Source organism: Helicobacter burdigaliensis (assembly GCF_003670295.1).
In the GTDB taxonomy this organism is placed as follows: Bacteria; Campylobacterota; Campylobacteria; order Campylobacterales; family Helicobacteraceae; genus Helicobacter_D; species Helicobacter_D burdigaliensis.
This window is the reverse complement of record NZ_QXJG01000001.1, coordinates 175,978-266,334: the sequence shown is the minus strand read 5'-3', so window position 1 is coordinate 266,334 and position 90,357 is coordinate 175,978. Positions and strand designations below refer to the sequence as shown.

94 protein-coding genes, 2 tRNA genes and 2 pseudogenes are annotated in these 90,357 nt (G+C 32.1%); 65 read left to right on the top strand and 33 right to left on the bottom strand.

Annotated elements, in window-relative coordinates:
- Positions 1-655: 655 nt before the first annotated feature.
- From EBF09_RS01295 to EBF09_RS01235, 13 genes are all read left to right on the top strand, one after another.
- Positions 656-910: a hypothetical protein gene (locus tag EBF09_RS01295; RefSeq protein WP_157978152.1), complete on the top strand. Its 255-nt coding sequence runs from the start codon at positions 656-658 to the stop codon at positions 908-910.
- 119 nt (positions 911-1,029) lie between these two features.
- Positions 1,030-1,302, top strand: coding sequence for a preprotein translocase subunit YajC (yajC, locus tag EBF09_RS01290; RefSeq protein ID WP_121763327.1), 273 nt, complete (start codon positions 1,030-1,032; stop codon positions 1,300-1,302).
- 4 nt (positions 1,303-1,306) lie between these two features.
- On the top strand, positions 1,307-3,043 hold the full coding sequence (gene secD / locus EBF09_RS01285) for a protein translocase subunit SecD (protein WP_232817612.1): 1,737 nt from the start codon (positions 1,307-1,309) through the stop codon (positions 3,041-3,043).
- The gene (gene secF, locus EBF09_RS01280; RefSeq protein WP_121763326.1) at positions 3,043-4,014 is read left to right on the top strand and encodes a protein translocase subunit SecF; all 972 of its coding nucleotides are present in this window, start codon (positions 3,043-3,045) and stop codon (positions 4,012-4,014) included. Before secD ends, secF begins: the two co-directional genes overlap by 1 nt.
- Before the next feature lie 9 nt (positions 4,015-4,023).
- Complete coding sequence (locus tag EBF09_RS01275; RefSeq protein WP_121763325.1) at positions 4,024-4,365, top strand: DUF6394 family protein; 342 nt, start codon at positions 4,024-4,026, stop codon at positions 4,363-4,365.
- 13 nt (positions 4,366-4,378) lie between these two features.
- Positions 4,379-6,820 (top strand): leucine--tRNA ligase, encoded by a 2,442-nt coding sequence (leuS, locus tag EBF09_RS01270; RefSeq protein WP_121763324.1) that lies wholly within the window; start codon positions 4,379-4,381, stop codon positions 6,818-6,820.
- Positions 6,817-7,311 carry an LPS assembly lipoprotein LptE gene (gene lptE / locus EBF09_RS01265; protein ID WP_121763323.1) on the top strand — a complete coding sequence of 165 codons (495 nt, stop codon included), beginning with the start codon at positions 6,817-6,819 and terminating at the stop codon, positions 7,309-7,311. The genes leuS and lptE overlap by 4 nt, the downstream gene beginning before the upstream one ends.
- Positions 7,311-8,504: a GGDEF domain-containing protein gene (locus EBF09_RS01260; protein WP_121763322.1), complete on the top strand. Its 1,194-nt coding sequence runs from the start codon at positions 7,311-7,313 to the stop codon at positions 8,502-8,504. The genes lptE and EBF09_RS01260 overlap by 1 nt, the downstream gene beginning before the upstream one ends.
- A complete protein-coding gene (locus EBF09_RS01255) occupies positions 8,505-9,632 on the top strand; it encodes a bifunctional folylpolyglutamate synthase/dihydrofolate synthase (protein WP_121763321.1) in 1,128 nt (375 codons plus the stop codon).
- Positions 9,629-10,561 carry a M23 family metallopeptidase gene (locus EBF09_RS01250; RefSeq protein ID WP_121763320.1) on the top strand — a complete coding sequence of 311 codons (933 nt, stop codon included), beginning with the start codon at positions 9,629-9,631 and terminating at the stop codon, positions 10,559-10,561. The genes EBF09_RS01255 and EBF09_RS01250 overlap by 4 nt, the downstream gene beginning before the upstream one ends.
- Complete coding sequence (locus tag EBF09_RS01245) at positions 10,480-10,920, top strand: bactofilin family protein (RefSeq protein ID WP_121763319.1); 441 nt, start codon at positions 10,480-10,482, stop codon at positions 10,918-10,920. The genes EBF09_RS01250 and EBF09_RS01245 overlap by 82 nt, the downstream gene beginning before the upstream one ends.
- A gap of 21 nt (positions 10,921-10,941) precedes the next feature.
- On the top strand, positions 10,942-13,962 hold the full coding sequence (gene mfd / locus EBF09_RS01240) for a transcription-repair coupling factor (RefSeq protein ID WP_121763318.1): 3,021 nt from the start codon (positions 10,942-10,944) through the stop codon (positions 13,960-13,962).
- Positions 13,962-14,777, top strand: coding sequence for a TIGR00282 family metallophosphoesterase (locus tag EBF09_RS01235; RefSeq protein WP_121763317.1), 816 nt, complete (start codon positions 13,962-13,964; stop codon positions 14,775-14,777). Before mfd ends, EBF09_RS01235 begins: the two co-directional genes overlap by 1 nt.
- A 569-nt stretch (positions 14,778-15,346) precedes the next feature.
- On the opposite strand, the gene EBF09_RS01230 is transcribed toward EBF09_RS01235, so the two are convergent.
- Both EBF09_RS01230 and glyS read right to left on the bottom strand, forming a co-directional pair.
- Positions 15,347-15,937, bottom strand: a complete 591-nt coding sequence (locus EBF09_RS01230) for a beta/alpha barrel domain-containing protein (protein ID WP_121763316.1) — start codon at positions 15,935-15,937, stop codon at positions 15,347-15,349.
- A complete protein-coding gene (gene glyS / locus EBF09_RS01225) occupies positions 15,937-17,988 on the bottom strand; it encodes a glycine--tRNA ligase subunit beta (protein WP_121763315.1) in 2,052 nt (683 codons plus the stop codon). Before glyS ends, EBF09_RS01230 begins: the two co-directional genes overlap by 1 nt.
- Positions 17,989-18,126: 138 nt before the next feature.
- On the opposite strand from glyS, the gene EBF09_RS01220 reads away from it, so the two are divergent.
- Both EBF09_RS01220 and EBF09_RS01215 read left to right on the top strand, forming a co-directional pair.
- The gene (locus EBF09_RS01220; RefSeq protein WP_121763314.1) at positions 18,127-19,440 is read left to right on the top strand and encodes a sensor histidine kinase; all 1,314 of its coding nucleotides are present in this window, start codon (positions 18,127-18,129) and stop codon (positions 19,438-19,440) included.
- Positions 19,441-19,488: 48 nt separating this feature from the next.
- Positions 19,489-21,078, top strand: coding sequence for a methyl-accepting chemotaxis protein (locus EBF09_RS01215; RefSeq protein WP_121763313.1), 1,590 nt, complete (start codon positions 19,489-19,491; stop codon positions 21,076-21,078).
- On the opposite strand, the gene EBF09_RS01210 is transcribed toward EBF09_RS01215, so the two are convergent.
- Entirely contained in the window at positions 21,075-22,022 is a 948-nt protein-coding gene (locus EBF09_RS01210) for a tRNA dihydrouridine synthase (RefSeq protein ID WP_408609802.1), read from the bottom strand. The genes EBF09_RS01215 and EBF09_RS01210 overlap by 4 nt on opposite strands.
- Before the next feature lie 103 nt (positions 22,023-22,125).
- Here EBF09_RS01210 and EBF09_RS01205 point away from each other — a divergent pair, with 103 nt between their 5' ends.
- Positions 22,126-22,458 (top strand): DUF5666 domain-containing protein, encoded by a 333-nt coding sequence (locus EBF09_RS01205; RefSeq protein WP_121763312.1) that lies wholly within the window; start codon positions 22,126-22,128, stop codon positions 22,456-22,458.
- Positions 22,459-22,461: 3 nt separating this feature from the next.
- Positions 22,462-22,797 carry a hypothetical protein gene (locus EBF09_RS01200; protein WP_121763311.1) on the top strand — a complete coding sequence of 112 codons (336 nt, stop codon included), beginning with the start codon at positions 22,462-22,464 and terminating at the stop codon, positions 22,795-22,797.
- On the opposite strand, the gene EBF09_RS01195 is transcribed toward EBF09_RS01200, so the two are convergent.
- Genes EBF09_RS01195 through aroB form a run of 5 tightly spaced genes read right to left on the bottom strand, consistent with a single transcriptional unit; the run spans position 22,754 to position 28,689 of the window.
- Positions 22,754-23,077 carry a hypothetical protein gene (locus EBF09_RS01195; RefSeq protein ID WP_121763310.1) on the bottom strand — a complete coding sequence of 108 codons (324 nt, stop codon included), beginning with the start codon at positions 23,075-23,077 and terminating at the stop codon, positions 22,754-22,756. The genes EBF09_RS01200 and EBF09_RS01195 overlap by 44 nt on opposite strands.
- On the bottom strand, positions 23,074-24,735 hold the full coding sequence (locus EBF09_RS01190) for an AAA family ATPase (protein WP_121763309.1): 1,662 nt from the start codon (positions 24,733-24,735) through the stop codon (positions 23,074-23,076). Before EBF09_RS01190 ends, EBF09_RS01195 begins: the two co-directional genes overlap by 4 nt.
- Positions 24,722-26,002 carry a tRNA (N(6)-L-threonylcarbamoyladenosine(37)-C(2))-methylthiotransferase MtaB gene (gene mtaB, locus EBF09_RS01185; protein ID WP_121763308.1) on the bottom strand — a complete coding sequence of 427 codons (1,281 nt, stop codon included), beginning with the start codon at positions 26,000-26,002 and terminating at the stop codon, positions 24,722-24,724. The genes EBF09_RS01190 and mtaB overlap by 14 nt, the downstream gene beginning before the upstream one ends.
- Positions 26,003-26,011: 9 nt before the next feature.
- The gene (locus tag EBF09_RS01180; protein WP_121763307.1) at positions 26,012-27,667 is read right to left on the bottom strand and encodes a mechanosensitive ion channel domain-containing protein; all 1,656 of its coding nucleotides are present in this window, start codon (positions 27,665-27,667) and stop codon (positions 26,012-26,014) included.
- The gene (aroB, locus tag EBF09_RS01175; protein ID WP_121763306.1) at positions 27,658-28,689 is read right to left on the bottom strand and encodes a 3-dehydroquinate synthase; all 1,032 of its coding nucleotides are present in this window, start codon (positions 28,687-28,689) and stop codon (positions 27,658-27,660) included. The genes EBF09_RS01180 and aroB overlap by 10 nt, the downstream gene beginning before the upstream one ends.
- Before the next feature lie 151 nt (positions 28,690-28,840).
- Here aroB and EBF09_RS01170 point away from each other — a divergent pair, with 151 nt between their 5' ends.
- Together EBF09_RS01170 and EBF09_RS01165 are read left to right on the top strand one after the other, a co-directional pair.
- A complete protein-coding gene (locus EBF09_RS01170; protein WP_121763351.1) occupies positions 28,841-29,185 on the top strand; it encodes a DMT family transporter in 345 nt (114 codons plus the stop codon).
- Position 29,186: 1 nt separating this feature from the next.
- Entirely contained in the window at positions 29,187-29,498 is a 312-nt protein-coding gene (locus tag EBF09_RS01165) for an SMR family transporter (protein ID WP_232817616.1), read from the top strand.
- A 17-nt stretch (positions 29,499-29,515) separates the two neighbouring features.
- On the opposite strand, the gene EBF09_RS01160 is transcribed toward EBF09_RS01165, so the two are convergent.
- From EBF09_RS01160 to EBF09_RS01150, 3 genes are all read right to left on the bottom strand, one after another.
- Complete coding sequence (locus EBF09_RS01160; protein ID WP_121763304.1) at positions 29,516-30,607, bottom strand: methyl-accepting chemotaxis protein; 1,092 nt, start codon at positions 30,605-30,607, stop codon at positions 29,516-29,518.
- Between the two features lie 255 nt (positions 30,608-30,862).
- Positions 30,863-30,939: transfer RNA gene (locus EBF09_RS01155), tRNA-Met, on the bottom strand.
- 48 nt (positions 30,940-30,987) lie between these two features.
- Positions 30,988-31,062: transfer RNA gene (locus EBF09_RS01150), tRNA-Gln, on the bottom strand.
- 134 nt (positions 31,063-31,196) lie between these two features.
- On the opposite strand from EBF09_RS01150, the gene EBF09_RS01145 reads away from it, so the two are divergent.
- Positions 31,197-32,231: a bifunctional 3,4-dihydroxy-2-butanone 4-phosphate synthase/GTP cyclohydrolase II gene (locus tag EBF09_RS01145; protein WP_121763303.1), complete on the top strand. Its 1,035-nt coding sequence runs from the start codon at positions 31,197-31,199 to the stop codon at positions 32,229-32,231.
- Positions 32,232-32,241: 10 nt separating this feature from the next.
- Positions 32,242-32,928: a 7-cyano-7-deazaguanine synthase QueC gene (queC, locus tag EBF09_RS01140; RefSeq protein WP_121763302.1), complete on the top strand. Its 687-nt coding sequence runs from the start codon at positions 32,242-32,244 to the stop codon at positions 32,926-32,928.
- A gap of 434 nt (positions 32,929-33,362) precedes the next feature.
- Here queC and EBF09_RS01135 read toward each other — a convergent pair whose 3' ends face one another.
- The 3 genes from EBF09_RS01135 to EBF09_RS01125 all read right to left on the bottom strand — a co-directional run bounded on the left by EBF09_RS01135 (position 33,363) and on the right by EBF09_RS01125 (position 37,999).
- Positions 33,363-36,803 (bottom strand): methionine synthase, encoded by a 3,441-nt coding sequence (locus EBF09_RS01135; RefSeq protein ID WP_121763301.1) that lies wholly within the window; start codon positions 36,801-36,803, stop codon positions 33,363-33,365.
- On the bottom strand, positions 36,803-37,384 hold the full coding sequence (locus tag EBF09_RS01130; protein ID WP_121763300.1) for a DedA family protein: 582 nt from the start codon (positions 37,382-37,384) through the stop codon (positions 36,803-36,805). The genes EBF09_RS01135 and EBF09_RS01130 overlap by 1 nt, the downstream gene beginning before the upstream one ends.
- A gap of 63 nt (positions 37,385-37,447) precedes the next feature.
- On the bottom strand, positions 37,448-37,999 hold the full coding sequence (locus EBF09_RS01125; protein WP_121763299.1) for a DNA-deoxyinosine glycosylase: 552 nt from the start codon (positions 37,997-37,999) through the stop codon (positions 37,448-37,450).
- Between the two features lie 200 nt (positions 38,000-38,199).
- Between EBF09_RS01125 and EBF09_RS01120 the strand changes: the two genes are divergently transcribed.
- From EBF09_RS01120 to EBF09_RS01055, 18 genes and pseudogenes are all read left to right on the top strand, one after another.
- The gene (locus tag EBF09_RS01120) at positions 38,200-39,189 is read left to right on the top strand and encodes a permease (RefSeq protein WP_232817611.1); all 990 of its coding nucleotides are present in this window, start codon (positions 38,200-38,202) and stop codon (positions 39,187-39,189) included.
- Positions 39,190-39,199: 10 nt separating this feature from the next.
- On the top strand, positions 39,200-39,535 hold the full coding sequence (locus EBF09_RS01115) for an ArsR/SmtB family transcription factor (RefSeq protein WP_121763298.1): 336 nt from the start codon (positions 39,200-39,202) through the stop codon (positions 39,533-39,535).
- Positions 39,516-40,532 carry an ACR3 family arsenite efflux transporter gene (arsB, locus tag EBF09_RS01110; protein WP_121763297.1) on the top strand — a complete coding sequence of 339 codons (1,017 nt, stop codon included), beginning with the start codon at positions 39,516-39,518 and terminating at the stop codon, positions 40,530-40,532. The genes EBF09_RS01115 and arsB overlap by 20 nt, the downstream gene beginning before the upstream one ends.
- A gap of 204 nt (positions 40,533-40,736) precedes the next feature.
- Positions 40,737-41,156, top strand: coding sequence for a cupin domain-containing protein (locus tag EBF09_RS01105; protein ID WP_121763349.1), 420 nt, complete (start codon positions 40,737-40,739; stop codon positions 41,154-41,156).
- A 117-nt stretch (positions 41,157-41,273) separates the two neighbouring features.
- On the top strand, positions 41,274-42,035 hold the full coding sequence (locus EBF09_RS01100) for a carboxymuconolactone decarboxylase family protein (protein WP_121763348.1): 762 nt from the start codon (positions 41,274-41,276) through the stop codon (positions 42,033-42,035).
- Between the two features lie 3 nt (positions 42,036-42,038).
- Positions 42,039-42,443: a cyclophilin-like fold protein gene (locus EBF09_RS01095; protein WP_121763296.1), complete on the top strand. Its 405-nt coding sequence runs from the start codon at positions 42,039-42,041 to the stop codon at positions 42,441-42,443.
- 2 nt (positions 42,444-42,445) lie between these two features.
- Entirely contained in the window at positions 42,446-42,766 is a 321-nt protein-coding gene (locus tag EBF09_RS09315) for a hypothetical protein (protein ID WP_232817609.1), read from the top strand.
- Between the two features lie 66 nt (positions 42,767-42,832).
- A complete protein-coding gene (locus EBF09_RS09310) occupies positions 42,833-43,351 on the top strand; it encodes an LTA synthase family protein (RefSeq protein ID WP_232817608.1) in 519 nt (172 codons plus the stop codon).
- A gap of 155 nt (positions 43,352-43,506) precedes the next feature.
- Entirely contained in the window at positions 43,507-43,719 is a 213-nt protein-coding gene (locus tag EBF09_RS09305) for a hypothetical protein (RefSeq protein ID WP_232817607.1), read from the top strand.
- A gap of 20 nt (positions 43,720-43,739) precedes the next feature.
- Positions 43,740-43,934: a MerR family transcriptional regulator gene (locus EBF09_RS09300; RefSeq protein WP_232817606.1), complete on the top strand. Its 195-nt coding sequence runs from the start codon at positions 43,740-43,742 to the stop codon at positions 43,932-43,934.
- Positions 43,935-44,026: 92 nt separating this feature from the next.
- Positions 44,027-44,164: a hypothetical protein gene (locus EBF09_RS09295; protein ID WP_232817605.1), complete on the top strand. Its 138-nt coding sequence runs from the start codon at positions 44,027-44,029 to the stop codon at positions 44,162-44,164.
- 41 nt (positions 44,165-44,205) lie between these two features.
- Entirely contained in the window at positions 44,206-46,941 is a 2,736-nt protein-coding gene (locus EBF09_RS01080; RefSeq protein ID WP_121763295.1) for an AAA family ATPase, read from the top strand.
- Positions 46,942-47,073: 132 nt separating this feature from the next.
- A complete protein-coding gene (locus tag EBF09_RS01075) occupies positions 47,074-48,204 on the top strand; it encodes an aldo/keto reductase (RefSeq protein ID WP_121763294.1) in 1,131 nt (376 codons plus the stop codon).
- Positions 48,204-48,590, top strand: a complete 387-nt coding sequence (locus EBF09_RS01070) for a putative quinol monooxygenase (protein ID WP_121763293.1) — start codon at positions 48,204-48,206, stop codon at positions 48,588-48,590. The genes EBF09_RS01075 and EBF09_RS01070 overlap by 1 nt, the downstream gene beginning before the upstream one ends.
- Complete coding sequence (locus EBF09_RS01065; RefSeq protein WP_121763292.1) at positions 48,590-48,994, top strand: cyclophilin-like fold protein; 405 nt, start codon at positions 48,590-48,592, stop codon at positions 48,992-48,994. Before EBF09_RS01070 ends, EBF09_RS01065 begins: the two co-directional genes overlap by 1 nt.
- Positions 48,995-49,004: 10 nt before the next feature.
- On the top strand, positions 49,005-49,151 hold the full coding sequence (locus EBF09_RS09290; protein ID WP_232817603.1) for a hypothetical protein: 147 nt from the start codon (positions 49,005-49,007) through the stop codon (positions 49,149-49,151).
- Positions 49,152-49,403: 252 nt separating this feature from the next.
- A pseudogene (locus tag EBF09_RS09535) lies at positions 49,404-49,556 on the top strand (DapH/DapD/GlmU-related protein); the annotation flags it as partial.
- A 116-nt stretch (positions 49,557-49,672) separates the two neighbouring features.
- Positions 49,673-50,086, top strand: coding sequence for a hypothetical protein (locus EBF09_RS01055; protein ID WP_121763291.1), 414 nt, complete (start codon positions 49,673-49,675; stop codon positions 50,084-50,086).
- 41 nt (positions 50,087-50,127) lie between these two features.
- Here EBF09_RS01055 and EBF09_RS01050 read toward each other — a convergent pair whose 3' ends face one another.
- From EBF09_RS01050 to EBF09_RS01015, 8 genes are all read right to left on the bottom strand, one after another.
- A complete protein-coding gene (locus EBF09_RS01050; RefSeq protein ID WP_121763347.1) occupies positions 50,128-51,153 on the bottom strand; it encodes a lysozyme inhibitor LprI family protein in 1,026 nt (341 codons plus the stop codon).
- A 105-nt stretch (positions 51,154-51,258) separates the two neighbouring features.
- Entirely contained in the window at positions 51,259-51,729 is a 471-nt protein-coding gene (locus EBF09_RS01045; protein ID WP_198672507.1) for a hypothetical protein, read from the bottom strand.
- Positions 51,730-51,761: 32 nt separating this feature from the next.
- Positions 51,762-53,345 carry an inorganic phosphate transporter gene (locus EBF09_RS01040; RefSeq protein WP_121763290.1) on the bottom strand — a complete coding sequence of 528 codons (1,584 nt, stop codon included), beginning with the start codon at positions 53,343-53,345 and terminating at the stop codon, positions 51,762-51,764.
- Positions 53,346-53,464: 119 nt separating this feature from the next.
- Complete coding sequence (gene mog / locus EBF09_RS01035; protein ID WP_121763289.1) at positions 53,465-53,995, bottom strand: molybdopterin adenylyltransferase; 531 nt, start codon at positions 53,993-53,995, stop codon at positions 53,465-53,467.
- Between the two features lie 2 nt (positions 53,996-53,997).
- The gene (mobB, locus tag EBF09_RS01030; RefSeq protein ID WP_121763288.1) at positions 53,998-54,480 is read right to left on the bottom strand and encodes a molybdopterin-guanine dinucleotide biosynthesis protein B; all 483 of its coding nucleotides are present in this window, start codon (positions 54,478-54,480) and stop codon (positions 53,998-54,000) included.
- Complete coding sequence (locus tag EBF09_RS01025) at positions 54,477-54,923, bottom strand: molybdopterin synthase catalytic subunit (protein ID WP_121763346.1); 447 nt, start codon at positions 54,921-54,923, stop codon at positions 54,477-54,479. The genes mobB and EBF09_RS01025 overlap by 4 nt, the downstream gene beginning before the upstream one ends.
- 25 nt (positions 54,924-54,948) lie before the next feature.
- Positions 54,949-55,170 carry a MoaD/ThiS family protein gene (locus EBF09_RS01020; RefSeq protein ID WP_111228814.1) on the bottom strand — a complete coding sequence of 74 codons (222 nt, stop codon included), beginning with the start codon at positions 55,168-55,170 and terminating at the stop codon, positions 54,949-54,951.
- A 9-nt stretch (positions 55,171-55,179) separates the two neighbouring features.
- Entirely contained in the window at positions 55,180-55,536 is a 357-nt protein-coding gene (locus tag EBF09_RS01015) for a hypothetical protein (protein WP_121763287.1), read from the bottom strand.
- Between the two features lie 72 nt (positions 55,537-55,608).
- Between EBF09_RS01015 and EBF09_RS01010 the strand changes: the two genes are divergently transcribed.
- Positions 55,609-55,980 carry a RidA family protein gene (locus EBF09_RS01010; RefSeq protein WP_121763286.1) on the top strand — a complete coding sequence of 124 codons (372 nt, stop codon included), beginning with the start codon at positions 55,609-55,611 and terminating at the stop codon, positions 55,978-55,980.
- 244 nt (positions 55,981-56,224) lie between these two features.
- Here EBF09_RS01010 and EBF09_RS01005 read toward each other — a convergent pair whose 3' ends face one another.
- Positions 56,225-56,482 (bottom strand): hypothetical protein, encoded by a 258-nt coding sequence (locus EBF09_RS01005; RefSeq protein ID WP_121763285.1) that lies wholly within the window; start codon positions 56,480-56,482, stop codon positions 56,225-56,227.
- Complete coding sequence (locus EBF09_RS01000; protein WP_121763284.1) at positions 56,482-56,826, bottom strand: hypothetical protein; 345 nt, start codon at positions 56,824-56,826, stop codon at positions 56,482-56,484. Before EBF09_RS01000 ends, EBF09_RS01005 begins: the two co-directional genes overlap by 1 nt.
- A gap of 95 nt (positions 56,827-56,921) precedes the next feature.
- Here EBF09_RS01000 and EBF09_RS00995 point away from each other — a divergent pair, with 95 nt between their 5' ends.
- Positions 56,922-57,179 (top strand): helix-turn-helix domain-containing protein, encoded by a 258-nt coding sequence (locus tag EBF09_RS00995; RefSeq protein ID WP_121763283.1) that lies wholly within the window; start codon positions 56,922-56,924, stop codon positions 57,177-57,179.
- A 137-nt stretch (positions 57,180-57,316) separates the two neighbouring features.
- On the opposite strand, the gene gdhA is transcribed toward EBF09_RS00995, so the two are convergent.
- The gene (gdhA, locus tag EBF09_RS00990; protein ID WP_121763282.1) at positions 57,317-58,669 is read right to left on the bottom strand and encodes an NADP-specific glutamate dehydrogenase; all 1,353 of its coding nucleotides are present in this window, start codon (positions 58,667-58,669) and stop codon (positions 57,317-57,319) included.
- Positions 58,670-58,913: 244 nt separating this feature from the next.
- On the opposite strand from gdhA, the gene EBF09_RS00985 reads away from it, so the two are divergent.
- Entirely contained in the window at positions 58,914-60,440 is a 1,527-nt protein-coding gene (locus EBF09_RS00985; protein WP_121763281.1) for an EF-hand domain-containing protein, read from the top strand.
- A 27-nt stretch (positions 60,441-60,467) separates the two neighbouring features.
- Here the strand turns inward: EBF09_RS00985 and EBF09_RS09425 are convergent, their stop codons facing one another.
- Positions 60,468-61,844, bottom strand: coding sequence for a methyl-accepting chemotaxis protein (locus tag EBF09_RS09425; protein WP_121763280.1), 1,377 nt, complete (start codon positions 61,842-61,844; stop codon positions 60,468-60,470).
- Entirely contained in the window at positions 61,841-62,368 is a 528-nt protein-coding gene (locus EBF09_RS00975; protein ID WP_121763279.1) for a PAS domain-containing protein, read from the bottom strand. The genes EBF09_RS09425 and EBF09_RS00975 overlap by 4 nt, the downstream gene beginning before the upstream one ends.
- Positions 62,369-62,637: 269 nt before the next feature.
- On the opposite strand from EBF09_RS00975, the gene mqnE reads away from it, so the two are divergent.
- A complete protein-coding gene (gene mqnE / locus EBF09_RS00970) occupies positions 62,638-63,684 on the top strand; it encodes an aminofutalosine synthase MqnE (RefSeq protein ID WP_232817602.1) in 1,047 nt (348 codons plus the stop codon).
- Positions 63,685-63,696: 12 nt separating this feature from the next.
- A complete protein-coding gene (locus EBF09_RS00965) occupies positions 63,697-64,149 on the top strand; it encodes a phosphoribosyltransferase (RefSeq protein WP_121763277.1) in 453 nt (150 codons plus the stop codon).
- 144 nt (positions 64,150-64,293) lie between these two features.
- On the opposite strand, the gene fur is transcribed toward EBF09_RS00965, so the two are convergent.
- The gene (gene fur, locus EBF09_RS00960) at positions 64,294-64,749 is read right to left on the bottom strand and encodes a ferric iron uptake transcriptional regulator (protein ID WP_121763276.1); all 456 of its coding nucleotides are present in this window, start codon (positions 64,747-64,749) and stop codon (positions 64,294-64,296) included.
- 189 nt (positions 64,750-64,938) lie between these two features.
- Between fur and EBF09_RS00955 the strand changes: the two genes are divergently transcribed.
- Positions 64,939-65,238: a DUF2325 domain-containing protein gene (locus EBF09_RS00955; protein WP_121763275.1), complete on the top strand. Its 300-nt coding sequence runs from the start codon at positions 64,939-64,941 to the stop codon at positions 65,236-65,238.
- Between the two features lie 207 nt (positions 65,239-65,445).
- Here the strand turns inward: EBF09_RS00955 and EBF09_RS00950 are convergent, their stop codons facing one another.
- Together EBF09_RS00950 and EBF09_RS00945 are read right to left on the bottom strand one after the other, a co-directional pair.
- Positions 65,446-66,579, bottom strand: coding sequence for a hypothetical protein (locus EBF09_RS00950; RefSeq protein ID WP_121763274.1), 1,134 nt, complete (start codon positions 66,577-66,579; stop codon positions 65,446-65,448).
- 9 nt (positions 66,580-66,588) lie between these two features.
- Complete coding sequence (locus tag EBF09_RS00945) at positions 66,589-68,088, bottom strand: MBOAT family O-acyltransferase (protein WP_121763273.1); 1,500 nt, start codon at positions 68,086-68,088, stop codon at positions 66,589-66,591.
- A 135-nt stretch (positions 68,089-68,223) separates the two neighbouring features.
- On the opposite strand from EBF09_RS00945, the gene EBF09_RS00940 reads away from it, so the two are divergent.
- The 4 genes from EBF09_RS00940 to EBF09_RS00925 all read left to right on the top strand — a co-directional run bounded on the left by EBF09_RS00940 (position 68,224) and on the right by EBF09_RS00925 (position 73,707).
- Positions 68,224-68,811, top strand: a complete 588-nt coding sequence (locus EBF09_RS00940) for a bacteriohemerythrin (protein ID WP_121763272.1) — start codon at positions 68,224-68,226, stop codon at positions 68,809-68,811.
- A gap of 74 nt (positions 68,812-68,885) precedes the next feature.
- A complete protein-coding gene (locus tag EBF09_RS00935; protein ID WP_121763271.1) occupies positions 68,886-69,461 on the top strand; it encodes a bacteriohemerythrin in 576 nt (191 codons plus the stop codon).
- 111 nt (positions 69,462-69,572) lie between these two features.
- Positions 69,573-71,453, top strand: a complete 1,881-nt coding sequence (tkt, locus tag EBF09_RS00930; RefSeq protein WP_198672511.1) for a transketolase — start codon at positions 69,573-69,575, stop codon at positions 71,451-71,453.
- On the top strand, positions 71,434-73,707 hold the full coding sequence (locus EBF09_RS00925; protein WP_232817601.1) for a PD-(D/E)XK nuclease family protein: 2,274 nt from the start codon (positions 71,434-71,436) through the stop codon (positions 73,705-73,707). The genes tkt and EBF09_RS00925 overlap by 20 nt, the downstream gene beginning before the upstream one ends.
- On the opposite strand, the gene EBF09_RS00920 is transcribed toward EBF09_RS00925, so the two are convergent.
- Entirely contained in the window at positions 73,671-74,192 is a 522-nt protein-coding gene (locus EBF09_RS00920; RefSeq protein ID WP_121763269.1) for a DUF4149 domain-containing protein, read from the bottom strand. The two genes, EBF09_RS00925 and EBF09_RS00920, sit on opposite strands and share 37 nt — an antisense overlap.
- A 54-nt stretch (positions 74,193-74,246) precedes the next feature.
- On the opposite strand from EBF09_RS00920, the gene EBF09_RS00915 reads away from it, so the two are divergent.
- From EBF09_RS00915 to cutA, 16 genes and pseudogenes are all read left to right on the top strand, one after another.
- A complete protein-coding gene (locus EBF09_RS00915) occupies positions 74,247-75,008 on the top strand; it encodes a YaaA family protein (protein WP_121763268.1) in 762 nt (253 codons plus the stop codon).
- 42 nt (positions 75,009-75,050) lie between these two features.
- The gene (gene fabG, locus EBF09_RS00910; RefSeq protein ID WP_121763267.1) at positions 75,051-75,794 is read left to right on the top strand and encodes a 3-oxoacyl-ACP reductase FabG; all 744 of its coding nucleotides are present in this window, start codon (positions 75,051-75,053) and stop codon (positions 75,792-75,794) included.
- A gap of 74 nt (positions 75,795-75,868) precedes the next feature.
- Positions 75,869-76,102 carry an acyl carrier protein gene (acpP, locus tag EBF09_RS00905; protein WP_121763266.1) on the top strand — a complete coding sequence of 78 codons (234 nt, stop codon included), beginning with the start codon at positions 75,869-75,871 and terminating at the stop codon, positions 76,100-76,102.
- Positions 76,103-76,157: 55 nt separating this feature from the next.
- Positions 76,158-77,393, top strand: coding sequence for a beta-ketoacyl-ACP synthase II (locus EBF09_RS00900; protein WP_121763265.1), 1,236 nt, complete (start codon positions 76,158-76,160; stop codon positions 77,391-77,393).
- A gap of 5 nt (positions 77,394-77,398) precedes the next feature.
- Positions 77,399-78,325, top strand: a complete 927-nt coding sequence (gene accA / locus EBF09_RS00895) for an acetyl-CoA carboxylase carboxyl transferase subunit alpha (protein WP_121763264.1) — start codon at positions 77,399-77,401, stop codon at positions 78,323-78,325.
- Entirely contained in the window at positions 78,322-79,533 is a 1,212-nt protein-coding gene (locus EBF09_RS00890; RefSeq protein WP_121763263.1) for an aminoacetone oxidase family FAD-binding enzyme, read from the top strand. Before accA ends, EBF09_RS00890 begins: the two co-directional genes overlap by 4 nt.
- A gap of 178 nt (positions 79,534-79,711) precedes the next feature.
- A pseudogene (locus EBF09_RS09530) lies at positions 79,712-80,626 on the top strand (Cache 3/Cache 2 fusion domain-containing protein); the annotation flags it as partial.
- A complete protein-coding gene (locus EBF09_RS09525; protein WP_157978153.1) occupies positions 80,603-81,760 on the top strand; it encodes a methyl-accepting chemotaxis protein in 1,158 nt (385 codons plus the stop codon). The pseudogene EBF09_RS09530 and the gene EBF09_RS09525, both read left to right, overlap by 24 nt.
- Positions 81,761-81,896: 136 nt before the next feature.
- On the top strand, positions 81,897-82,742 hold the full coding sequence (locus EBF09_RS00880) for an SMP-30/gluconolactonase/LRE family protein (RefSeq protein WP_121763261.1): 846 nt from the start codon (positions 81,897-81,899) through the stop codon (positions 82,740-82,742).
- A gap of 358 nt (positions 82,743-83,100) precedes the next feature.
- A complete protein-coding gene (locus tag EBF09_RS00875; protein ID WP_121763260.1) occupies positions 83,101-83,619 on the top strand; it encodes a hypothetical protein in 519 nt (172 codons plus the stop codon).
- Positions 83,620-83,704: 85 nt separating this feature from the next.
- A complete protein-coding gene (locus tag EBF09_RS00870; protein WP_121763259.1) occupies positions 83,705-85,438 on the top strand; it encodes a M3 family oligoendopeptidase in 1,734 nt (577 codons plus the stop codon).
- A 13-nt stretch (positions 85,439-85,451) separates the two neighbouring features.
- On the top strand, positions 85,452-85,916 hold the full coding sequence (locus tag EBF09_RS00865) for a hypothetical protein (protein ID WP_232817599.1): 465 nt from the start codon (positions 85,452-85,454) through the stop codon (positions 85,914-85,916).
- 51 nt (positions 85,917-85,967) lie between these two features.
- A complete protein-coding gene (locus EBF09_RS00860) occupies positions 85,968-86,618 on the top strand; it encodes a DUF5644 domain-containing protein (protein WP_121763257.1) in 651 nt (216 codons plus the stop codon).
- A gap of 1 nt (position 86,619) precedes the next feature.
- Positions 86,620-87,435: an HdrB C-terminal domain-containing protein gene (locus tag EBF09_RS00855; RefSeq protein ID WP_121763256.1), complete on the top strand. Its 816-nt coding sequence runs from the start codon at positions 86,620-86,622 to the stop codon at positions 87,433-87,435.
- 9 nt (positions 87,436-87,444) lie between these two features.
- Positions 87,445-87,726: a hypothetical protein gene (locus EBF09_RS00850; protein ID WP_121763255.1), complete on the top strand. Its 282-nt coding sequence runs from the start codon at positions 87,445-87,447 to the stop codon at positions 87,724-87,726.
- Between the two features lie 4 nt (positions 87,727-87,730).
- On the top strand, positions 87,731-88,048 hold the full coding sequence (cutA, locus tag EBF09_RS00845; protein WP_121763254.1) for a divalent cation tolerance protein CutA: 318 nt from the start codon (positions 87,731-87,733) through the stop codon (positions 88,046-88,048).
- A 7-nt stretch (positions 88,049-88,055) separates the two neighbouring features.
- On the opposite strand, the gene EBF09_RS00840 is transcribed toward cutA, so the two are convergent.
- Both EBF09_RS00840 and EBF09_RS00835 read right to left on the bottom strand, forming a co-directional pair.
- Positions 88,056-88,283, bottom strand: coding sequence for a YdcH family protein (locus tag EBF09_RS00840; protein WP_121763253.1), 228 nt, complete (start codon positions 88,281-88,283; stop codon positions 88,056-88,058).
- A 66-nt stretch (positions 88,284-88,349) separates the two neighbouring features.
- On the bottom strand, positions 88,350-88,955 hold the full coding sequence (locus tag EBF09_RS00835) for a MarC family protein (RefSeq protein ID WP_121763252.1): 606 nt from the start codon (positions 88,953-88,955) through the stop codon (positions 88,350-88,352).
- Positions 88,956-90,357: the final 1,402 nt, after the last annotated feature.

Here is a 90,357-nt window from a genome sequence, read left to right as displayed (position 1 = left end):
TTATAGCACTTGTGTTGTATCTGAAAACTTTAAAACAAATAATCCTTGTATGGCTGAGAGGATTTAAAATTCGTATTTAAGACAGATAATAATAGATTAAAGGGTTTTTACAAGGGGCACAACCACTTAAGGTTGCTAACCCCTTGAAAAACCCTTTAAAACTTTTATTCTATGCCGTAACTACTAGAATTTATTGTTTATCCAAAATAAATCTAAATTATCTACATTGTCATTGCGAGGAGTGAAACGACGAAGCAATCTGTTTTTCTGCCTTGTAAGGTTGTTTTTGTCATTGCGAGATTTGCGAAAGCAAATCGTGGCAATCCACTTTCTAAAGCCTAAAAAATAAATATAATTTTTAGCTTTATATAAAAAATTAAAAAACCTTTCATAACAATTTAAATCATATTGTAAGCCTATGGACTGCCACGCAGTGTTCCACTGCTCGCAGTGACAGAGAATTATAAAAGGCAAACCTAAAGGCTTTCTCAGACACTCTCTCGCCCTGCTTCGTGGTGCTCTAGTGTAGAAAAAGAGTTGCAGGAGTGCAACTCCTACACGGAAGCTAGAAGCAGATACAGGCGAGGCTCTCCCCTGATAGCCAAAAAGGGAGCTTTTTGTGCTTGGGGGAGTGAGGAGGGGGAGAGGCGTTTTTGTGAAAAAGGAAAGGAAGTTCCTTTTTGGACTGCTTCGGCTTATAAGTAAGCCTCGCAATGACAGGTTGGTGAGGCATAAACTTTGCAATGACATGTGGGGCATAAATTTTGTAAGAATGGGTGGAGTGATGAAACTTTATAAAAAGTATTTTAGGAGTGGCTTCTTAAAAAGCTTGTTAGGGCTTATTTATACAAAAATCCATTTATTTAAAGGAGTAAAATTTATAGAGTATAGAATCTCTCTTAATTTATAGTTTTATGAATTTTTTGGTTTTTGTTTTCATTTGAAAGTTTTTGTAATTAAAACTTTCTATTAGAAAAAAAATGCTAAAATCAGCCCTTTAAATCTAAAATTTAAAGGGGAATATCTCTTATGGAAAATATCGGTAACACACTAACACAGCTTTTACCTTTGGTGGTTTTGATTGCAATTTTTTATTTTCTAATCATACGCCCACAGCAAAAACAAGCAAAAAATCATCGCGATATGATTGCTTCTTTAGATAAAGGGGATAAAGTAGTAACAAGCGGGGGATTTATTGTAGAAGTTGTCAAAAAAGAAGAAGACTATTTTATGGTAAGATTAAATGATGATACGATAGTAAAATTAGCTAAAGATTATGTTGCTAAAAAGGTAGAAAAATAAAAAAATGAAAAAGCCATTCAATACAAAGTTGCTTTTTTTTATCATAGCAACATTATTTGGGGTAATTCTTTCTGTTCCTTCTATTTTTCAAACTCAAGGTCCTAAAATCACTTTGGGTTTGGATTTACAAGGTGGGTTAAATTTACTTTTAGGGGTAAAGACAGAAGAAGCCATAAAGACGCGTTATTCTACACTTGCTTCAGAAATTAATTATTATGCTTTGGATAATCAAATTTTGATTGATGGATTAAGTGCTAATGGCGAGGGCATTACATTTGAGCTTTTGGATTCTAATGAAAAGAGTAAAATAGAAGCATTTTTCTCTAAAATGTCAGAACTAAATATTAAAGAAAATAATCTTGTTTATCAGATTACCTTAAAAGAAGAAGAAATTTTAAATGTGGAGCGTTTTGCGATTGATCAAGCGATTGGTAATATTAGAAATAGGCTTGATCAGTTTGGACTTTCAGAGCCTAGCGTAACTAAGCAAGGAGTGGATGCTATTTTGGTTCAGCTACCGGGGATTAAAACACAAGAGCAAGAGCAAAGGGCTTTGGATTTGATCTCTAAGGGCGGACATTTGCAAATGATGGCAGTAGATGAAGCTAGAAATGCGAGAGTTTCTAGCATGAGCGAAGAAGAGGCAAAAAGATTGGGAGATGTGATTTTGCCTTTAGTGAATTCAGAAAGCCAAAAAGTGCGTGATGCAATCACAACTCTTAAAGATGAAATTGAAGCTTTACGCCAAAAAGAGAAATTAAGCCCACAAGAGCAAAATACGCTCACTCAAAAAGAATTAGAACTCAATCAAAAAGAAGAGCAGTATATTAAAGTGAGGGCTTTACCTAATCAAGAGATTTTATTAAAAGCTATTCCTATTTTAGATGGTGCTATGCTAACAGATGCTAAAGTAGCTTATGATCAAAATGGACAGCCTGTAATTAATTTCACGCTTAATTCTCAAGGAGCGAAGATTTTTGGAGATTTCTCAGGAAAAAATATCGGGAATCGTATGGCGGTTGTGCTAGATGGTAAAGTATATTCTGCTCCTGTGATTAGAGAAAGAATTGGCGGGGGTAGCGGACAAATTAGCGGTGGTTTTAGCGTGCAAGAAGCGAGTGATATTGCTATTGCACTAAGAAGTGGTGCGCTTCCTGCTCCTATTACACTATTAGAAAAGCGTAGTGTGGGACCAAGCTTAGGTGCAGATAGTATTCAAGCTTCTATGATAGCTTTAGTAAGCGGTGCTGTGCTTGTAGTTGTTTTTATGGTGTTTTATTATGGTATTGCAGGGGTGATTGCCAATATTGCTATGGTGGTGAATATTTTTCTAGTTATCGCTGTGATGGCGCTTTTTGGTGCTACGCTTACACTTCCGGGTATGGCAGGAATTATCCTAACTGTGGGTATGGCAGTAGATGCTAATGTGATTATTAATGAACGCATTAGAGAGGGCTTTAGGTCTAAAGAAGGTTTTATAAAAGCTATGGAAAATGGTTATGCTAATGCTTCAAGAGCTATTTTTGATTCTAATCTTACTACCTTGATTGCTGCTGTTTTGCTTTATGCGTTTGGAACGGGGGCGATTAAAGGATTTGCGATTACTATGGGTATAGGGATTTTAGCCTCTATTATTACGGCTATTGTTGGAACACATGGTATTTTTAGGCTTTTACAAGATAGAATTGTAAAATCAAAAAATTATGCACTTTGGTTTGGCTATAAAGAAGGAAAGAAATAATGGAATTTTTTAAACATAATAAAATTTATGATTTTATGAAAATTGCAAATTATGGTATTATAGTTTCTGCAATTTTATTTGTCGCCTCTTTAGTGCTTTTTTTTAAACCCGGTTTTACTTATGGGATTGATTTTGCAGGGGGGAGTATTTTACAACTACAATATACAAAAGCTGCTCCTATTGCAGAGATTAGAGAGAGGCTAAACTCTGTGCCTGAGTTTGAAGGAGCTCAAGTAAGTGAGTTTGGCTCTAAAGAGGAAGTATTAATCAAGCTTTCAACGGCTACAAGCTCCGTGCAAAATGGAATGAGAGAAAAAATAGAAGAACTTTTAGCACCCACAGGAGAATTTCAAATAAGACGCGATGATGTCGTAGGGCCAAAAGTAGGGAATGAACTAAAAGAAAAAGGTATGATGGCATTAGCTCTAGCACTTTTAGCGATTTTAGCCTATGTGGGTTATCGTTATGAATGGAGATTTGCTATTGCTAGTGTGCTAGCTTTAGTGCATGATGTGGTGATTGCAGCAGGTGCGATTATTCTTTTTGATATTGATTTGAATTTAGAGGTTGTTGCAGCACTTTTAACGCTTATTGGTTATTCTATTAACGATACAATTATTGTTTTTGATAGAATAAGAGAAACTATCCACACAAGGACAAATCAAAGTTTGAAATTTATTATCAATGAAGCACTTTCAGCCACTCTTTCAAGAACAATTTTAACTTCAGTTACCGTGTTTTTTGTGGTTTTAACACTTTATTTATTTGGGGGTGAGATTATTGTAGGTTTTAGCTTGCCTATGCTTGTGGGTTCTATTGTAGGAAGTTATAGTTCTATTTTTATTGCAAGCAAGCTTGTGATGTTTTTTGGATTTGATATTAAAAAATATAATGAGAAAATACAAATAGCGGAAAAAAAGAAGCTTGAAAAGAAAAAACTAAGAGAAATGTATGAAAAAGGTAGAGTGTAAGGAGTAAAAATGGACTGGGGAAAGGTTATTTTTATATTTTTTATTTTGATGAGTCTTACTTCAACTTTAGGATTCTTGTATGAACAAAATATTGTAATGCTTTTTATAGCAGGTGGAGTGAATATCATCTCAACCCTTTTGAAATTGGGTGTAAGAAGCTATATGTCAGCAGAGCTTATGGCAAGTTCTCTTGTGGCTGATTTACATTTAATACCTGCATTTATTTATATGCAAGTTTTTAATAATGCAGGAATTGCCGTGGCGCTTGCTATTGGGGCATTAGCAGCAAATGTTGTGTCTATTTTGTTTGTTGCGATTGAAAGTATTAAAAGTTATAATGAATACCGCTAGTTAAAGGAAAAAAATGGAATATAATGCTAAAGAGATTGAAAAAAAATGGCAAAATATTTGGGAAGAAAGTGGAGAATATGAGCCTAAAGCTGATAAGAGTAAGCCTAAAAAATATATTTTAAGTATGTTTCCTTATCCTAGTGGAAATATCCATATGGGACATGTGAGAAATTATTGCATTAGCGATGCGATTGCTAGAAGATTCCGCAAAGATGGTTTTAATGTGTTGCATCCTATCGGCTGGGACGCTTTTGGAATGCCCGCAGAAAATGCAGCCATAAAGCATAAAACCCACCCAAAAGTTTGGACTTATGCAAATATTGAGAATATGAGAAAAGAGTTATATTCTTTGGGATTTTCTTTTTCTCGCACAAGAGAGCTTGCAACTTGTGATGAAGAATACTCTAAATGGGAGCAGTCTTTATTTGTGGATATGTGGAATAAAGGGTTAATTTATCGCAAAAAAGGATATTTAAATTGGTGTCCTAATGATAAGACGGTTTTGGCAAATGAGCAAGTGGTTGAGGGGAAATGTTGGCGTTGTGATACACCTGTGGTGCAAAAAGAAATGTATCAATATTATGTAAAAATTACAGATTATGCACAAGAGTTATTGGAGGATTTGGAAAAGCTAGAAGGTAAATGGCCTAATCAAGTTTTAACCATGCAAAGAAACTGGATAGGCAAATCACAAGGTTTGCAATTTGCCTTTGAGCTAGAAAAGCCTTTAGAAACCAAAGAAGGAAAAATAGAAACTTTAGAGGTTTTTACTACAAGAGCAGATACAATTTTTGGTGTGAGTTATTGTGCTTTAGCTCCAGAACATCCTTTAATTAAAGCTTTAATGGCTGCAAATAAAATAGATGAGGCTTTAAAAGAAAAAATAGTTAAAATGCAGAATACTCCTGAAAAAGAAAGAGCACAACAAGATAAAGAGGGTTTTAGCTTAAACTTAAATGCAATCCATCCTCTTAGTAAAGAAAAAATACCCTTATGGGTTGCAAACTTTGTTTTAATGGGTTATGGAAGTGGAGCGGTGATGAGTGTCCCAGCGCATGATGAGAGGGATTATGATTTTGCTTGCAAGTATAATCTGCCTATAAAGCCGGTAATAGAGAGCAATGGAGAAGCTTTGCCCTATTCACAAGAGGGGATTTTAATCAATTCTTTTGAATATAATGGGATGCAATCTAATGTTGCAAAGCAAAAAATTATAGAATATTTTGAAAAAAATGCTTTAGGAAAGGCGGTTACAAATTATAAGCTTAGAGATTGGGGGATTTCAAGACAGCGTTATTGGGGAACTCCTATTCCTTTAATCCATTGTCAAGATTGCGGAATCTTGCCAGAGGCTAAAGAGAATTTGCCTATTAGATTGCCTTTAGATGTTGTGATTGATGGAGAGGGGAATCCACTTGATAAACACCCAAGCTTTAAGCAATGCAAGTGCCCAAAATGTGGCAAAGACGCTATAAGAGAAAGTGATACACTGGATACTTTTATGGAATCTAGTTGGTATTTTTTGCGTTATACTACTCCTCCCCATTTAAGAGAAAATGAGATTTTTAACAAAGAAGATCAAGAGTATTGGATGGATGTAGATGAGTATATTGGTGGGATTGAACATGCTATTTTGCATTTACTCTATTCACGCTTTTTTACAAAGGTTTTAAGAGATCTTGGTTATACTAAAAGTAGTGAGCCTTTTTCACATCTTTTGACACAAGGAATGGTTACCAAAGAGGGTGCTAAGATGTCAAAATCTAAAGGCAATGTAGTAGAACCCAAAGAGATTATAGAAAAATTTGGAGCAGATACTGCAAGATTGTTTATCCTCTTTGCAGCTCCACCAGTAAGGGAGCTAGAATGGAATGATTCAGCATTAGAGGGTTCTTATCGCTTCATTAAAAGATTATGTGCTAAAGTTGAAAAGATTGTAAAAACTGAAGAATTGCCTAAAGTGGATACTTCTAATCTTAGCAAAAAAGAGAAGTTAGCAAGAAAAAAGGTTTATGAGGCATTAAAAAAATCTAATGAAACTTTTTCATACGAGGGGGGTTATAGTTTTAATACTATGATTGCAGCTTGTATGGAAGCTCTAAATGCACTAAGTGATCAAGATAATCAACAAATATGGAGTGAGGGTTATTTTATTCTACTCAATATTTTAGAGCCTATCATTCCTCATATTTGTTGGGAATTAAGCAAAGAGTATTTTAATCTTAAGAATTTTATTCAAGTAAAAATAGATGAGGAAAGCTTAAAAGAAGAAGAGATTAAAATCGCACTTACAATTAATGGCAAGCTAAGGGGTGAAATCAATGTTGCTCCTAATTCTCCTAATGAATTTATTTTAGAGCTTGCAAAGAGGCAATTAACAAAATGGCTTGAGGGCAAAGAGATTATAAAAGAAATTGTTGTGCCTAATAAGCTTGTAAATTTGGTTGTAAAATGATAGTGCGTCTTTTACTTTTAACTTTTTTGTTGGTGGGTTGTGGGTATAAGCCTATTTCCCATTATACTAAAGAAGCTTTAGGAGAGAGAATCTTTATAGAATTAAAAGTAGATGCTAGAGATCCTCAAAATAGCGTAGAGTTAAAAGATGCGCTATCGCGTGCGATTTTTTCTCAATTTCAATCTAAAATCACAGATAAGGAAAGTGCAGATTCTATTATCAAAGTGAAATTGGATTCTGTTTCGTTTAGTGCTTTAGCAGAAAATACTACGGGATTTGCTACTTCTTATCGTTGTAGTGTTGTAGTGGAGTTTGAGTATTTTAATAAACTCACTCAAAAAACAAGAACATTTTTAAAGAAAGGCTATTATAACTTTTATTTAAATGATAGTTCAGTAATCACAGATTCAGCAAGGCTTGATGCGATTAATAAAGCGCTTTTACAAGCGATTGATGGTTTTATTTCTCAAGTGGGGGTTGATACACAATAATGCTATCTAGCAAAATTGCACGGGAAGCCTTAAAAGATCTAATAAAAGAGGGGAGAGATCCTACTCCTGAAGCTTATGCAGATGCTTATTATAAAGTTTCTTTGCGTCTTGGCGTTTGTGTAAGCGAAGAGTGTTTTTATGATACTAAAAAGCTTTTTTCGCTTTTAGATAAAGATATTCAAGAAAGCTTACAAGGCAAAAACTACAAAACTCAAAACGAACTCACACTCTCTTTAATTCAAATGGTAAATCATCAGCAATTTTATTACAAAGCATTTTTAACCCAAAAAGAAATTATGCGTTATTGTTTGCGTCTTTTATCCACTCATTCTAATAAATCTATTAAAACTTTGGCACAAGAGCAACTATTAGAATGGGATAAACTCAATCAAAGTCTTGCATTAAAATGGAAAGAAAATTGGGGGGATTTAATTAGGAAACTTAACAAAGGAGAAAACAATAAAAACGAAGAGTTAGAGGATAATGAAGAAAAGTTTTTAGAAGTTTTTTTACAAATGGAGGGGAATGCAGAGTTTAAAGAGTGGCAAAAAGACTTTGAAAAACTTTTAAAAGAAAAAGAAACTAAAAAAGAAGAATTAAAAAATCAATTATTAAAATTAGAAAGATTTTTTACCCTTAAAAAACAAGAGCAAGATTTAATTCAAGCTAAGAGTGCAAATGAAGAAATTCAAGATTATAGATTTAAAGAGTTACAATCTTTGCCTATTGATTTAAGCACCTCATTGATAAATAAGGAAGGAATGGAGAGTGTTTTGTGCTTTGCTGAAAATGCTTATTGTCAAAATGGAGTGCATTATTGTGTGATTAGTTTTGGGATTGCAAATTGCGAGAAATTACTAGAAATATACAAAGAAGAAGCTACTAGGCGTGTTGTTGCTACTCTTGGAAGATTGTTAAAGCAATATTCTAACGATAAAGATTTAATTGCTTATTATGGAAAATGCGAATTTTTAGCTTGTCTTTTAAATAGGGACAAAGAAGAAGCGATAGCTTTTATTAGGCAATTAGATGAAGCGGTTAAAAAAAGTATTTTTATGTTTCAAGAGAGTAGAATCCCCATTTCTTTGTGTGCGCAAGTTTCTTTTAGAGAAGATGAAAAAAGTTTAGAAACAATGCTAGAAAAGTCGCAAAATTTATTGCAAGCACATAAGAAAGAAGCAGGAATTTTTTAGATGGAATTAGAGAAATTTTTGAAAAAAAAAGGGCTAGAATATGCTCCTTTTGATAAAACAAGAGCGAGTCGTATTTATAAACAATTAGCTTTAAAGACGGATTTTAAAGCTATTCATATCCTAGGCACAAATGGTAAAGGAAGCACGGGGAGATTTTTAGCTCTTATGTTAAAAGAGCTTGGATATAAAGTAGGGCATTTTACTTCTCCGCACCTTTTGGAGCTTGGGGAGAGATTTTGGCTTAATGGCAAAAATGCTTCAAAAGAATCTTTGCAAGAGGCTTTTAATGCTCTTTATACGCCGATTTTGGAAGAGGCTAGTTATTTTGAGGTTTTGACATTTTTAGCGATGGTGTATTTTAAAGATTGTGATTATTTGGTTCTAGAAGCGGGGCTTGGGGGGGAATTTGATTCCACAAGTGCTTGTGTAACGCCTATTTTAAGCCTTTTTACTTCCATTGGGAAAGATCATGAGGAGTTTTTGGGGGAAAGTATAGAGGAAATTGCAAGCACAAAGCTAAGAGCAATGGGAAAAGAAGCGATTTTGGGTATCCAAAATGATAAAGCAATAGAGTCCATTGCCAAAGAGATTGCAAAGCAAAAGGGTGCAAATTTAGAAATACTCGTGAGAGAAAAAATAGAAAAAAGTGTATTAGAATACATAAAATCTAAGCACTATCCACCCTATCAAGCAGAAAATTTAAGCCTTGCATTTTGTGCTTTAAAAAAATTAGGCAAAGACTTTGCATTGGAGAAATTGCCTCCATTAGATTTACAAGGTAGAATGCAAAAAATAGCACCTAATATTTATTTAGATGTGTTGCATAATCCTTTAGGTGCAAAAAAAAGCCTAGAATATTTCAGTAAAGAAAAATTAATTATAGTTTATAATTCTTATTTAGATAAAAAACCTAAAGAAATTTTAGGTATCTTAAAACCTATCATTAAACGCGTAGAGATTTTAGAGGTTTTTAATTCTCGCATTATAGACAAAAGAGAATTGGAAGATATTTTACAAGAGCTTAATATTCCTTATGAATATTTTAGAGAGATAAAAGAGGGAGAAAAATATCTTGTTTGTGGTTCTTTTAGCGTTGTGGGAGAGTTTTTAAAAAGGTATAAGGCTTGAAAAATAGATTTGTTATCACCATTACAGATATTAATGGTTCTAAGCAGTATAATATCCATCAATATATGAAGCAAATCGTGCTTTATGGAATATTACTTGTTGTTGTAGTTGTTTTTTTTAGTGTTATTTCTATTCAACTGCTTTTAAAAGAGGTGGAGCAAATTGAAAATAAGCGTGATTTAATGCAACAAGAATATGCAAAAATCAATCAAATTAATGAAAAATTACAAGCCTTAATTGATGAAAAGACAGAAGAGCTTGTTAAGGTTTCTGATAGAATTGAGGATTTAGAAGGCATTGTAGGTTTAGGAGAGCAAACGATTGAAAAGCCTGATTTAAGCCTTATGGAAAGAGTGGATTTAGCAAGTATCACAGGAGCGCAAAAGACTTTTGTTATGCAATTAATTCCTAATGGAAAGCCTTTTAGGGGAGAATATAGGACAACCGCAAGCTGGGGCACTAGGGTGCATCCTATTTTGCGTCGCACACATTCTCATACGGGCATGGATTTTGGTATGCCAGTTGGGACGCCTATTTATGCACCTGCAGATGGTGTAGCAGATTTTACAGGAAATGGATATAATGGTGGCTATGGAATTATGGTAAAATTAGAACATTCCTTTGGGTTTAAAACATTTTATGCGCATTTGAGTAAAATTATAGTGCAAAAAGGAGAATTTGTAAGACGCGGACAGCTTATTGCATATTCAGGAAATTCAGGGCGAAGCACAGGGCCCCATTTGCATTATGAAGTGCGTTATTTAAATAGAGATTTAAATCCCAAGCCTTTCGTAGAATGGACAATGAGGGATTATACTAAAATTTTTGAACAGGAGACGAGTATAAAATGGCAATCTTTACTAACAATGATAAACAGACTAGCGGAAATTCAGGGAACACAAGTATTATCTCGCAGGGAACAAAAATAAAAGGCGATATTATTAGTGAATGCTCTTTGCATATTGATGGTGCGTTTGAGGGGAATATTATTGCAAAAAATAGTGTAACTATTGGTAAAAATGGCAGTGTAAAGGGAAGCATTAATGCAGAGCATTTAATGGTAAGTGGGAAGCTTATGGGGAATTGTGATTGTAATATGGTAGAGATTTTACCACAAGGGCGTATTGATGGGGAAGTGGCTGCAAGAGAGATTATTATTGAAAAAACAGCAGAATTTGTAGGGCAAAGTATCGTGCATAAGGATAGACAACATCAAGATGCTTTCTCTAAGGACAAGAAAGCTTTATCGAATACAGCTAATACAACTAGCACAGAAGCTAAGAGCTAATAGGGTAAAATCACAAAGACAATGCAGGCTAGTTTTTATGAATTTTTAAAAACAAGAGAGAAAGAACTCCTTGCAAATAAAGAGGGTTTTATCGTTTTAACCCAAGATAAAGCACAAGCACAGATTCTTGGCGATGTGGCGATGTATTTTGGTTATGAAGTTTTTATTATGCCAGATTTTAGGGCAATTTTTGGTGATGATTTAAGGAGCTACCAAGAAGATCTTAAAGAGCTTTTGGGTGAACTTTTAAGATTTTATAGCACAAAAAATTCTAAAAAAATACTTCTTTCTCCTTTGCAAACATTGCTTCATAAACTGCCCAAAAGAGAGAGGCTAGAGGGTATAAGGTTAGAATATGGGCAGACTATCTTTTTAGAGGAACTAAAAGAAAAGTTACTCTATTTTGGTTATGAATTTGTGGATTTAGTAGAGGTTGGGGGAGAAGTTTCTTTTAGGGGGGATATTATTGATATTTTCTTGCCACATTGTGAAGAGCCTTATAGAATCTCACTTTTTGGAGATGAAATTGAAAGTATTAGGAGATTTGATAGGGAAACTCAACTAAGCAAAAAAGAAGAAATAGAGTTTTTAGAGATTGCTCCTGCTCTTTTTAATCTTTCGCCTAAGGAATATCAAGAAATCTTAGAAAAAATACAAGAAAACCATGAAGAACTAAATGGGAGTAGTTTAAATCTTAATGCTTATGGGTTTTGGTATTTAAAAGATAGTGTTTTTTTACCAAAGCTTTATAAGAGTTTTTTAGCTCCTAAAGTAAGCGAGGAAATAAGAGAGCTTTTAGAATTTAAAGAGATAGATAATACAATTTTGCAGTCTTGTTTAGAGTTAGAAGAGATTAGAGAAGCTAAAGTTTATGAAGATTTTGAGATTTCTTTTAAAAATATTTTAAGCTTTTTGGAATTTCATAAAAACAAAAAAATCACTCTTATTTCAAAAACAGAAGCGCAGATTAGGCAAGCGGGTATTTCTTTAACAGAGCATAAAGAATATGAAGTTTTATTGGATAAAGAATATGCTATTTTTGTTCTTGGTAAAGATGAATTAATTCTTTCTTTAAATTCTAAAACAAAACAAAGCAAAAAAAGAAATACTAAGATTTTGCTAGATGAATTGCAAGTGGGCGATTATGTGGTGCATATAGATTATGGGGTGGCACTTTTTAGTGGAATCATTCAAGCAAATATTTTTGGGGCTACAAGAGATTTCATTGAGCTAAAATATTTAGGCGAAGATAAATTGCTTTTGCCAGTTGAAAATTTAGATAGGATTGATAGATATATCGCAGAGGGTGGGATACCTCTGCTAGATAGATTAGGCAAAGGCTCTTTTGCAAAACTAAAAGAAAAGGTTAAAGAAAAGCTATTTATTATTGCAAATGAGATTGTGGCGATGGCGGCAAAAAGGGAATTGTTAGATGGGGTTAAAATCAATGTAGAAAAAGAAGAAATTGCTATTTTTCAAGCCCAAAGTGGATTTTCTTATACACAAGATCAAGAGATGAGTATCAAAGAAATATTTAAGGATATTTCTTGTGGTAGGGTTATGGATAGATTGCTTAGTGGAGATGTGGGGTTTGGTAAAACTGAAGTCGCTATGAATGCACTCTTTGCTACTTATTTAAGCGGTTTTCAGGGGGCTTTGATTGCTCCTACTACACTTTTAGCCTACCAGCATTACAATACATTAAAGGAGCGTTTAGAATCTTTTGGAGTAAAAACAGCTAGGCTAGATCGCTACATCACTACAAAAGAGAAAAAGGCGATTTTAGAAGGCTTAAAGAATGGAAATATTGATGTGGTGGTAGGCACACATGCGATTTTTAATGTGGAATTTTGCAAACTAGCCCTTATTGTTGTAGATGAGGAACATAAATTTGGCGTAAAGCAAAAAGAAAAAATTAAAGAGCTTAGTCAAAATATCCACCTGCTTTCAATGTCGGCTACCCCTATTCCTAGAACGCTTAATATGGCACTTTCGCACATTAAAGGAATGAGTGAGTTAAAAACACCTCCAAAAGAGCGACTTCCTGTTAGAACTTTTGTAAAAGTTGCAAATGAAGCATTAATTAAAGAAGTGATTTTAAGAGAGCTTAGACGCGGGGGACAGATTTTTTATATCCACAATAACATTTCTTCAATGGAGCGTAAAAAAGAAGAGCTTTTGGAGATTTTGCCTACTTTGAAAATTGCTATTTTGCATTCTAAGATTCAAGCACAAATGAGTGAAGATATTTTATTAGAATTTGCAAAAGGGAATTTTAATCTTTTGCTTTGCACTTCTATTGTGGAATCTGGGATTCACCTTCCTAATGCAAATACAATTTTAGTGGATAGAAGCGATTGTTTTGGAATGGCGGATTTACATCAGTTAAGGGGTAGAGTAGGTAGAGGCTCTAAAGAGGGCTTTTGCTATTTTCTTATAGAGGATAAAGAGGAGATTACACAAGAGGCTACTAAACGCTTATTTGCTTTAGAAAAAAATTCGTATTTAGGAAGTGGAGGGGCATTAGCCTATCATGATTTAGAAATAAGAGGTGGGGGGAATTTACTTGGAGAGGCACAAAGCGGACATATTAAAAATGTGGGCTATTCTCTTTATCTTAGAATGCTTGAAGAAGCAATTTATAAGCTTAGTGGAAATTTAAAAGAAGAACAAAAAAATGTAGATGTGAAGCTGAGCGTTACAGCTTTTTTAAGTCCGGAGCTTATTGCATCTGAACGCTTAAGATTAGAGCTATATAGAAGACTTTCTCGCACAAGCACAATCAATGAAGTCTATGCATTAGAGCGTGAAATTGAAGAGCGTTTTGGGAGATTGGATATCTATACAAAACAATTTTTAGAGCTTATTTGCATAAAAATTAGAGCCAAAGAGGCTAAAATTACAAGTATTAGCAATTATGGGCAAAATATTTCTTTTGTAGATGAGAACGACAAAAGAAGCGTGATAAATGCAGTTAGCAAAGATGAAGAAAATATTTTAAAAGCTGTGAATAATGAGCTAGAAAGACTTAAAGGAGTTTAATGCGTTTTGGATTTATCGGAGATATTGTAGGGAGGATTGGTAGAGAGCTTGTAAGAGATTTTTTGCCTCAAATTAAGAGTGAATATGGGCTAGATTGTGTGATTGCTAATGGGGAAAATGCCTCGCATGGTTTTGGATTGGGAGTAAATGCGGCAAATGAGCTTAGAAGCTATGGGGTGGATATTTTTACAAGCGGGAATCATATTTGGGATAAAAAGGATATTTATCCTTTTTTGGAAAAAGAAGAAAGTGCTATTTTGCGTCCGCATAATTATCCTAAAGATGTGATGGGTAGCGGGATTTATAAAGGAGAGATTAGGGGAGAGAGGTTTGCGGTTTTGAATTTAATGGGATATTTTGGTATGCCTCAATGTGAAAATGCTTTTATCTGTGCTAAAGAGAGTGTAGAAAAGCTTAGAAATGAGGGGATTAGAAATATTTTAATAGATTTTCACGCAGAGGCTACAAGCGAGAAAAGGGCAATGCTAATGATGCTAAAGGGGGAAGTATCGGCTATTTTTGGCACACATACGCATGTTGGTACAGATGATTTGGAGATTTTTAGTGGAACTTTTGGCGTGAGTGATGTGGGAATGAGTGGTGCTAGAGAAAGTGTGATAGGGATGGAGGCTAAAGAGCCTATTGAAAAGTTTTTAAAAGGAGTGGGTGGGAGATTTAATGTCCCTGAAAAAAAGGGGATTCCAAGTATTTTGCAAATGATTGTCGTAGAGCTAGAAAATGGAAAATGCAAAGAAGCCTATAAGATAAAAGTGGTAGATAGAGGAGAGGTTAAAATCACATTAAGAGCTTATTAGGGATTGTGATAAATATTTTATAATAAAACTAAAACATAATTTATTTTGTAAGGTTGTTTTAAAAAGCAAGTGTTATAATTGCAATGCTTTAAGCTTGTTTTTATTGTCTTTTGAAGATGTAAAAAGGAGCTAATACGGAATTAATAATAATTTTTATAATTTCACTAATAGCCCTAATACTAGCTCTCAAGAACTAGTATTAATAAAGTCTTTAATTTAGTACAATGAGATTCTAGTTAAACCCTGCTTAACTTAGACTTAAAGCGGTATTCTATAAAGAATACATAAAAATTTATCTTTAAAAGGCAAAGCAGGTTAGGATCTTCCTTTTTGCCTTTTAAGGATAAACTTCTGTTCATCATTGCAAACAAAACAAAATGCGGTGCAAGTATTGCTTGCAATGATAAAAAAGGAATGTAAAAATTGTAATGATAGAGAGAAGATTTAAGTATTGCAATGCTAAAGGAGAGGAAGGGCGAAAAATCACAATAATATAAGAGCAAAGATGTAAAACTTGCAATAAAAGGGAAATGTGAGGGATTTACTATAAAAGCAAAGCAATGATTGAATTAAATCATTCTTATAAAAGCTTCTACGCCCTCTAAGGGTTTAAGGGAGTTGTGGGCGATAATGAGCTTGTTTTTAGGGATTAAAGAGAGAAGATTTTTTTGTGTGTTTATATTTAAAATCTCTGCTTTTGCAAAAATAGCCTTAGTAATATCGCTAGAATTTTCTACATGAAAAATACAATCTAATCCTAGCTTAAAAGCATAATCACTAAGCTCTTTTAATTCTTTTTGAGAAAGAAAAGAGGGGTTTAAGCAAATGCTATCACAGCCATACACAAGTGCTTCTAGGATTTGATAACTATCTAAAATGGGAAAATCATAAATGAGGGGCAAATGGGTGTAGCGACGCAAATAGGTAAGGTTTTCTAAATCTTGCAAATAAAAGCATAAAGCCTTTTCCTCATTAGCTTTTGCGGATTCTAAGAAGTTTTGTGAATCTAAAAAGAAAATATCTTTGCCATTTTTTTCTTTAAGCAAAGCCTGAATAGAGCGGGGTTGGTAAGGTGTGTAGGCTAGGCTCCTGCCAAGCCATTCTTGTGGATAAAATCTCTTTTTTTCTCCTATTTTAGCTTTGATTTTTCCTAAATCCATTAAAAACTAATTTCCTTAATATCTGCAATTTCTAAGAACTCTTTATAGATTCTAGCAATTAAATGTTTTCTGTTGTTTTTAAAGATAACATCGGGCGCATTTACAAGCACTTTATCAAAAAATCTATCCAAAATCGGAGCAAAACCTAATAAAAGTTCTAGTTTCTTTTGGTAGTCTTCTTTGCTTAAATCTTGTGTTTGGTAGCTTTTTAGTGCATTATAGAGCTCTATTTCTTCGCTTGCTGTTAGCTTCTCTTCTATGATTTCTAAGGAGCTTTGTAAATCTACATCTTTTGTAATGTTGCTTAGGCGTTTAAAAGTTTGTGTGAGTGCATTTTTATCTTGGATTTCTAGTGCGGAATTTAGGGCACTTAGCTTTAAAAACACAAGCAATAAATCCCGTTCATTAGAGTTTAGCACCGCCCTAATCAAAGAAGAATTAAAAGGAAGCGTGGATTCAAGGCGTTCTAAGATAAAGTTTTCTAAAAGGTTAATATCAAAATCTTTATAAAGATGTTTGAGCTTCAAGAGAATCACTTTTAAATCAAAATGTAAATTAAAATGCAAAATTATTTTGATGATACCATTTGCAGCACGCCTTAGTGCAAAAGGATCTTTGGAACCGGTTGGGATTTTGTTAATACTAAAGAGCCCTAAGAGATTGTCTAGTTTATAAGAAAGGGCGATAAGTGCGCTAATGAGGTTGCTTGGCATAGCACTTTCTTCAGAGTTTGGTAAATATTGCTCTTTTATGGCGATAGCTACGCGTTCATCAAATCTAGCAGCTTTAGCATAGTAATATCCCATAATCCCTTGTAATTCTGTAAATTCATAAACCATTTCGCTCATTAAATCCGCTTTTGAAAGCAAGGAAGCTTGATCTAAAATCTCTTGAGTTAAGCCAAAATCTTGATAAGTTTCTGTTAGTTTTGCTTTAAAAACTTCGCTTAAGATTTTTACAATCTCTCTTTCTTTTTGGGTTTTATCCCACATAGAGCCAAGCCCTTCAATAAAAGTAACACTTTTTAAGCTTTCAGGATTTAAGCCCTTTTTTAAATCATTGTGATAGAAAAAGAGTGCATCTTCTAATCTAGCGCGTAAAACTTTAGCATTTCCTTGTATGATCTGACTAAAATCTTTGGCTAAAGAGTTTGAAATCACTATAAAGCCATTATGCAAGGATTCTTCTTTGTAAGTTGCAAAATAGCGTTGATTGACTTTCATAGAAGTGATAATACAAGGAGTTGGGATTTCTAAAAATCTTTCTTCAAATTCTCCAAAAAGGGCAGTGGGGTATTCTGTGATTGCTACGATCTCTTCTAGTAATTCTTCATCTAATTCCACTTTTATGTTATTTATCGCTTCAATTTCTTTAATTTCTTTTAGTATTTTTTCTTCTCTTTCTTTTGGATTTAAGATTACACAATTTTCTTGTAAAGTTTTTAGATATTCTTGAAGGCTTTGCACTTCTTTTGGTTCATAGCTTATAGAGCGATGCACAAAAGTGTAAGGCTTAGAATGCACCCCATAAGCATAAATAGGAACTAAATTATCTTCTAAAAGAGCTAAAATAGAGCGAATAGGGCGTATAAAAGCTTCTTTTTCCTCTCCCCAACGCATGGTTTTGCCAAATTCAAGTGATTTTAAAAACTCATAAACAATTTGCCCTAAAAGCTCTGAACTTGGGAGCTTTTTTGCTTCTTTTTTGCAATAAAGCACTTCTTTGCCATCTTTATTTGTAAATGTTGCTTCTTCTTGTGAGATTTCGCATTTTTTAAAAAAGCTTAGAGCGGCATTTGTGGGTGCATTGTCTTTAAAAGCGATGTTTTTAGGAGGGCCAAAAAATTCTAAAGTTTGAGAATCTTGCTCTTTTTTAAAGTTGTTTGAGAGGATTACTAGCCGTCTTGGTGTGTAAAAAAAGCTAAAATCACAATCTAAGCGGTATTGCTTCAAGATTGAGTGGAATTTTGTAGGAATATTTGGTAACTCCTTTAAAAAGGGAATTGCAGGGATTTCTTCAATCCCTATTTCTAATAAAAGCGAAGTTGTCATTATAAAATACCTTATCATAAAATTTCCAAATTGTATCAAAAGTAATAAAATAAAAGCTTTAAAAAAAATTTTTTAGGAAAATTAATTTGTTAATGAGTTATAATTTCAAAATATTAATGGGAGGGTTTATAAAAAGTTATGATTTTTAGAGAGCATTTTATAGGGTGGTCTATCGTTTTAGTGCTACTTGGAGTTGTTATTTATCTTTTGATAGAGCATAGGAAGTTTTTAAAACAAATTACAAAAGATAAGCAAAGTTATGCAGATATTGTAGATAAACAAGAAGAGATGCGTAAGCTTAGTCAAGAACTAGCGGTGCAACTAGAACAAGAAGTGGCGAGAAGGATTCAAAGCGATTATGCCACAGAATATTTGTTTGAAAATAGTGTAAATGCTATTTTGATTGTGCAAGTAGAAGATTTAAAAGTGGTTAAAAACAATGCTGCTTCTAAAGAGATTCTCCAAAAGGATATGTTAAGTTGTAATGTTTTGGAGCTATTTTCTGATGGGGAATTACGGAATTATGTTTTTGAGCAAATTAATCTTTTAAAAGAAAATAAGATTCGTAGAAGCTTTAGAGTAAATCTCACTTTGTCTAATAACAAAAAAGTCCCTTTACTTTTTACATTGCACCTTTTTAGTTTTGCTGAAGTAACGATGATTTATTTTATGATAGTAGATTTAAGTGATATTGTGCGTTTGGAGGAAAGATTAGAATATAAAAGAGCTATGCTTATGCAAAAGGGCAAGACAGAGGAATTAGGCAAAATGATTGGTAATATTTCTCATCAATGGAAACAGCCTTTAAATTCTATAAGTTTGATATGTCAAACCCTTAAAACTTATGCTCTAAAAAACGAAGAAGATCAAGAAAAATATGAAAGATATTTAGGAATGCTAAATACTCAAGTGCATTTTATGGCAAAAACTATTGATGAATTTAGGGAGTTTTTTAAGCCTAATAAAGAAAAAACTTGTTTTAAAGTTTATGAAGCCATAGAAGAAACTTTGAAATTATTTTATTCTAAAGTAGATAGAGAAATGAATGTAAAGCTTCATAAGAGCAAAGATTTTGAAAAGGTGCAAATTTGTGCAAGTAAAAATGAGTTTCAGCAGATTATTATTGTCTTAATGGAGAATGCAAGAGATGCTATTAGGGCTAAACTTGCTAGAGAAGAAATCAAAAAAGGCAAGATAGAGATTATTTGTGAGAAGAAAGAAGAAAGTAATTTGTGTAATATTAAAGTAAGGGATAATGGAGGAGGAGTTAGCACAGATGCGCATGATAAGGTTTTTGAAGTGTATTTTACCACTAAAGAGCATGGAAGTGGCATTGGGCTTCCTATGGTAAATATGATTTTAGAACAGATGGCAGGAAAGGTATCTTTTGCAAATAACAAAGATGGTGCAGAATTTAGTATACAAATACCTGCTATAAGTGAAACAAAATAATAAAATCACTATAATCATAATTAAGTATTAAAAAATATAAGGAGTTTTATGTTTCAGACAATCAAGTCAAAAATCGTTATTATGATAGTTGTGTTTTTAGGGATACTTTTTACTATGGTATTTTTAAACTTGCAAAATGGTTTTAATAATATTGCTAAAAATAATTCTTCTAGTGAGCTAAATAAATTAAATGCTTTATTGTATGAGGGGTTAAAGCTTGCTATGAATACGGGAGATCCTTTAGTGATTAATGGCTTCATAGAGGCTTCTAAAAAGATTGAAGGAGTGGGAGGACTAGAGATTTTTCCCTCTCAAAAAGTGATTGAGATTATGGAAAAGCCGAGCGCTTTTACAGAAGATAAGGAGATTTTGGATATTTTTAATACCAAAAAAGAAAAAATCGTCCCTTATAAGAATGAAAAAGATAGTGGGTTTTTAATGCTAAAACCAGTGGTTGCAGAAGAAGCCTGTGTGATGTGCCATGTTAGCACACAAGTAGGTGAGCCATTGGGTGTCGTGAAAATGCAGATTTCTGATAAGGAGCTTGTGCAAAACTCTAATGCAGTTAAAAGAGAAGTATTTTTGTGGATGTTTGGGCTTAGCGTGATAGCACTTTTCTTTTTATTGTTTGTTTTTAATCATCTTGTGTTTAATCCTATCAAAAAGCTTGCAGATGTTGCTTATGATATTTCACAAGGTGAGGGGGATTTGACGCGAAGATTGCCTGTTAAAAATAAAGACGAAATCGCAAAAGCAAGTTCTTATATCAATGATTTTATACAAAAAATTCATGATACTATTGAAAGTGCAAAAGATTCGGCGCATTATAGCAAGCAACAAGCAAATAGTCTTTTTGAAGCTTCTAATCAAATTAACAAAAGAATCTATACAAGTGTAGAAGTTACACAAGAGAGCACAAAACTAGGCAAAGAAATAGAAGAAATGCTAGAAGTCTCTTCAAAGCTGGTAGAAACAAGTGCAGAAGATATTAAAAAGTCCTCTAAAGAGCTTTTAGAAACTAAAAAACTCCTACTTAAAATGGCAGATGAAATGCAAAATAATATGGCAACAGAGCATGCAATAGCCGATCGTTTAGCGCAAAATGCACAAGATACTAATAGGATTAAAGATGTATTGACAATCATCGCAGAAATAGCTGATCAAACGAGCCTTTTAGCACTTAATGCAAGTATTGAAGCAGCAAGAGCGGGAGAATCAGGGCGTGGATTTGCGGTTGTCGCTGATGAAGTGAGAAAGCTAGCAGAACGCACACATAAGAGTTTAGGCGAGATTAATGCGGTTGTAAATTTGATTATTCAAGCAAGTAATGATGCTAATGAAGTAATGCGACAGAATGTGGAAAATACTTCTAAAATTACACAAATGTCTATGCAAAGTGGAGAGGTTGTAGAAGAAAGTGTAAAATCACTAGAAGAAGCTGTAAGAGAATCTAGCGCTTCTTTACAAAAGACAAATGAGCTTGTAAGTGCAGTGCATAATGTGTTAGCGCAAGTGGAGAAAATAGAGAGCTTGACTTATGATAATAATAAAAGCGTGCAACTTATTGATAAAGTTACAAGGGAGCTTGCAAATAATGCAAACTTGCTTGATAAACAATTAGATTCTTTTAGATGCTAAGATTCAAAATCAGTAGTATCAAAGAAGTCTTCAATAACTTTACGCGTTTCTTTTGGGCAAGTTAGGGTGTTTGCAAGATTTCTAAAATCACTTGCTCCCCTTAAGCCTTTAGAATAGGCATGAAGATTTTTTCTAAACATAATCACTCCATAATCCCCTCTAAATTCTATACTTCTATCAAAATGCTCTAAAATAACTTTTTTGCGTAAATTTAGTGATTCTTCTAAACCTTCTTTAATTTGTGTGAAAATCCAAGGTTTTTCAATCGCAGCCCTTCCTATCATCAAACCATCCGCACCGGTTTGCTCTTTAACTTTTTGTGCGACTTCTTTAGAAGTAATTTCCCCATTTGCAATAAGAGGGCATTTTAAGATTTGCTTCATTAAAGCAATGGAGGCATAATCAATCTTATCTTTTTTGTATCCATCGCTTTTAGTCCTTCCATGCACGACTACATAATCAATAGGAGCATCATTTAGGGCATTAGCAATTTCTTGTGGAATTTTTTTATCAAATCCTAGTCGCACTTTCACGCTTAAAAAGGGCAAAAGGCTCACTTCTCTTAAGAGTTTTAAAATATTTACTAATTTATCTAAATCTTTTAAAAGAGAGCTTCCGCTTCCATGATGAGAGACTTTTGGAGCAGGGCAACCGCAATTTAAATCTAAGATTTGTATAGAATCTTTAAAAAGATTGATTTGTTCCACTGCTTTTTTGATAATCTCTAAATCATTTCCTGCAATTTGCAAGGCAAAAGGATTTTCTAGTGGAGATTTTTCTACCATTTTGAGAGTTTTTTTGTTTTGATAGGCTAGAGCATGCACGCTAATCATCTCGCTAACTGTGATATCTGCACCAAATTTTTTAACAACTTCTCTAAAAGGGAGATCGCTATAACCTGCTAGAGGTGCCATCATTAGGGTATTTTCTTTTATAATATTCAAAATTATCCTTAAAACATTAAAATAAATTTGCAATCTTAACAAAAAACACACAAAGTTTTATTAAAATACAAAAGTTCTTTATAAAAGTTACAAGGAGAAATCAATGAAAAAGTTTTTAGCAAAAGTTTGTCTTTTAGGAATGTGCGTAGTTCCTGCATTTGCAGATAGTGATATGGATATTAGCGGACAAATTATGAATGTAAATGATGTAAATAAAACAATTACTCTTTCAGGAATGAATGGTAATGTTGTGATTAAGGTGTTTCCTTATACTGAAATCAAAGGTGATGATTGTGGAATGTTTGGCAATGATACACATGAAAAATTTGTAGCTTTAAAGCCTGGAATGTTTGTGCAAGTAGATGCAATCCCACAAGCAGATGGAACTTTGGGTGCAAAAGAAATTGAATGGAAATGTGGACACAGAGCGTATTAATAGATGATTAGGATATTTTTTATAGGCTTTATACTTTTAAATACTATGGCTTTTGCAAAATATTTTAAATTAGAAGGCGTGATTGTAAATGCCAATAATGAAAGTAAAATTATTGAAGTAGATTCTATTTATGGAGAGAGACTTAGTGTAAAAGTGATGCCAAATACAGAAATTGATATGGATAATTGTGGTCCTTTTGGCAGTGATAAATATGGAACTTTCAAAGATTTAACAAAGGATATATTTGTAGAAATTAAAATATATCACCTTTTAGATAACAGGGATTTACCCATAGCTAAAGAGATTGAAATAGATTGTAAAAAGCCACGGGCGTATTAGACAAAAATACAATTCCATAGGGAGCATATTTTTTTGCTTCCTTGAAATCCCTCTCTTTTAAAAAAAAATAAATTTTGCATTTTGTGTCCTTTATCTCTTTTAAAAAGGGTAGATTTTCTTTGGGTTCTATTAAGATTAGGGTTTGAACGCGTTTTGTTTGTTTTAGGTTTTGATAGGCAAAAATACAAGCTTCTTTGCATTTATCCTCTATTCCCAGTATGTTAAATTCCCCCTTAAAGGAAGCAGGGAGCTTAAAAGGAGGATTGCCAAATATTTTCAAATAAATTGCCTATTTATAATAGTTTCAATTTCAGTATAATCTATTTTTTCTTCTTCTAAAAGTTTTAGTGCGATGGCTTGGAGTTGTTTTTGATAATTTTTAAAAAAGTCATACATTTGTTTTTTACATTCTTCTAGTAAAAGCACACAATCTTCTTGTTTTCCTACTAAAAACTCTCCCATTCCATAATTTTCTATCATTTTTTCTGCAAGAATTTTGGCTTCTTTTAAATCTTCTTTTGCATAAGTATATTTTTCATTATAAAGAAGCTCTAATGCTGCAATTCCAGAAAGTAGGACTTTAAGCTGATTAGTAAGTTCATTTTTACTAGAAAGCTCTTTTTGGCTTTGTTTGTGTTCTTCATTGCTGAGTGAAATTTTATCAAAAGAAAATCCAAAATAGTAATTAGCAAATGCTTTTGCGGCTTTATAATAGGCTAGTATTTCTTTTTCTTTATTTTCTAGGGTTAGTTTCTTTTTGGTGCCTAGAATGATTTTATTTTTTACACTAAGCACATCTTCTTGAGTGATGATTTTAGAATTACGCTTGAGTGCGACTAATCCTGCTTCATTTAGCAAAGAAGCAAGATCGGCTCCACTAAATCCTACACAATGTCTTGCGACTTCTTCATAATTAAAATCGCAAGTTTTATTTCTTGAATGCACTTGTAAAATTTTGATGCGTTCTTTTAGGTTTGGGAGCTCTACATATACGCGCCTATCAAATCTCCCGCTTCTAAGAAGTGCTTCATCCATAGATTCTATATTGTTTGTTGCTCCAATCACAATCACACCGCTACTATCTTCAAAGCCGTCCATTTCTGTTAAAAGTTGATTGAGTGTGGCTTCTCGCTCATCATTTCTTCCACCACCCCTTGCTTTACCTACTGCATCAATTTCATCAATAAAGATGATAGAGGGGGCATTGAGTTTTGCTTTTGTGAATAAATCGCTCACTTTTTTAGCACCCATTCCTACATAAATTTGCACAAAACTTGCACCGCTTTGATAAAAAAAAGGCACTTTAGCTTCCCCAGCAACTGCTTTTGCTATAAGAGTTTTTCCAACTCCAGGAGGTCCAATTAAAAGCACTCCTTTTGGAAGTTTTAGCCCAAAATCTTGATATTTTTGTGGATTTTTTAGATAGTCAATAATTTCTTCAAGCTCGCCTTTTGCTTCACTAATCCCTGCTACATCTTCAAAGCTAAGATTAGAAATCATAGGTTTAATTTTGTATAAATCAAAAGCATTGTTTGCATATTCTTTTGCTATGGGGTTTTGTATTTTTGTGGGTGTGTTGCTATATGCTTGTTTTGGTTTTTTTTGCCAAAGAAGTAGAAGGATAATAAAGATTAAAATCCCACCTAGAATAAAGAGATTTAAATTATTATTTTCTTTTATAATGGAAATAGGAGTTTTCTTGCCAAATTCTTGTAAATCAATGCTATCTTTTGCGATTTTATAGGGAGTATTTTCTAATTCAAAATAGAGATAATCCCCTTTTATTTTTGCATTTTGTGGGAGGTTGTTTTGGGTTAGGTTTAAAAGTTGTGTGGAGCTTATAAGCTCGCTTTTGTCTTTATTCACAAAGAAAAAGAAGAGCAAAAGAGCAAATAAGCAAGTTAAAATTGCAAATGCTAAGCCTTTAAATTTCTGCATAATTTTTGTCCTCTTTGGCATTAAAATGTTTGATTTCTAGCCAAGTATCTTTTTTGAAGAAATTTTGTGAGTGAATTTCTATTTTGTTATAATATTCATCTAAACCAAGAAGTATAAAACCCTCTTTATTCTCCTTGACATCTTCAATCAAAACTTTTAAAGGGGTTTTATTTTTTTCTAGTTTTTTTCTTAAGGTGAAATTATTATCTTTTGTGATTTGCTCTAGCATTTGCTTGCGAATCCTAGCAATATTTCCAGGAACATCTGCTTTAAGAAGTGCGGATTTTGTATTATCTCTTTTGCTATAAATAAAGCTATGCAAATGCGTAATGGGAAGTGCTTTAAAATTTTCTAATGCTTCTTGCCAAACTTCTTCACTCTCTTGTGGGTGTCCGATGATATAATCGCTTCCAAGTGCGAATCCTTTTTGTGCTAGGAAGTTAAAAAGCTCCAAATCTTTTTCATAAGTATTTTGGCGATTCATAAGCTTTAGCATAAAAGGAGAGGTGTGTTGGAGTGCGATATGCAAATGCCTTTCAATTTTGTTATTGTCTAAAAGCTCTAAAAAAGATTCATTAATTTGTGAGGGTTCTAAACTTCCAAGTCTTAGACGCACTACGCCATCAATTTGACAAATTTCTTTAATGAGTGTGCTTAAATCTTCTCCAATATCTTTGCCCCAACTTCCCATATTTGTGCCTGTTAGGATAAATTCACTAAAGCCATTTTGGGATAAAATATTAATTTGTTCTAGTATTTTTTTTAATTCAAAGCTACGCGCTTTGCCTCTAACGCTTGGGATAATGCAATAAGAACAAGCAAAATCACAACCCTCTTGAATCTTAATAAAAGCACGACTTTTGCCAACAAATTCTGTAATAATTGTGCTATCAAGGCTATTTAAATTCCCTTCATCTAAAAAGGAGTCTTTAGCATTTAAAAGTTCATTGATTTTTTCTTTCAAAGAATGTCCAAAAACACCAAAAACAAGCCCTTTATCAAAAAGTTCTTTGCCTTGCGTTTTTACTCCGCAACCTGTAAAATAGATTCTTTTTCCTTCATTTTGCAAGCGATTAACATAGTTTCTAACGCCACTATCAGCTCCATTTGTAACGGTGCAGGAATTTACTACCACAATATCACTCTCTTCTTCATAAGGAGTGTGAGAAAAGTCAGATAAAGAATTTATCATCACTTGTGTATCAAAAAGATTTGTCCTGCAACCAAAAGTTTTGAAATAGACTTTTGGCTTATTTTGATTATTCATATTTATCCTTTAAGAAATAGGCGGAATAATGCCATCAGTTTTAGGTAAAATATCTCCTCCGCTATAAACTGTTGTGCTAGGATAGGCTATTGTGATATTGGGTTCTTTTAAAATTGCGTCAATAATTTCAGCACTTATGCTACTTCTAAGTGCTAAAGTAGCATAAGTATTTGTGAGATACCATACAGAAATTCTTATTCCATTAGGTTCTAAAAGGCTAAAAACGCGAGGCTCTACATTTGTATTTTTTAGTGAGAATTTATCACGCATTTTATTAAATTGTCTTTTTGTAGATTCTGTATAGCCTTTGGCATATTTTTTGGCACATTCTCTAGCAATATGGCAAGCTCTTGCATGATCGGATTGAAAAGTAATGGTAAAGTCAATCCCATCCCACACAGTTTTAAGTCCTCCGTGTGAATAGTTGGAAAACATTGTAGTAAAAATAAAGTTATTAGGGATAAAGACAATCCTTCCAGCGCGTCTATTTTCCATATAGCTTGTAAGTGTAATATCTTCATAGATTGTAATGCGTAAAATAGAAATATCTAAAACATCTCCTACATAAGTAGCACCTTCTTTAATTACTTTGATACGATCCCCTACATGCACAGCACCCCCTACAACAATAACAATCCAGCCAAGCAAAGACATAAACCAATCTTTCATAGCGATGGCTAAACCCGCTGAAGCAAATCCAAGCACGGTTACAAGGTAAGTAACATTGTCTAAATATGCAAAGAGTAAAATAAGAATCACCAAAGTAATATTTAAAAAATTAATAATTTTATTGGTGGTGTAGATTCTTTCATTGTCGTGAATATATTTTCTTACACCTACCTTCACAAACAAAGCAAGTGCAAAAAGAAATAAAATAGAAAAGCCTATATAAGCGCCTTTTATGATTTGATTTTTAATCTGTTCTTTTAGGTTAGAGATATTTTCATCACGATTTTTTGTAAAAATCTCTAATGTAGTATTAAAAATATTTTTAGCAGATTGAAGCTCTTCTAAGGCTAAAATATTGTCTTTTATAGCAAGTTTTACTTCAGCTTCATTTGAGAAAAGACAATAATCTTTGCTACAAATTTGCAAGAGTTTTTCTTTGTATTCTTTGTTGCTATAAAAAGTTAGCAGCTCTTTTAAAAGCATATCTTTTTCTTTTAATTGTTTTAGATTATTTTCTAAATCAGTAAAATTACGCTCTAAACGCTCTTGTTCTTGGTTAATGAGTTTGATATAAGAAAAAGCTTGAATGATAAGAATAGGGTTGGTTACAGAGGGCATATCTTTTAAATCATGGGGTTGGATTAATTCGCTAAAGGGTGCATCTTTAAATGGAGCTAAAAGTCCTTTTTGTTGCTCTAGCGTATTTAAGCTTCTTTGCAAATTAGAAAGATGATTTTGCTCTTCTATACTTAAATGCTTATTTTCAAGTTGTGCAATTTCAGCTTGTGTTTTATTTAAAGAATAAATAATTTGTTTATAGGCTACATAATTAGAATATTTTTTCATCCAAACATTATTAGGATTGTTTAAAATAAGATTGATTTTATTAATTTTATCATCTAATAGTTTGATTTGCTTTAGATCATTGCTAAAAACATCTGCTTTTAGTAAACATAATGAAGCAAGAATAAAAAAAAGTAATTTAATTAATCGCATTGAAAACTCTCTAAAATTTCTAAAAGTAAATCTTCTGCAACATCGTCTTTTATAATGAAATTACCTATTTTGTTGGGTAAAATAAATTTTATAGTGTTGTCTAAACTTTTTTTATCTAAAAAGAAATAAGAGTAAAAAGTTTTTATATCTTTGATTTTATAGGTAATGGGAAGATTGAATTTGCAAAGGAGGTTTTTAATCTCTATAAATTCTTCTTTTGAGATAAGATTTAGTTTTAAAGCAAGCGTGTTTGCCATCATCATTCCTATGCTTACTGCTTCTCCATGTAGAAATTGATTGAAATTACCTAGTTTTTCAATAATATGACCAAAGGTATGACCATAGTTTAAAGCCGCTCTTATTCCTTTTTCTTTTTCATCTTCTAAGACAACTTTAGCTTTGATACTAACCGCTTTATAAATTACTTCTTGCAAGATATTTATATTTTGTAAATCCGCATTTTGCAAGAATTTAAAAAAATCTTTATCAAAACAAATAGCCATTTTGATAATCTCAGCTATTCCAGCATTCAATTCCCGATTAGGTAGGGTTTGTAAAAAGTGTGTATCTATATAAACGGCTTTTGGAGGATTAAAAAGTCCGATGAGATTTTTACCAAAGCTATTATTAATGCCTGTTTTGCCACCCACACTTGAATCTACTTGAGAGAGTAGAGTGGTTGGGATTTGAATATAGGGGATACCTCGCATAAAAATACCCGCTGCAAATCCTACCATATCTCCTATAACGCCTCCTCCTAGTGCAATCATTAAAGAGTTGCGGTTTAAGCGATGATTGAAAGCAGCTTCTAAAATTGTTTCAATGCTACTAAGATTTTTGTATTTTTCTCCATCCTGCAAACAAATGCAATAAATTTCGCAAGCATCAAGATTCTCCAAAAGTCTTTTTAAATGCAAACCAGAAATTTTAGGATTTGTAATGATTAAAACTTTTCCATTCCAAGAAAGCTTAGGAAGCGCTCCAAAATGAATGGAGTAAGTTGGTAGATTAATGCAATCCATAAACCACCTTTATTTGCAATTTTTTAGAATTTTTTTAAGATTCTACCAAGTTTTACTTTATTTGCCCTTTATAAAGATGGGAAAAGTAAATAAAATTTGCATTTTTAAAAAAAGTGTGGATATAATGCTTAAAATTATTCTAGGAAGATTTATGATAAAAGCGTGGATTTTTTTGATTTTGGCAATTTTTTGTGAAGTTTTTGGAGTTTCTGTTGTGAATTATGCACAAGAGGGAGGCAATAAAATTATAATTTATGGAATCTTGTTTGCCATGATTGGAATTGCTTATTATTTTATGTCGCTTTCTATTAGAAAGATTAGTGTGGGGGTGGCGTATGCTATTTGGGAGATAGTTGGGCTTTCACTCATTACGATTATTGCACTTTTTGTTTTTAAAGCAGAGTTAAAAATGCAAGAATATATAGGACTAGCTTTAGCGATTATTGGAATTGTTTTGGTGAATTTGGGTGAAGAACACGGAGAGAAAAATGTTTAGTATCTATCTATTTTATGTTATTTTGGCAGCAATTTTAGATATTGTCGCAAATTTAACTTTAAATAAATCCGATGGCTTTAGAAATTATAAATGGGGAATCTTATCTATTTTATTAGTTTGGCTTGCTTTTTATTTGCTTACTTTAAGTTTGGAGGGAATGAAATTAGCAGTAGCCTATACATTGTGGGGAAGTATTGGGATTTTAGGAACAACACTTGGGGGTTATTATTTCTTTAACCAAAAATTAAAACCTATTGGGTGGATTGGAATCATCGTGATAATTATTGCAGTGATCACTCTAAAGAGCGCTTAAAGAAGCTCTTTAGATTTTTAGATTGTATCTAGTTTTTCTTTTAAGAGATTGTCTAAGATAGTTACAACTTCTAAGCTTGCATCTTCAGCTTTTTGGAAATGTTGGCTAATTTCTTCTAAGCAAGCTTGTGCTCCTTCATGTCTTTTCATAAGCTCATAACCTGCAATAATGCTACTATGGACAGCTTCATGAGAACTTTCTAATTTATTGTAGCTAGGTAACATAGAGAATTCTAATTTACCATTTCCACTATCATACCATTTTCCTAAACGACAATCATGGTGTCCTACAAATTGTGCTTCCATATTTTCGCTAAAGATGGAGCTATATCCATTGATTTTAAAGAGTAGGTGATCTAACTTGACCAAGCCTACAAATGTAGTGTAGCGGATAGTATCGGTTTCTTTTAGGATTTGATCTGCTGAATTGCGGATAGATTCTAAGGATTGATTTTCATTGTTTAAATCTTCCATACCTTGTAAAATTTCATCTGTGGAAGCTTGAACACTTGAGAAGTTTTGTTGCACGATCTGGATATTCATTTCTATTTCTTTAGTAGCCTTTTGTGTGCGTTCAGCTAGTTTTCTAACTTCATCTGCCACAACCGCAAATCCTCTTCCATGCTCTCCTGCTCTTGCTGCTTCAATAGCGGCATTTAATGCTAAAAGATTGGTTTGATCAGAAATATCAGTAATCAGTGAAATAACGCTAGAAATCGCTGCAAAGTCATTTTGCACTTGCTCTATCATATGATTAAATTCAGAAAGTTTTTCAGTCATACTGGCAATACTGTTTTCAAGTTTTGCTTGTGTGTTTTGTGTTTGTTGAATGTTGTTTGTAGAATTTTTCTTTGTATCCTCTAAAAGACTAACAGATTTTGCAAAATCATCTTGAAGAACTTTTAAATTAGTTGAACAACTTTTTGCAAGTGAGAGTGTCATATTTTTAAAAGTTTCTGTGCATTGCGGCGTTTTTTGTGTCTGTAATTCTGCTTTTTCTTCGCTAAGAGATTGGATTTGTGATTCTAGTCGCGAGATTTTCTCCTTTAGCTCTTTGTTTTGCTCTAGAGCTTTTTTCAACTCCTCTTTGTATTGATTACTACCAAACATTTTAATCCTTTCTAGTGTAAGATAAACATACCAAAATTCAAAAAATTTGATATTTGATTATACATAAAAATAAAGTAAAATGGAATAAAATACTTATAAGTTTATATGAAAAACTCATTATTATTTATGATAAAGCTTTTGAAAGGGCAATAGTAATGCTTCTGTGATAATATGGAAAAAAGATAAAAAATATGTTACTTTATGAAAAAACTTATTTTGCAAAAGGAAAAATAATAGAAACTTTTGAAAGAATTTTGGTAGCGGGGGGCGGATTTGAACCACCGACCTTTGGGTTATGAGCCCAACGAGCTACCGGGCTGCTCTACCCCGCGATATATTATTTATTAAAACTATTAAAAATAAAAATTTGTAAGAAAAAGTGGCTGGGGTACAAGGATTCGAACCTCGGAATGCCTGGACCAAAACCAGGTGCCTTACCGCTTGGCGATACCCCAATAACGAGCCGAAATTATACAAAATGTTTTAAGTAAAGTCAAGAGTTTTACAAAACTTTTAAAAAAAAATAGTTATACTTCAAATAAAAGAATTAAAAAAATAGGTGCTTTAGGCATTAAATAAGGTGAAAATTATGCAAAATGAATCAATTTTAAGAGTAGAAGAAGCAATTAAAGCGATTAAAAATGGGGAAATGATTATTGTGATGGACGATGAAGATAGGGAGAATGAAGGGGATTTAGTGATGGCAGGAATCTTTAGTACACCTGAAAAGATTAATTTTATGGCACAAGAGGCTAGAGGGCTTATTTGTGTATCTATCACTAAAGAACTTTCTTTAAAGCTTGATTTGCCACCTATGGTAAGTAAGAATAGCTCTAATCATGAAACTGCTTTTACAGTTTCTATTGATGCCAAAGAAGCAAAGACGGGTATTTCAGCCTATGAGAGGGATTTGACAATCAATCTTATGTGTAAGCCTAATACAAAGCCAGAAGATTTTGTGCGTCCAGGACATATTTTTCCATTAATTGCAAAAGAAGGGGGAGTGTTAGAACGCACAGGGCATACAGAAGCAAGTATTGATATTTGTAAATTAGCAGGCTTAAAACCTATTAGCGTAATTTGTGAGATTATGAAAGAAGATGGATTAATGGCACATAGGGGGGATAAGTTTTTAATGGATTTTTCTAAAAAACATAATTTAAAAATCCTTTATGTATCTGATTTGGTGCAGTATCGTTTGCAATTTGAGCAACTTATTGAGATTGTAAGCATAAAAGAAGCAGAATTTTGTGGAAAAAAAGCACAAAAGTTTGAGATAAAAGATCATCTAAATAGGATTCATCGCGTTTTTAAGTTTAAAGATAGCAAAGAACCTTTTGTGAAATTTCACCATATAAAAGAAGATGTGGATTTTATGGAAAATAGTGCAGAATTTAACGCACTCACAAAGGCAGTAGAAAAAATGTCACAAGAAGGAGGGTATCTAGTGTGTATGCAAACCCATAAGCAAAAAGATGTAAAGGGAGTAGGTATAGGAGCGCAAATTTTAAAAAGTTTAAAGGTGCATGATTTTAAACTCTTAAGCACAAGTGAAGTGGAAAAGCAAAGTCTAATGCTTGGTGGTTTTAACCTTAAAATAATTGATAAAATTGAATTGGATTAAGGCTATTTTTATGAAAAAAGCATTGTGTATTTTAAGTGGGGGTATGGATAGCACATTGTGTGCATATCTAGCCAAAAAAGAGGGGTATGAGATTGTTGCTATCCATTTTAACTATGGACAAAGAACGCAAAGCAAAGAAAAAGAATGTTTTGAAGCAATTTGCAAAGAATTGCAAGTGTATAAAAGCTACTCTTTAGATATGGATTTTTTAAAGGTAATTGGAGGAAATGCACTTGTAGATTTAGAGATGGCAGTTCCTAAAAATGAGCTAGGAAGAGTAGGGGAGGTGCCTACTACATATGTGCCTTTTAGAAATGGAGTGTTTTTAAGTGTTGCTGGAAGCATAGCTGAAAAGGAGGGTTGTGAGCGTATTTATATAGGAGTGATTGAAGCAGATGGTAGCGGGTATCCTGATTGCACTAAGAATTTTATTCAAAAAGCACAAGATTTTATCAATGAAGGCACAACAAAGGATTTTAAAGTTACAATCTGCACTCCACTTTTACAATTTAAAAAAGCAGATATTGTTAAAAAGTCCCTAGAGTTAGAGGTTCCTTTGGAGCTCACTTGGTCTTGTTATGAAAGTAGTGAGGAGGCATGTGGAGAGTGTGATAGCTGTCTATTGCGTCTTAGGGGATTTAAAGAAATAGGGGTGCAAGATAAAATCCCTTATAAAAAGAATGTGAATAAAGCATAAAAGTAAGCCTTAAACATTTTTATATAAAAGGGCAATCTTTCTCTCAAAACAAAACTACCTATGAAGAAGCTAAGAAGCTCTATGAAACTAGCCTAAAAGACTACGCACAACTAAAAGAAATACAAAACTATAAAATCTATGAAAAAATAGAAAATGTAGAAAATAGCTTAGAAAAAATCGCTAAAGATATACTAGAAAATGCAAAAGGAGCGGGAGAGATAGAAACTCCTATCCTTACAAAAAGGAACTAAGTAATGAAGCAGTTTTAATCAAAAGTAATTTTATTAAGCAAAAGCAGCAAAATCTACAAGTAAATTCTTTCTCTTGCATCACGAGAACTCTTTTATAATAAAGAGTATGCCATCTCTTTGTTATTTTATAAAGTAGAGATTGACTATTTTATGCAATTTTAAGGAAAGAAAGGGATAAATCCCTTAAATTGCAAAGTAGGTGGCGTCTTTATAGAAAGTGATGAGTGCAGAGGTTGTAGCTTCTGGTGTCATTTGATAGGTTTCACTTAAACTAATACCAAGTTCTTGTGGGTTAAAAAGAGCAAAAAGATTCTTGCTTAAGGAAAGATCAGGACATGCAGGATAGCCAAAAGAGTAGCGTTGTCCGCATTTTGTATCTAAGTTTAGTTCATTTCTTACTCTAGCATGGATAAAATCCGCTAATGCTTCTGCTAAATCCATAATAAGTGCGTGCATTAAGTAATATTTATGGTATTCTGCATTTTTGTAAAGCTTTTCTTCATAAGAACTAAAATTTAGCCCACTAGAAACAAGATGAAACGCACATACATCGCCCTTTGGATTAAAATAGTCCCCAAGACACAAAAAAGGCTCTTTAGAAGAGCGTGGGAATAAAAATTCCACACTTTTGCTAAAATCTTCAAATTCACTCACTTCTAAAATCAATCCATCTTCCGCATTTTGTGGGGTTTTAGTGCGTGTGTGGTAGTAGCCATACATCACAATAGGCTTAAAAATCTCATTTTCTACTAGCTCCTTTTTAAATGCTTCTAGCATGGGTTCTAGCTCGTTTTGTTTTAGTTTTAGGTATTCCTCTTTTTTAAATTTAGAATATCCCCAGCGGTGTTTAAATAGTAAATCCTTATCTAAAAATGCAAAAACTTCATCAAATTGAGCTTTTGTGAGTTCTAAGATTTTCTTACCAAAAAAGGGTGGTGTGTGGGATTTGTAGTTAAATTCTAGTGTGCTTTTGGTAGGTTTTGGTAGGTTTTCTTTTGCTTCTAGGGATTTTTTAAGCTTATTTTGTAGCCTTGCTTCTTGCTTTGAAGTATTATTTTTGCCCTTTTGGCTAGGTAGGGTGAGATCGCTAAAATCTCCTTTTTGGATAATCTGCATAGCAGCCACACTATCAAATGCATCTTTGCAATAAAAGATAATCCCATCATAGTTTGGTTTGCAGTATTCCTCTACAAATTCACGATTGAGAGCTGCTCCGCCAAGCATAATGGGGATTTTAATGCCTAAGCGTTTCAATTCTTGTAAATTTTCTTTCATCACAAGTGTGGATTTTACAAGCAATCCGCTCATTCCTATACAATCCACTTTTTGAGTTTTAATCACTTCTAAAAACTTTTCAAGCTCTGCTTTAATGCCTATGTTAATTACATTAAAGCCATTATTAGTTAGGATAATATCCACTAGATTTTTACCTACATCATGTACATCACCTTTTACCGTGCCTATTACGATTGTGGTTTTGTGTTCACTTTGCTTTTTGGGCAAAAATTCATTTAAATAATCCACGCTTTTTTTCATAACTTCCGCACTTTGAAGCACGAAAGGAAGTTGCATCTCTCCTGCACCAAATCTATCTCCAACGATTTTCATCGCATCAATTAAAATTTCATTAATGATAATTTCAGGATTAATTTCATCTTTGGCACTTGGCAAAAGCTCTAGCATTTTATTAAGATTCCCATCAATTAAATATTTTGCTATTTTTTCTTTTGTGCTTAGATTGTCTTTTTCTTCTTCTTTTAGGTTAAGATTGCTCTTGTTTTCAAAATGTTTTATGAAATTATAAAGAGGTTCTTTGCTTTTTTGGTGGTTAAAAATAAGTTCCTCGCAGATTTTAATATCTTCTTTATCTATTTTAGAATAGGGGATTAAATGGGCTACATTGACAATAGCAGCACTTAGTCCATAGTTTATCGCGTGGTGTAAAAAGATAGAATTTAGATAGATTCGCCCCTCTTTACTTAATCCAAAGGAAATATTTGAAAGCCCCAAAACGCTTCCAGCTTTTGGGTAGAGTTCTCTTAAAGCTCTGATAGCTTCTAGGGTTTGAATCCCCGCATCAAAATATTCTTCATCACCACTTCCTACGGTAAATGTAAGAGGATCAAAGATAATGTCTTCTTCTCTTAGATTATGGATATTTTTAGCTCTTTCCATCATTCTTTTAGCACATTCAACTTTAGAAGTTTTGTCTTTGCACATACCTTTTTCATCTATGGTAAGGCAGACAAGCACAGCTCCAAAACGCTTAGCAAGGGTAGCGATTTTATCAAACTTTTCTATCCCATCTTCTAAGTTTGCTGAATTAATAATGGGGCGTGATCCTATGAGTTTTAAGGCAATTTCTAGTGCATTCACTTGTGTGGAATCAGGCATCAAAGGAAGAGCGATTTTACTAGCATATAAAGAGATAAGCTCTTGCATATCTTTATCTTCATTGCGTCCTGCAAATGCTACGCTAACATCTAAGCAGTGCGCGCCACTTTGCACTTGTAAAAGTCCCACCCCAAGAGCTCCTTCATAATCCTCTTTTAAAAGCAGTTCTCTAAAAGCTTTAGAGCCAGTGGCATTAGAGCGTTCCCCTATAAGCAGGGGTGCAGGGCTTTGGGTTAGCTCATAAGAGCTAAAGAGTGAAGCGATGCTAGGATTGTAGCTACTTTGTAAGGGTTTTGGAGTGATTCCTTTTGTTTTTTGCACTAAAAGTTCAATATGTTTAGGTGTGGTGCCACAGCAACCGCCCAAAAAGCAAACTCCATTAATGTCTAAAAATTCTTTTTGAAGATTGGAAAATTCCTCTGCTTCCATAGGATAGTAAGTGATTCCGCCTCTGTTTTGTGGAAGTCCTGCATTAGTATGCACAGAAATTGGGAATTTACTAACCTTGCTTAAAGAAAGCAAATGTGATCTAGCTAAATCAGGCCCTAAGCCACAATTAAGCCCTAAAGAAAGAATGGGGAAAGGTTCTAAAATGCTAAAAAGTGTCGCAATATCTGTGCCTATTAGCATAGAGCCATTGGTTTCAATCGTAGCAGAAACCATAATGGGAATCTCACTTGCAATATCTAAACACGCATGGAGTGCGATTTTAATTTGTAAAGGATCTTGTGCGGTTTCTAGCAAAATAATATCTGCTCCTGCTTCTTTAAAGCCTTTAACGCATTCACAATACCCACTATACATACTATCATAATCAATATGCCCTAAGCTTGGAAGCTTTGTGCCGGGTCCTAGTGAGGCTATGCAAAAGAGTGCATCTTTTTGGTTTTGCAAGGGAGTGTGGGCTTTTATGCAATCTTTTACAAGTTTTACACCCAAGAATGCAAGGTTTTTAGCTTCATTTTCCAAGCCATATTCCGCCAAAACCCATGGCATTACACCAAAAGTATTGGTTTTTATGCCATTAGCCCCTGCTTGTAAATATTCACTATGAATCTCTTTTATAATTTGTGGGTGGCTTAAAAGCAAACTTTCAGAGCAACCTGCCAAGCTTTCGCCCTTTTTATTAATTCCCCAGTCTTGTATGTCATATTTTTGGATTTGTGTCCCCATAGCCCCATCTAAGATAAGAGCTTGATTTTTGATGAGTTTTTGGATTTTTGCTAACATTATTTTCCTAGATTTTTATTAAATTTTTTTGTAGTTGCTTTAGATAAAAATATCCAAAGGATTAAAAGCAAAGTAAAAAGTATAATGGGTGCTAGAAATGGATAATTTTGCAAATAAGAAAGGCTATTTAAAAATACTTCGCTTAAAAAATAGCTCCCTAAACCTATGCTAAATCCCCAAAGAATCGCACCTATTAGATTGTAAAAGTTGAATTTGCTAAAATTATAATTTGTAAGTGCAACGCCAAGGGGCACTAGAGTTTTAAATCCATAAATGTATTTTTGGATAATTAAAACCAAAGAGCCATAGCGACGCATTAAAAGTTGCGTATAAGCAAGCTTTCTTTTGTGCTTGGAAAGATAGGGCATCATTTCTTTTTTTTGGTATCTTGCAAGATAAAAAAGCAAAGCATCGCCCAAAAAATTCCCTAAAATCGCTACGCTTAGGCTTAAATATAAATCCATTTTTCCCATACTGCTAAGCACACAAGCAGCTACAAGTGCGACAAATCCGCCACCCAAAGAATATAAAAATAAAAGAATATAGCCATATTTTAGCAATAAATCAATCGTTTCTTGCATAGAAATTCCTAATTTTTAAATAAAAAATGCCTAAAGTATAGCAAAGAGTAGATAAATTTTGTATCAAAGCAAAAAATTCTTAAGAACACTCCATTTTGTTTTTAAATCTTCTAAGTTGTAGCGTGCATTTGCACTGCTAGTGGAGGGTAGGGTAAAGCAAGGGATATTAAGAGGTTTTAAAGTATTGCTTTGCAATTTTAAAAAAGTTTTTGAAGCAAGTTTGCCATTACAAAAAATTGCTTTGATTTGACTTTTATACACAATCTTTGTAATATCATTAAAACTTATAATTTCTAAATTTGTATCGCTTGAGTTATTTGCCTTTCTTTTGCAAGTTTGCACGCAATCCCAAAGTGCAATATGGTGTGCTAGTAAAAAATTTCTCTGAATCTCTATAATCTCTTTATTTTTCAAATGCTTGTCTTTTGAAGTTGGCACAACCTCATCTAATACAAGTGCTAAAACGCTCCAAAAGCGATTATTGGAATTCCCATAATAAAAACCAAAAGATTCTGAAGCAAGGGAGGGAAAAGAGCCTAAAATAAGAACTTTAGAATCTTGATTAAAGATGGGATTAAAAGCGTGGGTTGTAATAATTTTTTGATTATTTTTCATGGCTTTTTATTATAAAAATATCCTTTTGTAAGATTTAATTTTTAATTATAACACATAAACTCATAGGCAAAGAATTTGAAGTTCATGCAAGGGGAGAAAGTAAGGAATAATTGCATTGTTATATATTAATATATCAACATATATTGATTTATTGATATAATTACGCTATATTTCCATTAATTTTTTAAAAGGAACTTGTTGTGGAAGTAAAATTATTAGAATCTCTTAAACTATTTTGCATTTATTTTATTGAGCTTTCTTTGCTTTTTATTTTTATCTCTGCTATTGTTAGCTTTATCAATCACAAATATAAAAATGCTTTTGAAAAACATCTGAGCAAAGATTCGTATTCTAGCTATCTTAAAGCTATATTGCTTGGTGCTCTTACTCCCTTTTGTTCTTGCTCTACCATTCCTTTGCTTCGTGCATTATTGCAGGCAAATGTAGCCTTTGGCGTGTGTATTGCCTATTTATTTACTTCGCCTTTAATTAATCCTATTATCGTTGTGATGCTCTTTTTAGCATTTTCTTTTAAGCTTACTTTTTTATATGTGGCTTTTTTATTTGTTGCAATCTTTATTTTTGCTATTTTAATCCAAAGGCTAGATACACAAAAATTTTTCAAAGAGGATTTTAAAAGCACAAACTCTTTATCTTTTAGCGTGAAGAAACAAGCTAAAAATCCTGCTAAAATCACTTCTTTTAGTATCAAAAAACCTCAAAGTTGCTGTGGTGAGAGCAAAAGTAAAAGCACAAGTTGCTGTGATAGCACACTTAAAAATAAACTAAGTTTTAAAGAAATTTTATTACAATCTTTTAAAGATTACAAAAAGCTTATTCCATATATTGCCATAGGTATGGGGATTGGGGCTTTTATACATGGATTTGTGCCACAAGATTTTTTACAAGATTATCTAAGTGATTTTGGCATTTTAAGTGTTATTCTAGCAGCACTGATTGGAATCTTGCTCTATATTAGAGTGGAGGCGATTATCCCTATTGGCTTAGCATTACTTGAAGTGGGTGTGAATGAGGGTGTGATTTTTAGCTTTTTAATCGCGGGTGCTGGGTGTTCTCTCCCTGAACTCATTTTGTTAAAGGGTATATTTAGGACAAACTTTCTAGCACTTTTTGTGGGACTTATCCTACTGATTGCAATTGGCTTTGGAAGTCTTACTTATTTTTTATAAAGGAATTTAAATGGATAAATTTTTAAATATCATTGGTGCATTAAATGATGAAAGTAGGGTGCTAATACTAGCCTTTTTAACCAAAAATGGCGAACTTTGTGTGTGTGATTTACAAAGCTCTTTAAATATGATTCAATCACGCCTCTCACGCCACCTAAAAATATTAAAAGATTCTGGATTTTTAGAAGTGAGACGCAAAGGCGCTTGGGCATATTATAGGATAAAGGAGGATTTATCCCTCTTTCATCTTCAGTGTTTAGAGGCTATAAAAGAGCTTAATTTATCTCTTCCACCTTTGGTAAAATCTCGTGCGAATTGGAGAGAGAATGTTAGGAGTAGTAGATAGATTTCTTAGTCTTTGGATATTTTTGGTAATCTTTGCTGGATTAGTCTTTGGGTATTTTGTGCCAAATGTAAATAATTTTTGGGCTATTTTTGAATACAACTCGCTTAATATGCTTCTAGTCTTTTGTCTTATTTTAATGATGTATCCACCTTTGGCAAAAGTCGAGTATGCAAAAATGTTGCAAGTCTTTGATGATAAAAAGATTCTAGCTTTTTCACTTTTTTTAAACTGGATCGTTGGGCCAAGTTTGATGTTTGCACTAGCATATATATTTTTAAAAGATAGCCCAGAATATATGCAAGGAGTGATTATCATCGGACTTGCTAGATGTGTGGCTATGGTCGTTGTATGGAGTGATTTAGCAGGGGCAAATAGAGAATATACAAGTGCGCTTGTGGCTTTTAATAGCGTATTTCAGATTCTATTTTTTGGAATCTTGGCTTATTTTTATCTTGAGTTTTTGCCTTCCATTCTAGGAGTAAAGTTAGAAAATTCTAGTGTAGATATTAGCATTGCTTCAATTAGCAAAAATGTATTTATCTATCTTGGAATCCCTTTCATTTTGGGGTTTTTAAGCCGAGTTATTTTGATAAAGGCAAAAGGCAATATGTGGTATGAAGAAAGATTCTTGACCTTTATTAGTCCGCTTACGCTTATTACTTTGCTTTTTACTATTTTTATGATGTGTTCTTATAAATCAGATATGATATTTAGCTTGCCATTAGATGCACTAAGGATTGCGTTGCCACTTATTTTGTATTTTGTGTGTATGTTTTTCATCTCTTGGTTTATTTCGTGTAAGAGCAAGATAGATTATAAAAAAACTTGCTCGATTTCCTTTAGTGCAAGTGGTAATAATTTTGAGCTTGCTATTGCAATTTGCATTGCAAGTTTTGGGATTGCTTCACCACAGAGTTTTGGAGCGATTATTGGACCACTTGTGGAAGTGCCGGTATTAGTTTTATTAGTCAAATGGGCTTTGAAGAATAGGTATTAAATTCTTTTTTAAGTAGATACCTGTTTTTCTTTCTATTTCTATTTTTTGTATTTTATACTAAAAATTTTAATATTCTCTTGACTTAGAGCTACTCTCATCTTTTATAATTGTAAAAAATTTTCAAAATAAAGGAAAGAGATGAAAAAGATTTTATGTCTATTAATGCTTAGCGGGGTTTTTGCCCTTGCTAGTGAAGGAGAAAATATGCAAATAGTAGAAAAGAAAGGAACTCATGGGAGCTTTAAAGGAGATGTTAAAATATTTAGCGGGGAAGTAAAGGTAAGCATGATGTTTAAGGCAAATGAGTGGAGAGATTTTAGCGGAGGATTAGTGGAATTTAGCAAAGGTACTAGAAGTGCATGGCATACTCACCCTAAAGGACAAACGCTAATCGTAACAGAAGGCGAAATTATCACAAAAGCAGAAGGACAAAAAGCGGTGATTGCTAAAAAAGGCGATGTGATAAGCTGTCCTGTGGGAGTGAAGCATTTTCACGGAGCAAGTGATACAAGCGCTGGAGCACACATAGCCTTAACAAGTGAAATCAATGGTAAAAATGTAGAGTGGCTTGAACTTGTAAGCGATGAAGAGTATGAAAAAGCTTTAAAAGAAGCAAGAAATTAAAGGAATTTTGCAATGAAACGCAGAAGTTTTTTAAATCTAAGCGTTAAAACTTTTATGCTTTTAGGGGTGGCATCTCAAGCCCTTTTTTCACAAACTTTAAAAATTAAGGAAAAAACTATGCAGTTAAAACAAAAGGCAAAAGAAATTTATGAAGAGCTTTTGGGCAGAACAAAAAAGGATCCTCTTTTTACAAGTGATAAGGAATTTTTTACTAATCACATTAATTTTACTTTTGGAGAAAGCTTTGCAAAGGCAAATTTGCCTAAAGAAAAGTATTTTTTAATCACACTTGCTTCTACTTTGGCAGCGGGTGGAAAAATGGAGTTTAAAACCTTGCTTAAAGGAGCGATAAATCACGATATAAACCCCGTTGTTATCAAAGAAATGATCTATCAAGCTACTCCTTATGTGGGCTTTATTAAGGTGCGTGATTTTTTAAGTCTTTGCAATGAAGTATTTGAAAAATTAGGGATTGAAATGCCACTAGAGCTGCAAAGCACAACCACACAGGATAATCGCAAAGAAAAAGGAAGAATTGCTCAAAATACTATTTTTGGAGAGGCAAATATCACCAAAATGATAGAATCTAGCCCAAAAGATAAAGCTTTTATGAATGATTTTTTAAGCGCAAATTGTTTTGGAGACTACTACACACGCACAGGGCTTGATCTAAAAACAAGAGAACTTTTAACGCTTGTATATCTTATCTCGCTTGGTGGGGCAGAAACCCAAGTAAAAGCCCATATACAAGGTAATCTTAATATGGGACAAAACAGAGAAGATTTGCTAAATATCATTGCAGCACTTACGCCTTATATTGGCTATCCAAGGGCATTAAATGCGATAGCTGCGTTAGATAGCTTGACTTTGAAAGCTTAATTTATGATAAAAATATTGATTTTGTGTTTAATAAGTTTTACTTTTTTACTAGGAGAGCAAATGCGAATAAAATTATTTTTTAATAACAAGGAATTGCTTGTAAATTTAGAAGACAATGAAGCTTCAAGAGGGTTTTATAATATGCTTCCAATGGAGCTAGATTTTAGCGATTTTATGAAAAAGGAAAAGATTGCACACTTACCCAAAGCACTAAAGGTAAAAGGAAGCAGTGCGTATAAACCTCAAATTGGGGATTTATTCTACTATGTGCCGTGGGGAAATATTGGAATTTTCTATGCACTTCAAAATGCGAGCGATGATTTGGTGTATTTGGGAAAAGTGCAAGGGAATTTGGAAGCTCTAAAGGCACAAAAAAGCGATTTTAAGATGAAAATTATAAAGGAGTAAAAATGGAATTTAAAATTTTATTAAATATAAAAGAAAAAAGATTACAAGAATGTCAAGAATTGATAAAACAGCTTAAAGAAGAAAGAAGCAAGCAAAATATTGCAAGTAGTGAAAACATAAAAGAAATAAGTCTAAAGTTGCAAACTTTAGTAGAAAAAGAAATTTTGTTTTTTAAAAATTTGGAATATCAAAAATTTAAAAACAATCCTCAAGAGTTTGATGATTTGGAAGATGAAATTTATTTTTATTTTGATTTGTATATGAAAAATATTTCTAAACCAGAATTAAAAGAGCTTGAGTTTAAATCTAAAGTTAAATTTTAAAAATATGAAGAACGCTATGAGACAAGAAAAGATAAAAAAGATTTTATCAAACTTTCAAAATCGATTTTGCAAACTTCAAAAGATTTGTTTCAAGTTGCGAGTTTTGCAGGAATTTCTATAGTCATTTTTATACTTATTCAGCATTCTTTACAAACAAGAACTATTCCTTTTGTAGATAGTCAAAAAGCAATTGCTTTGGCAATTACAGGGATTTTATTTGGAGGAATTTTTAGTTTTTTCTATATGGGAATATTTTCTTTTTCAAGAGAATTATATAAACAATATTTTAAAATGCCAATAACAATTCCTTTGATAATTTATATTGCTTCAACCATCGTTACTTTTATCACATTACAGAAACCCAGTATATTATTATTAATATCTATTGTTATTGTGTTTATAGTTGCAAACGTTCTATTATATTTTTTTGGAAGAAAAGACAGAGTTTCATTAGATAAATTTGGAATTTTTACAACACAAACAATTCTGATATTGATAATATATGTAGCTATTGCTATTACTGGTTTTTTGTTATCATTAAAACCCAAGAAATTAATTATTTTTATCTGGGCTTTGGTTGTTTAATTATTTTTATATTTTTTAGCCTTCAATTATGTTTTAAAGACTTTAAAAGTTTTAAATTTTTTGCTTTGGCTAACACTATTGTCTTATTTTTATCTATTGTATTTTTAAATGAAAATATTACTTCTTATTTAAAAATAGGTAATTTTAAGGCAGAAATGACTCTAAGCAAAAGCAAAATTGTAAAAAATAAATTATTAGATAATAATATCAGCTTTACTGAAAATGAAGAGGGTTTGCAAGTAAAAGATTTATATATTCTTTCAGATGCAAAAGATGTATATTATATACAAAGTAAAAAAGAAGAAAATAAGAAACCAAAAAAATCATTTCCGATAGATAAAAAATATGTTTTAGATAAAGATTTTTGATACTTTTATAAAGGATTAAAATGGTTTATACAATCATAGAAGTAGAAAGAAAAACAGGTGTCCCTAGTAGGACACTTATGTTTTGGGCGGATAAGGGTGTGTTTCCTTATGTAGAGAAAGATGAAAATGGGGTAAGATATTTTAGTAAAAAAGATTTGCAATGGGTGCTTTGGGTGGATTGTTACCGCCAAATTGGTGTGAGCATTAAGGATTAAAAGATTATATTGCTCTTTGTGCTAAAGGCGAAAGTACTGCAAAAGAAAGGCTAGAGATTATTTTAAGTTCAAGAGAAAAAACACTAAAAGATATGCAAAAACTAAAAACCATCTTAGAAAAATTTGATTTTAAAGTGGATTATTATGAAAAAATAATAAAAGAAAGCAAAGATGAGTTAAACCTTTTAAGTAAAGACTATGTAAAACGCAAAAAACGCGTGGAAATTTGATATAATCTAAACCAAAATAAAACTATAGGATTAGAGAAATAATGTTTCCACAAAATAGGGCATTGAAACAAATTTTAGATATTGATTGCAACATCAATAAAAATATTGATAGGAATAAAGAAGATAGAGGTTTTTTATCTCAGAATATTTTAAATGAGTTAAGAAATTTATTAGAACATATAGCTTTATATGTTTATAATACTGATACAAATCAGCGACTAGATAATATTTATGAAAACTTACAATCAAGTTTAAAATATATTGGAGATAAAAGAAAATATAAAGATATAAAAAATTTTCATCATTTACTTCAAATTTCGGTATCTCATTATACACCTAATGAAGAAATTGCTGAAAGATTAATGCTTAAATATTTATTCTACTTATTTCAAACTAGGAATTTTTGTAAAAAATTTTTAGATATTCAAATATTAAATAATTTGCAAGACTTTCCAATAAATCTTGATACATTAAGTTTTCAATACTATGAGTGCGTTGTTGATAAAATTAAACAAACAAGTGTATTTAGTGATACCAAAACAGATAAATTTTATATTCAAAAAGTCAAACCATTTATAATTAATGAAGAGATATATTATGAAATAACTTTTACTATTGCAAGGGATAATGTAAGTAAATTCGATAAATTAATTGCTTTTTCAAAATATTACATTCCAAGCAATTATTCTACAAAATTAACTTTGTATTACACAAATATAAAACTGCTAAATTTGCAAATGCCTATTATTTTAATTACTCGGTGGAATATAGATATTCGTCCTTGCGAGTTTGCTAATTTTTGTTTAATATTCAAAAAGCAATATAAACAATTTGTGAGGAATCGTAATTATGAAGATTTTATGCAGTTTCTCACAAGGGAAGAGCTTAATTTGTTTGATATTATAAAATTAAAAAATAAAGAATACATCAAAATAAAAAATAATTTTAGCAAAGATGATAAAATGAAGCATTTATTTGATTGCTTGGATATATCAAGAGAGATAATTTTACAAAATAAATCTGGGGCAAATATTCTTAGTTATATATTATATACAATGAATAATCAAATTATCAAAAAACAAATCCCTAAAAAGAAAAATAGCTATCAACATAATCCAAATCTATCAAATTTATTTTTAAAATATGAAAGTATTCCATTTGATGACATGCCATTTTGCTCTAGTCCAGCAGGGCATATTCCAAAATTAAATGTTTTATTTGAATGCATTAGTCCAAATGGTAGAGAGCATGAACTATTAGCTAGAAAAATTCAAAATAACTCAGAAATAAATGGTCTTTTATATACTGACTTGGAAGATTTTAAAGAAGATAATATTCAAGTGCTGATAAAAAAATATAATGGAGCATTATATTATAAACAGAAGAAAAAAAGATCAATAAAAGTGTTGCATGATAAATATTTATTTATAAATGAATATCAAGATACTATAATCAAAATAATTCATTTATTAAAATACTTTAAAAAAAGTGGTCTTGATAATTACAAAGAAAATATAAACGAATGGTTGAAAAAAAATAATAAATTAGATTGTGAAGAAAAGAAAAATTATCTAAGTAATTTATTTTGTAACTCGAAATTAGCATTAATATATGGAGCAGCTGGAACTGGAAAAACAACATTAATAGAGCATATATCTAGTTTTTTCCATGATAAGAATAAATTATATTTAGCCAATACAAATACGGCTGTTAATAATTTAAGACAAAGACTTGATATTCAAAATTCATCTTTTTATACTGTTGCTTCATATATAGCAAATAAAAATAATATTTCGAAAAAATTTGATATTGTATTTATCGATGAGTGCAGCACTATTAGTAATAAAGATATTTTTAGTGTTTTAGATGATATAAAGTTACAGTGTGAAATTTTAATTTGTGTAGGTGATGTATATCAAATTGAATCTATCAGGTTTGGAAATTGGTTTTTATTTGCTCAAAATTTTTTTTCAGATATTCAATTGGAGTTAAAACATATTTATAGAACAAAAAGTGAGAAATTGCAATTACTATGGGAAAAAGTTAGAATACTTGATGAAAGTATGCTTGAGGCTATTGAAAAAAATAATAGTTCTGAAAATATTCAAAATTTTAATTTTTCACGAAGTGTAAATGATGAAATTATTTTATGTTTGAATTATGGTGGCATATATGGAGTAAATAATATAAATAAATTCTTACAAGAAAATAATCCTCATAAATCATTTTATTTTAATGGATTATCCTATAAGGTTGATGATCCAATTTTGTTTAACGAAAATTCATCAAGGTTTGGAGAAGAATTTCATAATAATCTTAAAGGAGTTATCACTAATATCGAAGAGGATGAAAAAACTATAAATTTCACTATTAAGATTGACAAGATAATACAAAGTATAAATAACAATTTTAAAGTAATAGCCAAAGATGATAAGAGTACTGAAATTAAATTTAGTGTTGCTAGATTAAATTCAGATGAAGAAGATGATAATAACAATATTGTTCCTTTCCAAGTAGCATACGCTATTTCTATACATAAAGCACAAGGCTTAGAATATGATAAAGTTTCTATTATTGTAGCTAATGAAATTGAAGAACAAATTACACATAATATTTTTTATACAGCAATTACCAGAGCTAAAAAAGAATTAAAGATATATTGGTCTGCAGAAACTGAAAATAAAATATTAAAATCTTTAAAAATAAAGGGCTTGAATAGGGATTTTTATTTGTTTAAAAACAACATTAAATCTCACTTGACTTATGCTAGATGTTAGCTTTTATGATTTTTTGTTTTTAGAATCTGAAAATAATTAGAATCTAAAATTTTTATTAAATTTTTTCATTTTGCTCTTGACTGATAGCTACTCTAATGCTTTATAATTTTGCTAAAAATTTAAGGAGCAAAAATGGATTCAAGAAGAGAGTTTTTAAAAGCCTCTGTGGTAGGGGCGATCGCACTTAGCAGTGGGGCATTGTTTGCAAAAGAAAGTAAGCATGATAGAGTAGTAAAAGAAAATGAGGCAAAAACGCTTCCTAGCAGAATCTTAGGTAAGGACTTAAAGGTAAGTGCTTTGGGCTTAGGCTGTATGGGTATGAGTCATGGGCATGGACCCGCTCACGATGAAAAAGAAATGATAAAGCTCATTCATAAAGCCATAGAGCTTGGAGTAACTTATTTTGACACAGCTGAAATTTATGGACCACATACTAATGAAATTTTGCTTGGCAAAGCGTTAAAACCTTACCGCGATAAAGTGATTATTGGCACGAAATTTGGACTTTACTATCCATTTTCTAAACAACACCAAGATTCTAGTAAAAAAGCAATTTTAAGGGCGGTTGATGGAAGCTTAAAATGCTTAAATACTGATTTTATTGATCTTTATACGCAACATAGAGTAGATCCTGATACACCCATAGAAGAAGTAGCGAACACTATGAGTGAGCTAGTAAAAATGGGGAAAATCCGCTACTATGGACTAAGTGAGCCAAGTGCTAAAACCATAGAAAGAGCACATAAAATTTATCCTGTAACTTCGGTGCAAAATCATTATTCTATGATGTTTAGAGAGGTTGAAGATAACAAAAACTTAGCTACTTGCGAGAAACTTGGCATCGGCTTTACTGCCTATTCTCCACTAGAGCGAGGATTTTTAGGTGGACTTATGGATGAAAACACCACTTTTCACAAAACGCTTGATATGAGAGCAGCTTTTCCACGCTTTCAAAAGGACGCTTTGAGAGAAAATCAAAAAATTCTAAACTATGTGAGAGAAATTGCAAAAAGCAAAATTATAAATGGCAAGAGCGCCACCACCGCACAAATTTCACTTGCTTGGCTACTCGCACAAAAGCCTTTTATTATGCCAATTCCAGAGACGACAAAAATAGCACATTTAGAAGAGAATCTAGGTGCATTAGAAATTGGCTTTGAGCGTGATGAGTTAGAAGCGATTGATAAAGCACTAAAAGCTATGCCTGTCTTTGGTGAGCGATACCCGCCAAATTCTGATGCAGCAAGAAGTGTGGGGCTATGATGAAAAAAATTCTAGCTATTTTATTTTTAGGGGTTTTAGGAGTGAGTGCGCAAGAATTTATACAAGGTTTTATGAATGTTAAGATTTCTGAAATTGAGATTGACTGCAAGTATTTAGAAGAATATAAAAAGATTTTAAAAGAAGAAAGCGAAATAAGCGTAAGGGAAGAAGAAGGTGTTTTGGTGCTGTATGCACTCGCCCATAAGGATAATCCTTGTAAATTTAGCATTATAGAATCTTACAAAGATGAAGAAAGCTATAAAAAACACATAGCAAGCAAGCATTTTCAAAAATACAAACAAGGCACACTGCATATGATAAAGAGTTTAAAATTTATCCCAATGGACGCAATAAGCCCTAATATGTGTTTAGATAAGAAGTTTTAATGTTGAAGATTTTTGGTGTTTTGTTATGTTGCTTTACTTTTTTATTAGGAGAAGAGATGAGGATAAAATTACTTTTTGATAATCAAGAATTGCTTGTAAATTTAGAAGACAATGAAGCTTCAAGAGAGTTTTATAACTCTCTTCCAATGGAGTTAGAATTTAGCGATTTTGCAAGAAAAGAAAAAATCGCACATTTGCCAAAAGCGCTAAAGGTAAAAGGAAGCAGTGCCTATAAGCCACAAATTGGGGATTTATTCTGCTATGTGCCATGGGGAAATATAGGAATCTTTTATGAACTTCAAAACGCGAGCGATGATTTGGTATTTTTAGGAAAAGTGCAAGGGGATTTAGAAGTTTTAAAAACACAAAAAGATGATTTTAAGGTAAAAATTATAAAGGATTAAAATGTAAAAAATGAGTTTATTGGAGCGGGATTTAGCAGGGCTTGGCGTGGAAAATAAAGGTGAAGAATTTGAAAATGAACTTTTACCTTTAATAAAACACGCACAAATTTGCGTGGCAAAACTAAATAGTGGCTATCATGATGAAAAAGAGGTGTGAGAAATCCTAAGCGAGCTTATGGGAAAGCAGGTAGATTCTAGCCTTTGGCTACTTCCGCCTTTTTATACAGACTTTGGGCGGAATATTAACTTTGGTAAAAATGTGTTTATCAACTCCTCTTGCACCTTTATGGATAGGGGAGGGATAAATATAGGCGATGATGTGTATATCGCGCCTAAGGTGTGCCTAACGACGATCAATCACGACATCAATCCCTATAATCGCACAACTACCTTTTGTAAGCCTATAAATATCGGCAATCGCGTGTGGATAGGGATAAACGCTACGATTTGCCCTGGTGTCAGCATAGGGGATAACTCCATAATCGCAGCGGGTGCGGTGGTAACTAAAGATGTGCCCAGCAATGTAATCGTAGGTGGAAATCCTGCTAGAGTGATAAGAGAGATAGAGGGGTAAGCAAAAGAATAAAAATAAGAAAAAATAAATATAAAATTAATTTATGGAAAAATATTTTCATTGTATAATTAAATATTTTAATCTATATAAGAAAAGGAATAAAGATGAAAAAGGCGTTATTGGTTTTAGGATTTTCAGGAATTTTGTTTGCACTTCCTCCACATTTGTTGCCAAAGGAAGAGATTAAAGGAATTAATTTAGAGGTTTTTGAGAGGGCAAGTTTTGCACAAAAAAGGGAAGCTCTAAAGATAGATTATGAATTAAAAGAGCAAGAGCATAAATCCAATGAAAAATATCGCCAAAACGATAGAAAGCTGGATTATAATATAAGAGCATTAAAAGTTGATTTACAAGAGGCTAAAAGCACAAGAGATGAAGCAAGAGTCAATGCAATTTTAGCTCAAATTGTAAAATTAGAGGAGAAAAAACGCTTAAATAAAGAAGAAGAAAGAATGCAAAGAGAAAAAATTGATAACCAAAGGATAGGAAAAATTTACAAACAACTAGGGGTGCAATAATTTCGCAACTCTAGTAAACTTGGCTTGGAGTTAAAATGTATTTAATAAGTGCATTTTAACTCTCTTTTATTACCTTCTAGAAGATAAATGCGTGTTCTTGGATAAGTAGAATTCTCATCAAAATTAAATCTGCGATTATAAAGGGTAATATAATTTTTTCCTTGAAACTCCATAACATCATAAGTTAAATAGCTTAATGTAGGAAACTCAGAATCTATTAGTATTCCTGAAACTTTATTGCTTGGCAGGGCATATGTAGTAAGTGCCATGCAAGGCGTCTCATTTACCATGCAAACTCCTTCTTTAGTTTTTGCTCCACTAAAATGTAAATCATCTCCATAGATTTTACCACTTGCTTTTGCATCTAGCTTACCATTTTTATATATCCAAAGTGCATCAAAATATTCCCCTGCTGAAAGAATTACATAATCTAACACTCCATCATTATTAATATCAATTTTTCTTTTATAGACTCTAGGGAAACTGATATAGGGATCTTTTTCTTTGATAGCTTTTGCCATTGCTTCTTTTATAATCTCTCTTTTTTCTGTGCAATAATGATAAAAAACACCATATTGATTATTTGCTCCAAAAGCACAAAAACCTATACTAAAAGGAGGATTGATGGAAGGGGGAACTTCTTGCCATTTATTCTCATCGCTCTCATATCTTCTTGCATATTCACATAATTCTTTATTATTAGAATCTAGCACTTCTCCTAGAAGTTTAAGCAAATGTGTGATGCGTTCTTCATAAGAATGTTTTATAGAATCAACTTCATTTAAGTTTTTAATAAAAGCTCTTTGTGAATCTAAAAGATCTTTTAATCTTTTTTCTTTATCAGGAAACTTAGAGATTTTTAACTCTTTTCTTAATTGCGTATAGACTTCACTCATATAGCGATCTAAATTTTTTAACTGCCCACCTTCATCATTACATATTATCTTTTCTACTTTTGTAGTTGCTTTGCTACAATCAAAGCTAGGTTTAGCTTCTTTTGGGGATTGTGCATTAATACTAATACTTAAAGTAACACAAATCCCTAAGGCTATTAAAAACTTTTGCATGGAAATTTTAATCTTCATTATTGCTCCTTTATAAACTCCATAGTCCAATCTGGATTAGTCCCTGCACTACAAGATTTGAAATAGATAAACTTATATTGCAAGATTCTATTGCACTTCCTTTTTATAGATATCTCCCCACTCAAATATCGTTTGGTTGCCACACATTGTACTGCAAAAATAATCGGGTGAATTAAATACTTTCTCATCTCTTATAAATACAATACCTTGTTGATTTTTCCTAATATAAATTTTACAATTTGCAAAATCCTTATCATCATTTAAAGCTATAGCTTCTTGTGGAGATTTTATCTGTAATTTCAAAGTTATATCGCATTCGTGCATATCATTAAATTCACTTTTATTTAGGATAGCCTCATATCTGGCTTCACAAACATTAAATTTATCACACTTTTGGATTGTAAAGCTCCCCATATAAAGATTTTTTTGTAATCTATAAGTCCCAAGCCATTTGTTTAAATGGGTTGCATGAGTGGAGTTAGTCTTATTGTTAGTTTTTGCATTAGCACTAATGCTTAAAGTGATACAAATCCCTAAAACTATTAAAATCTTTTGCATACCCCCTCCAAAAAGCATTTAAGAAGAATGAATTATAATCCTAGAGCATCTAAAATATAATAGCAAATTCCAGCAAGTATCGCAGAAACAGGCACTGTAATAAGCCAAGCTGCTAAGATTTTGTTAATCGCAGATCTTTTTACAAGTTCTTCTTGATAGACTTTTTTCAGCTGTTTTTGTCCGCTTTTTTTAAGTTCGGGCAATCCTTCTTGTTTTTGGAGTTTTTTGCGTTCAATGCTTTTTAGAATGGCTGCTTTTTTCTTCACAGAGGATCTTCTAAAGCGTTCTAAAAATTCTTTTAGGCTTTGTGTGTCTTTGCCTTTGTAGGAATCTAGAATTTTAATCTCCATTTCTTGATAGCGTTTTTTAAGATATTCGCGTAAAAACCCAACCCCAAATACAGCACCCACAGCAATGTGTGTGGAGCTAACAGGCATCCCAAGTTCAGAAGCTATGAGCACAGTTAGTGCAGCACTCATAGCAATACAAAAAGCACGGATTTGATCAAGTTCTGTAATCTCGCTTCCTACGGTTCTAATGAGTTTTGGCCCATAGAGTGCAAGTCCTATGGAAATCCCAAGTCCTCCAAGGAGCATAATCCAAAAGGGCACACTAGCCTTAGAGCCTACCTCAACCCCTTCTTTGAGCGCATCATTGATAGCAGCTAAGGGGCCAATAGCGTTTGCCACATCATTAGCACCATGTGCAAAGCTAAGTAGTGCAGCAGCAAAGATTAGAGGGATAGTAAAAAGCTTATTAATCTCTTCTTTTTTGTTTTCCATACTGCTAAGGGCTTTTTGGATAAGAGGACGCACGAAAATAAAAACCAAAATTGCAATGATTACACTAAGACTAAGCGCATAAATAGGCTCTAAAGAGAGGATTTTTTTAAGCCCTTTGTTGATGAGATAAAGGCTAAAAGCAAAGCTCATAAAAGCAATGAGATAAGGCACTATCTTTTTTGCGGCTTCTTTTTTGTTTTGTTTGTAAGTAATGGTATTTTTGATAAAAAAGAGCAAAAGTGCTGCAATAATTCCACCTGCAAGTGGAGAGATAATCCAGCTTGCTACAATGCTTCCTAGCTCCCCCCAATTTACTACACCAAAGCCACCTGCAGCAATTCCAGCTCCTAAAATCCCCCCAACAATAGAGTGGGTTGTGGAAACAGGAGCTCCAATTAAGGTGGCAAAATGCAACCAAATTGCTCCAGAAATAAGTGCTGCAAGCATAAGGGTTACAAAATCTTCAATGTTTTTTATACTCTGCATGGAGATGATGCCAGAACGCACTGTATCTACTACTTCGCCCCCTGCGATGAGTGCCCCAGCTATCTCGCAAGTTGCAGCTATGATAATCGCTCCTAACATAGTTAGAGCTTTAGAGCCTACAGCAGGACCTACATTGTTTGCTACATCATTAGCACCGATATTTAGTGCCATATATCCACCAATAATTGCTGTAAAGCCTAATAAAAGTGGATTAGAAATCTCACTAGAATTCCACATAACCATGGCTATAATCACCAAAATAAAAAGCATAATAACGCCAATTTTATGCACTTCTTTATAAAGAAGATTAGAGGCTTTGTCGTAGTTTAAATAGTCTTTTAGATGCATAAATTCTCCTTTTAAGAATTATTCTATACTAAATAAAATAAATTTATCCTAATCTTTTGTGATTTTAGTGTGAAATGTTTGAAATTTAAAGGTTGCTAGAAGAAGAGGAAATAAAATCTCTAGCTCTTTGGACGGAATGCTTTGATGACTTTTTCATCGGTTTGTAAATAAGTAGCACCTATTAAATCTAGGCAATAAGGGACAGCAGGAAATACCGCATCTAAACATTCGCGGATAGATTTTGGCTTTCCGGGTAGGTTAATGATTAAAGTTTTATTGTAGATTCCTGCGCTTTGTCTTGAGAGAATTGCAGTTGGAACATATTTTAGGCTTGTTTGTCGCATAAGCTCACCAAATCCTGGAAGCATTTTTGTGCAAACTGCTTCTGTGGCTTCTGGAGTTACATCTCTTGGAGCAGGACCTGTCCCTCCAGTGGTTACAATAAGATCGCATTGTTCAATATCGGCTAATTCTTTTAAATTTGTTTCAATTTCTTTTTGATCATCACTAATTACCCTATAAACACTCTCCCATGGAGAGATAAGGTATTCTTTTAGGGTTTCTATAATGGCTTTTCCTGAAATATCTTCATAAATTCCAGCACTTGCACGATCTGATAGGGTTAAAATTCCAATTTTTGCTTTTTTCATAGTTAAATATCCTTTATATTTGTATTAATCCAATCTAAAATTTCTTTAGTGTTATCTAAATCTAATATTTTAAGATGTTTTGGGATTTCTAAAGTGGGAGTGTCTTTAGTAATGGCTAGTGCTAGAATATAAGGGTAAAATCTTGTATCAATCTCTCCTCTTGCCACACAGATTCTAGGGTAGGGCAATTCTTTTAACCCTTCTATAAAAAGATAATCACAAGGACTAAGAAAATTTATAATTTCTTCTAAGTTTGGGCTATGTTGTAAATGGATAGCACTTTTTTTTGTTCCATAGATTGCTACATTTGCTCCACTTTTATAAAATCTATCCGAATCTTTTTTGGGGGTATCAAAAATGGCTTTATCTTTAGGGTCGTGTTTTATGATGCTTACCTTTTTATGAGGGCTTAAAAGTAGAGAAAGCTTTTCTATAAGAGTGGTTTTACCACTATTTGAATTTCCAGTAAATGCAACTATTCTCATGCTAAAATTCCACTAAATGGGAGCTTATGGCTTCTCTCTCTTGCATAGATTCTTTTTCCATCTTTTAAATCGTATTTCCAAATAGGAGCGTGATGCTTAAAATCTTCTATAAAATCTTCAAAAATTTCTAAATTCACTCTTCTTTGGGAGCTAAAAATTCCTGCCATATAGGAGCTTTGATGGTTTTTGACATTGCCTAGAGAATGCGCCATTTTAAGATAGACTTCTTTTTCTAGTGCTTTCTTGCTCCAATTTTTAAACCATGAGATTAAAAGAGGTTCATAAATATCAAAGCTAAGTCCGCTTATTCCATTTTCTTCACGCACTAAACCTACAAAAAAGCTATTTGCTCCAAAATTGTTATTTGCACCAAAATTAATCCATTCTTGATAAATTTTTTGAGTATCTAATCCGCCTTGATAGATTTCTAAATTTGTAGTGATTTCCAAAATAAACTTCCTTTAATTCTCATCCACCACAAACAGGAGGCAAAAGAGAGACTTTATCTCCATCTTTTAAAACAATATTTTTATCTTGCACAAGTTCATCATTGATAGCAATTGCACAATCTTTTAAATAGTCTTTGATGTTGGGTAAGGCTTGAAGATATTTGCCTAATTCTTCTAATGAGTAAATTTCACACTCTAAGCTTTGGTTACCAAGAGGTCCTAAAAGTTCAACTTTAATCATCATATATCCCTATTGTAAAAGCTCAATTCTTTCTTCTTGCATTTCATAAGGAATAGACTTAGGAGCTTTTGGGGATTTTGGAGCGGGTGTATTTGGTTTTGGGTGAATTTTGGGTGGTTGGGATTTTATTTTGGGAGGTTTTGTAGCAGAAATAATTTTCCCTGTTCTTCCATCAATATAAAAAGCAGTATCTTTTGGATATTTTGCAATTTCTTTTTGCAAAGCTTTATCAAAAGGTGTGAGCGGAGAGATAGGCATAGGCTTCTTTTTGGGAGCTACCTGCACAAAAGTATCTGCAAATATATTTGCACTAAAAGATAAAGAAATAAGAGCCATAAGGGCAATTTTACTTGTTTTGTGTAACATTTTAATCCTTAGTTAAGATGAAAATTTAGCTATAATTTTATACTATTTAAAAAATAAAGTAAAGGAAAAATGATGTTGGAAATAATTTTTAGCTCACAAGCACCTAAAGCAATTGGTCCTTATTCTCAAGCAATTAAAGTAGATGGTATGATTTATACTTCAGGACAAATTGGGCTTAATGCTAATGGAGAGTTGCAAGAAGGTATAGAAGCACAAACAAGACAGGTTTTAAATAATCTAAGTGAGGTTTTAAAAGCAGGTGGGAGTAGTTTAGATAAAGTGATTAAAACTACGATTTTTTTAAGCAATATAGAGGATTTTAACCTTGTAAATGAAATTTATGCAGAGTTCTTTGGCTCACATAAACCAGCAAGAAGCACTCTAGCAGTTAAAACTCTACCTAAAAATGCTTTGGTGGAAATTGAATGCATTGCAAAGGTTTAGTGTAAGCCTTTAAAATACTTTAGAAGCAAAGCTTCTTTGGTAATGCTTTTTAAGGGTAACCCATTGTGTCATTGCGAAGCGGACTTGTCTTCTGTGGCAGTCTAAAAAGAGCCTTTAAGGGTTGCTCTTTTTAGATTTGCACTTCACTACGCTCGTGGATAACGCTTCGCTTGTATGCTTCGTCGGCTTACGCCTCCTCGCAATGACAGAGGAGGAAAGCCTGGCAATAACAAAATATATGCTTTTAGCGATATCGTTTTATCAACTCGAGTTCTTCTTTTCTGTAACACCTCTCTAGCTTTCTTTTGGTCTGCATAGCTTTTGAATATTCGCTTGCCGAATCATGAGGGATAACAGACGGGTGATTAGCATAATAAGCTTCCCACTCTAATGCTCTCTCATATTCTTGCATTGCTTTTTCATACTCTTCTTCTTCGCGATAACAATTATTCCCAAACCCAAAACTTGCCAAAACTATCGATAAAAACAAAATCTTTTTCATTATATCTCCTTTAATAAAAGATTTTCTTGATAGCTAAACTTAACTTCCCCATTGCTTGAAATTTCCATTAAGTTTTCTTTAGTGTCTTCTGTAAGAAAATGATAAATTTCTTTTTCATATTTTGCTAGAGAGTTAATCCTAATATTATTGTAACCTTGCACTCTTTGTATAAGGGGGATTTTGTTGTCATTTCTAATTTTAGAGTTAAGCATTCCTCCAATACCTATATAATTGATAGCAACAATAGATATTTTGTCATCTTGTATTATTTTTGTCTTTACTTTTTTAGTGTTTTTAGTATCAAAGATTCTTTTTCTGCCACCTTTAATAATTTTCTTTTTCATTTTTCTCCTTTGTAAATTAAAATTTATCCTATAGGATAATGATATAAGAATTTTAGCATATAAAATTAAACAAAACTTATCCTATAGAATAAATAATGAAAGAAGATTTTAGTAATTGCACACAAGAAGAAATTGATAAATTTCATCAAAAATTATCTAGTAAAATAAGAAAGCTAAGAGAAGAAAAGGGTATCTCACAGCTTGATTTAGCACTAGAAATAGGCATTAAATCAGTAGCTTTTTATTCAAATTGTGAAAATAATCGCTATGAAAAGCATTTTATTTTAGAACATATTTATAAAATCTCTAAGGCGCTTAATATTTCTTTATATTCTCTTTTTAAAGATTTATAAATGGATTACTAGGGTGGATAAATCTATCTTATAGTGACAAGGTGACTGAGATTGCTTCGGAGCTAACGCTCCTTGCAATGATAAAAATAAGGGTGGGTTTTGCGATGATAAAGGAAACTTTGCAAAGAATATGGATTTTATAGTCCTTGCTCAATCATCGCATCAGCGACTTTTCTAAATCCTGCAATATTTGCCCCTAAAACTAGATTTGTAGGTTCGCCGAATTCTTTTGCAGTTTGTGAAGCACTTGCATAGATATGTCGCATAATATTGTGAAGCTTTTTATCCACTTCTTCAAAAGTCCATGAAGTCATAGAGGCATTTTGGCTCATCTCTAAACCGCTTGTAGCAACTCCACCTGCATTAGCTGCTTTACCAGGCCCATAGCAGATTTTTGCATCTAAGAATTTATGCACTGCTTCAATGGTTGAAGGCATATTAGCACCCTCGCTTACGCATTTGCAACCATTTTTAAGGAGATTCTCTGCATCTTTTGCATTGAGTTCATTTTGGGTAGCACTTGGGAAAGCTGCATAAGCTGGGATTGCCCATAGTGGATTATGATCTTTTGGATAGTCTTTTATACTTATCCATTTAGCACTTTTTTTAGCTTTAGCATAGGATTCTAAGCTTTCGCGTTTTATTTCTTTAATTTCTTTTAGGAGGGCTAAATCAATTCCACTCTCATCATAAATAAATCCTTTAGAATCGCTAATAGTTACAGGTTTAGCACCTAATTGCTGTAATTTTTCAACAGTGTAAATAGCCACATTTCCACTTCCAGAAACTAGACAAATTTTGCCCTCTAACCCATCAAAATCACTATGTTCTAGCATTTCTTGAGCAAAATATACACTTCCATAGCCAGTAGCTTCAGTTCTTACAAGGCTACCTCCCCAAAGTAGAGATTTGCCCGTTAGCACACCCTCATAGCGATTTGTGAGTTTTTTGTATTGTCCAAAAAGATAGCCAATCTCGCGTCCGCCTACACCAATATCTCCAGCAGGAACATCAGTATGTGCGCCAATATGGCGGTAAAGCTCATTCATAAAAGCTTGACAAAAACGCATAACTTCTCTATCACTTTTGCCTTTTGGGTCAAAATCACTTCCACCTTTTCCTCCACCCATTGCAAGTCCTGTAAGAGCGTTTTTGAAGATTTGCTCAAAACCTAAAAATTTAATTGTTCCTTCACACACGCTTGGGTGAAAACGCAAACCACCTTTATAAGGTCCAAGAAGTGAGCTAAATTCGATTCTATAACCACGATTTACTTGGATCTCTCCTTTGTCATCCTCCCAAGTTACACGAAAATTGATTTGTCGCTCTGGAATTACAATTCTATCTAATACTTTAAATTTCTCATAGCGAGAATCTTTTTTTAATGCAGGTTCAATAGAGTGTAAAACTTCTTTTACAGCTTGATGAAATTCTATTTGATCAGGATAAATGGTTTGGATTTTTTGTATAACGCTATTAGCATAGGACATTGTTTGTCTCCTTTTTTAAGAATTTATTTATGAGGTGGAATTTTATTAAAACTTTATTTAATATTAGCTTATATAACTAAATATTTTTTTTAAGTTTTAATAAAGATATTAAAAATAGTCCCCCATAAATTGGGTTTTTGCGAATTTTAAAATGTTTTTTATAAATTTTTTCTATAAAAATGTTTAGTTTTTTTAAAAAGAACCGATATTGTGAGGGTAAATTTATTACAAAAAGGAGAAAGTCATGCAGACAAGTATGAACTTCTCTTCTCTACAAGCCTCATATACCACCACGCATTGGAGTGCTCTTGGAGAAGAGATTACAAAAGATAAAGCAAATAGTGTTCCAAAAAATGATGTGCCTACTACGCTAGAAGAAAAAGAAGAAGATAAAACTTCTTCAATTGTTTCTTCAAGTAAGCCGATATTTAGCGGTTTAGGAGATTTACAAAAGGAAATTGTTTCTTCAGCTCTTTCAAAAATTGCAGAGATTAAAGATGAGATTTTAAAAGTTTGGGAAGAGATACAAAACTCTCATAAAGGCATTAATAGCAGTGTAAGTTCAGGGAGTTCTGGAAGCTTGAATGTGCAAGATTATATGGAGCTTATTTTGAGTGGAAAGCTTTCAAGCTCTAAGCCTATTCAAATAGGTGGCGCGCAAAGTGGCATAAGTATCACACAAGGTTTTCATCAATCATTAGAATTGTCTATTAAAGGGACAATTATAGGGAGCGATGGAGTAAAAAAAGAGCTTGATTTAAATATTAGTCTTTCACAAAGTTTTATCCAAAACATTCAAATTAATGGAGGGGGTAGTATAGGGGGAAGCACAGGAAGTGGCACGGGTAGTGGTTCTAATGTGATTGATCCTTTAGTGATTGATTATGAGGGGAATGGGACAGAGCTTAGCGATACTAAGATGAGTTTTGATTTAGATAGTGATGGTAAAAAAGATCAAATCTCTACTTTGAAAAAAGGTTCAGGATTTTTAGCACTTGATAAGAATGGTGATGGAAAAATCAATGATGGAAATGAGCTTTTTGGCACACAAAGTGGCGATGGATTTAAAGATTTAAGTGCATATGATAGCAATAAAGATGGTAAGATTGATAAAGAGGATCCTATTTATGATAAGCTAAGAATCTGGTCCCCTAATGAAAATGGAGAAGGAGAGCTAGTAGGGCTTGGAGAAAAAGGAATAGGGGTAATTTATTTAGATGCTAAAGAAAATCAAGAAATGATGAGGGGTGAAAATGGCGATTTACTAGGAATTAAACAAAAGAGTGCTGATATTTTGTTTGATGATGGTAGAGTGGGTGATATTCATCATATAGATTTGGTAGCGGGCAAGGAAGAAAATGCAACCAACCACAATAAAATGGAAGAAATTTTAGGAGATTCTTTAAATGCGTTTGCAACAAAAGCTTATATTCAAAATTTAAGCATTAGTTTTAATTTTAGTTCTACTTGGAGTAGTAGCCTAGAGATTAATAATGGAGATTTTAGCTTCAGCAGTTCTCAAACTAGTAGCTTTAATTTTTCTCTTAGTTCTTTAATGCAAGCAAGCAATGGTGTAAGTTCTGAATTTTCTAACATTTGGAAGAGATTAGAAGAATCTTTTGGTAATATTCTAGCAGGCACCAAAGAGCCACTAGAAAAATTTGATGAAAAAAGTTATTTAAGTCTTAATCAACTTGCTTTTGAAAATTTAGGAGATACTCCTTTTAAATCGTTAAATAACGCACTCATTGATAAACTTTTGAGTGCATAAGGAGCATAAGGGATTTTCCTTATGTCCTTAATGCAATAAATCCATAACAACTTTTGATGAATTTTCAATTTCCCTAAAATCTTCAATAATGATTCCTAGATTTTCTTGCGTAAGAGGGAATTTTAAAATCTCTAGTGCTTTATTTGTATTTTTCTGTAAAGCAACTTCAAGTTTTTTAAGCTCACTTAGGGTGCTTTGTGAAAGTGCTAATCTTCCGTTATCTGAAGAGATATGTTTAGAGATAGGGCTAAGAGAAGCAAAATCGCAAGTTTCTTTTTTAAGATTATAGCTTAAATAGAGATTAGATTTATATAAAATATGTTCTAGTTTTGTTCCATTGAGGCTTAATCTTGAGGAAAGTTTTGTAAAAATTTCTTTTAAATGAAGAGTTGTCTGCTCCATTTGGTTAAATACATCATTAAAAGCAATAATATTTTGATGGGTTGTATTTGTAGAGCTTACAATATTATCAAAACCTTCTTGAATGTTGGAAATTTCTTGTTGCATAGTTTGCACGACGATATTGATATCATTTGTCGCTTTATGTGTTTTTTCTGCAAGTTTTCTCACTTCATCAGCAACTACTGCAAAACCTCTCCCAGCTTCTCCTGCGCGTGCTGCTTCAATGCTAGCATTTAGAGCTAAAAGATTGGTTTGGTCTGCAATATCGCCAATAATCCCAACAACTGCAACAATATCCTGTGATTTTTGTATGAAACTTTCCATAATGGAGCTATTTTCTTGAATGATTTCCATAAGAGTTTCTGTTGTGTTTGTGATATGGTTGATATCATTTTGTGATTTTTTTGCTTCGTTTGCAATTTTCTCTACACTCTCATTCACAATCCCCATATATTCAAGATTGTTATCTAAATCAGAAGAAATTGAGGTGAGATTTGTATTTTGACTCTCTAGATTCATATTCATTAAAGTTTTAGCAAGAGCATTAGAGAGATTATCTTTTGCGTTTTCTTCAATTTTTATGAGTGCTTGATTGATACTTAGGATATTTTGGTAAAAAGCACCTTTTAAGCCTTGTGGAAATGCAAGACGATAATACTTTCCCTCTTGAGAAGAGCGAATAGCACTAGAGATTTCACGCATAAAAGCTTCAATATTATCAGCAGTTGTATTGAGGCTGTTTGCCATAGTTAGTAAGTCTTTATCTTTGCTGAGATTTAAGATTCTTGGTTCAAATTTACCTGCTTCATAATTTTTAGCAACTTCTATAATTTGTTGTACAAAATCCTCTCTACTTTTGATTTTTATAAAAGCAAATAGCAAACAAAGAATGCTTAAAAGCAGTGTGGTTACATTCATAAGAAAGCTATTAAAACTAAAATCCAAAATCAGACAAAGTGTCATAAAAATAATGCTACATAGGATAAAATGCCAAGATTTCATCGGTATCCTCCTTCTTTGCCTTTATTTTGTAAATCAATCATAAAAGAATCCCAATTTAGTTGGTTAGTTTTTAAAAAGTCTAATGCAAATTCAAAGGATTTGTCCATATTAGAGCTTTTTTCAATATCAAGTAATTTTTGATAAAAATCTTGCATAGTGGCTACGCCCTCTTTGCTGGGGCGTCTTCTCACAGAATAGTAACCAATTACATTTCCTAGCTCATCAAAAGAGGGAGTAATGTTGGCAAATACCCAATAGCAGTGATTGTGTTTGGAGAGATTGCAAACAAAAGCAAAAAATTCCTTTTTCTGGTGTAAAGTTTCCCAAAGTAGCTTAAAAGCAGCCTTTGGCATTTTGGGATGGCGGATTAGATTGTGAGGTTTGTTTAAAAACTCTTTTTCGCTGTATTCTCCGTATTTGATAAAGTCTTGGTTGCCATAAGTGATTCTGCCTTTAAGATCTGTTTTGGAAGTAATGAGAGTATTGTCTTCTAAAAAAATCTCTTTAATAGAATGATTGTCCATAAAAATATGCCTTTATTATTAAGATGAATTAATATTTACACTAAATAATAAGGTAAATATCCTTATAATTAAGTTTAATCATATTAAATATAACTTTATCTACTATTTTTAATAAACATAGTAAGATAAGATATATTTAAAAAATGATGAAATTTTAAAGAAAAATAAATAAAAACCTTATAAAATATATAAAAAAACATTTTGTTATTTAAAGAAAACCTATTGTATAATCAGTATTTTAAGAAGTAAATGATTTTTTAGGAATGAATATGGCTAATAGTAATGAATTTTTAGACTTTAATAATGCGTTAGAGTTGTATAAGCTTGATATTTTTACATTGGGAAAAATGGCAGATAAAATCAGGCAACAAAAATTTGGCAGAAAGGTTTTTTTTAACTCCAATCGTCATATTAATCCCACAAATGAATGTGCGGATATTTGTAAGTTTTGTGGATTTTCCGCACATAGAAAAAATAAAAATCCCTATACGCTAACTCAAGAAGAAATTTTTAAAGAAGCACAAAAAGCTATTGAAATAGGGGCATTAGAGCTTCATATAGTAGGAGCGCATAATCCAAAGCTGGATTTAAAATGGTATTTAGAACTCTTTAGCACGCTTAAAGCAAAATTTCCACAAATTCATCTAAAAGCTCTTACGGCTGCAGAGGTGAATTATATCTCCAAAGTAGCTAACAAAAGCTATCAAGAAGTGCTAGAGCTTATGGCAGAAAATGGAGTGGATTCAATGCCAGGAGGAGGTGCAGAGATTTTTGATGAAAAAATTAGGGACTATATTTGCAAAGGAAAAGTGGATTCTAAAACTTGGCTAGATATTCATGGGTATTGGCATACTTTGGGAAAAAAGTCCAATGCGACAATGCTTTTTGGGCATGTAGAGAGTAGGGAACATAGAATCGATCATCTTTTGCGTTTGCAAAAGCAACAAGAAAAAAGTGGCGGATTTAATGCTTTTATCCCTTTAGTATATCAAAAAGAAAATAATTTTTTAAAAGTGGAGAAATTTCCAAGCGGGCAAGAGATTTTAAAAACTATAGCAATTTCTAGAATTATTTTAGATAATATTCCTCATATTAAGGCTTATTGGGCAACTTTGGGGATTAATTTAGCACTTGTTGCGCAAGAGTTTGGTGCAGATGATATTGATGGAACTATTCAAAAAGAGGCAATCCAAAGTGCAAGTGGAAGCAAAAGTGCTAAGGGTATCTTAAAAGAGGAGATTATCTCGCAAATTAAAGATGCGGGATTTATCCCAGTAGAGCGAGATAGTCTTTATAATGAAATACAAATTTATTAATAAGGAGAAGTTATGCAATATTATAGCTATGAAATGTTTAGGGAAGATATAAAAGAGCTATTAAGCAAGCTTGATTTTAATCCAGATGCTATTGTAGCGATTTCTCGTGGTGGGCTTACAATGGCTCATTTTTTGAGTATTGCTTTAGATATACGCAAGGTTTATAGCATTAGTGCGGTATCATTTTTTAATAAAGTGCAACAACAAATTCAGATTTCAAATATCCCAGAAATTCATGGAGCACAGCGTATTTTAGTGGTAGATGAGATTATTGATAGTGGTGTGAGTATGGAGAAAGTTTTGAGAATCTTAAAAGAGATTCATGCAAATGCAGATTTTAAAACAGCCACTTTATTCCATAAAAGTTCTGCAAGTATTAAGCCTGATTATTATATTAGAGAGGCAAAAGATTGGATTGAATTTTTTTGGGAAGTAGATATTTTAAAAGATATTAAAGAAAAATAAGATTTTTAAGAAAAGGTATTTAAAAGTATAAATCTAAGGGGAGGGGGATGTCCTTAGATTTTTAAAATATAGTAATGAATAGGGGATTAGTTGTATGGATTGTTTATTTCAATTAGATTTTTAATCCATTGTAATGATTTTGGGTTATTTTTGGGATTTTAAGCATTTCTCACACACTACATATAAAAGCATATCATGCCCTACAAGTTTTGTTTTATGGTTAGTTGCTACTTCAATTTGCAAGTTTTCAATTTCTTCATTACAAAATTCTTCAATTTTACCACATTCCACGCAAATAATATGATCATGATGTAACCCACTAGCAATTTCATAACGCTTACCACTTTTATCCACTTCAATAGAATTTACAAATCCTTCTTTTTCTAAAAAGGAAAGAATGCGATAGATAGAAGAAACGCTTGCATTTTTGCAAGTTTTTTTGATAATGGCAAAAATATCTTCAGGACTTAAATGCCCCCCATCTTCATAAATAGCTTTTAAAACATATTCTCTTTGTTTTGAATTTTTGAGATTATTTTTCTTAATAGAGAGATGCAATCTATCTAAAATTGTTTTAAAGGACTCTTTGTATTTTTTCATTTTAATATTTCCTTACTTTATGGGTTATTAGAAATTGCTTGCTTTTTGGCAATTATTTGTTCTTATTTTAGCAAAAAATAAAAAACAAATCAAAAGTAAAATGATAATTATTTTTATTTTATATTAAGTTGATATTGATTATCATTTTAATACAAAAACGAGTGAAATCTTTAAAATAAGGAGATAACAATGTCAGTTTTAGTGATAGGAGGAGATGAAATTACTCCCATTAGAGCGGTGCTTAAAAATTTAGGTTGTAGTAAAATTACTCATTGGGATGGTAGGAGAGAGAGTGTAAATCACAAGGATATTCCGCAAAATACTTCTTGTTTGGTGATGCTTACAAACTTTTTAAATCACAATACTATGAGAAAATTTAGAAACGAAGCAAAGAAAAAAGAGATACCAATTATTTGCACCAAAAGAAGTGCAAGTTGTCTTTATTGTGAATTTAGCAAGATGTTTTGCAAAGAGTGTGAATGCAAGTAAAATTAACATCACAAGCAAAAAACACAGTTTTGCTTGTAAGTTAAATAAATATCCACATATACTATCTATTATCCTAAGAAGTTGTAGAAACTTATAGAAAACCAATGGATTACCACAGCGGACAAGTTTTTCTTGTGATGATGCAGTAAGTAAGCCATATAGTGCGGTAAAGCCTTTGTAATATCTAAAAAATAGCTTTAGGGGTATTTAAGTTTCTTTACTAGCTTTTTTAATTTGTTCTATTAAGGGCTTTAAATCATAATTTCTAATTTTTTCTTCCATGATTTTGAAATATTCATCCATATTTTGTGGCGTTAGAATATGAGTACCATTTTTAATTGCATCAAGTTGCATGGAGTTCATGCTTTTATCATAATGTACAGAATCTGAATAATTTTTTAGGTTATCAGCATAATTTAAAGTGTCAAATCCATAGATTTTTACATTGGGGTATTTTTGCATTTCTGTAATTAGCCATTTTAAAATGGTGCTATATTTGTAAAATAAAGAACCATCTTGGTTGGGATAAACATCTGAAACTGAAATTTTATAGTGTATTCTTGGATAAGTTGGAATAACAAGATAAAAATTAATCTGAGGATTCTTTTTTATCAAGTCTACAAGAAAGATATTAATAAGATTTGTTTGTGTTTGAATGTTGTTGGTTTTAGGAGATTGAAACTTTATGGGACTAGTTATTGCGTTAAATAAAGTGTTTTTATCATTTGGACTAGTTTTTGTATCTATTATCCAATTATAAAAACCTCCAAATCTGTTAGGGTTAAACCAAGCTGGTTCATAGTTGAGATTTTTATGTTCTCCTATACATTTTTTTTCGTTTGAAAAAGTTAGGGCACACATAATAAATCTTCTCGAAAAATAGGGGCGAAAATCATCTAAAAAATTACTATTGTATAAAAAGTTATATGATGTTGTATCTATTGGTTGAAATTCTGGATTAACCATTGCAAAACTATCAATAGAATAAATAATATTTTTTATTTTTTTGTATCTAAAAGCATAGTTTAAAAACAAGTTTCTTTCGCTTAAAGTTGCGGAAGGTAGAGAGAGATTAATCCAAGTTCCTCCCAATTTATGGTTAGCTTCCAAAATAGATGTATTCTCTAATATAGAAGCACCTATAATAATTGAATCAAAACTTTGGTTTTTGATTATGCCTCTATTTTGAATTCTTTTGTTGTCAAAAAAGGCTTTTTCTCTAAAATAAGGCTTGTGAAAAAGTTGATAAGGATCATAAACATAAAGCAAAGCCAAAAGTGTTATTACTAAAGGTAAAGGAAGAAATAAAACATATAAAATCCACTTTTTGTAAATATTCATAGCAAATTCCTAAAAGTTAAAATAGATAAATTCTACATAAGGAGTAGAAAAAAGTGTAAAAATTGCAATGTAAAGCAAAATCATTGTAGCAAGGGCGTATTTATAATTTGTCTTAAAGTTTTGACATAAAATAATGCTGTTTTTAAAGCAAAGACAAAGAATAAAAGAAATGACTAGAAAAATTATAGTTTTATCATTGCCTTTGATTGTAGCTAGGGCATGTGGAGCTTGATACCATTTAGTAGGCAATTCCACCCATACAATTCCAAACATTCCTTTTAAAAGATTGATTGCACCTATTAGATTTTCGCTTCTAAAGAAAATCCAAGAAATATTAATAAAATTAAAAGTTAAAAACCAAGCAAAAAGCTTGTAAATTTTGGTATTTATAAAAGCTTTGCCATCCACCCAGAAGCTATAAATCCTATGGCTTACCATACCAAGTGCATGTAAGCTCCCCCAGATTACAAATCCCCAGCCAGCTCCATGCCAGATTCCGCTTAAAAAAGCCACAATAAAAAGGTTGCGTAAATTTAAGAGTTTTGAAACTCTATTTCCTCCAAGTGGGATATAAAGATAATCTTTTAAGAATCTCCCTAGAGTAATGTGCCATTTTCTCCAAAATTCTGCAATGTTTAAAGATTTATAAGGAGAGTTAAAGTTAATAGGTAAAACAATTCCAAAGAAAAGCCCCAAGCCTATTGCCATATCACAATACCCACTAAAATCAAAATAAAGCTGAAAGGTATAAGCTAAACTTGTAACCCAAGATTCAAAGATATTTAAAAAGCCTCCATTTTGCGTTATGCTAAAACCTGCATTTGCCCATTGTGCTAGAGTATCTGCAATATAGATTTTTTTAAATAAACCTATGGAAAAGATAAAAAGTCCCTTTGCCATAAGCTCCCAATTTACTAGAGCTTGACTTTTGCTTAAAAGAGAATGGAATTGTGGCATCATCTCTTTATGATGGACGATGGGTCCTGCGATGAGTTGAGGGAAAAAACTAATAAAAAGGCAATAATCAATAAAATCTATTTTGTGATTTTTATCTAGCTCTTCTACATTGCTTTTTTGGTAGCAATCTACTAAAAATGCGATTTGTTGGAAAGTGAAAAAAGAAATACCAAGCGGGAGTAAAATATGGGGGAGTGGAATATTAAAATCTAAATTTAAAATTTTAGAAAAAAGATTAAAATTTTCTAGGAAAAAATCAGTGTATTTAAAAAATCCAAGAAGTGCTAGGTTAAATACAAGCCCTAAAACTAGAAGAGAGTTGCCCCCCCCCCCTCTGTTTTTAAGAATTAAATTAGCAAGAATAAAATTAACTAAAATTGAAAGTGCTAGAATAAAAATATATTCTACTTTAAAATATGCATAGAAAAATAAACTTGCTATAATTAAAAATATTTTTGCACTTGTGTAGTAGTGTAAGGATTTTAAAAAATAAAATCCCGCTAAAACCAAGGGTAAAAATATAAAGACAAATTCAAGAGAGCTAAAAAGCATAAAACCGCCTATGATTAAAAATAAAGAGCCAAATTATAGCATAAAATTCTCACCCAAATTTCTTTTTAGTGAAGTTTTATTTCTTTTGTGTTATTGTTAGAAGTTAAGAATAAAGCTTAAGGTTTGGGATAGCAAATGATACAATGGAGCGATTCATATAGCGTTCATAATGCCAGAATAGACAAGCAACATCAAAAGCTTTTTGATATGGCAACTAGAGCCTATAATATGGCACATAAACAAATCACACCTAATGAAATGAAAGAAATTTTAATGGAATTTTTTGAATACATTAAAGAGCATTTCAGAGATGAAGAAATTTATATGCAAGCTATTGATTATCCAGATTTAGAGCAACACAAAAGGATTCACACAGAAATCACAAAAACTATGATTTCCTTAATCAAAGATATTAAAACCTTAAATGAAATGAAAGAAAAATTGCAAGTTATAGCTAAAAATTGGCTTTTAGAGCATATTTTAAAAGAGGATATGAAATATGAGCGTTATAGGCGAAGTTTGCTAATAGCAAGTATGCCAGAGAGCGGGGATCATTTTTCTAAGGTTGTAGAAAATGAAATGCATACAAAAGAATACCATTATTTTTGTTCTTGTCCTAATAAGATTCATGATGTCCCTTATGATGTGCATCAAAAGATTTTAAATGGGGCTAAGTTCCGCTGCAAGCAATGCAAACAAGAGATTATATATCTTAAAAGATAAAATTTTACTATTATAACAAGAATTAAGGGTAAATATTGTAGAATAGGGAGTTTAAATTAGTTTGGGGGTTTTATATGTTGCCAGTTTGGACTAAAGAGCTTAGTGTGCATAATGATGCAATTGATGAGCAGCACAAGAAATTATTTGAAATAGCAGGTAAGGCGTATGCACTTACAAATAAACAGGTTACAAAAGAAGAAATTATTGTAATTTTAAGAGAATTATTGACTTATACGCAAGAGCATTTCAAAGATGAAGAAGCCTATATGGAATCTATTTTTTATCCAAATTTAGAAAAGCATAGAGAAAAGCATAAAGAAATTATCAAAGATATGACTTCAGCAGTTATGCAGATTAAAAATATCAATGATTTAAAAGAAAAATTAGCAGTAATTGCTAAAAAGTGGCTTTTGGAACATATTTTAAAAGAAGATATGCAAATTGAAAAGTTTCGTCGCAATACTTGTCAGATAGTAACTCCAGAAGTTTCTTTTGAAGAGGTTCAAGAAGAGCAAAAATTCAAGTATGTATGTGCTTGTCCTAATAAAGTGCATCAAGTTCCTCTAAAAGTTCATAATAGAATCCAAAATGAAGGGGCAAATTTTAATTGTAAGGTTTGCAAAGAACCTATAAAGCCTCTAGGAGAGTAATTTTCTCTTCTTTATTGACTATTTTTAGAAAAAAGTTATAATTTTGCCTTTAAATTGTGCAAATAAGGTTAAAAAGTGCTAGACAATCAAGAAATTTTACAATATCAAACAATGGCAAATAGCCTAAGATTTTTATGTGCAGATATGGTGCAAGAGGCAAATAGCGGTCATCCAGGTGCTCCTATGGGGCTAGCAGATATTGCGGTTGTTTTGGGGTATCATTTAAAAATTTCTCCCAAAAATCAAGAATGGATTAATCGTGATAGGTTAGTCTTTAGTGGTGGGCATGCAAGTGCGCTTGTTTATAGTTTGCTTCATCTTTGGGGATTTGATGTGAGTTTGGAGGATTTAAAGAAGTTTAGACAAAAAGATTCTAAAACTCCTGGGCATCCAGAATATAAGCATACTCCAGGTGTTGAGATTACCACAGGGCCTTTGGGACAGGGTGTGGCTAATGCTGTTGGTTTTGCAATGGCGGGAAAATTAGCACAAAATATGCTAGGAGAGGAAGTGATTAATCATAAAGTCTATTGTCTTTGTGGAGATGGGGACTTGCAAGAGGGGATTTCTTATGAGGCATGTTCTTTGGCAGGGCATCATAGTTTAGATAATTTAATTTTGATTTATGATTCTAATAATATTACTATTGAAGGAAGCTGTGAAGTAGCCTTTAGCGAAGATGTTAAGATGCGTTTTATGGCGCAAAATTTTGAAGTTTATGAAATAGATGGACATAACTTTTTAGAGATTGATAGTGCATTAACTAAAGTAAAAAAGGCTAATAAGCCGGTTTTAATCATTGCTAAAACAACTATTGCAAAGGGTTCTTTAAGTTTAAGTGGAAGCCATAAAAGCCATGGAGCACCTTTAGGGGTTGAAGAGATAAAAAGCTCCAAAAAAGCTTTGGGATTTAATGAAGATGAGAAATTTTTTATTTCCGATAGTGCAAGACTTCGTTTTAAGAATGTTGCAGAAGTTGGAGAAATGCATTATAAGGCTTGGGAGAAAACCTTAAAAGAAGAAACAAAAGAATTGATACAAAAAATGCAAAATCCTGATTTTTCTAGTATTGAATACCCTGTGTATGAAAGTGGAAGCAAGGCTACAAGAGCTAGTAATGGAGAAATTTTAAATGCAATTTCAAATGCTCTTTTGGGATTTGTAGGAGGAAGTGCAGATTTAGCCCCCTCTAATAATACCACTTTAAAAAATAGTGGAGATTTTCCAAAAGGAAAGAATTTTCATTTTGGTATTAGAGAGCATTCTATGGGTGCAATTTGTAATGGAATTGCAAATTATGGTTTATTTATGCCATATTGTGCTACCTTTTTTGTTTTTAGCGATTATATGTCACCAAGTGTTAGAGTGGCTTCTTTAATGCAATCTAAAGTATTTTATATATGGACGCATGATAGTATAGGTGTAGGAGAAGATGGTGCAACACATCAGCCCATAGAGCAAATTAGCCATTTTAGAGCTATGCCAAATTTGACACTTTTTAGACCTGCAGATGCAAATGAGAATATTGCTTGTTGGCAAGTTGCATTAGAGCTTAAAGGACCGAGTGCATTTGTGCTAAGTCGTCAGAATCTACCTATTTTAGAAAAGGTGAGTAAAGAGCAAGTGCAAATGGGTGCATATTTGAAAAAAGAAGCAAGCAAAGAAGCACAAATAACACTTCTTGCAACAGGTAGTGAAGTGGATTTAGCACTTAAAAGTTCTTTGACTTTAGAAGAAGAGGGAATTGCTGTGCAAGTTGTAAGTGTGCCAAGCTTGGATTTATTTTTTGATGCTCCTAAGGCTTATAAAGACGCTTTGCTAAAAGGTAAAGTAATTGCAATAGAGGCTGCAAGAGGATTAGAATGGTATAAGATTGCAGATGAAGTGATTTGCATGAATGGTTTTGGTGCAAGCGCAAAGGGTGAGGAGCTGTTTAGTGCATTTGGTTTTAGTGTGGAGAATGTAGTTAATTTTGCAAAATCAATGCTCTAAAAATATGCAAACACTTTATTTATTCTCTAGTATTCGTGCTGCAAAGCATTTTGTAGAAACAAATTTTCAAGAAGGCTTTTTGCCTGATATTAAAAGTTTAGGCGAATTTATGGATTTTATCTTGTGTATTGAAAACAAGGTAAAAATTCCTTCTTTTTTGCGCACTTTTTATCTTTATGAGGCTTTAAGTGAAGTTAAACTTGATGCTTTGGGAGAGTTTGCTAAAAATTTCACCTCTTTTTTGGAAAATTCTGACTTTTTTTTGAAATTTTATGATGAATTATGTGCAGAATGTATTAAGATTGAACAACTAGAAGAACTTGATATTTATGCTTTTTATGATGATCATTTAAAGGTTTTAAAGCAGGTTTTTACTCTTTATAGAAATAAGTTATCTTTAGATTCTTTTTATGATCAATATTTCTTGCAAGATTATAAAATTACCTATGAACTTTTAGCGCCTTATGAAAAGATTTGTATTTTTGTAGAGGGGTTTTTGAGTGCTTTTGAGTTTAGTGTTTTTAGGCAAATTTCTTATTATAAAAAGATTGAATTTGTATTAAATATTGAAGAGTTTAACAAAGAGTATTATTGCAGATTGTTTAAAAATGATTCTTTGCTACAAGGCTCTTATAAAGTTATTTTAAAAGAAGGAGAAGTGAGCTTTGAAAAAGAAAGCAACACGCATCAAGATATAAGTGCAACCTTAGAAATTTTTAGCACAAAAGATAGAATAGCACAAGTGGGAGGAATTTTTAAGGCTTTAGATGAATGGATAGCAAAGGGTGTGCCATTAGAAGAAATTTGCATTGTATTGCCTAATGAAGATTTTATAAAATATTTAAAGCTTTTTGATGAGGGTAGAAATTTTAATTATGCTATGGGGGTAAAACTAAAAAATACTTCTTTATTCCTTAGATTGCAAAAGCAAGAATGGAATAGTTTTGGGGAGTTTGAAGAGTGTATTGAAGAGATACAAGAAGCTTGCAAGGAAGATAAAGAGGTAAAAGAGAGATTAATACAATTATTAGAGTATTATAAATTAGGATTCAAATTTATCACTTTAGGGGAAAAAGAGAAAGTTGCTAGCTTTCTTAAAATGGCAGAAAAAGAACAAATTGATGATGTGGGTGGAGGCAAGATTAGTGTTATTGGGATTTTAGAAACTAGGGGAGTTAAGTTTGATTATGTGATTATTCCTGAATTTATAGAGGAAAATATCCCAAAAACAAGCAATAAGGATTTATTTTTAAATAGTGTTATTAGACAAAAGGTGGGGTTGCCTACAAGAAAAGATAGAGAAAATTTGCAAAAATATTATTATTTAAGATTATTTAAAAATTCAAAAAGTATAAAAATCTTTACACTGGATAATGAAGAACAAAAACCCTCTCGCTTTTTGTTAGAAGATAAAATTTTTCAAAACAATAAAATACAAAAAATAGATGAATCTTGTGGGGAATATTTTTTAAAAGGTAATGCTTTAGTTTATCAGGAGCGTGAGATTATAGAGAGTTTAACTCAAAAGAAATTTTCTTCTTCTAGTTTAGAATGTCTTTTAGAGTGTAGAAGAAAGTATTATTATTCTTATATTTTAAAATATAAACCTTTGCAAACTTCTCTAAAAGCAGATGTGGGTTTAAAGATTCATCAGGTGCTTTATAGAGCTTATGAAAAATTTAAAGAAAAATTTGATGGGAATTTTAGTAAAGATTTTAAGAGCTTGCAAAAAGAAATATTAGAAGCATTAGGAAAAGCAGAGAATGCAAGGGAGCGTTTTGAACTAGAGCTTTCTAAAAAATATTTAATACGTTTTTTAAGCAATGAAGAGAAGCGTTTAAAAGAGGGGTGGATTCCTCTTTGGTTTGAAAAAGAATTTAAAGTTAGTCTATTAGATTTTGAATTTGAAGGAAGGATAGATAGGATAGATTATCATAAAAAAAATAATGAATATTTAGTGCTTGATTATAAATATAAGAAAAATCCTGATATTAAAAAGGTAGATTCTAAGAATTTAAGTAATTTTCAATTACCTATTTATGCATTATCTTTAGGGAAGGATAATGTTAAAGCAGGGATTTATGATTTGTATAATGGAAAAATTTTGGAGGATTTTGAGATAAAAGCTAAGCAAGAAAGACTAAAAGAAATCTTAAAGGACTTGCAAAAAGAGAAGAGTAATTTCTCTTTTTACAAGCGCGAAAAGCATGATTTATGTCAGTTTTGTGGTTTTAAATATCTTTGCAATAGATGAATAATCTTAAACATATTTGCAACACCAAGCAAAATAAGAGCGAATAAAAGCCCTTTAAAAACCAAAACAGATTCTTTATGTGCTTTATCAAATTCTAAAGTAGCAATGCCATTTTCTCCTAGTTTTTGTGCATCTAAGATAAAGGGAGTGTAATAAAATGCAAAAAGACAGATTAAAAGGACACAGATTATTCCAAGCAATGCAGAAATTTTAGTTTTATGTCTAAAAAAACTCATAAGCTCATAAGCTAAAATAATTCCACCCAGTGCAAGAAGTAAAGAATTTAGTTTTACAAAAATGCTAGTCATCAAAACTCCACTTTGAAAAAGGCTAATCTCTAAGCCCTCTACAATCGCACTTGCTCTAAAAATAGCAGGTGCGCTAAAAACTCCAGCACAAATCATCGCTCCAACACCTAAACCTAGTAAAAAAAGATAGAAAAATAAACAAAAAAGATAGCTTTTGGGAAATTTTAAGTTGTCCATAGAAATTCCTTATGATAAAATTTAAACTTTAAATTGTATCAAAAGGTAAATAAAATGTGGATATTCTTCTCTCCAAGTGAGAAAAAATTATTAACAAGCGCGCAAGAAACAAAAAACAAAGGAGAATTTTACAAAGAGATTCTAAGTAAGGGGCTAAAAGAGGCGCTAGAGGAGTATGTAAAGTTTTTACAAACTGAAAGCGAAGCAAAAATTGCAAAAAGCTTTGGTGTAAAAAAGATAGATTTAGAAGAGCTAAGCAAAGCGCAAAATCTTTTTAATGCACCTTTGTTAGAAGCGATTTTGCGATATTGTGGGGTTGCTTTTGTAGCGCTAGATTATCAAAATTTACCCAAAAACGCACAAGAATATATTAAAAAAAGAGTGTTGATTTTTTCAAATCTTTTTGGGATATTAAGGGCAGGGGATAAAATTCCTTATTATGATTTAAAGCAAGGAGAGGGGTTTTATGATTTTAATACAAAAAAGTTTTATGCTAAAAGCGTAGAAATTTATAGAGAGTTTTTAAAATCGCAAAAAGAAATTTTGGATTTAAGAGCGGGGTTTTATCAGCAGTGTTTTAAAATTTTTGATGTGTTGGATAAAGAAGAAGTTTTGGTGTATGAGCCAGTATTTATTAAAAATCAAAAGGTTGTAAGCCACTATGCAAAGCATTATAGAGGAATCTTATTAAAAGAATGTGCTAAAGCACAACTTCAAGTTTTAAGAGATTTGCAAGATTTGCAGATAGATGGGCTAGAGTTAGTAAAAATAGAAAGAGAAGAACAAAAAACTAAACTTATTTATGAAGTAAGGTAAGTTTGGGTATAATTAGGTTCGCATTTTATAATAAGGAATTTTATGAAATTTAGTGGAAAAAATGTCTTAATTACTGGTGCAAGCAAAGGAATAGGTGCAGAAATTGCAAAGGTTTTGGCTAAAATGGGTTTGAAAGTTTGGATTAACTATCGCTCTAAGCCAGAATTAGCCGATGCGTTGCAACAAGAGATTAAAGAAGCAGGTGGAGAGGCGGCTGTAATTTGCTTTGATGCGACAAATGAAGAGCAATTTGTAGAGGCTCTCAATGTGATTGTTAGTGCAGATGGAGAGCTAAGCTATCTTGTAAATAATGCAGGAATTACAAATGATAAGCTTTCTATGCGTATGAAGTTAGAGGATTTCACATCAGTAATAGATGCAAATTTAACCTCTTGCTTTATTGGGTGTCGTGAGGCTTTAAAGATTATGAGAAAACAAGGTTTTGGAAGTGTAGTAAATATTGCTTCTATTATTGGGGAGATTGGTAATTTAGGACAGTGTAATTATGCAGCAAGTAAAGGTGGAATGATTGCTATGAGTAAATCTTTTGCAAAAGAGGGGGGTTCTAAAGGAATTCGTTTTAATTGTATTACTCCAGGATTTATAGAAAGCGATATGACAAAAGAGTTAAAAGAAGAAATTAAAAACGCTTATGCTTCAAATATACCACTAGGTAGATTTGGTAAGGGAGAGGAGGTAGCAGGGGCTGTTGCTTTCCTTTTATCAGATTATTCAAGCTATATTAGTGGGGAAGTTTTGAAAGTTAATGGTGGATTATATATGTAATAATGAGTTTTTTAAGAAAAACTTAGATAGAATTACGACTTATGAAAAATTTTGTAAAAAACTAGGAGAAAAAAATGGCAGTATTTGATGATGTTAAAGCTGTTGTAGTAGAACAATTAAATGTAAATGAGGGCGAAGTAAAGCCAGAATCAAAATTTGTTGATGATTTAGGTGCTGATTCTTTAGATGTTGTTGAGCTTGTAATGGCTTTAGAAGAGAAGTTTGAGATTGAAATTCCAGATGAAGATGCAGAGAAGATTGCAACTGTGGGCGATGTAGTAGCTTACATTGAAAAGGCAAAAGCATAATTTAGTGTGCCTTTTGGCATACTAAAATTTTATTTTAAATTTTTAAGGGAGAAATATGCGACGCGTAGTAATTACAGGAATGGGAATGATCAATGCTCTTGGATTAAATAGAGAGGATTCTTTTGAGGCTATCATAAAAGGAAAATGCGGAATTAAAACAATCTCCTCTTTTGATGTAACAGATTTTCCAGTCAAAATTGCCGCAGAGATTAGCAATTTTGATCCAAATTCTGTGATGGACGCTAAGGAAGTCAAAAAAGCAGATAGATTTATTCAGCTTGGAATCAAAGCTTCTAAAGAAGCTATGGAAGATAGTGGGCTTTTAGATGGTGAGGGTAAATTAGATTTTAAAATCAATCCAGAACGCTTTGGGATAAGTTCAGCTTCAGGAATTGGTGGGCTTGGAAATATTGAAAAAAACTCTGTAATTAACTTTGAAAAAGGTCCTAAGCGTATTTCACCTTTCTTTATTCCTTCTGCACTTGTGAATATGCTTGGGGGATTTATTTCTATTGACTATTCACTAAAAGGTCCCAATTTAGCAAGTGTAACAGCATGTGCTGCAGGAACTCATGGAATTATTGAAGCGGCTAAGACAATTATGCTAAATTGTGCGGATAGAATGTTGCTTGTTGCAGCAGAATCTGCTATTTGTGGTGTAGGCATTGGTGGATTTGCAGCGATGAAAGCACTCTGTGATAGAAATGATGAGCCAGAGTTAGCTTCACGCCCATTTGACGCACAAAGAAGCGGATTTGTAATGGGTGAAGGTGCAGCGGCTTTGGTTTTGGAAGACTATGAGAGTGCAAAGGCTAGAGGTGCTAAGATTTATGCAGAGCTTGTAGGGTTTGGAGAGAGTGGAGATGCGAACCATATCACTACTCCAGCTCCAGAGGGTGAGGGTGCTTATAGGGCTATGAGGGCAGCATTAGCAATGGCAAATATGAAAGTGGATTATGTGAATGCACATGGAACAAGCACGAAATATAATGATTTATATGAAACTTTAGCATTAAAGAAAGTCTTTAATGGAAGTGTGCCACCTGTAAGTTCTACTAAAGGACAAATTGGGCATTGTTTAGGTGCTGCAGGGGGCTTAGAAGCTGTGATTTCTATTATGGCAATGGAAAAAGGGATTTTACCTCCTACGATCAACCAAACACAAAAAGATCCAGAATGTGATTTAGATTATATTCCAAATGTAGCAAGAGAAGCTAAAATAGATGTAATTATGAGTAACTCCTTTGGATTTGGTGGAACAAATGGAGTTGTAATCTTTAAAAAGGCATAGATAAAGTGGCAACTTATTTAGATTTTGAATTAAAAATTAAAAGCATTCAAGATTCAATAGCAGGAGCAAGGCTTAAAAATGATCTCCCTGCGATTGAAATTTTAGAAGAGGAACTTAAAAAAGAAGTTGGCAAGGTTTATTCTAATCTTTCTGATTATCAAAAGTTACAACTTGCAAGACATCCAGATCGCCCTTATGCACTTGATTATATTAACTTGCTCCTTAGAGAACCTATTGAGATTCATGGAGATAGGCATTATAGAGATGATGCGGCTATTGTTTGTTATCTTGGCTATATTGAAGAGCAAAAAGTTATGGTTATCGGAGAAGAAAAGGGTAGGGGAACTAAAAATAAACTCCAAAGAAATTTTGGTATGCCAAATCCAGAGGGCTATCGTAAAGCTTTGCGTGCTGCTAAAATGGCAGAAAAGTTTGATATTCCTATTTTAATGTTTATTGACACTCCGGGGGCTTATCCGGGTGTAGGTGCTGAAGAGAGAGGACAAAGTGAAGCCATAGCTAAAAACTTACAAGAATTTAGCACACTAAAAGTTCCTACAATTTCTATTGTTATAGGTGAAGGTGGAAGTGGTGGTGCTTTAGCTATTGGTGTTGCTGATAGGCTTGCGATGATGGAATATTCTATTTTTAGTGTAATTTCTCCAGAGGGTTGTGCGGCAATTTTATGGAATGATAGCGCAAAGATAGAGCAAGCCACAGAAGCTTTAAAAATTACTCCAGAGGGCTTAAAAGAAGCAGGACTTATTGATGCTATTATTAAAGAGCCAAATATTGGAGCCCATAGAGATAAAGAAGTTGCCGCACAAGAGATTAAAAAATATTTTTTAGAAGCCTTGCAGTCTATTAGGGAACAAGGAAATTTTTTAGAAGCAAGATATAATAAGCTAATGTCTTATGGGAGTTTTCAATAAAGGCTAGTGTTGGTATCGTTGGTGGGGGTGCTAGTGGAATCTTTTGTGCGATTCTATTGGCATCTTTAGGGGTTAAAGTTAGCATTTATGACAAAAATAAAAATTTAGGCAAAAAGCTACAAGCTACAGGCAATGGACGCTGTAATATTCACAATAATAATCTAACTCCTGCAAATTATCATTCAAGCACACTTTCTTCACAAGAGATTAAAAAGATTTTTAATGGATTTTCTTACAAAGAATTTTATAAAAAATGCTTAGAACTAGGATTGCTTTTAAAAGCACAAGAAGATGGTAGGGTGTATCCTATCTCACAAAGTGCAAAATCAGTTGTAGAAGTTTTTAGTTTTTTTATACAAAAATATAAAATCAATGTATTTTTAGAAAATGAGATTAAAAGTATTGAAAAATATAATGATAAATACATTTTAAATCAAAATAAAAATAATTTGTTTGATTTTGTTATTCTAAGCTGTGGGAGCGAGGCACATTCTAAGCTTGGAGGCAGTGAAAGTGGATTTGTTTTGGCTAAGAATCTAGGATTAGAGATTATAAAAACTTATCCTGCTTTAGTGTCTTTAGAATGTCAATCTAAGATTTTAGAAGAATTACAGGGTAATAAAATAGAAGCAAAAGTTACACTTAAAAAAGACAATAAAATATTAAAAGAATTAATAGGAGATGTGCTTTTTACAAATTATGGAATATCGGGTTTTGGGATTTTGGATATTTCGCTTTTTGTTAAAGGGGAATGTGAGATTGTTTTGGATTTCTTGCCGGATTTAGGATTGAGAGAATTAGAGAACATGCTTTTATCTTGGTATAAAAATCAAAATATTAAAAGAATGGAAGAAATTTTAAGAGGCATTGTTAATCCAAAAATCGCAAAAGCATTGAGTAAAGATTTTAAAGATTCTGCAATCCATACAAAGCATTTAAAGCAAATTGCATATATGTTAAAAAACTTTAGCTTTAAAAATCCTAAGCTTAAGGGATTTGAAAGTGCAGAGGTGAGTGGTGGGGGTGTGTCTTTTAAAGAAGTGAGTGTAAACTTAGAATCTAAAAAATATCCTAATCTTTTTATAATAGGTGAAATGCTAGATATAGTAGGTGATCGTGGGGGATATAATTTAGCTTTTGCTTGGGCTAGTGCTACAATTTGTTGCAATTATATTGCACAAATTATAAAAAAACTTTCTAATAATTGATAGTTGAAATAAGTAAAAGTTTATTAGAATTTTAGTGGTTTGTCTTTATTTTATAGTTATTATAAATATAAAATACTATGAAATTTAATTTAAATAAATAAAAATTTTTGTTTGGTAAATAAAAACTTTATTTTTTTTTGGTGTAAAATACAGCTTCATATAAATTTTAAGGAGCTGTATGATAAGTATTTGGAAAAATTTTACACTGAGTAAAAAGTTTTTAAGCAGTCAAATTGCTTTATTTGTATTGATTTTGGTGATTTTTAGTTTTGTTTTTGATAGGGCTATTACAAAATATACTAATAATCAGATTAATATGCGTATTAGTCAAATTGGAACACTAGCAAATAATTTTTTATTGCATGAGATCTCAAAAAATACAGATAATTTATTAGATATGTTGCAAAGAAAGTTAGCAGATGAATTTGGGGAGATTAATTCTAATAGCTTTAAAATCAATGGAGAAATTGAATTAAAAGGAACATATATTCCAAATCTTACCCTTAATACATATGAGCTTACAAATAATTTTAGTGCAATTGATGCCTTTGCAAAACTCACTTTTGCGGAAGCTACGATTTTTACAAAAATGACAAATGGAGAGTTTATAAGAGTTTCTACTTCTCTTAGGGATACTAATGGTAATAGATTGGTTGGCACAAAGATAGATAGTAAGCATCCAGCTTATAATAAAATTACTCATAAAGAAAAATTTTATGGAAGATTGCAACTTTTTAATAAAGATTATGTGGCAATTTATTCTCCTGTTATAGATGGGGATTCACAAGTGGTGGGAATTTTGTTTGTGGCATTTCCGTTAGATACTATTTATGCTTTGATTAAAGAGAGTATGGAGAGTGTAAAGATAGGTGAAAATGGACAAATAGCGGTTTTGGATAAAAATTATAATCGTTTTATTTTGGGACATAATCAAAAAGAGAATAATTTTAGTTTTTATCAAAAACTTCCAGAAAGTGGTTTGGTGGATTTTGAAGAAAATGGTGAAGAATATAGAAGCTATTTTGCCTATAATCAACCTTTAGGAATTTACATTCTAGCAGAAGCCAAGATGGAGGATTTTACAAAAGCCAATAAAGTAATGGAACAAATTGTTATAGGTTTTATTGTGTTGTTACTCGTTATGGTTGCATTGTCTTCTTGGCTTATGGTTAAATATGGAATTGTTGGAAGATTAGACAGGGTTTCTAAGAGTATTTTTGAGTTTTTATCCTATATCAATCATGAGGGTAAAAATCTACCTAAATTGCAAGAAGTGCAAGAAAATGATGAAATAGGAAAGCTAACAAAAGCTGTGAATGAAGCTATACAAAAAAGCACTACAAACTTAGAAAAGGATTCACTAGCTATCAAAGAAGCAACGCAAACAGCAAGAAAAATTGAAGCGGGATATTTGGATGCTAGAATACAAGCACAACCTGCTAATCCACAATTAAAAGAATTACAACTTGTATTGAATAGTATGCTTAAAGTTTTAGAAGAAAATATCGGTAAAGATATTAATGAGCTTACAAAGGTTTTTGATGCTTATACAAAGCTAGATTTTAGGGCTAATATAGCAAATCCTAAAGGCAAGGTGGAGCTAGTTAGTAATGCTTTGGGTGAAGAGATAAAATCAATGTTAAAAATTTCTATGCAATTTGCAGATAATCTATCGTTTAAAAGTGAAATTTTAGAAAAGGCGATGGAGAAACTCTCAAGCGGAGCTTCTAATCAAGCAAATTCTTTAGAACAATCTGTAAGTGCTATGGAGCAAATCGCTTCTTCTATGAATGATGTGAGTGCCAAAACAGAGAATATTACGCAACAAACTCAAGATATTAAACAAATTGTAGGAATTATCTCAGATATTGCAGACCAGACGAATCTTTTAGCATTAAATGCAGCTATTGAAGCAGCAAGGGCAGGAGAGCATGGGAGAGGATTTGCGGTTGTGGCAGATGAAGTTAGAAAACTAGCTGAACGCACACAAAAATCTTTAGGAGAAATTGAGGCAAATATTAATCTTTTAGTGCAAACAATTAATGATGTGGCACAACATATAAAAGAGCAAACAGAGGGAATTTCGCAAATCAATATTGCCATAGAGCAGATTGAAAATGTTACCAAAGAGAACTTGCAAGTTGCACTAGATACAAACAATGTAGCTAAAGAAATCAATCAAATTTCAGATGATATTTTAGAAGATGTCAATAAAAAGAAATTTTAGCCTATAAAAACCTTTTTTGGGTTTTTATAAACACTAAAATTAAACACAAAAACTCTATTTTTGCAAAACTTAACCAAAATCATACTCAAAATAACTTTTTTGCTTTATAATGGTTAAAAATACAAAAGGATTAATTATGATTGAAAAAATGCTGATAAGTGCTGTTGCAAGTTGTGTTTTGGCACTAGGAGCTAATGCACAAGATTTTAAAGGCTTTTCTCATCCAGAGAGTGTTTATGGAATGGGAGGGGATATTTTTGTAAGCAATGTGGGAGAGAAGCTAGAGCCACTTAGTAAAGATAAGGATGGCTTTATTTCTAAACTTGATACAAATGGAGAGATTAAAATAAAAAAATTTATTTCAAACCTTAATGCTCCTAAGGGAATGAATAGCATAGGTAATACATTGTATGTAGTAGATATTGATGTATTAAATGGTTTTGATAAAACAAGCGGAAAAGAAGTATTTAGCCTTGATATTAAGGGAGCTGTATTTTTAAATGCAATTGAAGTTTTAGATGATAATACTTTACTAGTAAGCGATACAGGAACGGGGATTATTCATAAAGTGGATTTAAAAAACAAAAAGCATGAAACTTTGGTGCAATTAGATTCTAAGCTGGGTGGCCCTAATGGATTGTTGCTAGATAAAGAGAAGAAAAATCTTATCGCCGTAGGATATGATCCAAACGGAAAAGATAAAGGGAGTATCGTGCTCATTAATTTAGAGAGTAAAAAAGTTCAAAACTTAAGCGAACCCCTTGGGGCTTTGGATGGAATTGTATATGCTAAAAATGGAGATTTGTTAGTGAGTGATTGGGGTGAGAATACTAGGGGTGTTATTTATAGAGTAAATAAAAATAAAATCAGCACTTTAAAAATGCAATCCATTGGAGGTCCTGCGGATATGTATAGCGATGGAGAAAGTTTGTGGATACCTGCTATGATGGAGAATAAAATCCTTAAAATAGAATTGCCCTAGGGCTTTTCTATATAAAATTTAATTTTATATGAATGATTGATTAGTATTATTGAATAATATTTTACTTAAATTAATTTTAAAAATTTAAATTAAATATTTTTATTTAGTAAAACAATCTTTTTGAGATAAAAAACACAAATATTTTATAAAAAATTTATGTAAAATTTGTAAATTTTGTTTCAAAAAGTAACTATAATGAATCTCTCCATTTTCCCAAAATAACGAATTTTTATTTCTTTTGCTTTATAAAAAAATTATTTTTTAAAGTTTGTATTTATTGATAAAATTTTATTACGCTTATATAATTTCATTTAATTTATTGTTACAATAAAAGCAATATTGTGGTGGAGGAAGATTAATGTTGCCAGAACATAAGGAATTTAAAGTGGTAAAACTTTTGCATGAGTTTGAATTTTTTGCTCAAAAAAGTTTTACTGCTATGGATTTTAGTCATCTTGGTTTTAATGTAGAGTTGATTCATGGAGTTATGATGGAAGTGCAGAGTGCTAAAGGGGATATGCAGAATATGCGCGTGATTTCTTGTCCTTCGTATATTAGAGAGAAATTTGATGAAATGGATAGGGAGTATTATGGTAGAATCATTAATATTTTTAAAAATTTTTCCGTTTTATTAGAAAATAAAAAAGTCTTATCTTATATTGATAAGCTTTTAAATGTGGATAAAGCCTATCATGACTTAGATGAGAAGGATCAAAAGCTACTTTATAGCTTGTATGCTTCGCATCATCTTTATCATTTCATGCGGGAACTTCTTGTGATGAATGGAGCGATTACTAGAATGATGAAAAGATTATGCAGGGCTATGGAGGAGTTTTATCCAAGTTTTAAGAAACAATTTGAGAGATTTCATAATTAAAAATATTATTTTTGGAATTTTTATACTTTAAAAAGCTTATAATAAGTGCTAAAATAACAATAAAGAAAATACAAGGTTCCAAAAAATGAATACAAAAGAAGATATATGGGATTTAACTCCATTATTTAAAGATAGAAAAGAATTAAAGGAAGCTCTAAAAAATACAATTATAAAGGCTAAAGAGTTTGAAGATAGAAATAAAGGAAATTTAGAGAAATTAAGTGCAGAAGCTTTTTATGAGTTGATGTGCGAATATGAAAAGAATCTTCAAGAGTTGGCTAAAATTATGACTTATGCTTTTTTATGTTTTGCTTCCAATACAAAAGAGGGAGCATTTTATGCAGAGTGTGAATTAGAAGCTAATAAAGCAAATGAGTATTTATTGTTTTTTGAGATAGAATTTAACGCATTAAAAGAAGAAATCAAGCAAAATTTTATAAAAAACTCTAAAAATTATGCTTACTATTTAGAGCTTTTAGCCAAAAATGCAAAATATCAGCTAAGTTTAAAAGAAGAGAGAATTTTGTTAAAGAGTGCTCCTGTGGGTGCTGATGCCTTTAGTCGTCTTTTTGATGAGCATTTGAGTGCTTTAAAGTTTAAATTTGATGATAAAGAGATGAGTGAAGAGGAGATTTTAAGTCTATTGCATGAAAGCAATAGGGAGATAAGGAGAAAAGCTGCAATTTCTCTTAGCGATACTTTGCGTGCAAATTTACCGCTCTTAACATACATTTATAATATCATAAGAAAAGATTTAAAAATTACAGCAGAATTAAGAGGCTATGAGAGTTTAGAAGAATTTAGACATTTAAGTAATCAAACTACCCAAAAAAGCGTGGATAGAATGGTGGAATGCATCAATCAAAATGTGGATTTAGTAGAGCAATATTATTTGCTTAAAAATAAAATTCTTGGTTATGATAAACTTTATGATTATGATAGATATGCACCTTTGGGTATTTCTAGTGAGAAGCCTTACAGCTATGAAGAGGCTAAAAAAATAGTTTTAGAAACATTTAAGGATTTTTCGCAAAAGTTTTATGAGATTGCTAAAAGGGCGTTTGAAGAGGGCTGGATAGATTCTCATCCTAGGGAAAATAAACGCGGGGGTGCATTTAGTCATGGTTGTGTGCCTGATACACATCCTTATTTAATGTTAAATCATACTAATCAAAGAAGAGATATTTTTACTCTAGCGCATGAGCTAGGACATACAATCCATCAAAAGCTTTCTTATAAGGTAGGATATTTAAATGCAGATACACCTTTGACTACTGCAGAAACGGCTTCTGTATTTGCTGAAATGCTTTTGTTTGATAAGATGAAAGAGGAATTGCAAGGAAAAGAGAAAATTTCTCTTTATGCAGGAAAGCTAGAAGATATTTTTGCCACATTATTTAGGCAAAATGTTTTTACAAATTTTGAGAGAAGAATCCACAAGCTAGAAGGGGAGCTAAGCAGTCAAGAGATTAGTAAAATCTGGCAAGAAGAAAATCAAAAAATGTTTGGTAAAAGTGTGGAACTAAGTGAGGATTATAGTATTTGGTGGTCTTATATTCCACATTTTATTCATTCTCCTTTTTATTGCTATGCATATAGTTATGGACAATTGCTTGTGATGGCTCTTTTTGGACTTTATAAGAAAGATAAGCAAAATTTTGTTGCAAAATATGAAACATTTTTATCTTTAGGAGGTTCAAAATCACCTAAAGAATTGGTAGCACTTTTTGGATTGGATATTGAAAGTAGCGAGTTTTGGGGAATTGGAATAGGGGAAGTAAAATTGTTGATGGAAGAATTTAAATTAGCACTTAAATAAAGGAGGTTTGTTTATGGTTGCACTTATGAAGGATAAGCGGTATAAGGAGATGTTGCAAAAACATTGCTATGAGATATTAAAGCATCTTATGAATAAAAGAAGAAATTTTTCTATTGTTTGCAATGTAGCAAGTGTCAAATTTGAGCCTGCATTGCCAGAGCATATTAGGAATGCTTTTAGTGATTTGACAATTTTTATTTTAGCGGGTTATACTTTTGAGAGTTTGGAGCTAGATGAAGAGAATCTTTATTTTGAGGCAGGATTTGGCGAAGAAAATCTGGGAAGTTTTGTAACAGCACCCTTAAAATCTATCGTGCAGGTTTTATTGCCTAATGAAGAGGATATACAAGGGGATTTTTGTGTGTTTATCAACCTGCTTGCAACTTTAATAGAGGCAGAAGATGAAGAAGAAGAGGGAATTAATTCTTCTATGAGGGCACTTTTATCTAATCCTAAGAATCAAAGATTTAAAAAGTAGTAAAAATTTGCTATACTTTGAAAAAAGTGCCAAAAAGCGGAGAGATAAGCAATGAAAAGAATAAAATTAGAAATTTTTAGATTTGATATTAAAACAGATTATTTACCCTATTATGCAAAGTTAGAGTATAAAATTAATTCTAATGATTGTTTAAAAGATCTTTTTTTAAAAATTGAGGAGGAGCTATATGATTTTGGTTATTCTCCTTATGGTTTTAGGTTAAATCATGTTGTTGTGAGTGATTTTGAGCTAAGTTTGCAAGATTTATTTAAAAGATTCGGTGAGGAATGGATTATAGAACCTTTGCATAGTAGATATGCGCTAAAAGATTTACTGATTGATGTGAATCCATTTTTAAAAAAAGTTGCCCTTTTAGAAGAGTTTGGATTTAATGAGGATGAAGAATTTATTTTATCATTTTTACCTTTTGCTTATGCTACGCCTATTGCACAAGAAAGTGAAGAATATTTTGGGGAAGCATTTTTAATGTTGGCATTTTATTTTTATGAAAAGACAAAAGATAATAGAGTTTTAGAGCTTATAGGGGATATAAAAAAGGGGGTGTTTAATAGTGAGGGGCTTTGTGAGTTTATTTATCCTAAGGTTTTGAAATATGATAGGATTTTAGAAGATATTAAAAAAGAGCTTTTGGGTAATTATGAATATTTAAAGAAAAACAAAAAAATTCTTTTAAAGGGTTAAAATGCAAGAATTTAAACTATTATACAATCAAACACATCCTAGAAGTGCAGAGATACTTTATGTTAGTTTAGAAAGGCTTGTTAAAGAAGTTTTAAATAAAGATTTAACAAGCTATAAAATCCAAATAGAAGATCATATCTCTCCTTTTTTGAATGAAGAATATTATAAAAGTTTAATTAGAGGAATTTTATCTATTAAAAGTGAAAATTGTATGCCTTTGATTGCTGATACGCAGACGCTTTTAGCATATGAGCGAATGATAAAAGCACTTTATCAAGATGGGGAATTAAAAAAGAGGATAGAAGAAACTTTGGGCGCGATAGATTTGCTAGAGTTAGAAAAAAGCTTTGTATTTGCTCCCAAGCTCATTTTAGAAAATGGCAACTTCTTTGAAGAAAAACAGAATATTGGAAAATGGAGAGGATTTAAATGTGCCTTTGTGGTAGAAGGTGAAGTGGCAGACTATTTGGAGCTTACAAAAATAGTGGAAATTTTAGAGTGGGTGAGTGGGCTTAGCATTAAAATTTTCAAAAAAAACTGCTATGATTATCTTTTAAATCATAATAAAGAATTAGCATTTAAAATGGCAGGGAAAGATTATTATGAAATGGTAGATTGTGGTGTAGATTTTATTTTAACACCTAGCATAGGGCATTTTGAGATGTATGATGGCTATGCAAAAGAGATTAAAAAATCACAAGGAAGAGATGATTTAGAAGTGCCTGTTCTTTTCATTCCAGAGATTTTGTTAGCTCCTTTAAAAGGGGGCAGTTTTTTATTGTTTGATAGGCATAACATCACTCCCAAAATGGTATAGGGGATTGTAGTGGTTGTCGTTTTAAAAGTAGTAGTTTCTTTGGCTATTGGAATGCTATGGTATAAGCTAACTGCTAATCAAGAGATTTCTATTGCATTTTTTGTGCTAATGCTTGTGGTGCTTTTTATCCGTCCTATTGCCTATCAAAGCCCATTGGAGAGGGAAGAATTTAAAGAAAAGCTCAAAAAATCTAAAGAAAGACAAATTAATATTGAACTTGCTAGAAAGAAAGAAAAACAAAAGTTAGAACAAGAGCGTAAAAAAAGAAGAGCCAAAGAGGGGGAGGAATAATTTTATGCTTTTGGTGCAGACGACTTATCCGCTAGAAGGCTATGAAAGTTTTATTCAAAATATACTTAAAACAAATTATGTAAGTTGTGTGCAGAGCTATAGGGTTTCTAGCATATATTTTTGGGAGAATAAATGGGAAGAAGAATGGGAAATGCTAATCTCATTTAAGACAAGAAAAAAGTTTTTTAAACAAATAAAGCAAGAGATTTTAAAAAATCATACTTATAAAACACCACAAATTATAGCATTAAAGGTTAAAAAAGTAGAAAAAGGGTATAAAAAATGGCACAATAAAACTCTTAAGGCTTTAATGAAGCCTTAGGAGAGTTTTATTTTTTGTTTTCTTTGATGTATTCTGTGATAATTGCGTATGCTTCATCTTTTAATTCAAGCTTTCTCTTTTTAAGAGCACTTAGCTCTATATCTGTTGCATGCTCTCTGCCTTCTGTGATGTCTTGAATCTTTTGATCTAGTTCATTGTGCTCATCAAAAATCTTTGCAAAATGTGCATTTTCTTGTTTTAGGGCACTAATTTCATCTCTATATTCGTGTAGCATTTTAACTCCTTAGTAAAAATAAACCAAAATTATAGGATAAAATGGCTTAGGTTAGTGTAAAAAGAATTAAAAACTTGATTTAATTCCATTAAGTATCATTTGAGAACCCATCGCCATAATAAAAACAAGCACAATTCGCGAAAGGACATGCAAAACTAATTTTCCAACTACCTTTTCAATAGTGGCCGCAAAATGAAATAAGACAAGCATAAAAATAAAAGCCACAAATACAGATAAAATAGTGCTAAGCATTCCTTTTTCTTCAGAAAGCACGATTACAGTAGAGAGAGTTCCTGGACCTACTAACATAGGAAATGCCATAGGAACAACGCTGTGGCTTAAGAGTTCTTGCTTGTTTAGGTTTTCATAGGGGTGATCGTTTTTGCTAGGAGGAAAAAGTAGGCTTTTTAAACTTACAAGAATCAAAAGTAATCCCCCTGCAATTTTTAGATCGTTTAAATCCACTCTAAAAAGATAACGCATAAAAAAGGGACCCACAAGCAAAAAGACAATGACAATAATAAAGGAAGTATAAAGAATATTGCGAAAAAGTCCCTGACGCATTTGTTTGTCAAGTTCATCTGTCATGGATATAAATTGGGGGAGATTACCAAAAGGATTTAAAACCGCAATAATAGCCACAGCACCTAGTAAAATACTATAAATTTCCATTTAAACTTCTTTAATTTTTACTTATTATAGCTAAGAGTGCCTTTAATAAGGATTTATAAATGTAAAATTATAAGATTTTTATAGGTAATTATAATTTTATAAATATGCTAAATTAGTCTTGTTTTTTATATAAAAGAATCTAAAGAGCAAAATGAAGTATTTTTAAGGTTATTTTCTTTGTCTTGGAGAATAAAATAATAAAATTTGCGTGATATTATTATAAATAAATATAAGTTTATGCAGTAAATTTGATATTTTATAATTAAACTAAATCATAATTAATTTTAAAGCAATGTTTAAAGAATAAAAGGTAAAATTCTATTTAGTTTTAAGCAGTATTTTTATTGTCTTTTGAAAGCTTTAAGGAGGCTTAAGATGATAGCAGAAATAAATATGTTTTTGATATTATTAATAGCCCTGGTTATAGTTCTAAAAAGACTATAACCAAAGCACAACTTTTTAAGAATTTATAAGAATATTCTAAGTAAAACCCGCTTAACTTACGCTTAAAACTATTAAAACCAGTCTTTAAAAGATAAAGCGGGTAAGGAGGCTAAATTTTTTTAGCTTTTACATTATCTTATCTTTTTATGCAAAGCTAGTTTTAAGACTTTTTAATTAGATTTAAGGGTTGTAAAGTTTATTTTGCTTATTTAACTAAAAATAAATTTATATTTTAAATAACTTTCTACACTATATATAAAAAGCAATTTTGTTTGTGGCGGTGGGATTCCCTTAGTTTGCAAACAAAGTGTTATCTATAAGCGAAGTTGCAGTGCAAATTTATTCTTTTTGTTTTATAGAGTTATTTTTGTTATTGCGAGGCACATTGTGCCGAAGCATACAAGCGAAGCGTTATCCACGAGCGATAGCGAAGTGCAAATCTAAAAAGAATAGTCAAATACCTTCTATCTGTCATTGCGAGATTTGCGAAAGCAAATCGTGGCAATCTAAAAGGTTTGTCAAATAAATCTAAAACATTTCTTTTTATTCTTTTAAATAACAAACCTAAAAAACTCTTTATTCAAAAGTAATTCTCTTAAATGAGAGTAGGATACTTGGATTTGACAAGTAAATTCTTCCCTTACGCCACGAGAATTCTTTTGCAATAAAGAGTATCCCCTCTATTATTGTAAGGTTTAAATCCCCTTTCTCTGTCATTGAGAGATTTATGCTCCCTCTCCCACCTATCATTGCGAGGAGCTTTAGCGACAAAGCATACAAGCAAAGCGAGGTGTAAGTCTAAAAAAGTAAGAGAATTTTATTTTTATATCCTATTTATTTAAGAAATAATTTTATTATCCTTAAAAGGCAAAAAGGAAAGATCCTAACCTGCTTTGCCTTTTAAGGATAAATTTTGTGTATTCTTGATAGAATACTGCTTTAAGTCTAAGTTAAGCAG

Excerpts from the sequence above, each read along its gene's own strand:
- EBF09_RS01075 (WP_121763294.1), top strand. The coding sequence starts at position 47,074 with ATGGATTCAAGAAGAGAGTTTTTAAAAGCCTCTGTGGTAGGGGCGATC.
- EBF09_RS01015 (WP_121763287.1), bottom strand. The coding sequence starts at position 55,536 with ATGTTACACAAAACAAGTAAAATTGCCCTTATGGCTCTTATTTCTTTA.
- EBF09_RS01135 (WP_121763301.1), bottom strand. The coding sequence starts at position 36,803 with ATGTTAGCAAAAATCCAAAAACTCATCAAAAATCAAGCTCTTATCTTA.
- EBF09_RS01005 (WP_121763285.1), bottom strand. The coding sequence starts at position 56,482 with ATGAAAAAGATTTTGTTTTTATCGATAGTTTTGGCAAGTTTTGGGTTT.
- EBF09_RS00915 (WP_121763268.1), top strand. The coding sequence starts at position 74,247 with ATGTGGATATTCTTCTCTCCAAGTGAGAAAAAATTATTAACAAGCGCG.
- EBF09_RS09425 (WP_121763280.1), bottom strand. The coding sequence starts at position 61,844 with ATGAAATCTTGGCATTTTATCCTATGTAGCATTATTTTTATGACACTT.
- EBF09_RS01180 (WP_121763307.1), bottom strand. The coding sequence starts at position 27,667 with ATGCGATTAATTAAATTACTTTTTTTTATTCTTGCTTCATTATGTTTA.
- EBF09_RS00875 (WP_121763260.1), top strand. The coding sequence starts at position 83,101 with ATGTTGCCAGAACATAAGGAATTTAAAGTGGTAAAACTTTTGCATGAG.
- EBF09_RS00880 (WP_121763261.1), top strand. The coding sequence starts at position 81,897 with ATGATTGAAAAAATGCTGATAAGTGCTGTTGCAAGTTGTGTTTTGGCA.
- glyS (WP_121763315.1), bottom strand. The coding sequence starts at position 17,988 with ATGACAACTTCGCTTTTATTAGAAATAGGGATTGAAGAAATCCCTGCA.
- EBF09_RS01230 (WP_121763316.1), bottom strand. The coding sequence starts at position 15,937 with ATGGATTTAGGAAAAATCAAAGCTAAAATAGGAGAAAAAAAGAGATTT.
- EBF09_RS01275 (WP_121763325.1), top strand. The coding sequence starts at position 4,024 with ATGGACTGGGGAAAGGTTATTTTTATATTTTTTATTTTGATGAGTCTT.
- tkt (WP_198672511.1), top strand. The coding sequence starts at position 69,573 with ATGGCAAATAGCCTAAGATTTTTATGTGCAGATATGGTGCAAGAGGCA.
- arsB (WP_121763297.1), top strand. The coding sequence starts at position 39,516 with ATGTTAGGAGTAGTAGATAGATTTCTTAGTCTTTGGATATTTTTGGTA.
- mog (WP_121763289.1), bottom strand. The coding sequence starts at position 53,995 with ATGAAAAAAGCAAAAATTGGAATTTTAACCCTATCAGATCGTGCAAGT.
- EBF09_RS01040 (WP_121763290.1), bottom strand. The coding sequence starts at position 53,345 with ATGCATCTAAAAGACTATTTAAACTACGACAAAGCCTCTAATCTTCTT.
- EBF09_RS01130 (WP_121763300.1), bottom strand. The coding sequence starts at position 37,384 with ATGCAAGAAACGATTGATTTATTGCTAAAATATGGCTATATTCTTTTA.
- EBF09_RS01255 (WP_121763321.1), top strand. The coding sequence starts at position 8,505 with ATGGAATTAGAGAAATTTTTGAAAAAAAAAGGGCTAGAATATGCTCCT.
- EBF09_RS01020 (WP_111228814.1), bottom strand. The coding sequence starts at position 55,170 with ATGATTAAAGTTGAACTTTTAGGACCTCTTGGTAACCAAAGCTTAGAG.
- EBF09_RS01050 (WP_121763347.1), bottom strand. The coding sequence starts at position 51,153 with ATGCAAAAGTTTTTAATAGCCTTAGGGATTTGTGTTACTTTAAGTATT.
- EBF09_RS01055 (WP_121763291.1), top strand. The coding sequence starts at position 49,673 with ATGAAAAAGGCGTTATTGGTTTTAGGATTTTCAGGAATTTTGTTTGCA.
- secD (WP_232817612.1), top strand. The coding sequence starts at position 1,307 with ATGAAAAAGCCATTCAATACAAAGTTGCTTTTTTTTATCATAGCAACA.
- EBF09_RS01235 (WP_121763317.1), top strand. The coding sequence starts at position 13,962 with ATGCGTTTTGGATTTATCGGAGATATTGTAGGGAGGATTGGTAGAGAG.
- EBF09_RS01125 (WP_121763299.1), bottom strand. The coding sequence starts at position 37,999 with ATGAAAAATAATCAAAAAATTATTACAACCCACGCTTTTAATCCCATC.
- EBF09_RS01115 (WP_121763298.1), top strand. The coding sequence starts at position 39,200 with ATGGATAAATTTTTAAATATCATTGGTGCATTAAATGATGAAAGTAGG.
- EBF09_RS09300 (WP_232817606.1), top strand. The coding sequence starts at position 43,740 with ATGGTTTATACAATCATAGAAGTAGAAAGAAAAACAGGTGTCCCTAGT.
- EBF09_RS01065 (WP_121763292.1), top strand. The coding sequence starts at position 48,590 with ATGTTGAAGATTTTTGGTGTTTTGTTATGTTGCTTTACTTTTTTATTA.
- EBF09_RS00950 (WP_121763274.1), bottom strand. The coding sequence starts at position 66,579 with ATGAATATTTACAAAAAGTGGATTTTATATGTTTTATTTCTTCCTTTA.
- EBF09_RS01045 (WP_198672507.1), bottom strand. The coding sequence starts at position 51,729 with ATGCAAAAGATTTTAATAGTTTTAGGGATTTGTATCACTTTAAGCATT.
- EBF09_RS01200 (WP_121763311.1), top strand. The coding sequence starts at position 22,462 with ATGATTAGGATATTTTTTATAGGCTTTATACTTTTAAATACTATGGCT.
- EBF09_RS01100 (WP_121763348.1), top strand. The coding sequence starts at position 41,274 with ATGCAGTTAAAACAAAAGGCAAAAGAAATTTATGAAGAGCTTTTGGGC.
- EBF09_RS01080 (WP_121763295.1), top strand. The coding sequence starts at position 44,206 with ATGTTTCCACAAAATAGGGCATTGAAACAAATTTTAGATATTGATTGC.
- EBF09_RS01105 (WP_121763349.1), top strand. The coding sequence starts at position 40,737 with ATGCAAATAGTAGAAAAGAAAGGAACTCATGGGAGCTTTAAAGGAGAT.
- EBF09_RS01260 (WP_121763322.1), top strand. The coding sequence starts at position 7,311 with ATGCTATCTAGCAAAATTGCACGGGAAGCCTTAAAAGATCTAATAAAA.
- EBF09_RS01145 (WP_121763303.1), top strand. The coding sequence starts at position 31,197 with ATGCAAAATGAATCAATTTTAAGAGTAGAAGAAGCAATTAAAGCGATT.
- EBF09_RS00940 (WP_121763272.1), top strand. The coding sequence starts at position 68,224 with ATGATACAATGGAGCGATTCATATAGCGTTCATAATGCCAGAATAGAC.
- mqnE (WP_232817602.1), top strand. The coding sequence starts at position 62,638 with ATGGCTAATAGTAATGAATTTTTAGACTTTAATAATGCGTTAGAGTTG.
- EBF09_RS00945 (WP_121763273.1), bottom strand. The coding sequence starts at position 68,088 with ATGCTTTTTAGCTCTCTTGAATTTGTCTTTATATTTTTACCCTTGGTT.
- EBF09_RS00985 (WP_121763281.1), top strand. The coding sequence starts at position 58,914 with ATGCAGACAAGTATGAACTTCTCTTCTCTACAAGCCTCATATACCACC.
- EBF09_RS00955 (WP_121763275.1), top strand. The coding sequence starts at position 64,939 with ATGTCAGTTTTAGTGATAGGAGGAGATGAAATTACTCCCATTAGAGCG.
- EBF09_RS09290 (WP_232817603.1), top strand. The coding sequence starts at position 49,005 with ATGAGTTTATTGGAGCGGGATTTAGCAGGGCTTGGCGTGGAAAATAAA.
- EBF09_RS01220 (WP_121763314.1), top strand. The coding sequence starts at position 18,127 with ATGATTTTTAGAGAGCATTTTATAGGGTGGTCTATCGTTTTAGTGCTA.
- queC (WP_121763302.1), top strand. The coding sequence starts at position 32,242 with ATGAAAAAAGCATTGTGTATTTTAAGTGGGGGTATGGATAGCACATTG.
- gdhA (WP_121763282.1), bottom strand. The coding sequence starts at position 58,669 with ATGTCCTATGCTAATAGCGTTATACAAAAAATCCAAACCATTTATCCT.
- EBF09_RS00840 (WP_121763253.1), bottom strand. The coding sequence starts at position 88,283 with ATGCTACACGAATATAGAGATGAAATTAGTGCCCTAAAACAAGAAAAT.
- mobB (WP_121763288.1), bottom strand. The coding sequence starts at position 54,480 with ATGAGAATAGTTGCATTTACTGGAAATTCAAATAGTGGTAAAACCACT.
- lptE (WP_121763323.1), top strand. The coding sequence starts at position 6,817 with ATGATAGTGCGTCTTTTACTTTTAACTTTTTTGTTGGTGGGTTGTGGG.
- EBF09_RS00855 (WP_121763256.1), top strand. The coding sequence starts at position 86,620 with ATGCAAGAATTTAAACTATTATACAATCAAACACATCCTAGAAGTGCA.
- EBF09_RS01070 (WP_121763293.1), top strand. The coding sequence starts at position 48,204 with ATGAAAAAAATTCTAGCTATTTTATTTTTAGGGGTTTTAGGAGTGAGT.
- EBF09_RS01190 (WP_121763309.1), bottom strand. The coding sequence starts at position 24,735 with ATGCAGAAATTTAAAGGCTTAGCATTTGCAATTTTAACTTGCTTATTT.
- EBF09_RS01095 (WP_121763296.1), top strand. The coding sequence starts at position 42,039 with ATGATAAAAATATTGATTTTGTGTTTAATAAGTTTTACTTTTTTACTA.
- EBF09_RS01170 (WP_121763351.1), top strand. The coding sequence starts at position 28,841 with ATGATAAAAGCGTGGATTTTTTTGATTTTGGCAATTTTTTGTGAAGTT.
- EBF09_RS00965 (WP_121763277.1), top strand. The coding sequence starts at position 63,697 with ATGCAATATTATAGCTATGAAATGTTTAGGGAAGATATAAAAGAGCTA.
- EBF09_RS00935 (WP_121763271.1), top strand. The coding sequence starts at position 68,886 with ATGTTGCCAGTTTGGACTAAAGAGCTTAGTGTGCATAATGATGCAATT.
- EBF09_RS01000 (WP_121763284.1), bottom strand. The coding sequence starts at position 56,826 with ATGAAAAAGAAAATTATTAAAGGTGGCAGAAAAAGAATCTTTGATACT.
- mfd (WP_121763318.1), top strand. The coding sequence starts at position 10,942 with ATGCAGGCTAGTTTTTATGAATTTTTAAAAACAAGAGAGAAAGAACTC.
- EBF09_RS00900 (WP_121763265.1), top strand. The coding sequence starts at position 76,158 with ATGCGACGCGTAGTAATTACAGGAATGGGAATGATCAATGCTCTTGGA.
- aroB (WP_121763306.1), bottom strand. The coding sequence starts at position 28,689 with ATGGATTGCATTAATCTACCAACTTACTCCATTCATTTTGGAGCGCTT.
- EBF09_RS09315 (WP_232817609.1), top strand. The coding sequence starts at position 42,446 with ATGGAATTTAAAATTTTATTAAATATAAAAGAAAAAAGATTACAAGAA.
- EBF09_RS09305 (WP_232817607.1), top strand. The coding sequence starts at position 43,507 with ATGACTCTAAGCAAAAGCAAAATTGTAAAAAATAAATTATTAGATAAT.
- cutA (WP_121763254.1), top strand. The coding sequence starts at position 87,731 with ATGCTTTTGGTGCAGACGACTTATCCGCTAGAAGGCTATGAAAGTTTT.
- EBF09_RS00870 (WP_121763259.1), top strand. The coding sequence starts at position 83,705 with ATGAATACAAAAGAAGATATATGGGATTTAACTCCATTATTTAAAGAT.
- secF (WP_121763326.1), top strand. The coding sequence starts at position 3,043 with ATGGAATTTTTTAAACATAATAAAATTTATGATTTTATGAAAATTGCA.
- EBF09_RS01160 (WP_121763304.1), bottom strand. The coding sequence starts at position 30,607 with ATGTTTGGTAGTAATCAATACAAAGAGGAGTTGAAAAAAGCTCTAGAG.
- EBF09_RS09295 (WP_232817605.1), top strand. The coding sequence starts at position 44,027 with ATGCAAAAACTAAAAACCATCTTAGAAAAATTTGATTTTAAAGTGGAT.
- EBF09_RS00975 (WP_121763279.1), bottom strand. The coding sequence starts at position 62,368 with ATGGACAATCATTCTATTAAAGAGATTTTTTTAGAAGACAATACTCTC.
- acpP (WP_121763266.1), top strand. The coding sequence starts at position 75,869 with ATGGCAGTATTTGATGATGTTAAAGCTGTTGTAGTAGAACAATTAAAT.
- EBF09_RS00920 (WP_121763269.1), bottom strand. The coding sequence starts at position 74,192 with ATGGACAACTTAAAATTTCCCAAAAGCTATCTTTTTTGTTTATTTTTC.
- fur (WP_121763276.1), bottom strand. The coding sequence starts at position 64,749 with ATGAAAAAATACAAAGAGTCCTTTAAAACAATTTTAGATAGATTGCAT.
- EBF09_RS09525 (WP_157978153.1), top strand. The coding sequence starts at position 80,603 with ATGGAGGATTTTACAAAAGCCAATAAAGTAATGGAACAAATTGTTATA.
- EBF09_RS00995 (WP_121763283.1), top strand. The coding sequence starts at position 56,922 with ATGAAAGAAGATTTTAGTAATTGCACACAAGAAGAAATTGATAAATTT.
- yajC (WP_121763327.1), top strand. The coding sequence starts at position 1,030 with ATGGAAAATATCGGTAACACACTAACACAGCTTTTACCTTTGGTGGTT.
- EBF09_RS01245 (WP_121763319.1), top strand. The coding sequence starts at position 10,480 with ATGGCAATCTTTACTAACAATGATAAACAGACTAGCGGAAATTCAGGG.
- EBF09_RS00865 (WP_232817599.1), top strand. The coding sequence starts at position 85,452 with ATGGTTGCACTTATGAAGGATAAGCGGTATAAGGAGATGTTGCAAAAA.
- EBF09_RS00860 (WP_121763257.1), top strand. The coding sequence starts at position 85,968 with ATGAAAAGAATAAAATTAGAAATTTTTAGATTTGATATTAAAACAGAT.
- leuS (WP_121763324.1), top strand. The coding sequence starts at position 4,379 with ATGGAATATAATGCTAAAGAGATTGAAAAAAAATGGCAAAATATTTGG.
- fabG (WP_121763267.1), top strand. The coding sequence starts at position 75,051 with ATGAAATTTAGTGGAAAAAATGTCTTAATTACTGGTGCAAGCAAAGGA.
- EBF09_RS00835 (WP_121763252.1), bottom strand. The coding sequence starts at position 88,955 with ATGGAAATTTATAGTATTTTACTAGGTGCTGTGGCTATTATTGCGGTT.
- EBF09_RS01010 (WP_121763286.1), top strand. The coding sequence starts at position 55,609 with ATGTTGGAAATAATTTTTAGCTCACAAGCACCTAAAGCAATTGGTCCT.
- EBF09_RS01205 (WP_121763312.1), top strand. The coding sequence starts at position 22,126 with ATGAAAAAGTTTTTAGCAAAAGTTTGTCTTTTAGGAATGTGCGTAGTT.
- mtaB (WP_121763308.1), bottom strand. The coding sequence starts at position 26,002 with ATGAATAATCAAAATAAGCCAAAAGTCTATTTCAAAACTTTTGGTTGC.
- EBF09_RS01215 (WP_121763313.1), top strand. The coding sequence starts at position 19,489 with ATGTTTCAGACAATCAAGTCAAAAATCGTTATTATGATAGTTGTGTTT.